The organism is Paenibacillus sp. A3 (assembly GCF_001399685.1).
GTDB lineage: Bacteria > Bacillota > Bacilli > Paenibacillales > NBRC-103111 > Paenibacillus_G.
On the sequence record NZ_JTHN01000047.1, the window covers coordinates 1 to 83,527 of the forward strand.

The following is an 83,527-nucleotide window of genomic DNA, read 5'->3' on the forward strand; positions in this document are numbered from 1 at the left end:
TGCCGTTCCTCCTCCCGAACCGGCGTAATTGTCGTAACAAGGCGTTCCATAATCGTCCTTGGTGCCGCCAAAGCCGTATGGCGAAAGCGGGGACATCAAAACGAGCGAACGAACAGCCGCAGGTTGATCGATGGCAAGCTGCATGGCAATTCCTGCTCCCAGCGACCAGCCCAGTACATGTACAGGTTGACTCATGCCGAGAGCATCCAAAAACGACTTCAAATCGTCGGACCAATCGCGCAGCCCCCGCGTTGCATCGATAGGGAGCGCTTCCGTTTGACCGTATCCGCGCAAATCCGGAGCAAGTACCCAGTAGTCCTCAGACAATGCGCGAAGGGTGTCGTCCCAGAATAAATTCGCAGAAACGTTGCCATGAATAAGAAGAAGCGGCGGATTTTCAGCGCTGCCCGCAGATAAATAGGAAACATGCAAGCGGTCGGTTTGGATCGATTCAGGCTGTAAAGTCGTTAGGGTCATGCAGATACCTCCCATGGATCGTTAGTTTTGTTTGAGCCACTGATCAATCTGTTTCACCGAAGCAGCCGCCCAGCCAAGCTGCAAATGATTATGCTGCACCGTTACGTTGCCGGCGACATTGCCGATTCCTTGCACCGCTGCCGCGCTTGCAATGAAGACGACGCCATCGCTCGGGCCCGTATGTTCGCTGTGAATCGCCGGAATGTCATTTTTATCTCCCGACAGCAAATAGGTCTGAATACTGGCCGGAATGCCCGCATTCAAAATGGGTTCAACCAACGATCCCTGCTGAATCGCAGCGTCGATCCCGTTGCTATTCGTAAAGAATCCCTGACCGCCGTAGTAAGTCGTATACCAATCCTGCTCAAGCGCAGGAAGCGGATATTCGTCTACCCATTTGCCAAGCATTTGCTTTTGCCCCGGGAAAAAATTGCCTGACGCTGTATTGTAAATCGACAGCTCGGGATGGTTCCTCGATATCCCCCAGCATACCATTTGCGTGTGTGGAGAAGGCGCATTGACAACACCGCCGCATTCAGGGAAAATGCTAAGATTATGCGACCAGCCGTGGCGGAAGATGTAATCAAATCCTTTGTTCGGATTGCCGACCAGGACCAGCTTGCGAATATCTTGGCTGTAGCTCGTGCCCCCCGCTTTTTTGACAGAGGAAGCATACATCCGCGAAGCGAAAGCGCCTTTGCTCCATCCGATAACATCGACTTTGCTTTCGCCTGTTACGTTTTGGATAATCGTAATCGCATCGTGAATTTGTTCGGCGCTGTAATAGTTGTCCCCTTGCTTATGCGGAAAATTAATCGCGAACACTTTGTAGCCTTTGCCGACCAAGTCCTGCATCATGCCAGTGCCGGGGCACGAAATTGCGCCGCAGCCGTAGGAGCCAAGCTCATTCGGATTCGCCCAAGCGCGATCCGCGTTATCGTTAGCGCCGTGCACGAGCAGAACCGGCGTTTTTACCGGATTGCTGTCGTACTTCGGAGCGTAGTAAAGCAAGAAACGGCTGGAATGCGGTTTTTTCACCCCTCCGAAAAACGTAAGGCGTTGTCCGTCCTGATCGCCTCGCCCATCTTGGGGGTAGTCCTCGGCAGCGAACATTGGATTGTTGTCCTTCCAACGCTCCACCTTGCTCCATCCATTGCTAACCGTTGTAAACGTCTGCTCCAGCACCAAATTGGATGCTGCTGCCCCTGCCGTTCCTCCTGCAACTTCCGCAGCTCCCGTCCCCCCTGCTGTCTCTGCTCCGCTCACTCCAGCATTAGGCACGAGCAGCGCGCAGACGATCAACAGCGCCGTTGTTACCGATGGCAACCATCTTTTGTACATGTATCCAATCTCCCTTCATGGCGACTGTTCACGCATATCCAAAAGTCACAGCCGCACCGTGTTTTTATGCGTCCCTAAACGCATGGTTTCATCATAATTGGAAGCGGTTGCATTTCAGTTGCAGAAGACGGCGAGCGCTTGTTTGGGCTGCTTAGATGACTAAACCTCCGTTTACTTCCAGTACTGTACCATTGACGTAATCCGATTCGGAGGAAGCAAGAAATAAGTACGCATTCGCGACATCCATCGGCCGCCCAAGGCGGCGGAGTGGAATTTTCTCCAGCATCTGCTGAACCACTTTCTCCGGCATCTTTGCCACCATCCCCGTCTCAATAAAGCCCGGCGCAACCGCATTGGCCTGAATACCTTTCGGACCAAGCTCCTTCGCCCACGTTTTCGTCATACCTATAATTCCCGCTTTGGTCGCGGCATAATTGGTTTGCCCGATGTTGCCATGCACGCCTACAATCGATGCCGTACTGATAATTTTCCCGCTTCCGCGTTCGATCATCGAATGGATTAGCGCCTTGGTGCAATAGAAAACGCCGTTCAAATTCACTTGAATGACCCGGTGCCACTCCTCTTCGGTCATTTTGGCCAGCGTACGATCCTGCGTAATTCCCGCGTTATTGATCAAGACATCGATCGCACCGTATCGCGCCAGCACTTCTGCCGCCATTTTGGTGACACTGCCGCTGTCGGATACGTCCACTTCGATAAAATGCGCATCCGCCCCCTTTTGCAGCAAGGCCTGAATCGCTTCCTCCCCCTGTTGTTTGTTGTAGTCGGCAATAATGACGCGCGCTCCTTCCTGCGTAAAAAGCGCCGCTGTCTCTCGCCCGATGCCAGCGGCTCCTCCCGTAATAAGCGTTGTTTTCCCTTGCAGTCTCATGCTTGTCTCCTCCGTTCCATAAATTCGGCTACAACCTGGCAGAGCAGCGCCAGATTGTCCACCACAGGCGAATGGCCTGTATGATCCAACTCCCTGTAAACCACATGCTCGCCCAAATCCTCTACCATTTCCTCCGTCATCTGACGAGTGACAACTTTATCTTGGTTCCCCCATACAACGAGCGTTGGCATTGAAAGGCGTGCCGCATCGCCGCTGCCGCCCCATGCTTCATGATCCTTGGCGCTCATATTGAAGCGATTCATGGCATCGTAGACATCCAGCAAATTTTTTTGCGTCAGCATGTCGTTCAGATACGTCTCGTACCGGGCTTCATCCGGCTCCTGGATGACATAAACTTGACGATTCCACAAATTGCGCAAAAATGCTTTGTCCCGATGATCATAGGCTCGCTGCACCAGCTTCGTTTTGTCCATTTCGGCAATTTCCGCTCGGGTGCGAAGCCTTCTCGCCTGTACTTGTCCAGACTGTTCATCCCTCTCCTCTGCGTAGCACGGATAGCCTCTTGTTGACATGGACGCCAGCAAAATTAAGGTCTCGACGTACTGCGGATGCGAAGCTGCGAATTGCATGGCGACTCCGCCGCCCATCGACCAGCCCATCAACGTGAATGAAGCGAGGTTCAGCCCGTCCGCAAACAGCCGAAGATCATCCGAAAAATCAGCTATGCTGCGGACCGGTACATGATACGTAGAAGCACCAAAGCCTCGTAAATCAACAGCAATCAGCGTATGAGACGGGTCGAAGCTTTCCATAAACAGATCCCAATGCACGGATGAAGTCATATTGCCGTGGACGAGCAGCAGCGTCCGGCCGGTCGCCGTTCCGGTGCCTCTGCGCAAGCGGTAGGCCATCGTTTCGCCATTCGAGAGCTGTATCGACTTGAACTCAATTTCCATCGTCGGCTTCCCCCCATCGGATGGTCGTCGCTCCCCATGCATAGCCGATGCCGGCGCTAATCAGAACAACCACATCCCCATCTTTTAGCTTTCCGCTGCTTGCGGCCAGCTCTAAAGACAAAATTTGATCGAACTGTCCGATATGGCCGAATTCGTTCAAGTAAATGGACTGGTCATCGGATAATCCCAACTGGCGAAGTACGTAATCATGAGCGGATTTCTTCATGTGCAGCATCGCCGCATAGGCGATGTCCTTTTCGGTATACCCGCTCTTCGCAAGCGATTGCCGGACCGCCTCCAAAAAGTAGCCCATGGACTTTTCTTCAAGGCGCTCTTTCATCCGCTGCGGATTCGGAACGTGGAAAAAATGCTTTCGCTGCTTTATTGCTTCGGGCGTAAGCGGATGTTTCGTGCCGCCGGCCGGTACGATCACATCTTCGCTAAATGAGCCGTCCGTGATCAAATGGCTTGCCAGCACACGATTGCGCCCATATTCGCGCTGCAGCAGGATCGCCCCTCCGCCTGCTCCGAGGTTGAACATAAATGACGTATGCCGATTGCCGTAGTCAATCAAATCGCCATTGCGGTAACCGCCCGCCATGAGCACGGTGCGAATCGAACGATCGGCGATCATCATGCTCTGCGCCACCTTTAAAGCCATCACCGTCGTGCTGCAGCGCATACCGACGTCAAACGCCCAAGCGCGGATCGCCCCTACCTCCTGCTGAAGCTTCATGGCCGCTGTCCAAACCGGATACTCCTTGTGTTCTTCGCCGATGTAGATGACCAGATCGATGTCTGCCGGATCAAGCTGAGCTTTGGCAATGGCCAGCCTTGCCGCACGAATTCCCATCTCGCAGCTGTGGTCATCGGCTCCCGGCACGGGCTTACTGAGAATGCCGAACTTATTCTCGACCACGTCCTGCGGCACACCGGACAGCTCGCTAATTTCCTTGCTTGTCTGGAACGTCTCCGGGATGTACATGCCCGTACTTACGATACCTATGGGTACTGCACTCGTCATCTTGCTTCGCTCCACTTCTGTTGTGTCATTTTGGCATACAGCTGATTTGTCACCGGCATCGGCTCCACCCCAAGCTCCGACTCCAGCGCCTTGCTGCATCGGGCATACCATTTAAGCGCTTGGTGGCGGTTATTGTTGCTATAGTGGCACTTCATCCCCAAGCGATACGCTTCTTCCCAGCACGGATCTTTCTCGATAATCCGCTCGCACCAGCAAATGGCCTTATCGAAGTCACCCTGGGCCGCATGAAGCTCCGCCAATCGCTGCGCCCCTCTCAAGAACAGCACTTTCAACCGTTCCCGCTCCTGCGCGCACCAGTCTTCGTATCTTCTCTCGGGTATATACTCTCCTGCATATACGCTTAATGCTTTTTGCAGCATGTCTACGGCTTTCTGACGATCCTTCGCATCCAGACCGCGCCTGATTCCATCCTCAAAGGCGGCGGCATCAAGCTCGAAGCCGGAGGCAAGGCTCAGCCCGTACAAGGTGCCGCTGCGCTCCACGAAAAAGGGGGCGGCTCTCGCCTGCCGCTCAGGCTCCAATGCCGTGTTGAGCGCATTAAGCGCCACTTTAAAATCGCGATATGCCGCCTTATCGTCCAGATCGCCCCAGAGCAGCGCCATCACTTCCTCTTTGGGCAGCATGTGCTTTCTTCTTGTGACAAAAAGTTGAAAAAGCTCTTTCGCTTTGCCGCGCTGCCAATCTTTTTCCGTCACTTCTTTTTCCCCAAGCAGCACTTTAAAGCCGCCTAATGTCTGAATCCGCAGCGTATAGCCAGGATGGTATGTCAGCTGTTCGATTCCCAGATCGGACAACAGCACGGAGGTGTAGCTGATGTCCAGCTTCTTTTTGTGCGCTTCCAGCAGGATCGGAACAAGCTGCCTAAGATCGCGAGGCCCGAATAGCGTACGCTTGTGCAGTAAAAACTCGTACCCGCCTTCTTTCATCAGCTTTAGAAAACGCGAAGCGCAGCGATCCCGCAAATACTCCCTCTTCGTATGGTGCGCAAGCAAACATTGCCACAGCATCGCAACGGTTATTCCGTACCCGTCGCCGCATGCCTGAAAGTCCGATTCGCAAAGGGCAAGCCTTTCCGCTGCATCTTCCCACCTGCTGCCGCAGACGGCGGCAATGCCCATGCCGAGCCGAATCCACGCGGATAACCAGAGATCGTGGGCTTTTTCCGTTTCCAACAGCGCCTGCGCCCCGTACTCCATAGCAAGCTCTGTCGCTCCTTCACGACCGTACAGCAAGCATAGCCCCATCCAAGGCTCCGCTTTTCCTCTGGAAACTTGAAGCCCTTCCATCATCTCAATCGCTGTGCGATAGCAAGAAAGAGGCAGCCCCAGCTCATAACGGGGCAGGAGCAGCGCAGCATTTCCCATGCGCATCCATCCGCAAGCCTCCATGTAAGGAGCTTTGCCGGATACCCCCTGCATGATGCCGCGCTCCGCCCATTTCTTGGAGCTTTCCGAGTTGCCGGCCAAAGCTTCGATAAAAGACAATAAAACCGACGTTTCACGGTGCGATTTGGGCAAGTGCCCGTCTGCTGCCGCACCTTCGCAGCGCAATTTCCGCTCCAGCGCCTGACGCGCCTCCTGCAGACGGCCGGAACGCAAATGAAGCCGCGCCTCCAGCACATGATCCTGAAAATCGGCTTGCAGCGCCATGCATCTTCGGTACCACACTTCCGCTTCCTTTAATCGTCCGGCATTGACGAGATTTTCGCAGATTAAGCTGTACAGACGAACGCTTCCTTGCTCTGTCACTCCGTCAGCTTCCATCACGACAAGCGCCTGCTGCAAAAGCTGTTCCGCCTTCCCCGGCTCGATCGTATCGAGGAAAATATTAGCTTTCCGCTCAAGAGCCAGATTGGAGGCCGAGGAATAGCCCGCTTGCATAGCCAACTGCTCGCCCTTCGTGTAACAAAAAATGGCTCGGTCATACGAATAGCGGTACCGGTGCACGTCCCCCTCATACATCCACACCATGTAGTAGCGGTCTTTCAAAGGCTTGGGAAGGCGGGCCACGATCGCAAGCAAATGTTCAAGCTGGCCGAGCCTAAGCAGCTTATGGCCATGTTGATGAATCGCATGTGCGACTTTCTCGTACTGCTCCAGAGCGCACAGATGACCGATCATTTCAAGCCATTTTTGCTTGTGCTCGAAGTAATCGGCGGCACGCTGATGAGCAAGCGCATACTGCTGCGGTTTTGCCTGAAGCTGCTGCCTGACAAACTCGCGGAACATCGGATGATAGCGATAACCGGTATCGGCATAGGCCTGCAAAAACAGGCCCAAGCGCTCGATTCGCTCGATCATGTGCTGGGAATGAAGAGGCTGCAAGCCTAGCAATTCATCGCAAAGAGCAGGCGCAAACGTTTCCAGCACGCAGGTTTGTTCCACAAACCCGCGAACCTCGTCATTCTGGTGCCGCCACACTTCCAGCATCAGAAATCGATGCACATCGGCAGACGTATTTCTGGCGGCAGACAGCTGCTGCCACATCGCATGGACAGCCGTAATCCAGCCTTCTGTTTGCCGGTAAATTTCCTGAATATCGCCCTCATGCAGCAAAAATTCATAAGCATCCGCAAACAAGGTTTCGATCTCTTCCATGCTGAATGCAAGGTCATGCTCCCCGATTTCCAGCAGATTTCCTTTCACCTTCAACGTCACAAGCATATCCCACGACGGATGGATTCTGCTCGACAGTATGACATGGACGTGATGCGGCGCGTACTGCATAAACATTTGCATCCAATCATCAATTATCGAATGATGCGCCACATGGTGGTAATCATCGATTACAAGGTACACTTCCTGAGACAGCGCCAAAAGCTCGTTAACAAACAAAGAGCAAAGCAAGCGGGCGCTCTCTTGCGATTCGCAACCGCATGCCTGTTCGTTTACCCTATTCATCCAATCGTCCGCAAAATGCGGATAGTTTTTCCGAACGGCATGGATCAAATATAAGACAAACGTGGCCAGCTGCCTGTCTTCCGCGCCTACGCTGTACCAACAGCAAGCCGTGGCTTCGACTTGAAAAAAAGCAGAGAGCGCTGTGCTTTTTCCGTATCCCGCACCAGCGTAAACAAGCGTTAACGGATGCTGCTCGCAGCGCTTTAGCTTTTTGCTAAGAGTCGGCCGCAGCAGTACCGTTTTTTTGAGCGGGGGAGGTATCAGCTTCGTTTGGACAATTGCCGCAGTCATCGCTTCAATCAACCGCCTTTTACAACCGTATAGATCTCCGCTATACTACCCGTTCATTTCTTGGTACATTTGGCTGATCCGTTTCTTATCCACTTTGCCTACATGGGTTTTGGGCAGCTCCTGCAGAAACAAAAACCTTTTAGGAATCTTATACTTTCCGATTTTGCCTACGCAGTAGTTCCTCAACTCCTCATCGGTAAGCCCATGATCCGGGTGCAAGGCAACCGCCGCGGCGATCGCTTCCCCCCATTTGGGATCGGGAAGGCCGACGACTGCCGCTTCTTTAACCGCGGGGTGCTCCAGCATGATCTGCTCCACCTCGACGGGATGTACATTTTCTCCGCCTGTGATGATCATGTCTGTTTTACGGCCTACGATGTAGTAGAAGCCATCCTGATCCCGCCGGCCCATATCGCCTGTCCGCAGCCAGCCGTCAACAAAGGCGGATTGCGTCGCCGCCGGCTGGTTCCAATAGCATTGGAACACATGCTTGCCGCGCAGCCATATTTCGCCCACGTCTCCAATGGCCGCTTCGCAGCCGCTGTCTGAAACAATTTTCACCTGCACCAGCATCATCGGCTTCCCGACCGATCTTCGCTTATGGACGACAGCGCGGGGGTCCATATAAAAATTGTTCGGCCCCGCCTCCGTTAAGCCATAGCCTTCTTTGAACGTCAGACCCTTGCTCTCGAAGGCTTCGTAGATTGCAATCGGGCATGGCGCGCCCCCGGAGAGAAACGTGTGCACATGCGGAAATTGCGCATGCGCAAACGCTGGCAAATCGATCATCATCCGGTACATCGTCGGCACCATCAGCACGATCGTACAGGCATAGCGCTGAATCAGTTCCATTAACGGCTCCGCCCGGGATTCTTTGCTTACCACCACGGTGCCGCCGGCGTACAAAACCGGCAGGCAAAGCGCATTAATTCCTCCCGTGTGGAACAATGGTAGTGATGTCACAGTAACATCGCTTGCCGTCAAATTCCAACTCACGATCGTATTCAACATGTTCCACAGCACCGATTGGTGCGACAGCACGACACCCTTGGGTTTTCCGGTCGTTCCACCGGAATAGATCATCATGCAGCTTTCTGCCGCTTCATCGCCGCATTCTGCTTCCAGATGTCTCAGCGGAATTGCAGCGCTGATGATGCCCTCGTACTCCACTCCGCCAGCTTGCAGCGTGATTGGAGCAAACAGGCCGCAAGCCAACGGCTCCAGTTCACTATGGTACAGCAAAGCTTTCGGTGTGCAATCGCTTACAATAGCGTTTAATTCGCTGCCGGATAAACGCCAGTTCAGCGGCACGAATACGGCGCGCAGCTTGATGCACGCAAACAGCGCATCCCAGCAGCAAAGATCATTCTGCGCAAGCACAGCGACACGATCCCCGGGCGCTACGCCTGCCGCTTCCAAATAGCCCGCCAGACGGCAGGCTCGTTCGTTCATTTGGGCGTAGCTCCACGATTCCCCTGTCTCTGCGTTTATTGCCGCTGTTCGCTGGGGAGTTAAGGCGCTTCTGGCTGCCAGCCAATCCATTGAATCCTTTCTCATATGCTCGACCCCTATAGTCCATGATCTGTCCATTCGTTTGTACTATAGATAGGTTACAAAGCAGTTACAAATTTGCGCTAATAAGCGGCTTGAAGTGCGCACCGTCATATTCGCAATGATCGTTCTACTCATTGATATCCAAATTTTTGGACCGCTGACCAGGAGCTTTAGTAATCTCCCCCTCATACGGAACATCTATATAAGTTGAGTCTTGCAAATTCACTACCTCACGCCTAAAAAGGACAGACGGGTAGCGTAGTGGGTGTACAGTCGTTATGTACTGAGCTTCAATTCGTCCAGAATTTCGGCAAGCGATCTTTGTGCCAAAGCCTGCTGGTAGACGTAGACCACTGTCTACCAGGATGATCCTTGCGAATGCGGCTGACAACATAGCCTGGGTCAGCTTGTTCCAACACCTCTTGACCATTCATGACGTTGAGTTTCCAAGAAGTTGTAGACAAGCAATTGATGGTCCAGAAGCGCTGAATCGCCGGTTTCAATGCTCCAACACACGTCGTATTAGCGCAGGATGGTCACAAGATCCAGGCTCTTATTCGTGCAAAGGATACAACCATCCATCGGCGTGGACACCAATTCGTTTCTGAGGGTTCATAAGCTTCGATGAGTTCCACAGCGAGATCGTTCTTGCTTTTAAACGTTAGCTTGTGAGCAGTGCAATATTCCTCACGAAAATAGGGACGGAAATCCCATATACCTAGACATCTCCTTTTTAGGAATTTGTGGTGTGGTAACCAACAACTTCTCCAAATTCGGCAGATGTCCTTTTCGTTTTTTGCAATTCGACAAAGGTTCTTATGAGTCTACAAATGGTTACTTTGTTTTACAGCAAGTTTTTTGCAAGAGTCAAGTATAAAGCTTTATTGACGATTTGCATCTGGATAAGCTTCTAACAGATCGGATAAGAAACATATCCAATCCGCCTTCTTTTCTCCCCGATGATGGACTTGTCCAGTCTCATAGTTAATCGCACCAAACAACTTGGCGTTTCATGTCGATCATATTTATCAATTTATATAAAATATAGTAAATATTTACTATAATGTTTATTGAAAATTGGTAGTTCAGTAATATAGATCTGACTTCTAAAAAAAACTATAATCAAATAGAAATTACAAAATAATAGGAGGTTTTCAAATGAAAGGTAAATTGTTTTCTTCTCTGATTGCATCTGCTATCTTGTTAGCTGTTGGAACACAGAGCGCTTCTGCCCAATTGGGGGATGACTCACGTCCCTTTGCAAGATGGGCAAATCCAGATTGGCACTACACGGCACCACTCCTTTCCTCTAGTGATGAGGACTGGTACTACTGGATTAACGAAACGGATAGTTACAAATTTATTTGGGCCAGTGTACAATCCCCTGCCGGATTAAACTATGATATTAGAGGGTTCGTTGTTACCCCTTCGGGACAGGAATACGAGATTCACTCCAACGAAAGTGGTCCCGGAGGCATTGATTCATTCGGTATAGGCATGAACCCGGGTGATAAGATATATTTTCGAATTAGACCTGACTTGGTTGACTACAATCCAACTCTAAATTACGATTTTCGCATTAGTTATTAATAAGGAAGTATTTTTATGTTGGAACAAAACAGTTCACCCCTAGGGAGAAGGACTGTTTTGTCAACGTCTCAATGTTCTATGAAATTAAATGTGTAAAGCAATGACATTTTCAATCCGGTCTGCCACTCAGCTTAAAAATTTCGTAACTATCATCTTGAATTCTCCCTCTGGAGCATCATCGATGAAACAGTAATTCTCCGTGAAAGTGATCGCAATTATTACATCACCAGATATAATCCTTTGATATAACTCTTTAGAGCTGACACCATCGGCCGACCGATCTCTCGGCACACATAATTATTCCATCCAAAATTAAGGTTAAAAAGACACTCGAAAAAAAACTTCCCCCCCCGCCACACACTACGGCACACGCTCCACCTTCACGGCGCACAGCTTAAATTCCGGCATCCTGCTGGTCGGGTCCAGGGCGTCGTTGGTCAGCCGGTTGACCGACAGCTGCTCCCCCCAATGAAAAGGCACAAACACGGTGCGCGGCTGGATGCCTTCCGTCACCTTCACTTGAAACACGAGCGAGCCCCGGCGGCTTGTGATCCGGATGCGGTCTTCCACACGCAAGCCGATTTTCTGCGCCAGCCAAGGGTGGATTTCCGCCACGGGCACCGGCGCTTTTTTATTCAGTCCCTCCGTGCGCCTCGTCTGCGCGCCGCTCAAGTAATGGCTCGCTGCGCGCCCAGTTGTCAGCACATACGGATAGTCGCGGTCGGCCGGCTCCGCGGGCATTTTGGGCGTGATGCCGAACAGTCTGGCTTTCCCGTCGGGATGATGGAAGCGTTCCTGAAACAAATAAGGCGTACCCGGATGCTCAGGAGCCGGACAAGGCCAAAATATGCCCTTCTCCCGCTTCAGCCGTTCATACGTGATGCCGCTGTAATCCGCCTTGCCCCCGGCTGTTGCCAACGCCAATTCATTAAAGACTTCCTCAATGCCGCCATAGCGAAAAAAAGCCCCGCTCCCCAGCTCTTTCGCCAAGCCGCATAGGATTTCGTAGTCCAGCCTGCTGTTCCCCGGCGGCTCCAGCACCTTTCCCCGGTGGAACACTCGGCCCTCCAAATTGGTTAAGGTACCTTCTCCCTCCAGAAACGAAGACCCCGGTAGCAGCCAATGGGCGTAACGGGCGGTTTCAGTCTCGAACAGGTCGATGACGACGAGCAGCTCCAGCTTCCGTAAGGCACGCTCGACCATCGAATTGTTGGGACTCGATACGACCGGGTTGGAGCCAAGCACGATTAGCGCCTTGATTTCGCCTTCGTCGATTTTTTGCAGCATCTCGTAGGCGGAGACGCCCTTGCCGGGTAGTTCGGTCGGATCAATTCCCCACACCTTCGCCACACGCTCGCGGGCGGCCGGGTCTTCGATCAGTCGGTAGCCGGGAAGCTGGTCCGCCTTCTGTCCGTGCTCGCGGCCGCCCTGTCCGTTCGCTTGGCCGGTCACCGCGCCGTAGCCGCAGCCGGGCCGGCCGATTTTGCCGGTGATCAAGGCCAGATTGATGTAATTGAGCGTATTTTCCACGCCGTTGACCTGCTGCTCCAGTCCCCGCGCCGTAAGCACAATCCCCGTTTCCGCCTTGGCAAATCCGCGGGCGATGGTGCGAACGAGGCCTTCGAGAACGCCGGTCAACCGCTCGACATAATCCGGCGTATAGGCCTTAACGGCTTCGGCCAACTGCTCAAAGCCGTGCGTCCGCTCGCGGACAAACGATTCCGCGTACAGCTTTTCCGCCACGATCACATGAAGCAAGCCGTTGACGAATACGGAGTCGAAGCCCGGCTGCAGCCGCACGTGAATGTCCGCCGCCTTGGAGGTCATCGTATTGCGCGGATCGACGGTGACGATCGTGGCGCCGTTCTTCTTGGCCGCCAACAGATAAGGCATCATGGTCGGCTGGCATTCCGCAATATTCGTGCCGGCTAGGATAATGTACCGCGCATGCGGAATTTCATGAAGCGGCATCGTCATGCCCCGGTCGAGACCGAAAGCCTGATTGGCGGCAGCAGCCGCCGAGGACATACAGTACCGCCCGTTATAATCGATGTATTTGGTTTTAAGCGCCACCCGCGCAAACTTGCCAAGCAAGTAGCCGACCTCGTTGGTCAGCGAGCCTCCGCCGTAGACGGCAACTGCGTCGTTGCCGTATTCCGCCTGGATATGACGGATTTGCCCGGCAATCTCCTTCAAGGCAGTATCCCAAGATTCCGGTCGATGCCCGCCTGCCGCAGAGCCTCGCGAAGCGTCAGAATCAAACCGTTCCACCCTTCGCAAAGGCTCGGTAATCCGTTCCGGATGAAGCACATGCTCCAAAGCGTGCAGCCCTTTCTGGCATAGCCGGCCCGCTGCCACCGGAAAATCCGGGCTCGGCTTAATGACCAGACCCGGATTGTTATCGCTGGGAGTCAGCACCATCTGGCATTGCATACTGCAAAAGCAGCAGTGCGATGACCGGCTTTCCGCCGTACTTGTTTTTGCGGCTGTTTTCCCGCTCGCCGTTGCCTTCGTACTTAACAAATCCAGCGCATTCGCCATCGTCGTCGCACCCCCGTGAACATCACATCAGCCGGCCTTTTCCACCGACGCTGGAAACCCGATATAGACGGCTCCATCCTGTATTTTGGTCGCATAGGTGCGAACGCATCCCGTATCCGGCGCCTGAACGAGTCCGGAGGAAAGATCGATCCTGCGGTCGTGCATCGGGCAGAACACATGGTCGCCGCAGACGATCCCTTCCGCCAGTACTCCGTCCTTGTGCGGACAACGATTTCGTATCGCTTTGACGCTCCCGCTGCCGAGCCGGAACAACGCCACTTCATCGCCCTGATAACGGACGGTCTTTCCGGTATTGACCGGCAGCTCCTCGTACAAGGCCGCCCAAACCCAAACGATGCTTTCCCTTTCCTGTGTTACGCTCATCCGTTTCTCCTCCTTACAGCTCAACGACTTCGTAGAGGTCTTTTTGAATTTTCTCGCTTTCGATCGCTTCTTTCCAAGGGTCCTTCGTGACCGACAGGGTGATGTCCATCCGCTCGCAGAGCGCCCTGCGCTCCTCCGCATTCTCGACGACCTTGCGGATGCTTTCGATGCCGATCCGCTTGACCCATTCGCTGGTCCGTTCGCCGTAGTTGGCGTTCTCGCGGTAATATTGCAGGTACGCCTCCGCATACTCCACGACTTCGTCTTCCGTCTTCACCGTGGTCAAAAGATCGCCGGCCCGCACCTTCACGCCGCCGTTGCCGCCCGCATACAGCTCCCAGCCTCCGTCGATGGCAACGACGCCCAGGTCTTTAATAACGGATTCCGCGCAGTTTCGCGGGCACCCGGACACGGCCATCTTGACCTTGGCCGGCGTGTTCAGCCGCTCGAAGCGCTTCTCCAGCCGGATGCCCATGCCCATCGAATCGGCGGTGCCGAACCGGCAGTACTCCGCGCCGACGCATGTTTTGACGGTACGGAGCGCCTTCCCGTAGGCATACCCGGACGGCATATCCAGTTCCTCCCACATGCGGGTCAAATCCTCTTTCTTCACGCCCAGCAGATCGATCCGCTGTCCGCCGGTCAGCTTCACCGTCGGGACGTCGAACTTCTCCGCCACCTCGGCGATCCTCTTCAGCTCGGCCGGACTCGTCACGCCGCCGTACATCCGGGGGACGACGGAATACGTACCGTCCTTCTGGATGTTCGCGTGCATCCGCTCGTTCACGAACCGGGAGGTGCGGTCATCCTTGTAAACAGTCGGGTGCACCATACCCAAGTAATAATTAAGCGCAGGGCGGCACTTCGAGCAGCCTTCCTCCGTTTTCCAGCCAAGCACGTTCATCACCTCGCGGACGTAGCCCAGTCCTTTCTCGCGAATGGCGGCTATAATCTCTTCCCGGGAATGCTCCGTACAGCCGCACATCGTTTCTTTAACGGCCTGACGGTCGTAGGAATCGCCCAAAGTATAGGCCAGCAGATCGCCGACCAGTGGCTTGCAGCCCCCACAGGAACGGGATGCGCTGGTGCAGTTCTTCACTTCCTCGACCGACGTCAGCCCCTGCTCCCGGATCGCCGAGCAGATCGCGCCTTTGCTGACGCCGTTGCAGCCGCAGACGATCGTATCGTCGCTCATCGCGGCGGCACCGGAACCGGCGCTGCCTCCCGAACCGGCAGAATCCTGAAGGATAGATGCCTTCTCCATACCGCTGATGTCGGAGCCATCGCGGATCATCTGCATCAGCCGCGTGCCGTCCGACGTATCCCCGAACAGCACCGCGCCGATCATTTTGTTGTCGCGGATCACGACCTTTTTGTAGACGCCCGAATATTCGTCGTGCACGCGGATCGTCTTGCAGCCCTCGCTCTCCAGAAATTGACCGCCCGAAAATACGTCCACGCCGGACACCTTCAGCTTCGTGTACACGATCGAGCCTTCGTATGGAGCCGTCTCCACCGCCGCTAGATATTTCGCAAGCACCGCCCCTTGCTCATAGAGCGGAGCGACAAGACCATACACGACCCCGCGGTGCATCGCGCATTCGCCGACCGCATAAATGTCCGGCATGCTCGTTTGCATGTAATCGTTCACGACGATGCCGGGATTGACTTCGAGCCCGATCGATTTGGCCAGCTCGACGTTCGGGCGAATCCCGACGGCCATGACGACAAGATCCGCTTCCGCCACGCTGCCGTCCTTGAACTTGAGTCCGGCGACCCGCTGATCTCCAAGGATTTCGGCAGACTGCTTTTCGAGCAAAAAGTTCATCCCCTGCGCTTCCAGCGCCTCCTGCAGCAGTTTGGAGGCCGTACGGTCCAACTGGCGTTCCATCAGCGTATCTCCGAGATGGACGACATCCACCTTCATCCCGAGATTCAGAAACCCTCTCGCCGCTTCCAGCCCAAGCAGCCCGCCGCCGATGACGACGGCTTTCTTGTATTTTCGGGCCGCATCGATCATCAATTCGCAGTCGCGGATCGTGCGGCAAGCCATCACGCCTTCCTTATCCGCGCCCGGCAGCGGCAGCATAAACGGATTCGAGCCGGTGGCCAGAATCAACTTGTCGTAATCCACCGTAACCCCTTGATCGCTCGTGACCGTCCGCGCCTGCGTATCGATGCCCGTCACGGTATGCCCGGTGTACAACGTGATCCCGTTCGCTTTGTACCAGTCCCAAGGATGAATGACGATATCCTCTACGCTGGAATCCCCCGCGAGCACGTAGGACAGCAGAATCCGGTTATAGTTCGGATGAGGCTCGCTGCCAAAAATCGTAATTTCATAGTTGCCGGGCGCCAGCTTGAGCAGATGCTCAATCACGTTGACCCCGGCCATTCCGTTCCCGACGAGCACGAGCTTTTGTTTGTTCGACATGGACCAATCATCCTTTCATCAAGAGAATGGGTACAACCTTATACGTTCTCTATCAACATCCATCAACGACTTACTGCACAGGGACTTCGCCCCCTATCCCTTCCCTGGGGGACACGGTCACTTTGCCGCCTTCGCCGATCCAGGTGCGCTTCCATTGGCCTTGGACCACCGCCACCAATACGACGCACGAAAGCGCGATGACGCTTAGGATCAAAAATCCGGATGCAAAAGAGCCGGTGGCGAGCTTCAGATTGCCGAGAATTTTGGGCAGAAAAAATCCCCCAAGCCCTCCGGCCGCGCCGACAATGCCGGTAACGATCCCGATCTCCTCGCGGAAGCGCTGGGGAACGAGCTGGAACACCGAGCCGTTGCCCATGCCCAGACACATCATGGCCGTGAAGAGCAGCGCCGTCGTTACCGCAAGCGGCGGTAAAGTGGAAATGCCCGCCATCAGCAGAGCGACGACTCCGTATAGGCCCATCAGCATCCGGATCCCGCCGATTTTATCGGCCAGCCAGCCGCCGACCGGACGGAAGAAGCTCCCGCCGATGACGCATAAGGTGGTAAAATCGGCGGCTTTCACCGGAGACAGCCCGTACTCCGTATTGAAAAAGATCGTCAGATAAGTGGATAAGCCGACGAAACCGCCGAAGGTCACGCCGTACAATAGGCAAAACAACCAAGAATCCCTTTGCTTCAGCACCTTTCCGTAGTCGGCCAGCTTTTTGGGCGCGGGCTGATTGGGGCTGTCTTTCGCCAAGATCGAAAAAACGATCAACGTCAAAGCGATCGGAATCATCGCGATCCCGAATACGACGTGCCAATCCCCGTAATACTGGGCGATCCGGTTCGCAAAGAGCGTAGCGAAAATCGTCCCGCTGTTCCCCGCGCCGGCAATGCCCATTGCAAGCCCCTGATATTGCGGCGGGTACCATCTGCTCGCCAGCGGCAGGGCGGCCGCGAAGCTGGCTCCGGCAATGCCGAGCAGCAGCGCGATCGCATACATCTCGCCGATCGTGTCGGCAAACTGCCAGCCCCACCATAACGGGACGAGCGTGATCCCCAGTCCGATCTGGCCGGTCAGCTTCGGCCCGATCTTATCCGTCAAATAGCCGAGCACCAGCCGCAGGACCGACCCGCCCAGAGTCGGCAATGCCACCAAATTCGCTTTTTCCGCGGCATTCAGCTCGAATTCCCCCGCGATAATCACGGCGAGCGGTCCGAGCAAGACCCAAACCATAAAGCTCATATCGAAGTACAAAAACGAACTGAATAACGATCCCTTGTGCCCGCTCTGCCAAAAACTTTTGCGTTCGATCATGTGGACCTCTCCTTTTCCCTCGTGCCGTATTTCTCTTCAAGCTATGTGACAAAGACGACCAACCGGACGCACGAAGACGGAACAGCTCATCGGCCTCTTTGTCATGCAGCCGCGTCATCGTAGCCGAAACATAAAAAGCCTACCCCTGTACATTCGTTCAGGGATAGGCCTCATTGCCGAAAGGATTGACACGCCGTTGTGTCAAGAAGAACCGGGTAAGCTTTATGGAGTTATTATAATTTCATCGATCCAAATTGTCAATAAACATGACATAAAATTCGCGTTACAGCTATAAAAATAACGATATCGACAAATTAAATAATTTCGTGTTATATTTAATGTTATATTAAATAACATACACCGTTATAAAAATGCTGTAAGTCGGATTAAAACCTTGATGGGGGTATTTTATGTTACGCTCCTTTTTACTCATCGACGGCTTTGAACCGGAGCCCTCTTCCTCTCCATCGTCCGCTGAACCCGGCCCGCCCTCCGGTCCTTCCGGCTTGGAAGCGACAGCCGCAACGATATTGCAAGATCTCGGCTTTCGCGTTGAGACGGCTTCTTCCTTCCACGAAGTTCAGTTTCTGGCCGCCAAAGCCGATGCCGTGCTCTTATCCGTCGTCCCCCAACAAGTCGAGCCGTGGCGCCAAAAAATTGCCGCCGTACGCAGCCTTCCTCTGCTGTGGTGGTGCGACCGCCGAACGTTTCCCAGCTACGAATGCAAGCTGCCTCCCGGCATCGACGGCATGCTTGGTCCCGGGATGAGCGCCTTGGAAATGCACTGCGCGCTGCTGCTTGGCTTCAATCAATATTGTCAGCGGACGGAATGGCAGCAGGAACGCGAGCAGCTTCTGTCCCGGCTGGAAGAACGGAAGTGGATCGATCAAGCGAAGCGGATTTTGTGCGAGATCAAAAGCATTTCGGAGGCGGAAGCCTACGAATTCCTGCGCAAGCAAGCCATGAACGAGCGCAAACGGATGTCCGACGTGGCCTCCTCCATCGTCAAGGTATACCAGTTGCTGCAGGACGGAAATCAGAGAGGCCGCAAGCGATAACCGCTTTCCTTTAAGACACCAAAGCTTTCAATACTTTCCCGATGGAATCGCGGATGACGTGAGTCGCCCGGCTGTCATATGGCGTGGAAGACTGGTTGATCAGAATCAGTTTGTCGCCGCCATATTCTCCGACCAGCGCGGCGGCCGGGTTGACGGTCAGCGACGTGCCGCCGACGATCAGTACGTCCGCTTCCGCAATATGCTTTCTTGCCTTCGACAGGATGTCCCAATCGAGGCTTTCTTCGTACAGCACAACGTCGGGCTTCACAATCCCTCCGCAGGCATCGCAGCGGGGAACCATCGTCTCGTCGCTCGTCACGTGATCGAGGTCAAAAAACTTGCCGCAGCCCATGCAGTAATTCCGGTGCACCGATCCGTGCAACTCCAGCACATGACGGCTGCCCGCCATCTGATGCAGCCCGTCGATGTTCTGGGTGACGACGGCCCGAAGCTTTCCCGTTTGCTCCAGCTGCGCCAGCACCTCGTGAGCCGCGTTCGGCTTGGCTTCCCTGTGGACCATGCACGCGCGGTAAAAGTCGAAAAACTCCGCCGTACGCTCCATAAAAAAACTGCGGCTCAGCATGACCTCGGGCGGAAAAGCATGCCGGGAAGCCGTCTGATACAGCCCCGTTGCCGAACGAAAATCGGGGATCTGACTCTCCGTCGAAGTCCCCGCTCCCCCGAAAAAGACAATATTTTTACTGTCCTCAATCCATGATTTGATCTCTTCAACCGCCATACCCGGTCCTCCTTGATTACTGATTCACACCGCTCCATCCGCCGGAAAACGGAGCCCGATCTGCTTGCGGGCCTCGTCCATGATCGAGATTGCAGTCAGCGAATTGGCGTGCGAATTCGTTGCAGACTCCAGCCTTCCGGCTTGCAGTACGTCAATAAATTCCTGCACTTCATAATACATCGATTTGCTGCTCAGCGGACGGGTCAGCACCTCGACCGAACCGTCGCGGTAACGGATTTCCACATGTTCCGGCTGATTGATTTTGTCGATGACGAGGGTGCCGTGCTCGCCTTGAATTTCCGTCGGCGCGTACGAATTGACAATCTTGGAATGCGTCAGCACCGCTTCCATCTGCCCGTAGCTTAGCAGCAGGCTTCCCTGCCCGTCCACGCCGGAGTCAAGCAGCAGCCCGTTCGCCTGAACGCGGTCCGGCTGGCCGAACAGCACGACCATCGGATAAATGCAGTACACGCCCAGATCCATCAGCGACCCGTTGGACAGGGCGGGATTAAACGCATTCAGCACCGTCCCCTGCTTATAGGCGTCGTAACGGGAGGAGTATTGACCGTAGCTTGCCGCATAGCGGCGGACCGGGCCGATTTTGGACAAATGCTCCTGAACGGCGCGGAAATTCGGCATCAGCGTCGATTTTAACGCCTCCATCAGCAGTACCCGGTTCGCTTTCGCCGCGGCGATCATCTCCATCACTTCGGTCCGGTTGGAAGCCAGCGGCTTCTCGCAGAGCACATGCTTCCCGTGATTCATCAGCAGCACGGCCTGCTTCGCATGGAAAGCGTTCGGGCTGGCGAGATAGACGGCATCGAACGCATCGCTCCGCGCCATCGCCTCGAGGTCCGTGAACTTGTGCGGGATTTCGAATTTGGCCGCGAAGGCTTCGGCCTTCTCTTCCGTCCGCGAATAAACCGCCGTTAAGGCAAACGCCTCGCATTCCCGCGCCGCGCGAATAAACTCTTCCGTAATCCAGTTCGTTCCGATGACTGCAAATCGTATCATGTTTCATTTCCTCTCGTTGTGTAATCTGTCGTCATGCCTATCCTTCTATTGTATAGGAGGAGAGCGTAAGAGGCCAACTGAAATTTCCAGATTCCCGCATTGAACGGATAGATGTACAAAATTAGGGTAAAATATCCATTAAAATCTTATCTTAAGGAGCCGCCATGATCAGCAATCGCGAACTGAAGGGACAAATCGAAGAATTAACCGAGCAAAACCAGTTTCTAAGCGACGAGCTTCAGCAGATCAAAAGCTTGCTCGAAAGCCAGTCCAACAACCAAAACCAAAGCTCGAATCAAGGCCAGAGCATCCAAGGATCGGGGCAAACCAACAATCCGCTGTTCGATATGGCCAACGATTTCATTCAGCTCAAAAAGCTGACGAGCGACCTGCAGACCAAGATGCAGGAATATGCTTCCAAACAAACCCGCGGCTCGCGGTTAACGGACGAGGATGTCATCAATCTGATCATCAATATGATGAACGGGATGATCGATTGGACCATCGATTTCGTGTCCAAACAGAATCAAGCGCAAGGGCAGATGCAGTAAGCAAAAAAAGACAAAAGGGCCCCTCCTGTCGGGAGAGCCCTTTATCCGCGTTTCGCCATTATACCGGGTTCTTTTTCAAATGGGTATGAAAGAACGATTTCACCACGTCCAGCGTATGCGGCTGGGTAAAGCCGATATGCCCGACACCGTTTACTTTATACATGGTGGTGTCATTATGACCTGCTTGCTTCAGCGCCTGAAACAGCTCGACGCTTTGCTCGTAGGGAACGACGTCGTCCTGATCCCCGTGCATGATTAGAATCGGCGGCGCATCGGCGCGCACATATTCGATAGGGCTTGCTTTTCTCGATTTTTCTTTGTTTTCCTGAATCGCCCCGCCAACCAACTTGGATTCCGGCGAATGGGGAGAATCGTGATCGAAGACGGACGGATACCGGCTCATCGAAAGCAAATTCGTAGGCCCGAACCAATCTACAACCGCCTGGACGCTGCTGGATTCGTAAAGATATTCCCTGTCCCCTTCAAACGCTTCCTCACCTTCGGCCAACCCCAGCAAAAGAGCCAGATGTCCACCCGACGAATCGCCCCACACGCCTACCCGCCGCGGATCGATGTTGTATTGGGAGGCATGGGCTTTCAGGAACCGCACCGCGGTTCTGACATCCTGGATTTGCGCCGGAAAAATCGCCTCCCCGCTCCCTCGGTACTGCACGCTTGCCACGACGTACCCCAGCTTCGCAAATTCGGCCAGCTGCGGCACGAAGGCGAACGTATCCTGCTCGGACCACCCCCATCCGCAGCCTTGCAAATAAATAATCAGGGGATACGTCTCTTGGTTCCCTTCCCGGTGAAACAAAGCGTCCATAGGGTTCCGATACACCAGCAAATTCAAGGTCAACGACCGGCCCTCGACGTTGGAAAACTCGATATTCGGAATCAATTGAACATAGGAATTGACGTTTTGCTCCCACGGGAGCTCTTTAATTTCGGTCATGGGACTTCCTCCTCTTGGTATGTAATATTCCGTAAAGTGTTTGTTCCGGGAATTACTTCATTTTCCTCACCTCCCTTCCAGGGGTGGAACCGGGAATACTGCATCCGGACAGCGTCGTTCTTTTTTTGGCAGCCTCGTTGTAAATAAAATACTTACAACAAAGAGGCGACTTGGTCTACGATAACCTTAGCCCATAGTTCATACCGTTGTAAGCACTTCACTTACAACCCATTCAAAAAAATTATGCTTCCTGAGAAGCCTGAGCAGCATTCTTTTTTTGAACAAGGAGCTCGGTTAATTCTTGGATAGAAACTTCTTTCAAGATGCTCTCCATGGCCGTTTGAGCCTTCAACAAAATAATCTCGAGAACCCGGTGAATGTTCGCTCCGACCCAGCAATCCGGATTCGGATTTTCGTGGGTATGGAAAAGCTCGCCCTCCTCAACGACCTCGACGGCTTTATACACGTCATATAAGGAAATCGCCCCGGCTTCTTTCAGCAGATAAGCTCCGCCCGATCCCCGCTTCACGTCAATCAACCCGGATTTTTTCAATAATCTGCTGATTTGACGGATAAACACGGGATTCGTGTTGACGCTGTCGGCGATTTGTTCGGAAGTAAGCTGGTCTGCACGGACATGGATTAGGGACAACATATGAACGGCAATCGTAAAGCGGCTGCTTATTTTCATGGTTCCACCCTTTCGTTGTAAACATTATACTTACAACTAAACAAAAGGTCAACTTTTTCCCGGAGCTTTCGTTCACTAAAAAGAAGCGGCGGCTTGTCACTTTTGCACCAATAAAAAGTGCGGCACACCGGATTGAACGTCCATTGTGCCGCATTCTCCGCCCTACAGTCCGCGTGACCCGGCGTCAGCCGCACCGCCCGATGTAACGCCAACCGGACGAATCCCGTTATTTCCCTCTGGTCTTCCTAAAAGTACCGAGCCCAATCGAAGCCAAGTCGCCCCTTCTTCGACCGCCACCTCGAAATCGTTGGACATCCCCATCGAAAGACCGCCGACCTCGTACTTCAGAATGCTTAGCGCATTCAGGTCGTCGCGCAATTCCCGCAGCCTTTTAAAGACCGGGCGTGTCGCCTCCGGGTCCGCTTCGTGCGGGGCCATCGTCATCAGTCCGGCGATCCGAATGTGCTCCATGCCGGCAATTTCCTCCGCGAACGTAAACAAGCTTTCCGGCGGCAGCCCCTGCTTGGTCTGCTCCCCGGAAACGTTGACTTGAATAAAGCAGTTGACGACGGTTTGGAGCGCCGCGGCTTTTTTCTCGATTTCTTCCGCCAATGCCAAGCGGTCCAAGGAGTGGATATAAGCGAATTTGCCGACGGCATCCTTCACCTTATTCGTTTGCAAATGTCCGATAAAATGCCACGTCCCCGTCGCGCGAAGGGCCTGCCATTTATCTCGGGCATCCTGCCAGCGGCTTTCGCCGACATGGGAGACGCCGAGCTGCAAAATCCGCTCCGTCACTTCCAGCGTCGTATATTTCGTTATGGCAATAATCCGCAATTCCTCCGGGCTTCTTCCGGAGCGCCGGCAGGCTTCTTGAATGCGATGCCGGACGGCGGTCAAACGGTCCTGTAAATCCAACGTGTATCCCTCCCCTTATGCGGCGGCTAGATGGAAAGCCTTGCCGACGCGCGATGCTGAGCGGCCACCAGCCTCTGGTACCCCTTGTGAACCCTCAGCAATTCCTCGTGCTTCCCTTGTCCGGCAATGTGCCCTTTGTCCAGCACGAAGATGACATCGGCATTTTTGACGGTCGACAGCCGGTGGGCAATGACAATGGTCGTCTTGCCCCGCCTGGCTTCGTCCAAATTTTGCTGCACCTCGTATTCCGTCTCCACATCCAGGGCGGAGGTCGCTTCGTCGAGAATTAAAATTTCCGGCTCTTTCAGCAAAATCCGGGCCAGAGCCAAGCGCTGACGCTGGCCGCCCGACAGGCTGATCCCTCGTTCCCCGATCGTCGTGTCATAGCCGTTCGGCAGGCTGGTCACAAATTCGTGAATGCAGGCGATCCGACAAGCGCGCACCAGTTGGCTTTCCGGTACATGCTCCATGCCCAACTGCAAATTATGCCGGATGCTGCCGGGAAAAAAATAAGGCTCCTGAAAGACGATTCCAACTTTATCCAGCCAATCCTTTCTTCGGACCGCCGTAAGCTGCCGGTCGTTGACGGTAACCCTTCCTTCGCACGGATCGTAGAAACGGATCAGCAATTTGGCGATCGTCGACTTGCCGCTGCCGCTTTCCCCGACAAAGGCAATTTTCCGGCCTGCCGGCAGCTCCAGGCTGATCCGGTGCAAAATCCGTTTGCCCGCGTCCCCGTAATCGAACGAAACGTGATGGAAGCCGATGCGGCGGACTTCGTCCCGAAACGGCAGCGCTCCGTCCGCCTCTCCCTCCGCCTCCGTGACTTGGCGAATCCGTTCCACCGACGACAAATAACCGGACACATTCATAGACAAATCGTACATTTGCTGCACGGTATCCATCAATTGACGGGCATACTGATAGGTCACGACAAACATCCCGAGCGAAAGCTTTCCCTGCAGGACCAGCAGGCCCCCGTACCCGAGCACAAGCAAATTCGCTGCCCATTTGAACGGATCGCAGGCCAGCAGCTGCCGATTCAGCAGCTTGGTTTGCCGCAGGACGCTGGCAAAATACCGGTTGAACCGGTCGTTGAACCGGTCGCGCTCCCACGATTGCCGGTCGTTCGCGATGACTTCCCGGGTCGAGGATACCGATTCTTCGAGATGCACCAGCAGCTCGGCTTTTCCGGCATTGACTTCGTCGGCAGCCCGCTTGCGCAAACGGGCGAACCGCCTGCCGAGCACCAAATAAAGACAGCTCAGCCCGCCGGTCGCCAGCAGCAGGAACGGACTGGCGAAGCCGATGATGACGGTAAGAATAACGATTGTAGTCAGCTGCTGGATCAGCTTCGGGATATCGCTCCCTGCCGTATGGGCGGCCTGAAAAATATCCGTCGTCAACCGGTAGACGTAATCGGCCGTCCGTTCCTGCTGCCACCGCAGCATCGGAATTCGCTCCATAAACGCCAAAAATTCGCGGTACATGCCGGACCGCAACGCCGTGATGTTCCTTTGCACGAGATAAGGAACAAGTGTAAACAACAGCGAATAGACGGCATATGCCCCAATGACCGCTGCGATCAGCGATCCGAACAGATGATACTGTTGCCCAAGAAACACGTCGTCGATCATGACCTTCTGCATCGCGATCGTCGCAAGGAGCGCCGCCCCTTCCGCCATCATGAGGACAATGCAGGCCAAGACTTTCCATTTTCTAAGCGCGATATGTCCCAGTATCCATTTCCAATTGGCCATGAACATCCTCCGCCGCATTCCAGGTTCCGCCGGCAGCCATCCGGTAAAAGCTCCCGCCCAGCCGCAGCAATTGCTCGAAGCTGCCCGCCTCCGCCACCGCTCCGTCTTGGATCACGCAGATTACGTCGTACTCCTTGATCGTCGATAATTTATGAGCCACTGTAATGATCGTTCTGCCCTTCATCAGGCTGCTGATGGCTTGCTGTACCTTGATATCGTTGATCGTATCGAGCGCGGAGGTCGCTTCGTCCAGGATCAGGACTGCCGGATTTTTCAGAAACAGCCGGGCCAGCGCGACGCGCTGCTTCTGTCCGCCCGACAAGAGGACGGCCCGCTCGCCCACAATCGTATCGTAGCCCTGCGGGAGCTCCATAATAAACTCGTGGGCGTTGGCGGCTTTCGCGGCGTCGATCATTTCCTCGTCTGCTGCCTCCGGCCGGCCGAAGCGGATATTTTCCCTCACCGTTGTCCCGAACAAATAGGGCTCTTGGAACACGAACCCCATCGTCTGCCTCAACTGGGCCAAGGACAGCCGGGGGAGTGGAACCCCGTCCAGGGTGACCGTTCCCCGCTGCGGGTCGTAAAATCTCCCGATCAGCTTCAGGATCGTCGATTTGCCGCAGCCGCTCGCCCCGACCAAAGCGACCCGTTTTCCCGGCTTGATCGTCAGGTTCAGCCCCTGAAGCAGAGCGCTTCCCGGTTCGTACCCGAACTCCACGTCCTCCAGACGGATTTCGCCCTTCACGTCCGGAAGGAACACAGGCTGCGCATCTTCCTTGACGGCGGGCTCCTGCTCCATAAACGCGTACAGCCGGGCGGCTTGATGCACCAGAATGCGCTGCTCCGTAAAATTCGAAATCAGCGCGGTCAGCGTCTGCATGCCGGAGAAAAAGTACATCATAAACACGGTAAACTCCCCGACCGTCAGGCTGCCGGACCGATGCAGCACAAAGCCGCAGGCAAAAATAGCGATGCCGCCCGCATATAACGTCATCTTGCGGTTGGCTCCCCGCAAATTCGCGTACCAAAGATGCTTCAGAGCGATGCGGCTGAACTCATTCAACCGGTCGATGACGAGGGACTGCCCCCAGCGGACGGTGGAAGACGCCCTCAGCTCCGGCAGGGCCGACAGCGCGTCGTATACGGTTTGGTTCAAGTGAACCCGATCGGCGGCCATTTGCTGCCCGGCCATGGACGCTTTCGTTTCCAGATAAGGTCCGAAGACGTAATAAAGCAGCAGGCAAGGAATCGCGAGCAGCGTAAGCTCCCAGCTCGTGTGCAGCATAAGGGCAACCGCCACGGCCGAAAAAACGATTTCGTGCAGCAGCCACGGAATCGCCTGCCGGTACATGTTTTGCACCGCCGCCACTTCCGTATTCAGCAGCGATAACGTTTCGCCCGCCGGGTGATGCTCGAAATACGCGAAGCCAAGCTTGCGCATATGGTCGATCACCGCATACTGCATGTCCCGGGCGGCCCGCTCCTGCAGCGAATTTTGCGTCACGTTTTGAAGCACCCTCCCGGCGAACAGAAACGTCACCAGCAGAGCGATCGCGCCCAAATAGCCGTAAAAATAAACCGGGTCGGACATGGCATCGACACCGTCGATGAAATACTGGATCAGCTTGGCGACCAGCAGCTCGGATACCGAAATGACCGCGATGGCCAAAATCAATAGCGAGCAAGCGGCGCGGTAAGGCAGCATAAAAGACACAATCCAGAAGTAGACCCGGCGCATGCGGTTCGATTGAGCCCGGGGCCGCTCCGTACCTGCGCCTCTTGTCAGGTTAGTCCCCATGCGGTCCGTCTCCCTTAATCCGTCGTCCGAACCCGCTCGTTCACCTGAAAAATTTGAATCGGGCCGTCCCAATCGTCGGCGCGCACTTCCTCATAATTCCCTTGGGTAAACTCGTGAATCGCCTTGCGCCAAAAGACGTGGGCCGGTTTGTTATCGCCTTCCTGCCTGATTTCCCACGCTCCCTTAAAATGGCGGAAAATTTGGCAGGCCGCCTCCCGTCCGATCCCCTGCCTTCTCCATTTTTTCAATACGAAAAACTCCGCGATACTGTAAGTATCGTCCCCCGGCCGCAAATAAACGGTATAATTGTTGATGAAAATAAAGCCCGCCAAGCTGCCGTTCACGGTCAGCAGCAGCGGCAGCCGCTTGTCCTGCTTGCGCCCTTCCTCCGTCCAGTAATGGTCCAAAAACGGATAATCGAAATAACCGTGTTCGTCCGGGTCCTCCCCGGTATAATCCGTCGATTCGTATTGGTAGAGCTGCATCAGATTGCGGATCACCGGCTTATCCGCCATGCCCGCTTCCCTGATTTCCACGTCATGGCCGTTCATATTCGTCCGGATATTCATCTTGGCTTCGCCTCCTCTGTTCTGTCCCTGCGGGGTCATGCTTTCCGGTACAAGCCCGTCCACCAGCCGCGTTTGCCCTGCAGCTCGTCGGCGCGCTCGTCCTTGTACTCGTACAAGTCGATCTTTTCCAAGCCGTTGCGCGCCATGAGCTCCTCGATCTCGCTTTCCGAAAAATGGTGATAGGTCATTCCATGCTCGTGATTTTCATAAGAAACAAACGTAATCCCCCGGTCCTCGATCCGTTCGGCCGACAAAGGAATGTCCCGGGACGTCGAGCGCACTTTGAAAACAAAGTATCCTCCGGAGCGCAGCACTCTGGCGATCTCGCTCCATACCGTCTGCGCCGACGACCACGTATTGAACTGCAGGCAGAAGCTGGCCACCAGGCAGTCGAAGCGTTCCGCCTCGAAAGGCAGCCGGTAAAACCCGCCTTCCACGAGCCGAACCTCGACGCCCCGTTCCGAGGCGAGCTGCCGGGCGCTTTCCAGCGCAACCTTGGAAATGTCCAGCCCGGTGCAGCGGTGCGTCTTGGCCAGCTCCACCAGATTGATCCCCGGACCGCAACCGATTTCCAGCACCTCCAGACCTTCCGGCAGTTGGGCAAAATAATCCTGAAGAAACGGGGCGATCGTTTCCTCCGTGCCCGGCACCGAGCGCAGCTCGGATTCCGTTTTGGCCACGCTATCGTCCGTCCGGCGGCTGTATAAACGGTTCCATTGGTCTTTATTCGTCGCCATGAATTGATCTATGCTGCTCATCTGCAATTCCCCCCTATCGAACGAGACGGGTCTCGATCCGCTTCGATATGTCATGAATGCTGGTATGCTTGAACAAGTCCGTAATGGACAACACATTCGGATATTTTTTATTGATTTTGGCGTAAAACCGCATCAGCAGGATGGAATCGGCATCGCTGAACACCGGCTCGTGCGCCTCCGTTCCGGGCCGCCCGCCGGTCTCCTCCCACAGGACCAGCAGGTCCCGTTCGATGGCGGTCGGGGGAAGCCCGCTCCCGCCCTTTCCTGCGGCCGGGCGCGTATCCGGCGCGGGCAAAGCGCTGCGGTTGATTTTGCCGCTGGTCAGCATCGGAATGCGCTCAATCTGCATCATATGCGCCGGAATCATATAGGCCGGCAGCTCCAGCATCAGGAAGGCTTTCATGTGCTCGGCGTCCACCTTGCCGTCGGCCGTAAAATAAGCGCAAAGGTACTTCAATCCGTTAGGTGACGTAAGATCGACGACGGCCGCCTGTTTTACGGGCTCGTAGCGAAGAAGCGCCTGCTCGATTTCGTCCAGCTCGATCCGGTAGCCCTTGAGCTTGATCTGCCGGTCCACCCGGCCCAAAAACTCCAGGTTGCCTTCCTCGTTCCAGCGAGCCAAATCCCCGGTCTTGTACATGCTCGTTCCCGGCTCGAACGGATTGTCCACGAATTTCGCGCGGGTCAACTCCGCCCGGTTGACGTATCCTTGCGACAAGCCGCGTCCGGCGATGCACAATTCGCCCGGCAGACCGATCGGCATGAGCCGGTTATCCTTGCCGACCACGTAGCATTTCGTATTGGAAATCGGTTTGCCGATCAAAATTTCGCCGCATTCGGGAGTGAGCTCGTACACCGTCGTATTGACGCTGTTCTCCGTCGGACCGTACTCGTTAAACAACCGGCAGTTCGGCAGCGCGGCAAAATGGTTGGCCGCCAGTTTTAGCGATAGATTCTCTCCAGCCACGATGACGAGCTTCAAGCTGCCCATCTTCGGATAGGCATGCTCCAGCAGAATCGTATACAGCGTCGGAACCGTCGACAGCCTCGTCACTCGGCAGCTTTCGATCACGTCCCCGATATAGCCTGCGTCCAGCCGCTTCGCCTGCTCCAGAATCACGATGCTTGCCCCGACCAGCAGCGGCGAGAACGTATCCTGCACCGAATTGTCGAACGCGAACGAATCCATGATCAGCACGACTTCCGTGCCGTCATAGCGGTAATAATCAAAGTTCCAGCATAACGTGTTCATGATCGCCTTGTGCTGGATCATGACCCCTTTCGGCTTGCCCGTTGAGCCGGAGGTATAAATAATATAGGCGACATCCTCGCCCGTATGGAGGGGCGCTAAATCGGCACAATCTTCGGCAGCAGCGGCAGCGTCGTCCATCGCAAGCGTCAGCCCCGGGAACGGAACCTGCCCGTCCGACCCGGATCGCACAAGCAGCATGCGGGCGCCGCTGTCTTCGAGAATGAACCGGATGCGTTCCTCGGGATAGTCCGGGTCCAAAGGCAAATACGCGCCTCCGGCCTTCAGTACGGCCATGATCGCGACCATCATGTCGCTGGAGCGCTCCATATAAATGCCGACTACCGTGTTGGGGCCAATCCGCTCTCTTCTTAACCGCCGCGCCAGACCGTTGGCCCTTTCGTTCAATTCGCGGTAGGTCAGCCGGGTGTTCCGAAACATCACGGCGGTGTGTTCCGGCGTCAGGGCGGCTTGCCGCGCAAAGCGACCGGGAATCGTCCATTCGCCGTCAACAGCCGTATCCGTACGGTTGAATTCGGTGAGCAGTGTATTTCGTTCCCCGTCCGAAAGCATGTTCACTTCCGACAACGGCTGGTCCGCGCAGCCAATCATGTTCTCCAGGAGCCGCAGGTAATGGTCGAGCACCCGGCTCATGGTCGAAGCCTTGAACTTTACGGCGTCGTACGTCAGCTTCACCGACGGCTCGGAACCGTTGCGGAACGTCACGTTAACGGCATGCTCATAGCCTTCCTCCGCCTCATAGCCCGTGACCGCGAGCGTGCCTCCGGCCGGGCACGAATACATCGGCGTTTCGATCCGAAAGACCGAATCGATGATCGATTCGCCGGAAGGCAACGGGCAACAGGCTTTGATGTCGGCGGGCGAGTCGAAGGCATGGCCGGATAAATCGTGCACCTTCAAGGCGATGTCCTGCATAAAATCCAGGGCCGTTTCCGCATCGTCCACCACCGCGCGAAGCGGCAGCGTGTTGGTCGCGCAGGCGACGATCTCCTCGAACGGCTGCGGCCTTCCCGGCATGCGCACGCCGAACATCACGTCGGCGCTATCGCTGTAACACCGCAGCAGCACCGTCCATGCCGCATACAGTGCGGCGGCGGGGTCCAGACCGTGCTTCGCCGTGAAACGGGACAGCGCTTGCTGCAGCGAAAGGGGAACGGCCCGGGAGCTGCGCTTCCATAGTTCCGTTCCGTCCGATTGGGACGTTCCAATCCCGGATTCTGTCCCAAACGCGCCTATACGCTCGACGGGAAAATGATCCCGTGGCTCATAGCCCGCCAGCGCCCTTTTCCAATACGCCTTCGCTCGGTTGGTCCGCTGCGCCCGGAGGAAGGCATCGTATTGGCGGTACGGCGGCTTCGCCGCCAATGCCGCTCCGTCTCCCTGAACGACCGACTCGTAGGCCCGTAAAAATTCGTCCAAGATCCGTCCGTCACTGTCCTCGTCGGATACGAGGCGGTGAAAGGTCACAATCATCCGATACTGTCCCCGGCCCAGCGTGCAAAGCGATACGACGAACAGGGAACGGCTTAGATTCGCCTCGTTCCTGTCGGCGGCCCTTATGCAGCCGACGGCGCTTTCCTGTTCTTCTTCGGGCAGACCGGACAGATCGTGATCCTTCACGGGCGGTTTCCATGTCTTCATGATCCGAAGCGAGGGCGTCTCGTCCTCTTCCCACCGAATCACGGCTCTCAGCATCTCATTCCGCAGAGCCACCGTATCCCAGGCGCGGGCGAAGGCATCCTCGTTCAGTTCGCCGGTCAGACCGACCGTGATCTGATTCGTTTGCCTTCCCGCTTCGGATTGCTTGATCCAGTTGAACAACAGCCCTTCTTGGATAGGCGTTAAGGGAAACGTCTCTTGCACCTGCTCCTCGATTAACGTTAGTTTGTTTGCCGGCAACGAAAGTCCCTCCCTGCAACGGTTCATGCGCTCGAGTCGACTTTGTTGAGCAGACCGCAGATGCGCCGGATGCAGTCGCTTGTTATTTGCGCATGGGTATACAAAAACATCAGATTCCGCTCGACCTCGGCGAAATTCGGAAAGCCGCTTCCCGACTCGTCCGCAAGATGCGAGAGCCGGTTGGTGCGGTAATAATCCTGAAGAAATCGGGCCCGGTACAGCGGGCAAGGATGCGCTTCCTGGAACGGAAGCCCTTGCCGTCTTAATTCGTCCGCCAGCTGCCGGTAAGCTTCGGGCGTGACGGACAAATGCACGACAAACCGGTGCCACGACGATTCCCCTTCGATCAAGGGAAGCACGGGACGGACGGCGCCGGAATCCAGCTGCTCCCGATACATCCCGGCATGGCGCCTTCTCAGGTCCGACAGCTCCGCGATGCTCCGAAGCTGCCCGGCGATGATGCAGGCTTGCAGCTCGGACATTTGATAGTTGTATCCAAGCGTTTCGTGATACGGTGTGTGGCGAGCGCCCAGTTGAGCGAAGCAGAACGCCCGTTCGTACCATTCCTCATTCGCGGTAGCCAGAAGCCCTCCGCTGCCCGCCGAAATGATCTTTCCTTTATTGAAGGAGAAGACGGCCATGTCCCCATGCCGCCCTACCGGCTTGCCTTGAATCGTCGTGCTGTGAGCCTGGGCGCAATCCTCGATGACGCAGGCGTCCGGTATTCTAGCCCGGACGATTCGGGTCAGCAGCTCCATATTGGCCGGAATGCCGTGCTGATGCACGACGATCACCGCCCGGGTCCGGGAATGGGCGTCCAGCATGCGTTCCAGCGCCTGGGCATCCATATTGAGCGAAACGTCGGTGTCCACCAGCACGGGCAGCGCCCCGACGCTTAGAACGGCCATCGGCACGGAAGCGCAGACGTTCACGGGAAGGAGCACCGTATCCCCGGAGCCGATGCCGGCCGCCGCCAGCGCCGTATGCAATGCGGCCGTTCCCGAATCGACAGGCAGCACGTAGCGAAAGCCGTAATATTGCTGAAACAGCCGGCACATATCACCGATGTAATCCCGGGATAGCGGCGTATTCCTGCCGTAATGCTCGATAATTTCCAACACGGCCTCGCGGTTCAGCATAGCTCCACCGCAGACGGGGCGGCCACCGAATTTCGGGCGTTCTCGTCCTGCCTCTTGAGCGCCAAGCCTGCGGCCGAGTTGGCATATAGATGAACGGCGTACCGGTCGAAGTGGGCGTCGCTCCAAATCGTTTTGAATTGATCCTTGCTTCCCCACAGATCGATCATCCGAAAGCCTCGTTCAAAAAACTGCTTCGTCGTTTCCAAGCGCAAGATGACGCCGGGCGAGAACGAGGCGTACTTCACTTTGTAGCCCCATTTGATCGCCATCACCTTGCCCTCGAACAATAAATTATATTCAAAAGCGACCGGCTCCCGCTCGTTGACCAGCAGCCACAGCTCCGTCATGCCCCGTTTGGCGCCCTCTTCGGCCAACGTTTCGTAGAAGATATGCTGGCCTTCCCGCGATGACATATCGCTTTTCTCCTCGTACTTCCAGCTTTCGCAATCGATTTCCAGGAGCTGCTGAAACCCGCGCCGAATGTCCGTTTCCTTCGCGTACGACACAATGCGGAACGGCGAGAGCGCCTGCAGTTTGTCCGGCTTGTTGCGCAAGGCATTTTTAATCTTCTTTTTGCGCGTCAAGTAATAGCTTGAAAAATCGGTCCGGATCTCGACATAAGGGGACTCGTGGCTCTTATAAATAAAAAACGGCATCCCCTCGCCCTGCGCCCAATCCGTTAAAGCCGCAAAGCCATAGCAGGAGGCGTCGACCTCCTGAAACGAAACCTTCAGCAAATCGGCGTAGTTGCGGCGTAAATAAGCAAAGAAGCATTCCAGAACCGGGGCCTCCTCGCTTATCGTGCTGTACGGCACGATTTCGGTCAACACCTGCACCGCCGTTCCCCGGCAGCCTTCCCTGCTGACGGGCTTCGCGACAAAGGGAATCGCCGACACCAGCGTGTCGGCTTCCCACAGCGTCGCGACTCGGACATCGAAAAAGCCGGCGTACCTTTTCCAGCTCGCATAGGCCCATTCGTACGTCAGCGCCACATTCCTCGTTACCGCCTGTTCCAGCATGCGGTCCCAGGCCGTGCGTATCGCCAAAAAATCGCTAAATTTTTTCAGTTCAATAATGTGCAGCTTCATCCCTAACCCCCAACACCGTGGCGGCGATCCGATCCGCGCCGTCCGTACCTGTCTGATGGATGAAATCGCGCTGAAATTGCCCAATTTGGCGGTGAATACCGGCATCGTGAATCTGCGGATGAAGCAGCTGAAGGAACATCTTCGTCTGGGCGTCATCGTCAAAGAACGCCTCCATGCCGGACTGAACCGCCATGACCGCTTCTTTCTCCGGCATGTCCGGGTCGAGGCGGAAGCTTGAATCGAACAAGCTCCAGTTTAACAGCTCCACCGGGTACGACAGCCCGAACAAATAGTTCAAAATCAAATGCTGGCTGTAATTTTGCGGAGGCAAAAATACGGTCTCGATGCCCATGGCGTACGCCTCCAGCAGCGTGGTCAGACCCGGCGTCGTAATCAGCAGGGCCGAATCCGACAGCAGGCGCATGAACTCGTCATGAGGCAGAGATACGATCCGGTCCGCAAACCGGTATCCGCGCTGCCGCAGCTCGCCGGCGAACCGTTCGCCGCACACGACGACCACTTCGTCGAACGTGTCCCAACTGGCCTGCTCCAGCAGCTCCATCATCCGGTACGGGTAGCGGATTTGAGCGGAATCATTGAAAATATTTTCGATGCCTCCGAAATGAACGACCGCCCTTCGCTTGATCTTGGACTGCCGGGCCGGAATGTCGATAATTCCGCCCACGACAACAGGGTTTCGGATCGGCAGCTTGTTCGACCTTTGCTCGGCGATGAACGTGTTTTGCACAAAATAATGATCCGTTTGAAACAGCTCGGGAAACTCGTCGAAATGCCCCGTATCCCACATCCAGAACAACGAATCGATATAGCCCCGGCGGACACCGGCAGGGAGATGCTTGACGAACAACGGCTCCATCGCCGTAAGCGCGTAATCGAAGGAAGCGGACAGCCCGGCAAGCTGCCGGGCGCCCTCCTCCTCGTACAAGTCGAGGTGTACGGTGTCGCACACTTGCTCGCGCCGCATAAAATCATAGGCGATGCCGCTGCCGCAAAACATCAGCTCGGCGCCCCCGGCCTTTAATTTTTTGGCGACGGTCAAGATTTTGGAAACCGGGCCGTACCCGAAGGGCACGGCGTTCAAAAGGATCTTCATCCCGTACCCTCCTGTCAGGTATAATGCAGCGTGTATTGATCCACTTCCTCCAAGATCTGGTCGACCAAGCGGTCCATATCCGCATCCCCGAACAGGATGGGCTTCACCTGCGTGACCATCCCGAGCCCGGTAACCATCGGCGTATACGATTCGTCCTCATGCAGGAACAAGAGAATCGGTTTGCCCTTCGCGGAGGCCCATCCCAGCTCCACATGCACGCCTCCGGAAATCGGCGCCCATCCGGGGAAAGCCACGACAAGATCCGCATTACCCATCTCTTGGTAATCGAGCCGGGTCGCCAGATCCGGTTCCATCAACTCTTCGCCAAACACTTCTCTCACTTGAGCGGAAAACACGCTGTGCCCCCGCTCTTCCAACCGCTTCACCGCGTTCGTAATAAAATGTTTGGCAGACTCGTGGAAATTTCCGTCTGCATCCAGCAGTTTCGTAAATGGATAGGCCAAAAAAATTCTCATGTTATTTTCCTCCCTCATAGGACGCCATAATATGTTGTACCGCCTCGGACATGGTTTCGATTGTGTCCATAGCGTATAAAGGAATGACCGGAATCCAAACGGAAAGACGGGCTAGCCGTTCCGCTGCCGGGCACATGCCGGGCTCGTATGCGGCCCGCGATTGGGCGAAGGGCGAACCCGACGAATGCGCCACGCGCCGGTTATAGAACATCCGGTTCTCGTATACGGCCGAATTGTAGGACGGCGTAGCCAGGACGTTTGAGCTCTTCAACCGGGCAATAATTTCGTTCCGGACCTGTTCATCCCCCACATAAAAGCATTCCGATACGCCGCAGTCGCCCTCCGGGTCCGGCATCCGCCGCAAATGCAGCCCCATCGCCGCCAAATTATGCCTCAATCGCGCTTTAAGCTCCCTTAACTGCTTGAGCAGGCTCCGCGATTTTCGGAGCTGCACCCTCCCGATCGCCGCCGACAATTCGCTCATCCGGTAATTTTCCCCGAAAAAGCAAGCCTCGTTGTTCCATGTCGGGAACCCGTCGTGACGGACGCAGCCTTGATCGTGGTAGATCGCTGCCCGTTGATAAAGCTCGTTATCCCGCATAGCCACGGCCCCGCCTTCGCCGAGCGAGACGATCTTGTTCGTCTGAAAGCTGAAGCAGCCCGCTGCTCCTAACGTGCCGAGCTTCCTGCCCTTGTACGTCCCGCCAAAAGCTTGAGCCGCATCTTCGATCAAAGGAATCCCGCGCCCGTTCGCGATGTCGAGCAGCGCTTCGAGCTCGGCGGCCACTCCCTGCACATGCACGCAGATGATCGCCTTCGTGTTGGCCGTTATTTTCGCCCGGACATCGCCGGGGTCCATGTTCATGGATTCGTCGATGTCGGCAAATACGGGGACGGCATGACAGGCCACGACCGCATTGGCCGTCGCGATGAAGCCGTAAGCCGGGACGATCACCTCGTCGCCGGGACCAATCCCGAGCGCCTGCAGCGCCGTCTTGAGCGCCGCCGTCCCCGAGCTGACCGCCAGGACATGCTCCGCTTCAAGAAAGCGGGCCATCTCCGCCTCGAATTGATCCGTCTTGCCAAGCAGCTGCGGACCGTAGTACCGGAAGATGGATTTGGAGCGCATCACCTCCAGCACTTCGTTGATTTCTTCTTCATCCATCAAATGCGCGCCCAAAAAATGGCCGGGAAGCGTCAGAGTGACTTCTTTCATCGTTTCACCTTGTGTTTTCATGGTCTAGGAGTCCCAACTGAACGAATAGTCAGCCGCCTCCAGCTGGCGTTCGTGATAGTCCTTATTCCACTTCACGTTGGCCGGCTCGCAGCCGGTGCATACTTGCGGAGCCACCTGCGAGAAGCTTTGCCGGTTGCTCGCGAACTGCGACTCGTTCCAGATATCCTTGAACGGCCTCTCGAACACGCCTTCGACGCTGAGCGGCTTCCCTTTCCGATGGGGAAGACATTGACATGCGGTCATGCTGCCGTTCTTGGCGTCGATATAGGAGACGTACAGCGGGACGAAGCACTTGCTGTACGTTAGCGCCTTGCCCTTGGAACAGCCTTCGATCTCTTCCTCGGACGTGCCGAAAATAAACGGGTTGACCGCATTCAACCGGACACGGCTGGTTTGCAGCCTATCCTGGATACGGGCCGCCACCACGTTATACTGCTTGATTTCGTCCGGGGTTAAATACATGCCTTTGACATCCTTGATCGGATTCAGCCGCCACAAATCGACGCCGATCTCGTCGAGCAGCGGAATGAATTCGTCGAGATGATCGTACGTCCGGTTCGAGACGATGCTGTTCACAACCAGCTTCAAGCCGCCTTTCTCCCGGTCGCGCAGCCGGTCGATTTCCGCCAAGCCCTCCACAGCATCCTCGAACAAACGGGGCGTGCCCCGGAGCGTATTGTGGATTTCCGCCCGAGGGGAATCCAGCGAGCAAACGATGCCGGTAATGCCGGCATCCACTAGCTCAGCCGCATAGTGCTTCAGCCGAGAGCCGTTCGTAATCGTGCTGACCCTGAGCCCAAGCGAGCGGATGAAGCGAATCGCCTCCATTAAATCGTCGTGCAGCGTCGGCTCGCCGCCGGTAAAGCGGATTTCTTCCGTATCCAGCTCGGCCAGCTCCGTCGCCAGCTGCTTCAGCTTCTCCAAGGGCAGCCGGTAAATGTCCGTCGACCCGGCGAACCGGCACATCTTGCATTTGGCGTTGCACGCTTCCAGGATACGGATATAAGCGATTTTGGGGCTTCTGGGAACGGCGGAGACACAAGTGTTCATCATAACCATACCTCCTTTACATCCTGATACGTGTGTTGCTTGTACGCTCTTGCAAACATGCCGTTGACCATCGTTAAGAATCTCGACGCTTGAGCGTGTACGTCCGTCTGTGTCGCGGGTTCCCGTTCCGTGTGCCAATGGGAGAGATAAGAAACGAGAAGGTCGTCGCAGAGGCCGAGCTTGCTCAACAAGACGGGCAGAGGCTCGGAGACGTACAGCTTATCCTTTTCCTCTCCATGGTCCATCCTTGCCCCGGCGATGTTCGGGCATTCCGGATGAGCGATCATCGCCGGCGCCTTCATACTCAACCGCTCCGTCAATTTCCCCGCCACCGCGACGGCGCGCGCCTGATTCACATTTTCCGCGCTGATGACGGACGGGTCGGCCAGCCCCGTAACATACTCCGAAAAGGCCGGCAGGTAAAGCATTAAAGACCTCTTAAACGCCGTGACGTACCTTTCGTAAAGCGGATGTTCCCGGGGGAACAAAGACGAGCCGTCCGGGGCGTATAACCCGCAAATGTCCTCCGTGCCGATCAGAGCTCCGTACCGGTCCGCCAGATCGTCCACCACCGCTTCCACCTCCGGCTCCGACGTACAGGTAAAATGCAGGCGTTCGAGCGGAAACCCGATGGACAGCGCATAATAGCGGACAAAATGATGGAGCACACCCACCATAACCGACCAATGCTCGTCATCCAGCGGCGACTTGCCGTCTCCGGCCAGGATGGACAGCTGCTCGATCTCGATCAGGAGCACGCAAGGGAGGTTCAGGCACTTGGCCGCACGGATCGGCGCGATGAGGTCGATGCAATCCTTGACCGTGACGCTGCGCGCCTGCCCGTGGGTAAAGACGAGGCACGGCCCCCCGAGCACCACCGAATGGGACTGCACTCCTTCGCGAAGCAGCGTCTCCGATACGCCAAACGTGCCCTTCCATACATCGCAGGATGCCGGCTCCGGCGGCCAGCCCTGCCTATTGGCGGATAACCCGTAGCGCTGCCTGAACTGTTCCGCCGTCAACCGGTAAACCTTCTCGATCAGCGCATCCATCTGTCATGCCCCCTTATACAAACGGCGTCGTCAACCCTCAAATAAACCAGTCCAGCAGCTGATAAAATTGGATCTTCTCCCGATCCGGCCGGCTTATCCCGTAGCGCTCGAAAAATACGGGCACCCACGCTTCGCCGTAATTGTAGACGATGCTCTTGGCGGCAATCGCCAAATCCTGGTACTTGTCGGAAACGCCGCCGTTGCCCCAATCGACGAACCCGCGAAGCTCGCCGTCCTGCACGATCATGTTGGTGAGGCTGTAGTCGCCATGGGTAAACACGATCTCTTCTTGAATGGTCTCGCTCGTTTTCACCAAGGTTTCGTATAAGACGTCGACGTTATCGACCTCGTATCGGTCAAGAATGTCCGCGACGATCAAATTGTCCGCCATATTCCGGCGCGCTTTGTCCATCTGCCGGGCCAGCCGGTTGTCGAAAGGGCAGCTTCCGGCAGGCACGCTGTGAATTTGGCGCAGTCCTGTCGCATACAAGCCGATCACCCGCTCCGTATTCTCCGGCGATCCGGGGGCCCCGGCGCTGATCGGGTTATCACCTTCCAGCGCTGCGGTAATTAAATATTCAAACGACCGTTCCTTCGCATAATGAACGACTTGCGGCACGGGCAGCTTGCCCTGCAGCCAGACAAGCCGGTCTTTCTCGGCTTCCAGCGAGATCGCCGGGGTGAGCGGGTTGCATTTGAGATACACGCCGCCGTTCCCGCGTTTGTCCTTGATAAAGAAAACCTTGGACACGGAATGCCCGATCTTCAGTTCGTTCACCTCCTGAAAATCCATGCGTTCCGTTACATGCGGAGGCGCGCTATCCCTGATTGCCGATATCCAGTCCATTATGTGGCCTCCCTGGGTTCGTCGTCATTTGATTCGCAATTCGTTCCAGCAGCTCTTCCATATCATGCTCGCAATAGGCGTCCGCGAGAGCAATCAGCTTTTCCTTGGCCTGATTCACCGCTACGCTCAGACCGGAAATTTCGAACATCTCGCAGTCGTTTTCCTCATCGCCGAATACGAGGCATCCGCCGGGACTGTCCCCGAACGCCCCGCATAAAGCCTGCAGTCCGACCGCCTTCGTGATGCCCCCCTGCTTCACTTCATACCAGTCGGTCGTTCTCTGCTTCTCGACGATCAGGGAAGGCGACACCTCGGGCATGATCTTCTCAAGATGTTCGAGCATATCCGTCTGACCGGGCATAAGCACGATCGTGACCGGCGGAGCCGGGGGCAACTCGCCGCCAACGACCTGCACGGCCTCCCGGCCGATCTTCCAATCCTCGGCATACAAGCACGCGCCGGTTTCCGTTGTGGCGTAGGCGGACTCCCCCTGTTCGAAAATTATATCCCCGGAACTGCCGCAAGCCTCCAGAACGAGCCGGACATCCCGCATGTCGATCGCAGCTTCGTATAAGCTGCATCCTTGCCCGTAATCGTAAACGGTTCTTCCGTTGAAGCAAATGACGGGGCAGTTCATTCGCAGCCCGTTCTTCCGCAGGAAGCGCCTGACCGACAGAACGGTTCGCGCCGTAGCCAAGCTGACGGGAACGAGCTCCGTCAACCGGTTAAACAGCTCGATCATGCTCGGCTTCATCGGAATCCCCGGCAGCTTCAGCGTGCCGTCAATGTCAAAGACAATCCGCTTGACGCCATCCAGATTATGGATGATACGTTCTTTGCTCATAGTTCTCATCGAAAACCAGCTCCTGCGCCAGATTCAGCAGCCTTTCCCGGCTGCCTCCGCCCGTCAATTTCATAAACCGCAATCCGGCGGTGCCGAGCAGCGTATCCTCCGCTTTCCTCTCGCTATGACTGGGGATGCCGATCCAATTCGGATAATTCGGGTCCACCGGCGTGTACAGGGAGGATCTCAGCTCGCGGACAATATCCTCCCGCCGGTGCAGCGGTTGAACCTGAAAATCCGGCATATCGGGAACATACTGCTTAAAAATGACCAAATGCAACGGAACTTCCCTGGCAACCGGCACACGCCATGACGACAGGCGCTGTAGCGGAATTTCGTACTTTTCCCCGTTCCATAAGGTGGGGTCTTGATGGACGAATGCCTGTAAGCCGGGGTAGTCGGCAACAGTTTCCGCCTTGAGGCGAATCTCCGAAGGCCACCCGCTAATCCGGATGTCCCGCCCGTCCTTCCAGAAAAAAGTCCGGTCCGGACCGACGCACGCCGCTCCCGCGTTCATAAGCCATTCCATCAGAAGCGTCGATTTGCCGGCCCCCTTCTCCCCTATAATCGCCACCCCCTTATCCTTGACCCGCAGCGAGGAGGCATGAAGGACGAAGCCGCCTCGCCGCTCCAATTCTGACCGCAAAATGCTGCGGATCGTCGCGCTTGCGTCCAGAATGAGCGAGCTGTCCGGCTTCCTGCCTATCGCTGCCGCCAGCTTCCGGCCGTTGTCGACGGCGATCAGATTGCCGCTCTCCGCATTGGCGACGTAACGGACGGCTGCATCCTCCACTACCTTTCCCCTCAACGTCCGGTAACCTGAGCTCTGCGCGATGACCGTTTCTCCTTCAGCTGCCTGCGCAAACCGTTCGAAGTCCCAGGCGTCGCTGACCATAGCCGCAAAGCGCCAGCCGCCGGGCGGCAGCTCGGCCCCGCTTTCCCCGCCGAAAGTGGGCGACAGCACGCCGTGTATCTCCTGAAAAAGCTCAGGAATCGAACAAAGCAGCCGCACAGTGCAAGCCCCGAGCCGATAATCCGCCGAATGGGCCGGATGCTCCGAGCTCCCGCATTGTTCGAGAAGCGAAGCCAATTCCCTTCGATCCATGGAACACCGTCCTTTCGATCCATTCCATTGAATACCTTTCCGTCTTTTCACCGACTTCTAGGCGACAATCTGCTTGTACCAGCGCTCGAACGAAAGCAGCTTCCACAGGTCGGCGGCCGCCGAAGCTTCCTGTTCCTGCACGAACAACTGCCGCACGGCCTCCCGGTCCAGCCACTCGCCCGCCAGCGCGCCTTCCATCATTTCCTCATAGAAAGAATGGCGGATTTCGAGCAGCCAGGCTTCATGCGAAAAGAAGGTGTCGAAGCCGAACTTTCGGTCGAAGAGAGCTTCGTGGGGCAGCTCCCCGGCCAAGCCGAATTTGGGAATCGCCTTCGGCTGTCCCTCTGCGATTTTCAGCTCGAACGGAATCGCATTGGCGAACTCGATCATGTCCGGGCTGAGAAACGGGCTGCGGATGCGCTTGCCGTATTTTCTGCCTGACCCGTGCGCCACGGAAACGTTATCGCAGTGCCCTTCATAGAACACCTCCAGGAAGGAGACCCGGTCGATCGCCTCGCAGTCCCGGTACGGATCGAGCCGTTCAACCAAATAGAGCTCCTCCGGATCGTGCTCCGCCGCCCAATGCCTGAAATGCTCCGCATACAGGCCCATGCTTTTCCGCTCGTTTTCCCGCAGGCCGTGGCTCCCTCTGCTGCGCGCGAACCGGGGCACCAAGGTTGACGTTCCGTCTTGCGGCCGCTGGTACCGCAAGTATCCCGCAAACAGCTCGTCTCCCCCGTGACCCGCGAGGATAACGGACGAAGGGTCGGGGAAGCTTTTGCATAAATAATCGTTATGCAGCGTGATCAACTTGCCGCAGGGCAAATCGTAGCTGGCCGCAATTTCGCTAATGTCCGCATCGGTCGGAGGCTGATAATGCACGGTAAGCATCGGAACCTTCAAGTAATCCGCCACTAGCCGTGCGCGGTAAAGATTCAAATCCTCGCCGCCCTTGGAGGCGTAGGTCAGGCAAACCGGCTGGACCGGAACGCCGTTCTGCACGCAGGTCAACAAAATGCCGCTGGAGTCGACCCCTCCCGAAAAGGCAATGCCGGTGACTCGCCCGTTGTCGCGCAAGCGCAGCACCGAATCCTTCAGGATGCTTTTAAAGGTTTCGTAGAGCTCCGGCATATGCCGCTTCTCGTACGTTTTATGGTAGCTGGGCGTCCAGTATCTCCACGCGCGCTGTTCCGTGGCATTGGCGCGGTAGGCCTGCCCGTACTCCAGCACGGAAATGCCTTGAAAAGGCGTGCGTCCGCCCAATGGCGTCCCGTAGATCATGTATTGATCGATAGCGTACTTGTCGAACGCCGGTATTCCGCCATGCTTCAACAGCGGTTTCAGCCGGTTGGAAAACCAAAGCTCACCCGGCTGATCTTCCCTGACGAACAGCGGTTGCTCCCCCAGCTTGTCTGTCGCCAGCAGCAGCTCGCGCTTCCGCCGGTCATAGATCACCAGCGCAAACGTCCCGTCCAACCGGGAAATCATCCCGCTTCCTTCGCGCCGGTAAAGCTCCTTCACAAGCTCTTCCGCAGAAGCGGAACGGACACCGGACGCAACGGCCAACGAACCGGCATTGTAGAGCTCCCCGGCAAACATCACGAAAGCCTCATCCTCGGGCGCTTCGGCGGAAACGGAACGCGCGCCTTGCACTTGACGGTCGTCCAGCGTATAAATCGTAAGCTGCGGTTCGCCGTGCGCTTTCACCCATCTGCCCAAAAAACATTTCATTGCCACACCTCCGAAGATCAAGCTTGGCGGCCTGCCGTGTGCTTATTTGTAATTGAAAAACTGCTTATCGTTGACGCCGGAGCTGATATTGACCAGAATGACTTTCCCCTTGCTGCTTTTGGCTTTATGAATCACGCCCGCCAGCTGATACCCCGTTTCCAACGCGACGGATACGCCCTGAGATTGGTAGAACCGTTCCGCCGCTTCTTTCGCTTCCGCCGGGGTGAAGGTTTTGGCCTCAATGATGCCCTTGGAATGAAAATGGGCGACGGCCGGAGCTACGATTGTAGACCCCAAGCCTCCGATATAAGTGCTGTCGTTCAGCCCCTTGAGCCCGTAAGTTTTGACCAACGGATAATAATCCTGGCTGTCGATCGAATAATAGCCCATTTCGCCTTGGGTCAAAATCGGGCACGGCTCCGCCTCCGAGGAGAAAACCTCCACTTCCTTGCCGTGCTCCAGACGGTCCGCCAGAAAAGCGGACGCCGTCCCGAGAATGTTGGCCCCGCCTCCGCAGCTTCCCACCACAATGTCGGGATATTTCCCTAAAGCGGCAAGCTGCTTCTTCGCTTCGAGCCCGATGACGGTTTGCGGGATGACAAAATAGCCGTACACGCTGCCGAAAATATAGATCGAATCTTCCATCTTTTTCGTATATTCGATCGCCGAATCGGCCGACAACGTCAGCAGATCCTGATGATACTGGTCCAATTTGACAACGATAACCTCCGCGCCGGCATTTTCCATCTGCAGCTTCCGGTCCGGCCGGACGTTGTTGCTTTCTTCGTCAATGAAACAAAGGAGGCGGATGCCAAAATGCTTTGCCGCCTGCGCCAGAGCGATTCCCCAGTTTCCGGTCGTTTCGGTCGTGATCGTTTTTACGCCGTCCTTATGGCACATGTAGGAAATCAAATACGCGCTGTTGGCCTTATGATTCCCGGAATGGGTCGCCCCTTCGTCTTTGATGTAGATTTCGCAGTCCGTTTCGATCGCCTGCTCGAATTTTTCCGCCCGGAACAACGGGGTCGGACGATAGCGCGAATAAACCTCCTTCACTTGTTCGGGAATCGGAATCAGCTTGTCTCTGGACATTTCCAGACGGGCCAGCGAAGGCGGAAACACCCCAAGCAAATCGTTTTCGGTTAACGCTTCCTTGCTCTGTTGACGGTACATCCCATAATCGAAAAAGGCATTGATATTTAAAAAATGGTTGATCATAAACTCCCTCCTACCGCACGATTCTCCGTGGTTTTGCCGCTTTTTTTCACCGTGCGGAACACATGATCCCATAAGGTGATGAAAAAGGAATAATTCCAGCGCTGCACCCGATGATGCTGCAGATGATATTGACCGATGGCAAAAATCCGCGTAACCACCCCTTTGATTTTAGGATTGTGATCCAGCACGTTGCTTGAGAAAAACACCTCGTAGAAATAGTGAAAAATCAATAGCGTCATACCGGGCACCGGATCGATGATCGCGATAATGACGACCGGCAGCGTTAACGAAATCCAGACGTCCAACGAAGCCTTCCAGCTTCCGAACCAGAAAAAGAAGCTGCCCAAGGAAGGCGCGTAAGACTCGCCGTACTGGACCTTGTGATGCGCTTGATGAATTTTGAACAAAAAGTTTCTTTTATGCGGAATGTGGGCAATCCGGTGAATCCAGTACGAGCACAGCGTCCAGATCATGAAATAAATGATGAGACTGAACACAAAACCGAGGTAGCTCATGACGTATCACCCCCTTTCCCGTGACCGCAATGAACTTCCCGTAGGGCCGGTTTATCTCGCCGCATAGCTCCCCCTCGTATTTTGCAGAATGTACAGCCTGCGATCCTCGACGACAAACTCCACATATCTCGGCGTCCGGTAATAGCTTTCCAGTTCCATGAAAAATGCCTTAAGCTGATCGTACGCTTCGGGGATATCGTCCCGTAATTCCCGCAAATCTTTTTTCCGCTCCAGCGGGGTCAGATTCAAATACGCTCCCGACTGCCGCATCAGGTATTTGCCGAAATCGTCCGATTGTCCCGTGCGCGGGTTCCGGGTATAAGCCCTCCCGCTGCAGGACTGCGCGTTCCAGTTGGCGTACACCATTTGCTGAACGATCAGCCAGCGATTAAAATGGCGCTGTCCCGCATGCTCCAGCTCTTGAAAATGCGCATAGATCCGCTCGATGTAGTAGAGCAGCTCGTCGACCACGCTCCCGAACGGGCCTTGCGACGGGTTCCGGGCCACTGCCCCGGCAAGAAGACTGCCTTGGAATTGCTGCGCCTGCATGGCGTATTCTTCTTGAAGCATGCCGGCAAATGCATCGGACCGCTTCGCTTGTCCCTCGGCTTGAGCCAGTCCGATATTGACCATGGACTCCGGCAGCCGTACGTCGCCGTTCTTGTCCCCGCATCGCAAAGAAAACAGCAAAGGAGGCTTGTCCGATTCGAAAGCACCGATTTTTTGGCCGATTCGGCGCTCGATGTCCAACAGATGCGAGGTCAAGGCAGCGCCAAGTCCTTTCGGAACGGCCCCCTCCTCTACAAAAGCGCAATAAGCTTCCGGAACGATAATCAACCCTGTAGGAACACGGGCACCGAGCTGCGTTGCGACGGACAAGCCTTTAATTTTCTCATCCATATCGCTGTCCGGCAGCCGCATCGTGTCCTCCCAGTGGACGACATACTCCTTGACTTGTATATAATTCACCACCTTTATATTATAGTTTGAAATATATTTTATATTTTACATAATATTACTTATTTAAGTTATAAACCCAATTATAATTCGATATTAAAAATTTGTAAATGACCCCTCCCATTTATCCGTTAAAACAAAAAAAAATCCGCGACAGGAGCGGATTGGAACAAGCTATCATTTCGGCAAGCCGGCTTCTTCACTCGGACCCGACAGCCGTTTTCCCCGGTCATAGGCAACTACGACCATCGATGCACCCAAGATAGCGCAAATCGTATACATCAAGGAATAGGAGGAAAGATCCGCGACCGGTCCCATCACGACGCCTCCCAGCGAAACGCCTAAATCGGCCATGGCAATAAATAAACCGATTAACACATTGCGGTTCGCCTGCGGCAGGACAAAGGTCAAATACGTTGTCAGCGTCGGATAAAGGAGTGCCTGAGCCGTTCCCATTAAGACGGCGCCCGCATAGAAAAAGATAGCGCCCCCTGTCATCGAAAAGCCTACACATTCCGCCGCTGCCGCGAGCAGAAGCATCGTCCCCATGATAAAGGACGAATGCCATTTGCCGTCCGAAGGAATTTTTTTTCTTAAAGCAAAACGAGCCAACACCACCGTGCCTGCCTGAAGCATGAGATAAATGCCGGCATGGCCGCTTTTTAATTGCGCCGCGTAAAGCGGGATAAAGGCGGTAACCGCTCCAAATACGATGGACGCGACCAGCATCAAGACGCTGCATTTAAATAAATGCGGATTTTGTACCAACTGACCGAAGGACTTAAACATACTCGCTCTCTGCTCCGCAGGGTCTGGAACAGGCGGGGCCGCTTCTTTGTCCATTTTGGCGCTGTACCCAAAAACCCCCGTAATCAGGGCAATGGCTACCATCGCTGCGGTAAAATAATTCGTATCCCCCGATTGCCAAATGCCCAGCGCCAGCAGAGGGCCAATGATACCCGGAATATACGAGAATAAGGAGTATAGAGAAATTCCTTGGGAGCGATCCTTCTCCGGCAGCGCATCAATAATGCCGATCTGCAGCGCCATTGAAAAAAAGGCTGTCGACACGCCCTGCAAAATACGCGCAACCAAAAAGCCGCCTAACCCGGTCACCGTATACAGGATTAAGGCAAAGCCGTTGATCATAAGAATCATGCGCAGCACCCGGATCGGCCCGTGCTTCTGAATCATATGGCCCGCCCACGGCCGAAAGAACATGGTCGTAAACAAATATGCCCCCATAATGAAACCGACCGTTGTATTGCTGGCTCCCAGCGATTCCCCCCGCAGCGGGATTATCACATTCAGAACGGAATTGGCGCTAAAATAAAGCAGGGTTAATACATATAAACGCAGAAAAGGCCAGGATAACGCTCCGCTCACAATGTTTTCTCCTCCTAATATCAGTTAAGCCATGATCATCTGCAATAATTTTTTGGCATACTCCGACCGCACGTCTTTTAATTGTTCGATAGGGGCCGTCTCTTCGATTTGACCGTTTCGAAAAATAACGACTCTGTCGCAAATATAGGCGGCGGCCTGAATATCATGAGTGATAAAGATGTAGCTCATGCTGTACATTTTTCGCAATTCTTTCAATAATTCAAGCACTTGCATTTGAACGGACCCGTCCAGAGAGCTGATGGCTTCATCGAATAAAATACATTTCGGCTCGGATGCGATGGCTCTCGCAATGCACACCCTCTGAGCCTCTCCGCCGGACAACTCATGAGGATATTTTGTTCGATAGGACGGACTCAAGCCAACTTGATGCAGCAGACGATCTATCTTGCTTCGATCATCGGTTCGAACCTTTCCTAGCAGGGTTAAAGGCTCCCTAATAGCTTTTTCCACCGTAAAAAACGGATTAATGGAAGATGTATAATCTTGAAACACAGCGCTGATGTTGCCTACTCTCACTCTTCGATCCCGTACACTCTTTCCCTCAAATAACACGGCGCCGCGATCAGGCTTTTCAATCCCCAGAATCAACCGTCCCAAGGTTGATTTGCCGCTTCCGCTTTCTCCGATAATCCCGAGACATTCCCCCGGCTTGCATTCGAAGCTGACATTCTTTAACACCGTTTGCCTTTCTCCGGAAAACAAACCGCCTTTTCGATAAGATTTTTCCACACCGTCCATGCGCAGCAATGCTAACTCCTCCCCATGATTCTCTTAAAATGATGGTTCAGCGCCAGTCTAGTAGACACCAAATATTGGGTATACTCATGCCGCGCGTCCGAGAAAATGGTTTGGGTGGCTCCTCTTTCCACAATTTCTCCATCCTTCATGACCAGAACTTCATCGGCCATTTTTTGGACAACACCTAAATCGTGAGAAACAAAGATCATCGAGCAGCCCATTCGCTCCCGTAATCGAATCAATTGTTCCACCACCTCAAATTGCGAAATGGTATCCAGTGCCGTTGTCGGTTCGTCCGCGATAATCACGTCCGGTTCCAATACGATAGCCAGCGCAATCATCACCCGCTGCAGCATTCCGCCCGATAGCTGGTGCGGATACTTATTCATCAGCTCCATCGGATTTTTCAGCATGACGCTTTCCATCGCCTGTTTCATTCTCGCTTCGATGTCGTTCTTACTCCAGCCGAAATGCTCGACAAGCGTCTCTCTCAGATGAACGCCGATGACACACGAGGGATCAAATGCGCTCATGCCGTTCTGTACAATCATGCACAGCTGTTTTCCCCGCTTCTTTCTCATTTCTCTTTCCGGAAGCAGGGTCAAGTTCTCGCCTTTGAACACAATGTCTCCGGATTGGCGAATCCAGACTTTATTCAATCTCATGATCGCTCTGCAGGTCACGGACTTCCCGCTTCCGCTTTCCCCTACAATGGCCAGACAGCTTCCTTGCTTTAATTGGAATGAATGGTTGGCAATCAACACTTTCCCGGTGACGCTATCCCATAGCTTCAAATTTGCAACTTCCAATATATTCATAGACCGGCTAAGCCACCTCTTTTCCTTGAAGCTTATTGTGCGAGGTTCTTAATTTAGGGTCCAAAGCAACCTGGAGTGCATCAGACAAAAAATTGATCGCCGATACGACTACCATGATAGCTAACCCCGGGGCTAACATGAGCTCCGGTCTTGAAAACATGACTTCCCTTGCCTCGTTCAACATCATGCCCCACTCGGCAGCGGGAGCTTGAACGCCTAACCCGAGGAACGAAAATCCCGATACCTGCAAAATCGTCGAACCGAAAGAACCGCTTGAAATGACGGCAATCTCGGCAAATGTAACAGGAACCAGGTGTCTATAAATAATTTGGATATCGCGGACCCCCGATGCTTTGGAGAACTTGACATACTCCGATTCGGCATATTGCATAACGGACGTTCTGATTACCCGGGCAAACCACGCCCATTTCATCAACACCAAGGCAATCAATATATTCCCAAGTCCTACGCCTAAAATCCCGACGACCGCCAAGGTCATCGCATATCCCGGAAAAGAAAGCATCATATCGCAAATTCTCATTACAACGGCATCCGCTTTGCCTCTAAAATAACCCGCTATAAACCCCGGAATAGCCCCGATCAAAATACAGAGGACCAATGCCACGAACACCCATAACACGCTGGGGCGAATTCCATAAATTAATCTGGATAACATGCATCTCCCCAAGTGGTCGTTACCTAACAGATACTCCCACGATGAAGCTGCATACCGGAGGTCCATGTTGACCTCCTCCGGATCATGCGGCGCGAATAAAGGGGCGCCTATACCAACCACAACGGTTACAACAATGACGCCTAAAGATAACGCGGCTAGCTTATCTTTAAGTAAATGTTTGAGTAGTGTCATTTAGAGATCCTTTCTTAATCTGGGGTTCATCGCCGCATTCATAATATCCGATAGGGTGTTAAACAAAACAAAGGCCGCCGCCAGGACAAGAACGTATGCCTGAATTATCGGAAAATCCCGGCCAAGAATTGCTTTAACGCTCAGACTCCCCAGCCCCGGCCATGCAAAAACATTTTCTACCACGACCGTACTTCCCAATATCATAGGGATCGCCATACAAAAGACGGAAACGGCGACCTGCAACGAATTTCTTAAAATATGCATCGTCATTTTCTTCTCCGGCAGGCCGCATGCTCTACCGTACAGGACATAATCTTCATTTAACTGGCTCAACATCGAGCTTCTGACGATTCTGAAATAAATGCCTGCATAACCGACGGCGATCACAATAACCGGTAAAACATAGCTTTTGTACGAATCCATCCCGCTGGTGGGCAGCAAATCCAGCTTCACAGAAAAATACCAAATCAATATCGCCGCAAGCCCATAGGACGGCATGGCCGTGAGGAAAAAGGAAACGCCTCGGACCGACTTATCCGTCATTTTTCCTTCCTTCATCGCACAAATCACGCCTAGCACGATAGAAAGCGCAATAATGACAACTACGGAAACTAACGTTAGCTTTAACGTATTCAGAAATGCCGGGCCAAGCAATGACCAGACCGGTTTTCCCGTGACATAGGAATGCCCGAAATCCAGCTGCAAGCATGCCGTGACCCAATCGAGGTAGCGTATCAGGAAGGGCTTATCCAGCCCCAGCTTTTCTTTCGTCTGCGCAATTAATTCATCCGTGATTGTGGGAACGCCCTGCGCTTGCAGCACCACTTCGGCCGGATCCAAAGGAGACAAATTGACCAAAACAAACGTCATAAACGAAATGACTACAAGCAATGGAACGGATAGGCACAACCTTTTCACGATGTAACTTCCCATCGAAAATCTCCTCTGCTCATAAATAAAAAGGGGAGAGCATCCCCTTTTATCCTCTTACTCAAAGTGCATTTGCTCGAACGGCAGCTCATACTGCGTTTGCTTAAACGAGATGCCCTTTAAACGCTTTGGAGCAACGACAGTCACACTTCCATTGGTAATTGGAATAAAGACGGCTTCGTCATGAACCAGGGTTAAAATATCCGCATACAACGATTTTCTTGTTTCCTCGTTCGCAGACACCATGACTTCATCGATTTTCTTGTAAAGCTCGTCCGCTTTCGCCATGCCTTTTGTCGTATGTAAATACGAAGACTCGGACGTAAAAGCGGAGATTGTATTTTGCGGATCGTACGCAAGTCCCCACGTCTGATTAAATAATAAATCGTAGTCGCCGGTTGATCTTCTCTTGGCGATGGAGGTCGACTCCTCGCCGACAAGGTCCAGTTGGACCCCTATCTTTTTTACCGAATTTTGAATCAATTCCGCCTGCGATTTTTGGGAAGAAGAATTGACATCGTAGTACAGCTTCATGGCCAATTTGCTTCCATTTTTTGTTCGGACTGCGCTGCCGTTCTCCAAACGCCAACCCGCTTCTTCCAGAATGTTCTTGGCCTTGTCCAAATCAAAGCCCCGTTTCTTCAAATCGACGTTCGCATAATGGACGTTGGGCGAAAATAACGTATGGGCCGGCGCTTCAACACCGTTAAAAATTTGCTTGCTGATGGTGTCTCTATCGATCGAGTACCAAATCGCTTCGCGAACGGCGATTTCATGTACCGGATGATCGGCTTTACCGCTATTGGCTACGATCATTTTCGTATTCATCGCTTCGCTTCTTACCATCTGGTACTTGCCTGAATTCACCAGCGTATTCATAGCTTCCACATCGAGACTGTCGGTCCCCCGATCATCCGTAAATACAAAGTTCACTTCTCCCTTTTGCAAAGCTAAAAAGGTCGTTTCCCCCGCCGGAAGAACTTTGGCTATAATTTTCTTCACTTTTGGCGAACCGCCCCAGTAGTTCTCATTGGCTTCAAAAGCGGCATACTGGTCGACTTTATGTTCCGTGAGAATATAGGGTCCCGTTCCTTTGTAGCCATTTACGCCGTCTTTTGTTTCCCCGTTGATCAAATTTTTGGGCGAGATGAATACGTAAGGCCGGGTCATCGACAATTCAAGCAATGTCGGATAATAGGGCTCGGATAAGACCAATTCGACCGTATACTCGTCTTTGACATGGCAGCTCGCTATTTTTGTCGACAGCTTGATCCAGGAATGCTTTTTGGCATTATGCTGTACGGCATCGATATTTTTCTTCACCGCTTCGGCGTTAAACGGCTCCCCGTCATGGAATTTCACATCTTTTCTCAGATGAAAGGTGTATACTTTTCCATCCTTCGAAATTTCCCACGATTCGGCAAGCCATGGTTTTATCCCGTCTTTCGTATTTTCAACCAGCGATTCGTACACCATCCCTTGGGCCGGCATAGAACCTGCGTACAAATGAGGATTCATGTCGTTCATATCTTTGGCGGTTGCATACACTAATTCCTTGCCGGTATCGGCCGAACCCGTGTGCGCTTCTTTGCTATCGCTGCAGCCGGCAAGGACCGCCATGGCATACATCACGACAAGTAAAAAAAACAGCTTTCTGATTTCCACCTTGTTTCCCCCTACAATAACGGCTAGTTCAACGCTTGGATTCCCAACCTTTTCCGATTTCGCTGCATATCATCTGCAAATCTTCGGCAAAACTCCGGACGACAAAGGCATCGGACAACCGTTCGCCTTGATGAGCTTGCGCGGCCTGTTCAATTTTGCTTTCATAGGTCCGAATGAACTTGTCGATGGTGGGGCACTTCGAGCCTACATATTTTGCGATTCCTTGGATGATCTTGATCCGGTAATAGTCTTCCTTCGGCATTCTTGGGATATCCCACTCCCCTTCCCTGTTGACAAACAGGGTTCGAATGGGAACCGCGGAAAAGTCGAAATATTTGCCCTCCTGATCCGGCTCGGAGAACGGGTCGATCAACAGCGAGGTATAACGGATATACAATAAATATTGTTGATGAATCGTCTCCAACTCGTTGAAATTGTCGATATCATGACGCGATAAGCTCTCCAATCTCACCGGATAATTGTCATCCGTCATAAATTTAAGCAGATTTATGCCTTTCATATTCATGGTTTCGATCATACTTGTAATCTCTTTCCATTGGGCCAGCATATCGCGAATCAAATATTGCGTGATGGGTCCTTCGGGATACATTTTATACACATACTTCTTGGTCCGGACTTCTCCAAATATGACGCTGAGCGAAAAATCGTTCATAAACAACGGCGGGTGAACATAGAGCGATATATTTCTTGTTTCCGCCTCTAGGGGAGCTTGCATGACTTCCAGAGCGATGCCCAATGGTTCGTATAGCTCGCAAAACGTTTCGACATTCCGGGACGGATGCCGCGTCGAGCCGATAAAAAGCTTTTTCTTGACCGCCGTTGTGATGACATGATTGGACGGTCTGTCATGCATCCATCGCGTATCGCCCAAGTACGTCGAAAAACTGATGATTTCCGCGTCCGAAGCAAGGCCGTGCATGTAATTGCGGATTAAGCTGTTAGAACCGAACGTCGGAGAGACCAGAACGATACACTTGATTTGTTGTAAAAGCTGCTTATCAATTTGCTTTAAGACCTCGATATACGCATCCGTTGTGACGGACAAAATCACGGTATCCCATTCCCCCGTAATGGTCCCGTACCCGTGAAAAACGTGGTCGACGAAGCATTCGCCTTTCATCGCCTGGTGCTTTTCATTTTGAATGTCTGCGCGAATGAAATGGTTATTTTGCTGAAGGGCGGTAAAAAACGATTCCGAACGGACGGATTGTCTCCCGACGATGCCTATACAGCCATTCAACCGATTTTTTAAAGTGACGGCAAGTTGAATCGATACAGGCCCCGTTCCCAACACTAACACTCGCCTAAAATCGCTCATCGCTCATCCAAGCTCCTTTTCTGCAAAAATGTAGTTCAGGCTTTGGTATACAATGCAATATCGAACACATGATCCGGACGCAATATGGTTTCAACCGTCTTCCATTTTCGCCCGTCCACTTCTCTCCTCGGGTAATTGAACAAAGACTTCAACCGATCGCCATATCGCATCGCCACAATCACATGTTCATTGGTTAACGTATGTAATTGATCCAACAGGTCGTATTTATTTTCAACCGTCGAACTAAAGATGATATGGGTCGCGTCTTTCGTAAAATCAAGATTTTCGACGAACGCGTTTTCTAATCTGATCTTCAATCCTTTTCCTAATGCACCAACAACTCGCGATCCGAGTTCGATCGCCTCATCGTCAATGTCGATGCCCACCACCTCTGCTCCTGTCCGCTTGGCAATGAGTAGCGGCGTCATCGGAAACGAACCTGAGCCTACCAGCAATACTTTGGATTCGGAAGTCACTTGAAAACTGCCAAATTCTTGTTCGATGCAGGCTTCGATATTTTTGAAATAATCGGTGATCCCGGCCTGCCCGTCCAGCAGCTTCAGTGCGCGGTATTTCTCCATAATCGCGACACAAAGGGCCGAGTTTTTTCTCACAGCCTCCACCAGTTGTTGAAGTCCGCCGGGCTCTTGCTGTTCCAGTTGTTCCCAGGCTTTTTTATTCCTCTCGTTGGTTATGAAATTGGAATAATCATTAATGATCTTCTCCAACTCCGAGCTAGGATGGATAGTACGGTCATATTTCCTCGCGAGCTCAATAAACTTTTCGGAATATTCCGTCAAATGTAACTGTAAGTTTTCCGTCGCATTCATTCGTTTCTCTCCCGTATGTAAATGGCTAAATCTCTATAAAAGCTTTGCCTTGCGCTACGATTCCGACCGAGCCTTCGATGGCCAGACTCGTCAATTCTTCTTGATCCCAATCGGCAGTCACGCGAATCGTGCCGCCGGGCTGCCTGATTTGCGCAGCAACGGCCCCTTTATTTTTCCAAGCCAGATAGGCTCCTAAAGAAGCTGTGCCCGAACCGCACCCCCTTTCCCATACCATGCTGTCCAGAGACGGGACATAAATGAGCGGTGCCATTTCATCCGGGCCGGACTTATACAATAAAATGCCGATCAAGCCGGACCCTAAAGTTACTCCAAGCAACTTGGCTAAAGCTTGCGCCGTTTTTCTCACGGTTTGATGGAATTGCTCTACTTCGATGACGATATGAATATAATCGTGATATCTCACAATCACGATATCCAAATCGTGACCGTCATACGTTATGGTTGTCCGTTCTATCTTTTTCGGAAGAGGCATCGTCACTTGACAAACATATTCGTCTGCAGTTCTTCTCACTTGACACATGACGAAATGATCCGTTCCCGAAGCTTCTAATACGATGCTTGTCATATCATGAGGCTCAAGTCCTTCTTCGGCTGCAAGAAAAGCGGCCAGTGCCATGCAAGCATTCCCGCAAAATTCGCCTCCGGCCATTTGCAAATGAGCGGCAGCAGCATGTTTAACCGGTTGTTCAATAAACCCTACTTGTTCGGCATGCACGTTGTCGTAAGACATAAGCTTTGAAGCAATGTGCTCATACTCTTCAACCGGATGATTCGTTTTAACAAGAACCGTCATATTTTGCGTAGGATTAAATTTTATAAACTCGATTTCTTGTCTCATCACAACTACCCTCTGGCTATAATTTTGATGTAGCGCTTCCTTTGCTTCGTCGGTTTAATTAGTAAAAATTACGATTATTAATTTAAGGAAGATTATACCTATAATGTAGGACAGCGTCAATACTCATTCTGCTTTTTTGTATCACTTGCGAGTCGTTGCCTATGCCGGGGCACATAGCAAAGCGCATGCCGGCATCGGCATGCGCTTCTGAAAAGCTTTTTTATTGTTCTTTAAACGACTTGGGGGCGTTCTCCTGCCGGCGCTCGAATTCCATCACCAAGTAGCGGCTGAATACAACCGTTGTATGGCTGATGAGCATGTCGAAGGAACGGCCTTGAAACTCGGTGCCGAGCTTAAGATAACTTTTGTGAATTTGAAAAATGTCTCAATACTCCACCTCATGCCGTAAATCCGAACAATTTCCTCCGCATCGATTATTAGGTCGGTGCTGAGGATCGCCAAACCATTCCCGTCTCTTGTTGCGGTTTTGAACAAACACTAGCTTGATCGCCAAGCCACAGGCTGTTTCGACGATCACCGAGCCAAGTACGTCTGAAGCTTTGTTCTTCTGTACCGTGCTATACAGTTCTTTTAAATTCGGCAGCTTGCCATTCAACCGGTAACGTTGTTTCATGTCTTTGATCATGCCGATGACCTGAAGTCCTTTGGCGGTTAACGTTCGGAGCAGCGGCGCTTGGGTGAACCAACTGTCCATCAGCACATAGTCGGCGGCAAAGCCGACAAACAGTGCTCGTTCGACCCATGTCGGCGACAGCATCTGGTTTACGGGAAAAAGCTTCTATCCGGCGTTTATAGCCCTGACTACGCTTGGACAAATGCTCGTTCATCTCGCAGATGCGGTTCACAAGCTTAGCGGAAGAAAGCATGACAAAGTCGATCGGCGCAAAGCTGAAACCGTCCGACCAGCCAAGAGTCAGCATATTGAAGCCCTTGGTAAAGCGGCCGGTTGTATGATCGAACACGCGGGCTAAGAGCTCGGCTTTCTTGCTGCGGTTACGGCTTAAGACGGAATCGTCGACGATGAAGACACGCGTGCGCGAAGACGAAATGAGCGACTCGAAGTGCAAAACGATTTTCAAAGCAAAGCTGTGAAGAAACTTCCGCCAGTTAAAAGAAGCCTGATTGAGAAAACGGTAGACAACATCTTTGCGGGGTAGCGACTTTCCACGATCGCTTTCCAAAAGACGAAACCAGTTCCGGCCCTCGAAGACGAGTGAAAACAGAATTTGAAACACGGCCAAGCTGGAATAACCGAATGATTTGGAAATACCAGCCTTACGTAGCAAATGGCCGATTTGCAGGGTGGAAAACACGGCTGAAAAGCGACTTTTCGCCTGTTCAGACAAGGAGTTATGGTGTACCATAGGAGTTACGCACCTTTCTTTGTTTGCATGGTTGCTGGACACTTTCATGATACCAAACAAGAAGGGTGTTTTTCTGGCAAGAGCGGACTTTTTATGTCATCGAACCCTGCAGTACAAAGTGATTGTGCCGATTTTCAAGCTGCGAAAGTTGAGTAATTAAGACTGCTGAGATTTTCATTTGTTATAAACTTAGATTGATATACATCCAAATCATTGCTTACGAATAGGGTACCACTAATTCTTTTCATGATAGGGCTGGATCCATCATCCAAAAGTAGCATTTCACCATCAACATCTCGTAAGAACCTTCCAATAACCTCAAGAAATTTTAACCAACCTAAATCAAAATTCCTTGAAATCATCTGGAAGTTCAGATATGTCTTTCAGAATGTTTTTCCACTTGACTGTAGGCATAGTATTCTTTTTTCTCTTCATTACATTAAACCTCTTTAAGCCTTACCTTCATTTATCTTGTCCTCCTGGGTATACAAAAAAGGCCAATTCCTCATTATTCGAGTTGGAATTAGCCATTAAAAGTATCAAGCGTTTTGTCAAGTTTTTTAGTGTTTGATTTGTAGCTTGTATTCTACTATCTTGTTATTGAAGTTGGAAATTGGTTTACACAAAATTTTTGACACACACTCTTATGACCACCCCACTAATTTTTAAAATAAGCCCTTTATTTCTGGAGACTCTAAAATTTCTTTTAATCTCAAAAAATTCAACTCCGATAAATATGCAGTAAATAACTTCGATTCAATCTTTATTTTACTATCTTTTAAAACATAGAGCGTTTGCGTTCTACTACTTATGGATTCAGTTGGTGTTAGTAGAATAATTTTTTCTAAGCTAGTAACAGGAAAACTCATTTCAATAAAATCCTCAAAATTAAGAACTTCTATTGCTTTTTCATCCAACCTCCCCCTCACAACAATATTTCCACTTCTATGTAGAAATGGCTCAAACTTAGACTTGAGGGCTAAATCTTGAACAATATCAGCTAATATTTTGCCTATTTCATGTTTATCATCAATTGACTTAATACAATCAATGTGTAATATAGAACTGTTCCACTTTGATAAGTTATGCCATTGTGAAAGTTTCGGAAAATAGAATCTTGGTTCTTGACTGTCTATCATATTACCACAAATTTTACAAATAGCTATTTCACTCTTCATCATCAATTTCCTCCTGGTGACCAATTCGATAAATCCTCGTAAGGTTTTTCTTCACCAGATATAGCACTTTTAATTACTGATTGTTCCTGTTGGAATGCCCTAAGTACTGCTCTATCATTCGAGCTTGGTATTACACTGTACGGATGAGAATGTCCAGACAGTTTCCAACCATTACCAACTTACTTTATGGGTATCATTATTTGGGTTGGATCACCTTGTATTAATACTCCATTCCCATTAGGTCCTCTAACCAATGCTCGGTACCTCGCCCTTCGGCGAAGCTCCGCCTTTGCCCTTTTCCTTAATCTTGCTAAGTCCTTGCGATAGCCAAGACGCTCCAAGCATGAAGCTGCCTCCTAGGACAGCTCCAAACGCCCGTCATGGGGATAACCGCTTCTCCACCTATCCCCGCGGCTGGACCAATATGGCTCCGCATATCGCACCGATCACGGCTCCTTATGCGGCGCTTTTTAAATAGTCGTGCGCACTGCTCATCTTCGTTTGCAATATCGGATGAGGCAGTCGCGACACCCCCTCCAATCGCTCCAAGGGCTACCCCTATCGCTGCTGCTCCAATAACCGCACCGGCGCTAAATCTTTACTATCTGGAATATCGGCTTTTGCTATACCTTGACCATACATATTGACTTCCCCCGTATATAATTTATCGAAATAATACTCCATGTTTGTTCGGGATATATTCTGGGTAATTTTTACGATAAAAATTATCTATCTGGAGCAACAAAGGGTCCCATTCAGGGTATGGTTCAGGGTCTCCAAACACCATCTTCGCTTCTGGGGTATTCATCAATAGATCTTCAAATTGTTTCGGGACATACAAATCCATTTGTTTCCTCACATAAAGCAAGAACAAAATTTCAAAAGGATAGAATCCATATCTGAAGTCACCAAATTCACCTAGTTGTCCTATTTCTGAGGCTAATTGTGAATGATACAACGCCATTTTCCCAACCAAATTTTCGATTTCTTCCGAACTAGGTGTTGACCATCTTTCCAACACTTCACTATAAACATCTAGATCTTCAGGTATTAAACCGCATTGTAGCCCAGCATTCTTAAATTTTTCTTTCACATTTAGATGTACTTTTTCTTTAGTTCCCATAATTGTATTATTTCTATATTGCAAGTATAGCTCTAGTAAAAACCAAGTATGTCTGTTCTCATCATTTGCTTCCAATAAATTACTGCCAAAATGTTCAACAATAAAATCGAATAATATATTTTCTTCTTTCTCCCATCCAAACATCGTGAAATGAACTAAGGCTACTATAACTCCCCTAAAAGAGTACTCTATTATCATCTGAGGATACCGGATTTTATAAAGATCTTGTCCCATACACTGATAAAATACTACCTTTTGCATGTTTTTTAATCCTTCTGCTTTATATCCGCCGCTAATCAATACATCATTTTTCCATTGGGACAAGTAATACGAAAAAATTTTGTTGAGATTTACCAACAAAATATGATCCTTCTCTATTGCATTCGATTCAACTATACTTTCAATTTTACTTTTGCTAATATCATATTTTTCCTTAATGTCATTAAAATTGATCCCATCAACAAAATTTTTTCTGTATCTTTTATAAGCCATGTCTAATTTTTTGGGGTTTAACATTTATACTCTCCTTAAAGTTTAATCTATTTCTTTATTCCAGTCTTTTATCTTTAATTCATCTACTCCGAATCCAGTTTTGGGTATTTTTATATCTGTTTTAACCCTAATAAAATCAAATTTAAGTCCGGGGCTTTCTTCCATCAAATTTTCTAGCTTCTCCTTAAAATCAGCATACTAGAATCATCACTATTAAGCATTTGTTGGAAATACTCCTTGCCATCTAATTGAAACTGCCCGAATCTGATACTTTAAATTCGATCATTGTTAATTTTGGTGGAGGACCTTTTGATAAAAATGTCGCGTCTATACCGTTCCTAACGATTTGGAAGTACTCAAGGTACAGACGACTTATTGGCAAATCCCCCGGCTTAAACGCTGCTACGTTTATCTACCCAATCCACCAAAGTGTCGAATAGAACTGTTTATCTTTTGTGAAAGGTCAAAATTGACATGAACAAAAAAAGCTTAATCCCCCTGGTATGGCAAGTTGGAACAAGCCTTTGAAAGTTTATAAACGTGGTTTTCATGTTTTTTAGTGTTTCAGGATTGTAAACCATTTATACTCAAGATTTTTGATAGACTGGGATACCCAAGTCTTCTTAAATTGAGCCATTAAAGAGATTTACTTTTTATCTCCTCAAACCATTCATCAGCAAAGTCATCAGCCGTTTTTAGATCATCATTTGTGTGCACTAAATCATACTTGTATTCAGCTTGAAACTTGCCACTCGTAGCATCATATATTAATTTCATCTCAGTTGGCATGTCTTTTTCAAATTCTTTGCACAATTCTTCAATTTTTTCGATATTATCATTGATAATATTTAATACCATAAACTGTCTTTCTGTAGAAACATCATAACTTTTGTCCCCATCCTCCAATACATCATTCAATTTATGACACTCTACATATTTATGATTAATTAAATAAAAGAAACTGCTCGATAGCATATCTTCTTCACATGAAGCATAAACATACACTTTATTGGCTCTATCTCCTACATATTCCATACATATGGATATCATACCTGCTTGCAATTCACTAAACCTTTCTTCAAATTCTTTCATAATTACATTCCACTCCCTTTGATTTCCATTTTTCTTATATTTCTTCTGATTACCTCTGATAATTGTGAAACCAAATTGTCAATTTTAGGTGAGCCTCCAAATTTATCACCTGCCAAATGTCCTGCATCGTCTTTACCTTTTATTCTACCCGGTGTATTTTTGCTGTGTGACAATCTTTCTGTTCTCTTTGTTAATTGTAAATTATCCGTTTCAAACTTACCAATCCTACCTAGGCTATCTGTTTCATAAAAATAATCATATTCTCCAGTTATAAACCTAATATTAGGCTTCAATTTATTTTTTCTTCCATTTGTAAACTTGTGCCACCCCCTCCCGAATTTTTCATGAATTTCGGACTTAATTAGAGGGCAGGTGGCTAGCCTTTAACATATGACCTTCCCGTTATGAAATGTTCAGTTATGTCCTGACAGTGTAGTGGTCGGAATATCCCGCATTTTAGTTGCGATGACCTCGACAGTATATCCATCGGGGTATCTATTCGGAAAGTTGCGATTGATTTCAAAAAACTGCGAGAAAACGAAGATAATAAAAACAGGTCAATCATGGTGGTATCTGACCATAATCGACCTACTCAATGTAACGCTATAGCGTTATTTAAGGATAAGATTCAAGCATTGATGTGCGTACAACCAAAATGATTTTTGACAGACTCTTCTGAATAGTTTCCGTGGGGTCTATTTATATGGTTTTATAATCCAGTTTCATAGTCTTCTATCAAATGTGACCAATATCCTTCAACATCCTTCAATGCAGCCGGGTCAATCTGTTCATAAAGCTTGCGTAGTTCAATTGCATACTTGTATGAAGTATATATATCTCGTTGTCTCATTTCCGATGACACTTCCCACCTGATTAATTGAAACAAAAAAAATGTTCTTAAGTTCTTATTAAGCATGTAAACCAATGGATGATGAAAAGAAGAACTAGTAAAAAGCCCATCCTCACCTTCTTTTAAGTAAAGTCCATATCCGTATGAAGCATATTGACTGATTTTGTGACCGATTTTGATAAATTGTACCTCACCAATTAACAACTTTTTAAAATCATTCAGTTCATAAAATACAAAATCATCAAATTCTTCTGGTACTCCAATGTCAATCATAAAATCAGCATTTTCACGACTGACTCCAAGACCTACCAATTCATTAAAATCATAGTCTCTTATTTCCGAGTCATAATATTCGCGTATTTCTCGAATATCATAATCCATAATATCACTCCCACTAAAAAGTAATGTTATCTCCCGTTTTCTCACGTGATCTCAATATTTCGACTTTGACAGCCTGAGCGGTAGTAGTGGAGAATGTAGCCCATGCAACTGAATGGAATCAGAGCGTAGGCGGGAACAGAGCTTAGGATGTCAAACTCCAAAACTGTGGATAATTTGGTATAATCGCACAGTTGGATATCCACATTCACCCTCGGGGTTTGCCCTCCCATGTCACGCTGGGTCTATGCCCTCACATTCCTTCGTTCTACCTCTCAAGGGGTGGATGCCAATTCTTGCTCCTTTACGGGGACCACTCCGACGCCTGGCACCGACAACATCTGTGCACTACCAGGAATGTTTTCTAGGATCTCTAGCACCTTTGCCATGGTCGTTTCGAGCTGTTGGTGAAACAGGTCGTACTGCTGCAACAAGGTGGTCAATTCTATTCGTGCTGCTTCTACACCTTCCGTTAGACCAATCGAGGTAGAGGCTGTCGCGACGAGCTTCTCTGCTCGTCGTATGCCTACTCCACGTTCCACTTCCGTCTTCCAACGCTCTAGACGCCTCTGGCACCCTTAGACACAAGCCTTCCCAGACTTTGAAGACGCTTGTGTACTCCGGAAAGAAGCGGTCAAACCAATTGACGATGCGGCCCTTCACTTGCGTCAAGCTTACGGAAATCTTCTCGCGGAGATTCATCAGGATCCGGAGATCTGCGTACTCTTTTGTCGGCAGACTCGGTTCCGAGTACTTTCCGTTGCGAATGAGATCGGCGATGACCTTCGCATCCTTGTAGTCACTCTTCGTCTGCGAGTTGTCTTCTAGTTCTTTGCTTTTGTTGACGTGGTGCGGGTTCACAACGACAATCTTGATGCCTTGCTCCTTCAGGTACGCTGCTAACGGGAACCAGTAGTGACCGGTGGGCTCGATACCAAAAACGATTTCCGTCTTGGCATGCGCTTGTTTAAGATCTTTCATCCAAGTCGCAAGCTTCGTCAGCCCATTCGCATCGTTATGGAAGGTACAGTCTTTTCCAAGTTCAATACCGCGAAAATCTACTGCTCGAGCCACATGGATCTTCTTCGCAATGTCTGCACCTACAACCAGCGTTGAATCGGTAATTTGTGTAATGCGTTGATTCTGTTTCTGCTTCAGTTTATACTTCATGTTGAGTACCTCTTTCGTATGTGGGTTTTGTTCTTGCCGGAACGTTCCCAGTATACAAGAGGTGCTTTTTTCTTTCAAAGCTCAAATTACTTCATTACAAAAAAGCTCATTCCTCCTCATCGTTCAAGTTGGAATAAGCCTTTGAAAGTTGGACTAAGCGTGTTTGTCAAGTTTTTTAGTGTTTGGTTTATTGGTTGTATTGTAAGATCTTGCTGTAGAACTGTAAACCACTTATTTTATTCATGTTCTACCAATTAAACAGCTTTGAGTTCTATTTTTTCAATTAGTCCCCAATCTACGCCTTCTTCAAGTTGATTGTCAATCTCCTCTAACAGTTTAAATCCTTCTTGCTCAATCCCCTCATCATGCCCATATACTTTTAAACTGCACAAACCAAAAATACATGCTGTAATATATGCTTTGCTTATCAAGTGCGCTTGACCCAGCACTACTTTTAAAAAACGAATAATACGCTAACAACTCATTTAATCGAGGATCATCAATATTCACATTGTAGAAGCTGCGTAGTTGTTCATCAGAAATAAAATTCTTCAACTCGCCTTCTTTTATAATCTTCATTTACAACACCTATCCTTTACTCGGGAAAGTATTTAACATCAATATCAATATTTTTAGATTTGAACAAATTTGTCAATTGCTCTACAGCCTTCTTATCAGAAACTAGCCATTCCACCTTATCCCCAGCAGCAATAGCTGATTCTTGTTGCCTTAATGCCTCTTGAACAACTTTGTTCTTAGCAAATTCCGGGAGTTCATCCACATGGTAAAATGATTTGGCTTTATTATCAACTTGCCATCTTGCAAAACGTCATTTTGGACCTTGTCCCGTCCCCTCGAAAGATTTATGCGGATGACTACCACCAGAACCACCTGAGTTACAGTGGGAGTGGTGGATGCGTTTCATTGACAAATCAATACATATCGTAATAAAATATTTTTACGTAAATATATATTTTTTAAAAAGGTGGTGGCTTCATGAACCTGTTAATCTTAGGTGGTACCCGATTTTTGGGGAGGGCTTTGGCGGAGACGGCGCTGAAGCGCGGGCATACGTTGACGCTCTTTCATCGCGGGCGGCATAGTCAAGACGCGTTTCCCGAAGCGGAGCACATCATAGGGGACCGTGAAAGCGGGCTTGAACTGCTGCGGGGCAGAACGTGGGACGCGGTGATCGATACGTGTGGCTTTGTTCCCCGCGTCGTACGCTCCTCGGTCGAACTGCTGAAGGAGCGTGTAGGACATTATACGTTCATTTCGTCCGTATCGGTATATGAGGATCTAACGCGGTTACATGTAAAGGAAGACGCCCCTGTCGCAACTCTCTCCGATGAAAGCACCGAGGACGTGACGCAGCACTACGGCGCGCTCAAAGCGCTTTGCGAGAAAGCGGTCGAAGCCGCCATGCCCGGCAGAGCGCTGCACATCCGGCCCGGTCTGATCGTCGGCCCGTACGATTATTCGGACCGATTCACGTACTGGCCCCATCGGATCGCGCAAGGGGGAGAAGTGCTGGTACCGCCAAAAGAGGGGCGTATTCAGGTGATCGATGTAAGAGACCTCGCCACGTGGGTGATCGACTTGGTCGAAAAGCAGACGGTCGGCACGTTTCATGCCAGCGGCAGCGACTTTACGATGGAGCAGCTCGTCGACGCGTGCGCCCGGTTCAGCAGCAGCCCCGCCGAGTTTACCTGGGTCACCGAACCGTTCCTGAGAGAGCAGCAGGTCGGCCAATGGATCGAGCTCCCTCTCTGGCTGCAAAGCGACAGCTTGGTCGGCTTGTTCGCCATCGACAATGCGAAGGCTTTCGCTTCCGGACTGACGACCAGACCGTTAATCGATACGGTTCGCGACACCCTCGCATGGGATCGAAGCCGCCCGACGGAGGAGAAGCGCAAAGCCGGACTGGACCCGGCCCGTGAGGCGGAGCTGCTCCGCCTGTGGCATAGCAGGGATGCCGCTCCTTTCGGGGCAAAATGAATTAAACCGCTTTCAAAATTAGGAATAGGGAATCTTCGTTCGGGAGGCGGCCCCAGCCGGGAAGAATCGCCGAGCAACTCCCCCCCGCGGCGGGGCAACGCTCAAACGAAAAAGCAAGCGCCCCCTCTGCCGCTGGGTTACGAGCAGCCGTCGTGCTTCGGCTTGTAATCGCTCGGGGCTTGACCGGTCCAGCGGCGGAATTGCCGGGAGAAGTGGCTCGCGGATTGAAAACCGAGCCGCTCGGCGATCTCCGTCATGGGCAGGTTCGTCGTAACCAGCAGCTCCTTCGCCAGGCTCAGCCTTCTTCGGCTGACGTACTGCTTGGGCGACAAGCCGTACACCTTGGAGAACAACTTCGAGCATTGGCTGCGGCTCAGGTGAAGCTCCTCCGCCACGGCGGAAATCGTCGCTTCTTCATGAAAGCTTCCGGCCAGCCGCTCTTCGATCGCATGTGCGACATCGATGGCGAATAAAGTAGTCTCCTTGGACGAGGCTTGACCGGCGTGCGCATCCCGCTCCCGGATTAACGCAAGCACATCCCGAACGATGAGTAACGTATACGATTGCAGCAGCAGCCGGTCCTCGAACCGGGGATTCAGCTCCTCGTGCCAGGACACATCTCCATGCGTATCGGGAGCGGCGTACTGCCGCATCATTTCTTCCAATTCCTGAACATAGAACGGAAGCTTCCCGCGGGCCGCAGATCCGGACGGAATATGGGAGTAAGGCGCAGCCCCGAGTACGCTCCGCACCTCCGCGTCGTCCAAGTCGAAATGCACGTTGAAGAACCGGTAATGCGAGCTTGCGGCTGCCGCGGATTCGTGACGGATACCCGATTTGATCAGCAGCCAGTCCCCTGGACGAAGAGTCAAGGAGGTCCGGTTAATTTCGTGCACCGATTCGCCCTCCAGGCAGCAGATCAACTCGTACAAATGATGATGATGCCGCGGGTACCGCCAACCCGGCGGCTTGATGCCGAAGTGACAGCCGGTCACCTGCAGCGTCTGTGTCATATTAGGAAAATGGAATAAACGGTCCATGCCGGTGACCGCTCCCTTCTGGCCAAATCCATCCTTTCCCTCAATGTAACACGTTTCGCAGGCCGATGTCATCTCGAAGCCGGTTTGCAAAGATTCCCACAAATCGTAAAAAACCGGTGCCAACCCTTGATAGGTCGGCACCGGCCTCATTCATCGTTACCTTATTATACCGTTACCTGCGATACCGGTCCGAGCTCTGGCCGGTCCGTGAACGTCAACTCCCGCTTCTCCGTTCCATGAAGCTCAAACACGACGATCTCGTTCTCGCCTTGCCGCAGCAGCGGCGCAGGGATATACAGCGTCTGCTGCGGCCCGCGCTTCCAGTAGCGGCCCAGATGGAAGCCGTTGACGTAAACAATACCTTTGTTCCAGCCGTCGAGGCGCAGGAACGTATCCGCCGGCTGCCCCTCAATCGGCAGCACCGCGCGGTAAAAGCCCGGGTATCCCGGCTCCGCTTCCTTCCCGTCAAAGCTGACCGGGGCTACGTCCTCCAGCGGCAACGGATAGATGTTCCAGCCGAACAGGAACTGGTTGCCGTGGCGAATGCCTTCCGTGATGCCTTTGCGGTCGAACATGAACGGCCCGTAGTTGATGCGGCCCATATTTTCGACCAAAATGCGCAGCGTCGCTCCGCCCTCCGGCACAGCAAAAGCTACCTTTTTGCTCGGATCCCAGCGCTCGATTACACCAAGGAACTCATCGTTCACATAAACCAACGCCCGGTCGCGGCAATCCTGCAGCACAAGCTCCCGTTCCTCCCGCGGCCCGGAGATGAATGTTTCGTACAGGATGAACCCGTCGTTTTGTCCGACCGCTTCCATCGGCTCCGGACACGTGTGACGGACCGGCTCCGACAGGCTGTCCAGCTGCCCGAACAGCGAGGCCGCTTCGCGAACCGGCACGCTTCCGTAGGCGGCCTTCGGAATCGGCTGCGGCAGCTCAAGTGGCGGCAGCTCCATGTAGCGGGACAGCGTTTCCCGCACCGCGTAAAATTTATCCGTCGGCTCGCCGGATTCGTTCAGCGGCACATCGTAATCGTAGCTGGTGATCGTCGGCTCGTAGTGATCGCGCTGCGGGCAGTTTGCCCCGCTCATATAGCCGAAGTTCGTTCCGCCGTGGAACATGTAGAAATTGACCGAAGCCCCGAGACGGAGCATATCGTCGAATACGTCCGCTACGTCCTTCGCGTCCCGCGTATGGTGCTGCTCGCCCCAATGGTCGAACCAGCCGTTCCAATATTCCATGCACATGATCGGTCCGTCCGGCTGGTACTTCCGCAGCATCTCGAACGCTTCCTCGGCCCGGGACCCGAAATTCACCGTTTCCAGCACGCCGGGAATCATGCCGCCCTGCAGCATGAAATGCTCCGGACCGTCTGAGGTGAACAGCAGCACGTCCATCCCCCGCTGCAGCATCGCATCCTTCAAATAAACCAGATACGCCCGGTCGTTCCCGTAGCTGCCGTACTCGTTCTCGATCTGCATCGCGATAATCGGGCCGCCGTTCGTGCACTGCAGCGGCTTCAGCAGCGGAAGCAGCACGTCATAGTACGCGTCGACGCGGTCAAGATACGGCCGGTGCATGCAGCGCACCCGCATGCCCGGATCGGCAAGCAGCCAAGCCGGCAGCCCGCCGAACTCCCACTCCGCGCAAATGTACGGGCTCGGCCGCACGATCACATGCAGACCGACCTCGCCAGCGATCTCAACAAAACGAACCACGTCCGCCAGCCCATCAAAACGGAACTGGCCCGGCTTCGGCTCGTGAAGATTCCAAGGAATATACGTTTCTACGGTATTGAAGCCGCAGGCTTTCAGCTTAAGCAGGCGATCCCGCCAATACTCGGGCACCACCCGGAAATAATGAATCGCACCGGAAACAAGACGGATCGGTTCCCCGTCCAGACAAAATTGCCCATTTTGCACATCGAACGTTGCCATAAGAGCACCCTTTCTGCATTCGGTATTCTCCCTTTATCTTAGAACGTTCGCGGGCAATACCGAATAGCCAAAGCGTCCGATTATTTGACCTTTTTTTCCGTTGTTCGGGTGTGTAGGGCTGGAAAGGAAACAGATATTCTTGCCGCTGCATTTTTTCCTGGAATGGTACACAAAAATAATGGAAACTGCACTATGCCGGAGTGGACAACCAATACTGCTCTTTTCAGACTTAGGTACGGTAACCATCTGATATACCTTCTATATGACGCTTCACAAATATTCCTTCGCTATGTGATGAGGATCTTTTTTCGACTCAAAACCAAGCAAGTGAATATCTTGGATTGAACCTTTCTTAAAGAGGTCAAAAGTCTCGGAGCTTATAATCTCTCCTTACTAATCGACAAATGCATCATTCCTACATAAAATAATATCTCCTTTCCTACCGCCCATCAGGCAGTGTAAAAATAACATCCAGCGGATCTCTCCCACTAAAAAGTGTTTGATACAGGTTTAGGACTCTTGATGATTGCAGATCTATGGCCTCATCATGGATGAGTTTACCCAGTTCTTCAAATATAGCTCCTTCTCTCTCATCGATGATATTTTGTTTAACCAGCCTTAGAGAACTGCCCTCTCGACTAAACGGCCAATCGACATGCGCTCCTTCATAATCAAATACAAAATCAATGGAGCTTACACCTTGGTATTTACCTACGAGAGGATGCAGAATAACTAAAAATTGTGCAAAAATATAAGTACGCTCCCTGACCTTTTGCGCATCCTTAACTTCGGCTTGAAGCGCGGATGATTGAGGGGGCAAATCTCCCCATGAATGAATGTTTATATACGTCAACAATGAAATAGCGTGTTGTTTGTCTTTAAACATAGCGATCTCGACGAAGATTTCATTACTGCTGATCCCCGATTCAATAAATCCTCTCAAACATCTGGCCGCATTTTCCAGCGTTGTAGCATACTGTGCCAATAGAGGAATGTACTCACTAAAAAGCTTTTCTATCATGCTCTTCTCAGCATTACCGTAAGTCGCTTCCACAATGGTCTCAATCACTAACGCCTTATTATACTTTTCATTTATTTTCGGCAACACTTCTTCTAAGAGGTGCCTAGTAAATTCAACATCATAAAAGTCTAATAAGGTTGAATAATCCTTCAAGCCGCGTAAGAAAGCCATAAATGTTTCAAATTCTGAAGAACCTTCATTACCATGAGTTAAATATTTAAATAAAGAGTTTATTTTTTGTACTTTATCCTCCATAAAGATCTCCTTATTAGGGGCTGTCTTCAAACCTAAGCGAGCCAGCCATAATTGAAACTAACGATAAAAAGCTTTGAACGTACATGCCAATTTATCGAAGCGTGTGGCGATTCGACGATAATGTTTTATTCTATTTGAAAAAGCATTCCACTATCAGCAAAAACATTAGTTCCCGCAAGTTCCATCGACTTTAGCATATCATAACCTGCCACGCAATCATGACTTTGGCCTCCGGTGAGTTCAAAACACAAAGGATTGCCCAAGGCTTCGACAATGACGTGGATTTTGGTTGTTAGTCCGCCTCTGGAGCGCCCAATGGCCTGAAATTGCTGCCCCTTTTGCCCCGGCTCCATGCTGATGAACGCGGAGAATGGTCGCATCGATCATCACATTTTCGAAGTCAGGTTCAATTGCAACATGTTCCAGAATCCTGTCCCACACGCCCGACATTTGCCAGCGGCGAAACCGGGTGTATACCGTTTAACACTATCCATAATATTGCAGAAAATCGCACCAAGGCGCGCCGGTTCTTGCGACCCAGAACATCGCGTTCAGCATTGTCCGATTATCTTTTGCTGGTCGTCCACCTTGCTTTTTCGCTCGGAAGGCAGCAAATCTTTAATTATATTCCATTGATCGTCATAAAAAGAAAACCTTGAAGGATATACCCCTCAAGGCCATTTTAAAATTAATCACCATACTCTGACATGCAATATTTCATTATATTACTTCTTACTTCGTGCCAAGTCTCGCCTCTGCATTCCAGCAATATTTCTTCTATTAGTCTTTTCGCTGTTTCATAGTCATATTTATCAACTATGATTAAACCTCTCTTAAAAACTGTCTTTTGGTTCTGTAGCACGTACATTAATCTTTTAGGAGTGGTCAAGTTAAAGTAAAACACATCTACGCCTTTACTCCCCTCCTCTCCTATCTCTGCATTAAGTACTACCCAGAAATCATCATCTGAATCAGGAGGAAATACTACCCCAAGAAATTTTAAAGAAGGTGTAATCAAAATATAACCCTCCTTTTTATGGATTAGCGGTTTCGATATGGTAATTTTTAATCTTAGTCCATACCCCGTTCATCAAATTCCACTCTTCAAAATTCCCTTCATATCTTTGATTACTCTGTTTGTACTGCATCCTAAATCTAAACTGAACACCATTCTCTGCTTTTCCAATCCAACCAACCCCATTTCCTACGGATGTATCTTTCACTGCTCCTTTACCTACCCATTTTTGTCCAGCTTGGAAAGCCGTTAAATAGTCAACTGTTTGGTCGGCCAGTCCAATCCTTAATGAATTAGAACTGTTTTTGGCTAAATTGTATAAGTCTTCGGAAGTACCAGTAAAACAACTGAGATTATGAACCCAAATTCCCAAACTACTTACAAAGTAGGTATGGAAGTCGGCAACAGTAAAGTTGTATACCTTTACCTTTTCATCGTGATGCACGATTTCAATGTTGTCAATCTTTAAATGATTTCCGTTACTTTGTACTAGTTCATCGCCTACCTTCAAATCAACAGCAAGTACCCATCCTTTGCCTTCTACCCAGAACGGATGATTATCGGTGGTTTCAATAATCTGCTCACCGATCGACAACTTATAGGTAGTATCTTTCTCATTACGATGAAGAGCCGTCACTTCCTTATAAGCCTGCTCCCCAGTCTCTTCATTCTTGGAAAGAACCCTATCTCCGACCTCAATGTCTTCAATATTCTTCTCCCCTTTATCCGTGAGGACCTTCGTCCCGGCGGTAAAGCAGTTGCACCCGTTGACCAGCTTCTTAGCGGTATTTTCCGCTTTTTTCATCCATGGTCCCATAAACAAGCGCTCAAGCTGCTTCTCCGCGGCGATGACGCCTTTGGTCGCATACTTGCCCACGTGCTTCAATCCCGGAATCGGGATCAGGCTCAGCGCACTGCCGATACCTTCCGCCCAGCGGTCCCCTGTAGACAAGCGTTCGCCTGTTACAAAGTTGGTGCCCAAGAATGCTTGCTGGAAGCCTTTGAGCGTACCTACCCAAGGTACCGTATCGACAAGGAAGTTGCCTCCCTGCAGCAGGAACGACGAATCGCCATCCCGGCTCAGGCCGAACGGGTCCACATACGAAACCGGGTTGCCGTTGACATAAGCGTACCGGTTAAGCGTCGAAGCTTCGGAGATCGTTCCGGTCAGTACGTCGCGATTGATAAAACGCTTGATCTCCGGCTGGTAATATCTGGCCCTCATGTAGTACAAGCCATTCGGGTCCGTCATGACCCCGTCGCGTCCGTTGTACTGGAACGGGTTATCCGTGTTCCCTTCGTGCTTCAGCGTTTCCCCGTAAGGGCCGTACGTATAACGATCCGTCACTTGGCCTTTGGCGTCGGTCAAGGCAATCGTACTGCCGCGGCGATCGTAATGGTACGCTCGGTATTCGCCCGAAGCTTCTTCCCGTCCGATCAGACCCAGACCGTATACATAGTAAGCCTTGGCCTTTCCTTGGTCGTCCTTCTCCATCAGCACCTGCGGCAGCCATGCATTCGGGTTCACGACATACCGCGTGGTCTGTCCGCCCGAAATCACGGCAATGCGCTGGTTCTCGGCATTATAAGCGTAGCTTACTCCGCCTGCTGCAATCAACCGGTTGCGTGCATCGAAACGATACTCCTGCATCGTCCCGCCCAGAGGCCCCCAAGTCATGTTCCCATCCTGATCGTAGGTCACGGGATTTCCGTTAAACGTCGCAAGGCGGTTATCCGACGTATACGTCATGGCGATATTTCCCGAAACCGAACCCGGAAGACTCGTCATGGAAGCATAGGTTGCCGAGGTGACCGTTCCTGCCGCGCTTCGTCCATACACGGCCGCCGTGACTCCTTGCGCGCGCTGGCTCGCGGCCTCATTGCGTTCTTTAATGACGTTGCCCGCTTCATCGTACCCGAATTGATATTGGCTAATATAGCTGCCGTCGGCGGCGCGGTCCCACAGCTTCATCAACTGACCGGCTGCGTCATAGTCCCGGGTCTCCACGCTGCCGTCCGGCCGGGTGGTGGTCAGAAGACGGCCGTTTGCATCATATCCGTACGCAGTTTTCCGTCCTGCCCAGTCCGTTACTCCCATCATGCGGCCGGCGGCATCGTACGTATAAGTTACTTTCTTCCCGTCCGGATAGGTCAAGGTCGTCAACTGGCCGATTTCGTTATAGCCGTATTGCAGCACATTCCCATCGGTATCCGTGTACTTGATCACCCGATCCAGTTTATCGTATTCCCGGGTAGCCGTTTTCCCCGATTGATCCGTAACGGCCGTGATGTTGCCGTTCGCATCGTACGTGTACGTCACAGCCCCTTCGGGGTCGGTAAACCGGTCGAGCCTTCCCGCTTGGTCGTAACGATAAGCCGTAGCTTGTCCGCGTCCGTTCGTCTCTTGTTCAAGCCGTCCGTTCGCATCGTAAGCATAGGTATGAGCATGGCCTGCGGCATTCGTCTCGCTGAGCAGCCGCCCTGCTTTATCATAGACGTACTTCGTTTCATTGCGATTCGGGTCGGTAACGCCAGTAATTTGGCTGACCGCGTCAAAAATTTGCGCGGCTTTCCCTTGCTTGGCGTCGGTAACCTCGACCAGACGGTTCAACTTATCGTAAGCCAGCTGCGTCTGGCGTCCTTTTGGATCCGTCCACTGGGTTAGCCGGTTCAGTGCATCGAACTGCTGCGTGACTTTGCGGTTCAAGGCGTCCGTGATGGCAACCGGATTGCCCTTCGAATCGAACTCCACCGACCTGATTTTACGGTTCATCGCATCATAGACGGCTGTCATTCGATCCTTGACGTCGTATTCATAGCGGGTGGATTCGCCAAGCGCATTGGTCGACCGCACCAATCGGCCCTTCGCATCGTAGGCGTACAGATTGCTGTGACCGAGCGCATTCGTTTCTTTCACCAGGCGGCCTTCGCCATCGTACTCGAAACGGGTCTCTTGATTCAGCGCATTTTTCACGCTGGCAAGATTTCCATTGCCGTCATAGAAATATTGCGTCACGTTTCCTTTGGCATCCGTTTCCGTCAACGGGTTCCCCATCGGATCGTACGTGTACGAGACCGTCTGTCCTGCCGGGTCCGTGACGCTGAGCACCTGATCGTTCGCATTGTAGGTCAACACGGTCTCTTTGCCGTCGTTCCCCTTGATCGCGACAACCCGGCCGGCTGCATCGTAAGAATAAGTGACGGCGTTGCCTTCCTGATTGGTTACGGAAGTAAGCAAACCGTTGGTGTAGCCGTAGGTCGTTTGCCTGGACAAAGCATCGGTCGCTTGAGTCATCAACCCGTTCGCGTCATACGCATAGGTCGTTAGATGACCTTCCGGATCGGTGACCCCGATCAATCGGCCTTTGGCATCATAATGGCTGACGATCTGCTCGTTTTGCGGATTGGTGACCGTGAGCAGATTGCTGTCGTCATCGTAGGTCATGGTTACTTTTTGACCGGATGAGTCCGTAACGCTGAGCAGGTTCCCCCTGCCGTCATACGCAAACGTATCCGTCTTGCTCTCCGCATCCGTGACCTGCGTCCGGTTGCCTTCGCCGTCATAGGTGTAGCCCGTCTCCTGACCCAGTGCATCCCGTACGCGAAGCAACTGGTAATTCTTGTCGTGGGTCAATACGTTGATGCTGCCTTCACGATCGGTAACCGCGGTAACGAGGGTACCGTCTTTCTCGACATACTCGAACTTCGTAGCGCGATGCCCTGCAACGGCATCCTGCTGCGCAATGATCCGGCCCTGGCTATCGTACGTATTGCTGAATGTCCGAACGCCTTGCTCCGTTGCCGTGAGAATGCGGCCTTTAGCATCATAGCTGTATACCGTTTCCTGACCTGCGGCATCGGTGATTTTCTCCAATTGGCCTTTCGCATCGTAAGACAGCTTCACCTGGCGCTGAAGCGGGTCCTGCACGACAGCCAGCCGTCCATTGGCATCATAGGTTAGTCCGATTCCTATGCCGGATAGCGGCTCGGTTACCGAGGCCAACTGCCCGGAGGCGTTATAGCTAAGCGATAAAGCTTGGCCCTGCTTGTTGCCCAAAGAGAGCAAGCGGCCGGCTGACGAAAATTCATAAACGGTGCCGTCCTTGCGGGTTAAGGTATAAGAACCGTCCGCCCGGCGGACCAGCCTATCCAGCTTCACGGCGGCTTCGTCGGAGGCATAGAGCCCGCCGCCTTTCGAAGTAAACGTATTTTTTCGGTTCGCGTTCCAATGAACGCTCAGCTTACCATCGCCTGCATCCTCCAGACGGATGTCGTACAAATGCCCCCAGCCCGGACCCATCACGCCCGAATTCAAGAGCAAAGAGTAATACTGCACCGTAAACGGCACTTCTGCGGCGCCATGCGCGGTAAGCAGCGTGCGCTGGATGATTTGCGCACCTGTTGCCGTATCGACCGGGTCGGCATGCAGGGATTGCGTATCATATTGCGAAGGATCCAGCTTGCGGATCTCTTCGACAGCACCTATGCCGGAAATCGGCTTGTCGGCCGTCTCGAATGCAAAAGCATCGGCAGGACCGAATACATCCAACTCGGCTGTTCCGGTATTCAGGATACCGTAACGCACGCCGGCCGGAATCGTAAGCGGACTGACGCCTGGATGCTGGGTTCCGTCTTCTTTCACATAAGTGAAAGAGCCTCTTACCGCAATCGATTGCGGGTTTCCTGTCCGGTTGGCCGCTTGCATACTTTGACTCGGTGCGACGGACGCCGAAACAAGCGCCGGCCCACTCCGGTCAGTCATCTGAAGCGTGTCGTACGGTCCCCATACCGTCAGATTCGCAGCTTCCGTGTTCGTGATAGCCGCCCGTTTACCCGATGCGACGGTTAAAGCATAGCCTTCAAAAGCTTTTTGATACGGCTGAATGCTTCCGTTCTCGTTCATGACGGCATAGTCGAATTTACCGCTCGTACGCAGGCTGGTTCCAGCTGTTGTCGCCGCTTGAGCTTCGAGGCTTTGGCCGGAGGCCAACGTCTTGACCAGCAGCGCCGGATTGGCCCGGTCCGCTATGCGGAAAGCGTCCTTGGAGCCTATCACTACAATCGTTTGATTATCCCGGTTGGTTATCGCGATCCGATGGGAAGCACCAAGAGGAATACTCCCAAAAGTACCTTCCCTGTCGTAGAACGAAATGTCCCCGGAACCGTTGTATTTGACTACGTCTATGACGCCGGAAGCTTTCACGCTAAACTCCCTGGAGGAAATGTTAACGGCTTCCATGCTTTGGCCAGGGGCCAGCTCTTTCATAAATGCGACAGGGCCGCTGCCATCATCGACCGTCACCGCATCGAAAGGAACGGCGATCTGAAACGGCGCCGTATCCGCGTAAGCGATCACGATCCGTTTGAACGGGCTGAGCGAAATGCTTCTTGGGGTGGCTCCTTTTACAAAAGAAGACACGCTCCCGTCCGAATTGTAGATCGTATAGTCGGAGACGCCTGTGACATCGATATAAATCGTGGCTCCCGTCACGTTCATGAGCCCTACACTTTGACCGGAGTCAAGTGTCCGCACATAGAACGCCGGATCGGTACGATCCGTTACCCGGAAAGCGTCGTACGAGCCCTTTACGCGAATGGACTGTGCGTCAACGTTCGTCAGCACGACTTGCCCGCCCGCACTAACTCCATGCCCGGTGGCCAGAGCGCTCCGTCCGTCATACTCGACGTTTCCGCTGCTTTTGTAAGTCGCGTAGTCGTGCTTGCCGTTGATTTTGACCGAGAAATGAGAAGCCGTATCGTTTTTAGCCGCCACAGTCTGGCCAGGAGCCAACGTTTTGACAAACGAAACCGGCGTAGCCCGTTCCGTGATCCGGAACATGTCATAGGGGCCGAAGACCTCCAAGACATCCAGCTCGGCATTCATAATCGCGATGCGTTCGCCGGGGTTCACCTGCTTGGACGTATCATTGGAATCTTGAACATACGACTTGATCGGGCCGGAGCCTTCATACATGGCATAATCGTGCGTGCCTTTGATGGAGACCGTCGTATAGCCCGCTCCCGTAAGGGCCGCTTCCATGCTTTGTCCCCGGGCCAATGTTTTCACGAACAAGGCCGGGTCGGTCCGGTCGGAAATTTGAAACGCGTCGTTAGAGCCTTTCACGGTAATGCTCTGCGTATCGGCATTCGTCACGACGAGCCGATCGCCGGAGCCGATCCCTTTGCTTCCTTTGGGAACTGCCCGTCCGTAATATTCCGGCGAGTTCTTGCCTTTGTAGCTGGCATAATCAAAGACGCCGCTCATCCGGATGGAGAATGACGTTCCCGCTCCGTTAAGAGCATGAACGCTTTGTCCGGGAGCCAGCTGCTTGACGAAAGAAACCGGCTTCGCGCGGTCGGATACGCGGAAAATATCGTAAGGGCCGATCACTTCCAGAGCCGGGCCCTCCGTGTTCATGATGGCGATGTGTTCACCCGGATCGACCTGTTTGGGGCCGCTGCCGCTATCGTCCGAATACGATTTGAGCACTCCGGCGGCATCGTAGATCGCGTAATCCGATAGCCCGTCCGTCGTAACCGTCGACGATTTCGATCCGGTATGAACTGCCTCCATGCTCTGTCCGGCGGCTAACGTTTTCACGAAGAGCGCCGGCTCTGTGCGGTTCGCGAGCTGAAAAACATCATACGGACCCTTGGCCTGAATCGTCCCGGCATCGGCATTCGTTACGATCAATTGATCCGAAGCGCCAACGCTCCGGGTTCCGGCCGCTCTCTTGCGCCCGTACGATTCCGCCTCGCCTTTGCCGTTGTAATTTGCGTAATCGTGCAGCCCTGTCAATTTGACGGAGTATGCTGTCCCGGCTAGATTGACCGCCTTCAGCGTTTGTCCGGGGCTAAGCGCCTGAACGAACGTCACGGGTGCGGATCGATCGGATACCGTAAACGCATCGTAAGGACCCCATACATCGATAGCAACCGTGTCGGTGTTCATCACGGCGATCTTTTTGCCATGGGCGGTTAATACCGAGCCGATCGAATTATCATCCGAATAGCTGACCATCGGGCCGGTGGATGACGAATAAGTGGCATAATCGTACTTGCCGGTCATATGGACGTAATAATCTTTGGCAGTCACATTGACGGCTTCCATGCTTTGCATCGGCGCAAGATTTTTTACGAACAGCGCGGGATTGACCCGATCCGCGGTCTGGATAACATCGTATGGCACCGATATCTCTAAGGCCGAAGTACCCGAGTTGGTCAACGCCACCTTACGAGATGAGCTCACGGTAAAGGTTCCTGTGGCCCGTTTTCGGCCGGACGTCGTCAGGTCGTCGGAATCGGTATAATAAGCGTAATCGTACGTGCCCAGCGTCGTGATGTCCACGCTTCCCGACGAAACGTTCGTCGCTTCCATGCTTTGACCCGGCGATAACGTTCGGATCGTCAGAGCAGGCGTTGTGCGGGACGTAATCTTGTACGCGTCGGAAGAACCGGAAATTTCCATCGAGATTCCACCCGCGTTGGTGATGGCGATCCGTTCCGAGGCCTGATTGTACATGCTTGCAGCGGTCGATCGTCTGGCATAGCTCTGCAAGCTATCCTTACCGCTGTACCGCGCGTAATCGTATTCGCCGTTTAAAGTCAGGTAAAACGCCTTCGCAGCCTGGTTCAGCGCATCGACGCTTTGGCCGGGCGCTAGCACCGCTTTAAACGTAACAGGCTGCGTACGGTCGGCGAAGGAGAACGTCTCGTAGGGGCCGAAAACCTCGGATGATTCGCCTCCGGTGTTGGTAACGGCGAGCCGCTCTGAGCTATCCACCGCCTTATTCGCCGTCTTCTGGGTCCGGGCATATGAAGTAATGCCGGACGAATCGAATACGGCATAATCGTAAGTGCCTCCAACCGTCACATTCGCCGTGTAGGCCGTCGGATTGGAGACTTCCAGACTTTGTCCCGGGCTCAGCATGCGGCCGATGAGCGCCGGATGATTCAAATCAACGACGGAGAAAGCATCGTACGGCCCGGCAACTTCGACCGAGGACGAACCCGTATTGGTCAGATTCAAGTAATTCGCCGCTCCAATGGCATTGCTGCTGAGCCGCTGATTGCGTCCATAGGCAACGACCTGACCCGTACCGCGATGCTCCGCATAATCGTATGTACCGCTTAAGCTGACATTAAAGCTTTTGGGCGAAGTATTGGTCGCCTTCAAACTCTGCCCCGGCGACAGCGTCCGCGTAAAAGAAGCCGGCTTCGCACGGTCGGCGAACGTGAAGCCGTCATACGGTCCGGATACCTCGTAGGCCTTTGAATCCGTATTGGTCACAACCATCCGTTTTCCGGACGATAACTGTACGGTTCCCGAAGACTTTTTCCGGGCGTACGAATTTACCGCTCCGTCCCCATCGTAGATCGCGTTATCCGACAAGCCGCCTACCGCCAAGCTAAGCGTTCTGGGCGATACATTGGCCGCTTCCAGGCTTTGTCCGGGCGATAGCGTTTTGTAGTAAATGGCCGGACTCGTTCGCGTCGAAAATTCGACCATTTCGTAAGGGCCCCACACTTCGTAGGCCTTCTTGTCCCGGTTGGTTAACGCGATCCGATGCTTGGCCGAGAACGTCAGTTCCCCGGCGGCTTTCCCCTTCGTAAACGTCACGACCTCGCCGGCATCGTCATACTTGACGTAATCGCTGATCCCGCCCGTCGTGATGCTGCTGCTCTTCCCCGTCGTATTGGTGACATCCAGGCTGGTGCCCGGGTTCAACCACACTTTCTTTAAGGCGGGAGTCGAAGAGCTTACGATTTGGTAAGGAACTGAGTTGCTGGATAAGGTAATCGACGAAGACGACGTATTCGTAAGCACGATCCGGTTGGTCCCGGAGATCGAATACGACGTCCCTTTGTCGGAACGCTTGTAGTCGTATACCGCTCCGGTGTCGTAATATCTGATGTAATCATGCCCTCCGCTAACTTTCACCGTCGCCATGATGGAACGGCTGTCGGGATAGGCGGTAATGACTACCGAATTGCCGGGAGATAGAACATAAGATACCGGTTCGGCATAAGCTTCCTTCTCCCAGTAAAGAAAGCTTGCGGCTAATAAAAATAAAGCGCAAACGATCCGTCCGATTGAAAACACAGGGTACCCTCCGCTATCAAATTAGAACTCCTATGATGCATGCAGACATCCGCTTTAGTTTAACGCGGTTCAAAGCGAATGTGGTCCCAGCTTACCTGGCCGTTCCCGCCGGATTCGGAGAATACGAGCTCAAGCACAATCCGGGCGCTTACGGCTTGCGCAGGCGAATGGACTGCCTTCTGAAACGAAATCCAACCTGATGATGAGGTATCGGATACGGCGGCTTTTGCCGTGTCTATAACTTTCCCGGCTGCATCCAGAAATTCCACGCCGGCTTCCACCCGGCCGTTCGTTAATGAATCAGCCTTAAACTGTCCTTGCAGCAAGAACTCGTTTTTCCCGTTCACGCGAATCTCTTGGGACAAACTCATGCTTCCGGATTGGGCCGCCGTTCCGTTCATCGTCTGAATACGATTCACGGCGTAGACTTGTCCGTATACGCTTGTCGTAACCACGTCGTAGCCGGCCTGAAGCCCGGGTGTAAAAACGGCGCTCCAAGCTTCGCCAACTCCCTCGGCGCCGGCAGGCCCCTCAAAGTCGCCGTTCACAAGCGCAGGATGGACCACCGTAAAAGCTCTTGCCACAGGTGCAGAATGACTCTGCTCCACGCTGGTAAGATTACCGGCTGCATCATAAGAATAATTCAGGGTCTCCCCGCTATCCGTCGTTGCCGAAATTAAACGGTTCAGCTCGTCGTACGTATACGAAGCGGCCATAACCGGAGTCGCCTGCAAACCAAGCATCATTAATAAGCAGCACAAAACTGCCCGTAGTTTACCATTCACATCCAAATCCTCCTTCTGATCCAAACCTTAAGATAGATCACGTGTGCTTTTTCCCGGTCCGTTTCTTGTTTGTGCGAACATTGCCCCTTCTCCCCCTCGTGCCAGCGTACCGCCTTCCAACAGTCATCATAAATTTGTCGAAAAAACCTTCAGAAACTATACCTGCATAAATAAGAAATTTATAGGCGGTCAGTATTATATTAACATCCATGTCGAAATCCCAAATGCTACGAATCACCTATTTTTACCAAAAATAATGTTAACTTTATTTCCCTTTCCCCTTCCCTATTGTAAAAAAATGTCCACAATCTATCCCCAATATCTGGATAACTATTCTTTCCTTAGGATATTCTATAAACGACTCCCTCCAAATTTCGACAAGATTCGCATATTGGGACTTGACATGGGGGCGCGTTTAAAATATAGTAAACCCATCGGAATTAACCTTAACTGACTCGTCAGTTAAGTGGAGAGGGGCGATGGAAGCTGCCTGCTTTACCGGAACAAGATCAGGACCGCCGTCAGCAACTGATGGCCGCGGCACTGGACTTATTTGCCCGCAAGGGATATCACGGCACGAAAATTTCCGACGTGGTCAAAGCCTCGGGAGTGTCGCAAGGCACGTTCTACTGGCATTTTCAAAGCAAAGAACAGCTCGCGCTGGAGTTAATCGAAGGCGGCAAAGAGAAGCTGATCAAAGTCATCGAGCAAGGCTACCGCAAGCACGCGGGCACGGTAGACGACATGGTAAGCTCGTCCGCGCGGCTGCTTACGGATCTGTTCGCATTCGCCGACCGGAACCGGGATCTGATGGCTCTGCTGCTTATGAAAGGCCAAGGCGCCGATCCGCCGGTGCGGGAAGCTGTCTCGCAGACCTGGATCGCGTTCGAAGAAGCGTTCAGAAGCAACATTCAGCGCGCCATTGAGCTCGGGATGCTGCCGGGGACGAACGATTTGACGCTGCGGGCCAACATTCTCGTCTGTTTAATTACCGGCGTGCTGTCCAAATGGCTGTTCGGACCCATGCACGACGTCGATTTCCAATCCACGTATTCACCGGCGCAAATCGCCGAAGAAACCGCCAACTTCGAATTCCGGGGCTTGCTCGGATAACCTATAACCCATCTACGAAGACCCACAAGGAGGCAACTGCTATGTCTATCAAACTAAGCAAATTGTTTAAATCCGCTTCACTGCTGAGCGTTCTTGCGATCGCGATCGCGGGATGCGGAACCAAGCCTGCCCCGGCACCGGATGCGAACGCCGGCAAAAAACCGGCCGAGACGACAACCGCCGCCAATTCGCTTGAGCAAATCAAGAAAGCCGGCAAAATCAGAGTCGGGCTCATGGGCACCTATGCCCCATACAACTTCCTGAACGAGAAGCACGAAATCGACGGCTTCGATGCGGACGTTGCCAAGGCGGTAGCCAAACGTCTGGGCGTTCAAGTCGAATTCATCACCGGCGAATTTTCCGGACTGATCGAAGGGCTGCAAAAGGACAAATATGACGCACTGGTGAGCCAGGTCACGATCACCGAAGACCGCAAGAAAACGATGGACTTCTCGACCCCTTACGTGAAAAACGCCGTGAACGTTGTCGTCAAAAGCGATAATACGACGATTCAGAAGCTTGAAGACTTCAAAGGCAAAAAGATCGGCGTCGGCCTCGGCACGAACGACGAGAAATATTTACGCGACGTCGCGATGCCGAAGGTCGGCACGTTCGAAATCGCCACATATAACGATGTTATTACGTCGCTGAAGGACCTGAACGTCGGCCGCATCGACGCGACGATCAATAACGTATTCGCGATCAAGCCGCTGGTCGAGAAAAACCAGTTCAAGGTCAAAGCGGTCGGAGAGCCGATTAAAGAGGATTTCGCCGGCATCGCCATCCGCAAAAACAACCCGGAGCTGCTCGACGCGATCAATAAAGCGCTGGCCGAGATGAAGACAGACGGTACGTTCAAAGAGATTTTCCAAAAATGGTTTGGCGTAGACCCGAACTTCTAATCAGACCGAACCGGGAGGATGCACGGCATGGAACTGGTTTTACAGAACTTCCAATTTCTAATGACGGGCGCGTATTATACGCTGCTGATCACGATTGTCTCGATGTTCTTCGGACTCATCATCGGGATGGTCGTCGCCATCGCCCGTCTCAAAGGAAACTGGCTCATAAGTAATCTGGCCAAAGGTTACGTGTCCATCATTCGCGGAACCCCGATTCTGGTACAGATCTTCATTATCTATTACGGACTACCCGACTACGGGATTACGCTCGGGCCGCTCACAGCGGCCTTTATTTCACTTAGTATCAATATCGGCGCCTACTTGTCCGAGACGTTCCGCGGTGCGATTCTGTCCGTGCCCAAAGGGCAGACGGAAGCCGCGCTATCGCTGGGCTTGACGCCATGGCAGACGATGCGACGGGTCGTGCTGCCGCAGGCGGCCCGTGTGGCGATCCCGCCGATGGGCAATACGTTTATCGGAATGCTGAAGGAGACTTCGCTCGTGTCCGTCGTTACCGTGACCGAGCTGCTGCGCTCCGCCCAATTGCTGATTGCACAGTATTATGTCGCGATGCCTTTTTATATTGCCATTGCTATTATGTATTGGGTTATGAGCATGTTCTTTTCGTACATTTTAGACCGCATCGAATCTCGTTTGTCAAAAGCTTATTAAGGGCGTGTGATCTGCATGATCGAGGTAAACCAACTCGGCAAAAGCTTCGGCGATCTGGCCGTCTTCCGCGACATCAATCTACATATTCGCTCCCGCGAAATCGTGGTCTTGGTCGGCCCGAGCGGCTCCGGCAAAAGCACGCTGCTGCGCTGCCTGAACGGGCTGGAGGAACCTGACACGGGATCGATCCGGGTGGGCGATGCGGCATGGAACGCCTCTATGGACGCTGCAAGCAAGAAGCAGGCGATCCGGCACATCCGTACGTTAACCGGCATGGTGTTCCAGTCGTTCAATTTGTTCCCCCATATGACCGCTTTGGAGAACGTCATTATGGCTCCCACGATTGTTAAAAAAATGAACCAGAAGCAGGCCGTCGAAATCGGAGAATCGCTGCTCGCCAAGGTGGGATTGCTCAATAAAAAGAACGAATATCCTTCCCGGCTGTCCGGCGGCCAGCAGCAGCGGGTCGCGATTGCCCGGGCTCTTGCCATGCAGCCGCAGATGATGCTGTTCGACGAGCC

At 52.4% G+C, this 83,527-nt stretch carries 66 protein-coding genes and 3 pseudogenes; 8 read left to right on the forward strand and 61 right to left on the reverse strand.

What is annotated here, in order from left to right:
* The 7 genes from QJ48_RS06980 to QJ48_RS07010 all read right to left on the reverse strand — a co-directional run.
* Window positions 1-477: alpha/beta fold hydrolase (locus tag QJ48_RS06980; protein ID WP_157261549.1), on the reverse strand; the 477-nt coding region annotated here is incomplete at its 3' end.
* 21 nt (window positions 478-498) lie between these two features.
* Window positions 499-1,818: a triacylglycerol lipase gene (locus tag QJ48_RS06985; RefSeq protein ID WP_082420381.1), complete on the reverse strand. Its 1,320-nt coding sequence runs from the start codon at window positions 1,816-1,818 to the stop codon at window positions 499-501.
* 151 nt (window positions 1,819-1,969) lie between these two features.
* A complete protein-coding gene (fabG, locus tag QJ48_RS06990; RefSeq protein WP_054972919.1) occupies window positions 1,970-2,710 on the reverse strand; it encodes a 3-oxoacyl-ACP reductase FabG in 741 nt (246 codons plus the stop codon).
* Window positions 2,707-3,627 carry an alpha/beta fold hydrolase gene (locus tag QJ48_RS06995; protein ID WP_054972920.1) on the reverse strand — a complete coding sequence of 307 codons (921 nt, stop codon included), beginning with the start codon at window positions 3,625-3,627 and terminating at the stop codon, window positions 2,707-2,709. Before QJ48_RS06995 ends, fabG begins: the two co-directional genes overlap by 4 nt.
* Complete coding sequence (locus QJ48_RS07000; RefSeq protein WP_054972921.1) at window positions 3,617-4,651, reverse strand: 3-oxoacyl-ACP synthase; 1,035 nt, start codon at window positions 4,649-4,651, stop codon at window positions 3,617-3,619. Before QJ48_RS07000 ends, QJ48_RS06995 begins: the two co-directional genes overlap by 11 nt.
* Window positions 4,648-7,863: a BTAD domain-containing putative transcriptional regulator gene (locus QJ48_RS07005; protein ID WP_054972922.1), complete on the reverse strand. Its 3,216-nt coding sequence runs from the start codon at window positions 7,861-7,863 to the stop codon at window positions 4,648-4,650. Before QJ48_RS07005 ends, QJ48_RS07000 begins: the two co-directional genes overlap by 4 nt.
* Before the next feature lie 45 nt (window positions 7,864-7,908).
* The gene (locus QJ48_RS07010) at window positions 7,909-9,420 is read right to left on the reverse strand and encodes a class I adenylate-forming enzyme family protein (protein WP_054972923.1); all 1,512 of its coding nucleotides are present in this window, start codon (window positions 9,418-9,420) and stop codon (window positions 7,909-7,911) included.
* Window positions 9,421-10,575: 1,155 nt separating this feature from the next.
* Between QJ48_RS07010 and QJ48_RS07015 the strand changes: the two genes are divergently transcribed.
* Window positions 10,576-11,007, forward strand: a complete 432-nt coding sequence (locus tag QJ48_RS07015) for a hypothetical protein (protein ID WP_054972924.1) — start codon at window positions 10,576-10,578, stop codon at window positions 11,005-11,007.
* A gap of 360 nt (window positions 11,008-11,367) precedes the next feature.
* Here the strand turns inward: QJ48_RS07015 and QJ48_RS07020 are convergent, their stop codons facing one another.
* The 4 genes from QJ48_RS07020 to QJ48_RS07035 form a co-directional block, all read right to left on the reverse strand.
* Entirely contained in the window at window positions 11,368-13,548 is a 2,181-nt protein-coding gene (locus tag QJ48_RS07020) for a molybdopterin oxidoreductase family protein (RefSeq protein WP_054972925.1), read from the reverse strand.
* A 27-nt stretch (window positions 13,549-13,575) separates the two neighbouring features.
* A complete protein-coding gene (gene nirD, locus QJ48_RS07025) occupies window positions 13,576-13,932 on the reverse strand; it encodes a nitrite reductase small subunit NirD (RefSeq protein WP_054972926.1) in 357 nt (118 codons plus the stop codon).
* Window positions 13,933-13,945: 13 nt separating this feature from the next.
* On the reverse strand, window positions 13,946-16,366 hold the full coding sequence (nirB, locus tag QJ48_RS07030) for a nitrite reductase large subunit NirB (protein WP_054972927.1): 2,421 nt from the start codon (window positions 16,364-16,366) through the stop codon (window positions 13,946-13,948).
* 70 nt (window positions 16,367-16,436) lie between these two features.
* Window positions 16,437-17,684: a NarK/NasA family nitrate transporter gene (locus QJ48_RS07035; RefSeq protein ID WP_054972980.1), complete on the reverse strand. Its 1,248-nt coding sequence runs from the start codon at window positions 17,682-17,684 to the stop codon at window positions 16,437-16,439.
* A gap of 413 nt (window positions 17,685-18,097) precedes the next feature.
* Here QJ48_RS07035 and QJ48_RS07040 point away from each other — a divergent pair, with 413 nt between their 5' ends.
* Complete coding sequence (locus tag QJ48_RS07040; RefSeq protein WP_054972928.1) at window positions 18,098-18,745, forward strand: ANTAR domain-containing response regulator; 648 nt, start codon at window positions 18,098-18,100, stop codon at window positions 18,743-18,745.
* A 10-nt stretch (window positions 18,746-18,755) separates the two neighbouring features.
* On the opposite strand, the gene QJ48_RS07045 is transcribed toward QJ48_RS07040, so the two are convergent.
* Both QJ48_RS07045 and QJ48_RS07050 read right to left on the reverse strand, forming a co-directional pair.
* Window positions 18,756-19,484, reverse strand: a complete 729-nt coding sequence (locus QJ48_RS07045) for an NAD-dependent protein deacylase (RefSeq protein ID WP_054972929.1) — start codon at window positions 19,482-19,484, stop codon at window positions 18,756-18,758.
* A 24-nt stretch (window positions 19,485-19,508) separates the two neighbouring features.
* Entirely contained in the window at window positions 19,509-20,498 is a 990-nt protein-coding gene (locus tag QJ48_RS07050; protein WP_054972930.1) for a Gfo/Idh/MocA family protein, read from the reverse strand.
* Between the two features lie 164 nt (window positions 20,499-20,662).
* On the opposite strand from QJ48_RS07050, the gene QJ48_RS07055 reads away from it, so the two are divergent.
* A complete protein-coding gene (locus QJ48_RS07055) occupies window positions 20,663-21,049 on the forward strand; it encodes a hypothetical protein (protein ID WP_054972931.1) in 387 nt (128 codons plus the stop codon).
* A 58-nt stretch (window positions 21,050-21,107) separates the two neighbouring features.
* Here QJ48_RS07055 and QJ48_RS07060 read toward each other — a convergent pair whose 3' ends face one another.
* From QJ48_RS07060 to QJ48_RS36730, 40 genes and pseudogenes are all read right to left on the reverse strand, one after another.
* Entirely contained in the window at window positions 21,108-22,004 is an 897-nt protein-coding gene (locus QJ48_RS07060) for an alpha/beta hydrolase (protein WP_054972932.1), read from the reverse strand.
* A gap of 241 nt (window positions 22,005-22,245) precedes the next feature.
* Window positions 22,246-22,695, reverse strand: coding sequence for an Rrf2 family transcriptional regulator (locus QJ48_RS07065; RefSeq protein WP_054972933.1), 450 nt, complete (start codon window positions 22,693-22,695; stop codon window positions 22,246-22,248).
* A gap of 162 nt (window positions 22,696-22,857) precedes the next feature.
* Complete coding sequence (locus QJ48_RS07070) at window positions 22,858-23,613, reverse strand: YggS family pyridoxal phosphate-dependent enzyme (RefSeq protein WP_054972934.1); 756 nt, start codon at window positions 23,611-23,613, stop codon at window positions 22,858-22,860.
* 26 nt (window positions 23,614-23,639) lie between these two features.
* Entirely contained in the window at window positions 23,640-25,373 is a 1,734-nt protein-coding gene (locus QJ48_RS07075) for an ABC transporter ATP-binding protein (protein WP_054972935.1), read from the reverse strand.
* Window positions 25,333-27,171 carry an ABC transporter ATP-binding protein gene (locus QJ48_RS07080; protein ID WP_054972936.1) on the reverse strand — a complete coding sequence of 613 codons (1,839 nt, stop codon included), beginning with the start codon at window positions 27,169-27,171 and terminating at the stop codon, window positions 25,333-25,335. The genes QJ48_RS07075 and QJ48_RS07080 overlap by 41 nt, the downstream gene beginning before the upstream one ends.
* 14 nt (window positions 27,172-27,185) lie before the next feature.
* Window positions 27,186-27,740, reverse strand: coding sequence for a GNAT family N-acetyltransferase (locus QJ48_RS07085; RefSeq protein WP_054972937.1), 555 nt, complete (start codon window positions 27,738-27,740; stop codon window positions 27,186-27,188).
* 35 nt (window positions 27,741-27,775) lie between these two features.
* Window positions 27,776-28,498 carry a class I SAM-dependent methyltransferase gene (locus QJ48_RS07090; protein ID WP_054972938.1) on the reverse strand — a complete coding sequence of 241 codons (723 nt, stop codon included), beginning with the start codon at window positions 28,496-28,498 and terminating at the stop codon, window positions 27,776-27,778.
* Between the two features lie 13 nt (window positions 28,499-28,511).
* Window positions 28,512-31,667: an amino acid adenylation domain-containing protein gene (locus QJ48_RS07095; RefSeq protein WP_054972939.1), complete on the reverse strand. Its 3,156-nt coding sequence runs from the start codon at window positions 31,665-31,667 to the stop codon at window positions 28,512-28,514.
* A 23-nt stretch (window positions 31,668-31,690) separates the two neighbouring features.
* A complete protein-coding gene (locus tag QJ48_RS07100) occupies window positions 31,691-32,806 on the reverse strand; it encodes a DegT/DnrJ/EryC1/StrS aminotransferase family protein (protein ID WP_054972940.1) in 1,116 nt (371 codons plus the stop codon).
* Window positions 32,800-33,894, reverse strand: coding sequence for a GNAT family N-acetyltransferase (locus tag QJ48_RS07105; RefSeq protein ID WP_054972941.1), 1,095 nt, complete (start codon window positions 33,892-33,894; stop codon window positions 32,800-32,802). Before QJ48_RS07105 ends, QJ48_RS07100 begins: the two co-directional genes overlap by 7 nt.
* The gene (locus QJ48_RS37375; protein ID WP_054972942.1) at window positions 33,875-35,008 is read right to left on the reverse strand and encodes a hypothetical protein; all 1,134 of its coding nucleotides are present in this window, start codon (window positions 35,006-35,008) and stop codon (window positions 33,875-33,877) included. Before QJ48_RS37375 ends, QJ48_RS07105 begins: the two co-directional genes overlap by 20 nt.
* 14 nt (window positions 35,009-35,022) lie before the next feature.
* On the reverse strand, window positions 35,023-35,484 hold the full coding sequence (locus QJ48_RS07115; protein ID WP_054972943.1) for a nucleoside 2-deoxyribosyltransferase: 462 nt from the start codon (window positions 35,482-35,484) through the stop codon (window positions 35,023-35,025).
* 1 nt (window position 35,485) lies between these two features.
* On the reverse strand, window positions 35,486-36,721 hold the full coding sequence (locus QJ48_RS07120; protein WP_054972944.1) for a DegT/DnrJ/EryC1/StrS aminotransferase family protein: 1,236 nt from the start codon (window positions 36,719-36,721) through the stop codon (window positions 35,486-35,488).
* A 3-nt stretch (window positions 36,722-36,724) separates the two neighbouring features.
* Window positions 36,725-37,774: a radical SAM protein gene (locus tag QJ48_RS07125; protein WP_054972945.1), complete on the reverse strand. Its 1,050-nt coding sequence runs from the start codon at window positions 37,772-37,774 to the stop codon at window positions 36,725-36,727.
* Window positions 37,771-38,823 (reverse strand): hypothetical protein, encoded by a 1,053-nt coding sequence (locus QJ48_RS07130; RefSeq protein WP_054972946.1) that lies wholly within the window; start codon window positions 38,821-38,823, stop codon window positions 37,771-37,773. Before QJ48_RS07130 ends, QJ48_RS07125 begins: the two co-directional genes overlap by 4 nt.
* A gap of 37 nt (window positions 38,824-38,860) precedes the next feature.
* Window positions 38,861-39,670: an APH(3') family aminoglycoside O-phosphotransferase gene (locus QJ48_RS07135; RefSeq protein WP_054972947.1), complete on the reverse strand. Its 810-nt coding sequence runs from the start codon at window positions 39,668-39,670 to the stop codon at window positions 38,861-38,863.
* Complete coding sequence (locus QJ48_RS07140; RefSeq protein ID WP_082420387.1) at window positions 39,642-40,523, reverse strand: HAD family hydrolase; 882 nt, start codon at window positions 40,521-40,523, stop codon at window positions 39,642-39,644. The genes QJ48_RS07135 and QJ48_RS07140 overlap by 29 nt, the downstream gene beginning before the upstream one ends.
* Window positions 40,489-41,619 (reverse strand): hypothetical protein, encoded by a 1,131-nt coding sequence (locus tag QJ48_RS07145; RefSeq protein WP_054972949.1) that lies wholly within the window; start codon window positions 41,617-41,619, stop codon window positions 40,489-40,491. Before QJ48_RS07145 ends, QJ48_RS07140 begins: the two co-directional genes overlap by 35 nt.
* A gap of 57 nt (window positions 41,620-41,676) precedes the next feature.
* Window positions 41,677-43,350, reverse strand: a complete 1,674-nt coding sequence (locus tag QJ48_RS07150; protein ID WP_054972950.1) for an asparagine synthetase B — start codon at window positions 43,348-43,350, stop codon at window positions 41,677-41,679.
* Between the two features lie 42 nt (window positions 43,351-43,392).
* Window positions 43,393-44,568 carry a pyridoxal-phosphate dependent enzyme gene (locus tag QJ48_RS07155; RefSeq protein WP_054972951.1) on the reverse strand — a complete coding sequence of 392 codons (1,176 nt, stop codon included), beginning with the start codon at window positions 44,566-44,568 and terminating at the stop codon, window positions 43,393-43,395.
* On the reverse strand, window positions 44,565-45,083 hold the full coding sequence (locus tag QJ48_RS07160; protein ID WP_054972952.1) for a sterol desaturase family protein: 519 nt from the start codon (window positions 45,081-45,083) through the stop codon (window positions 44,565-44,567). Before QJ48_RS07160 ends, QJ48_RS07155 begins: the two co-directional genes overlap by 4 nt.
* 51 nt (window positions 45,084-45,134) lie before the next feature.
* Entirely contained in the window at window positions 45,135-46,004 is an 870-nt protein-coding gene (locus tag QJ48_RS07165) for a hypothetical protein (RefSeq protein ID WP_054972953.1), read from the reverse strand.
* A gap of 213 nt (window positions 46,005-46,217) precedes the next feature.
* Complete coding sequence (locus tag QJ48_RS07170) at window positions 46,218-47,426, reverse strand: staphylopine family metallophore export MFS transporter CntE (protein WP_054972954.1); 1,209 nt, start codon at window positions 47,424-47,426, stop codon at window positions 46,218-46,220.
* 24 nt (window positions 47,427-47,450) lie between these two features.
* Window positions 47,451-48,194 carry an ABC transporter ATP-binding protein gene (locus QJ48_RS07175; protein ID WP_054972955.1) on the reverse strand — a complete coding sequence of 248 codons (744 nt, stop codon included), beginning with the start codon at window positions 48,192-48,194 and terminating at the stop codon, window positions 47,451-47,453.
* Between the two features lie 2 nt (window positions 48,195-48,196).
* Window positions 48,197-49,003 (reverse strand): staphylopine uptake ABC transporter ATP-binding protein CntD, encoded by an 807-nt coding sequence (locus QJ48_RS07180; RefSeq protein WP_054972956.1) that lies wholly within the window; start codon window positions 49,001-49,003, stop codon window positions 48,197-48,199.
* 7 nt (window positions 49,004-49,010) lie between these two features.
* Complete coding sequence (gene opp1C / locus QJ48_RS07185; protein ID WP_054972957.1) at window positions 49,011-49,871, reverse strand: staphylopine uptake ABC transporter permease subunit CntC; 861 nt, start codon at window positions 49,869-49,871, stop codon at window positions 49,011-49,013.
* Window positions 49,872-50,804: a nickel/cobalt ABC transporter permease gene (gene opp1B, locus QJ48_RS07190; RefSeq protein ID WP_054972958.1), complete on the reverse strand. Its 933-nt coding sequence runs from the start codon at window positions 50,802-50,804 to the stop codon at window positions 49,872-49,874.
* A gap of 54 nt (window positions 50,805-50,858) precedes the next feature.
* Window positions 50,859-52,430, reverse strand: a complete 1,572-nt coding sequence (gene nikA / locus QJ48_RS07195; RefSeq protein ID WP_054972981.1) for a staphylopine-dependent metal ABC transporter substrate-binding lipoprotein — start codon at window positions 52,428-52,430, stop codon at window positions 50,859-50,861.
* Between the two features lie 64 nt (window positions 52,431-52,494).
* Window positions 52,495-53,805 carry an opine metallophore biosynthesis dehydrogenase gene (locus tag QJ48_RS07200; RefSeq protein ID WP_054972959.1) on the reverse strand — a complete coding sequence of 437 codons (1,311 nt, stop codon included), beginning with the start codon at window positions 53,803-53,805 and terminating at the stop codon, window positions 52,495-52,497.
* Window positions 53,806-53,840: 35 nt separating this feature from the next.
* A complete protein-coding gene (locus QJ48_RS07205; protein WP_054972960.1) occupies window positions 53,841-54,635 on the reverse strand; it encodes a class I SAM-dependent methyltransferase in 795 nt (264 codons plus the stop codon).
* A 25-nt stretch (window positions 54,636-54,660) separates the two neighbouring features.
* Entirely contained in the window at window positions 54,661-55,494 is an 834-nt protein-coding gene (locus QJ48_RS07210; RefSeq protein WP_054972961.1) for a hypothetical protein, read from the reverse strand.
* A gap of 253 nt (window positions 55,495-55,747) precedes the next feature.
* Window positions 55,748-56,879: pseudogene (locus QJ48_RS07215) on the reverse strand (transposase); the annotation flags it as partial.
* Window positions 56,880-57,544: 665 nt separating this feature from the next.
* Window positions 57,545-58,060, reverse strand: coding sequence for a hypothetical protein (locus tag QJ48_RS07220; protein ID WP_054972962.1), 516 nt, complete (start codon window positions 58,058-58,060; stop codon window positions 57,545-57,547).
* A 661-nt stretch (window positions 58,061-58,721) separates the two neighbouring features.
* Window positions 58,722-59,696, reverse strand: coding sequence for a hypothetical protein (locus tag QJ48_RS07225; RefSeq protein WP_054972963.1), 975 nt, complete (start codon window positions 59,694-59,696; stop codon window positions 58,722-58,724).
* Between the two features lie 18 nt (window positions 59,697-59,714).
* Window positions 59,715-59,840, reverse strand: coding sequence for a hypothetical protein (locus QJ48_RS39140; RefSeq protein ID WP_272948114.1), 126 nt, complete (start codon window positions 59,838-59,840; stop codon window positions 59,715-59,717).
* A 468-nt stretch (window positions 59,841-60,308) separates the two neighbouring features.
* On the reverse strand, window positions 60,309-60,764 hold the full coding sequence (locus QJ48_RS07230) for an immunity protein YezG family protein (protein WP_054972964.1): 456 nt from the start codon (window positions 60,762-60,764) through the stop codon (window positions 60,309-60,311).
* 2 nt (window positions 60,765-60,766) lie between these two features.
* Window positions 60,767-61,057: a DNA/RNA non-specific endonuclease gene (locus QJ48_RS35695; protein ID WP_237762834.1), complete on the reverse strand. Its 291-nt coding sequence runs from the start codon at window positions 61,055-61,057 to the stop codon at window positions 60,767-60,769.
* Window positions 61,058-61,473: 416 nt separating this feature from the next.
* Window positions 61,474-61,995: a hypothetical protein gene (locus QJ48_RS07235; protein ID WP_054972965.1), complete on the reverse strand. Its 522-nt coding sequence runs from the start codon at window positions 61,993-61,995 to the stop codon at window positions 61,474-61,476.
* Window positions 61,996-62,340: 345 nt separating this feature from the next.
* The gene (locus QJ48_RS07240) at window positions 62,341-63,162 is read right to left on the reverse strand and encodes an IS110 family transposase (RefSeq protein WP_237762835.1); all 822 of its coding nucleotides are present in this window, start codon (window positions 63,160-63,162) and stop codon (window positions 62,341-62,343) included.
* A gap of 254 nt (window positions 63,163-63,416) precedes the next feature.
* The gene (locus tag QJ48_RS36730) at window positions 63,417-63,593 is read right to left on the reverse strand and encodes a hypothetical protein (RefSeq protein ID WP_157261551.1); all 177 of its coding nucleotides are present in this window, start codon (window positions 63,591-63,593) and stop codon (window positions 63,417-63,419) included.
* 565 nt (window positions 63,594-64,158) lie between these two features.
* Between QJ48_RS36730 and QJ48_RS07255 the strand changes: the two genes are divergently transcribed.
* A complete protein-coding gene (locus QJ48_RS07255) occupies window positions 64,159-65,160 on the forward strand; it encodes an NAD-dependent epimerase/dehydratase family protein (RefSeq protein ID WP_054972968.1) in 1,002 nt (333 codons plus the stop codon).
* 137 nt (window positions 65,161-65,297) lie between these two features.
* Here QJ48_RS07255 and QJ48_RS07260 read toward each other — a convergent pair whose 3' ends face one another.
* From QJ48_RS07260 to QJ48_RS07290, 8 genes and pseudogenes are all read right to left on the reverse strand, one after another.
* Window positions 65,298-66,200 carry an AraC family transcriptional regulator gene (locus tag QJ48_RS07260; protein WP_054972982.1) on the reverse strand — a complete coding sequence of 301 codons (903 nt, stop codon included), beginning with the start codon at window positions 66,198-66,200 and terminating at the stop codon, window positions 65,298-65,300.
* 164 nt (window positions 66,201-66,364) lie between these two features.
* Window positions 66,365-68,140, reverse strand: coding sequence for a beta-galactosidase family protein (locus QJ48_RS07265; RefSeq protein ID WP_054972969.1), 1,776 nt, complete (start codon window positions 68,138-68,140; stop codon window positions 66,365-66,367).
* A 439-nt stretch (window positions 68,141-68,579) separates the two neighbouring features.
* On the reverse strand, window positions 68,580-69,416 hold the full coding sequence (locus QJ48_RS07270) for a hypothetical protein (RefSeq protein WP_054972970.1): 837 nt from the start codon (window positions 69,414-69,416) through the stop codon (window positions 68,580-68,582).
* A 125-nt stretch (window positions 69,417-69,541) separates the two neighbouring features.
* Window positions 69,542-69,739, reverse strand: a pseudogene (locus tag QJ48_RS38565) (transposase); the annotation flags it as partial.
* Between the two features lie 163 nt (window positions 69,740-69,902).
* Window positions 69,903-70,004: pseudogene (locus tag QJ48_RS39455) on the reverse strand (transposase); the annotation flags it as partial.
* Between the two features lie 100 nt (window positions 70,005-70,104).
* Window positions 70,105-70,434 carry an Imm8 family immunity protein gene (locus QJ48_RS07280; protein WP_054972972.1) on the reverse strand — a complete coding sequence of 110 codons (330 nt, stop codon included), beginning with the start codon at window positions 70,432-70,434 and terminating at the stop codon, window positions 70,105-70,107.
* A 16-nt stretch (window positions 70,435-70,450) separates the two neighbouring features.
* A complete protein-coding gene (locus tag QJ48_RS07285) occupies window positions 70,451-79,534 on the reverse strand; it encodes a polymorphic toxin-type HINT domain-containing protein (protein WP_054972973.1) in 9,084 nt (3,027 codons plus the stop codon).
* 59 nt (window positions 79,535-79,593) lie between these two features.
* Window positions 79,594-80,319: an RHS repeat domain-containing protein gene (locus tag QJ48_RS07290; RefSeq protein WP_202813828.1), complete on the reverse strand. Its 726-nt coding sequence runs from the start codon at window positions 80,317-80,319 to the stop codon at window positions 79,594-79,596.
* A 531-nt stretch (window positions 80,320-80,850) separates the two neighbouring features.
* On the opposite strand from QJ48_RS07290, the gene QJ48_RS07295 reads away from it, so the two are divergent.
* From QJ48_RS07295 to QJ48_RS07310, 4 genes are all read left to right on the forward strand, one after another.
* Window positions 80,851-81,432: a TetR/AcrR family transcriptional regulator gene (locus tag QJ48_RS07295; protein ID WP_054972975.1), complete on the forward strand. Its 582-nt coding sequence runs from the start codon at window positions 80,851-80,853 to the stop codon at window positions 81,430-81,432.
* Between the two features lie 41 nt (window positions 81,433-81,473).
* Window positions 81,474-82,334: a transporter substrate-binding domain-containing protein gene (locus QJ48_RS07300; RefSeq protein ID WP_054972976.1), complete on the forward strand. Its 861-nt coding sequence runs from the start codon at window positions 81,474-81,476 to the stop codon at window positions 82,332-82,334.
* Between the two features lie 27 nt (window positions 82,335-82,361).
* Window positions 82,362-83,006, forward strand: a complete 645-nt coding sequence (locus tag QJ48_RS07305; RefSeq protein WP_054972977.1) for an amino acid ABC transporter permease — start codon at window positions 82,362-82,364, stop codon at window positions 83,004-83,006.
* 15 nt (window positions 83,007-83,021) lie between these two features.
* On the forward strand, window positions 83,022-83,527 hold a 506-nt coding region (locus QJ48_RS07310; protein WP_054972978.1), incomplete at its 3' end, for an amino acid ABC transporter ATP-binding protein.

Excerpts from the sequence above, each read along its gene's own strand:
- QJ48_RS07165 (WP_054972953.1), bottom strand. The coding sequence starts at position 46,004 with ATGCGGCTGCCGGACAGCGATATGGATGAGAAAATTAAAGGCTTGTCC.
- QJ48_RS07145 (WP_054972949.1), bottom strand. The coding sequence starts at position 41,619 with ATGGATCGAAGGGAATTGGCTTCGCTTCTCGAACAATGCGGGAGCTCG.
- QJ48_RS07050 (WP_054972930.1), bottom strand. The coding sequence starts at position 20,498 with ATGATACGATTTGCAGTCATCGGAACGAACTGGATTACGGAAGAGTTT.
- QJ48_RS07125 (WP_054972945.1), bottom strand. The coding sequence starts at position 37,774 with ATGATGAACACTTGTGTCTCCGCCGTTCCCAGAAGCCCCAAAATCGCT.
- QJ48_RS07305 (WP_054972977.1), top strand. The coding sequence starts at position 82,362 with ATGGAACTGGTTTTACAGAACTTCCAATTTCTAATGACGGGCGCGTAT.
- QJ48_RS07075 (WP_054972935.1), bottom strand. The coding sequence starts at position 25,373 with ATGGCCAATTGGAAATGGATACTGGGACATATCGCGCTTAGAAAATGG.
- QJ48_RS07210 (WP_054972961.1), bottom strand. The coding sequence starts at position 55,494 with ATGAGACAAGAAATCGAGTTTATAAAATTTAATCCTACGCAAAATATG.
- QJ48_RS06985 (WP_082420381.1), bottom strand. The coding sequence starts at position 1,818 with ATGTACAAAAGATGGTTGCCATCGGTAACAACGGCGCTGTTGATCGTC.
- QJ48_RS07060 (WP_054972932.1), bottom strand. The coding sequence starts at position 22,004 with ATGACCGAAATTAAAGAGCTCCCGTGGGAGCAAAACGTCAATTCCTAT.
- QJ48_RS07100 (WP_054972940.1), bottom strand. The coding sequence starts at position 32,806 with ATGCTGAACCGCGAGGCCGTGTTGGAAATTATCGAGCATTACGGCAGG.
- QJ48_RS07205 (WP_054972960.1), bottom strand. The coding sequence starts at position 54,635 with ATGAATGCGACGGAAAACTTACAGTTACATTTGACGGAATATTCCGAA.
- QJ48_RS07265 (WP_054972969.1), bottom strand. The coding sequence starts at position 68,140 with ATGGCAACGTTCGATGTGCAAAATGGGCAATTTTGTCTGGACGGGGAA.
- QJ48_RS07150 (WP_054972950.1), bottom strand. The coding sequence starts at position 43,350 with ATGAAATGTTTTTTGGGCAGATGGGTGAAAGCGCACGGCGAACCGCAG.
- fabG (WP_054972919.1), bottom strand. The coding sequence starts at position 2,710 with ATGAGACTGCAAGGGAAAACAACGCTTATTACGGGAGGAGCCGCTGGC.
- QJ48_RS07045 (WP_054972929.1), bottom strand. The coding sequence starts at position 19,484 with ATGGCGGTTGAAGAGATCAAATCATGGATTGAGGACAGTAAAAATATT.
- QJ48_RS07270 (WP_054972970.1), bottom strand. The coding sequence starts at position 69,416 with ATGGAGGATAAAGTACAAAAAATAAACTCTTTATTTAAATATTTAACT.
- QJ48_RS37375 (WP_054972942.1), bottom strand. The coding sequence starts at position 35,008 with ATGAAGATCCTTTTGAACGCCGTGCCCTTCGGGTACGGCCCGGTTTCC.
- QJ48_RS07115 (WP_054972943.1), bottom strand. The coding sequence starts at position 35,484 with ATGAGAATTTTTTTGGCCTATCCATTTACGAAACTGCTGGATGCAGAC.
- QJ48_RS07240 (WP_237762835.1), bottom strand. The coding sequence starts at position 63,162 with ATGAAGTATAAACTGAAGCAGAAACAGAATCAACGCATTACACAAATT.
- QJ48_RS07010 (WP_054972923.1), bottom strand. The coding sequence starts at position 9,420 with ATGAGAAAGGATTCAATGGATTGGCTGGCAGCCAGAAGCGCCTTAACT.
- QJ48_RS07260 (WP_054972982.1), bottom strand. The coding sequence starts at position 66,200 with ATGGACCGTTTATTCCATTTTCCTAATATGACACAGACGCTGCAGGTG.
- QJ48_RS07015 (WP_054972924.1), top strand. The coding sequence starts at position 10,576 with ATGAAAGGTAAATTGTTTTCTTCTCTGATTGCATCTGCTATCTTGTTA.
- QJ48_RS07105 (WP_054972941.1), bottom strand. The coding sequence starts at position 33,894 with ATGAAGCTGCACATTATTGAACTGAAAAAATTTAGCGATTTTTTGGCG.
- QJ48_RS07090 (WP_054972938.1), bottom strand. The coding sequence starts at position 28,498 with ATGAGCAGCATAGATCAATTCATGGCGACGAATAAAGACCAATGGAAC.
- QJ48_RS07130 (WP_054972946.1), bottom strand. The coding sequence starts at position 38,823 with ATGGATGCGCTGATCGAGAAGGTTTACCGGTTGACGGCGGAACAGTTC.
- QJ48_RS07005 (WP_054972922.1), bottom strand. The coding sequence starts at position 7,863 with ATGACTGCGGCAATTGTCCAAACGAAGCTGATACCTCCCCCGCTCAAA.
- QJ48_RS07180 (WP_054972956.1), bottom strand. The coding sequence starts at position 49,003 with ATGAATATATTGGAAGTTGCAAATTTGAAGCTATGGGATAGCGTCACC.
- QJ48_RS07220 (WP_054972962.1), bottom strand. The coding sequence starts at position 58,060 with ATGATGAAGAGTGAAATAGCTATTTGTAAAATTTGTGGTAATATGATA.
- QJ48_RS07155 (WP_054972951.1), bottom strand. The coding sequence starts at position 44,568 with ATGATCAACCATTTTTTAAATATCAATGCCTTTTTCGATTATGGGATG.
- QJ48_RS07235 (WP_054972965.1), bottom strand. The coding sequence starts at position 61,995 with ATGGATTATGATATTCGAGAAATACGCGAATATTATGACTCGGAAATA.
- QJ48_RS07085 (WP_054972937.1), bottom strand. The coding sequence starts at position 27,740 with ATGAATATCCGGACGAATATGAACGGCCATGACGTGGAAATCAGGGAA.
- QJ48_RS07000 (WP_054972921.1), bottom strand. The coding sequence starts at position 4,651 with ATGACGAGTGCAGTACCCATAGGTATCGTAAGTACGGGCATGTACATC.
- QJ48_RS07225 (WP_054972963.1), bottom strand. The coding sequence starts at position 59,696 with ATGTTAAACCCCAAAAAATTAGACATGGCTTATAAAAGATACAGAAAA.
- QJ48_RS07020 (WP_054972925.1), bottom strand. The coding sequence starts at position 13,548 with ATGGCGAATGCGCTGGATTTGTTAAGTACGAAGGCAACGGCGAGCGGG.
- QJ48_RS06995 (WP_054972920.1), bottom strand. The coding sequence starts at position 3,627 with ATGGAAATTGAGTTCAAGTCGATACAGCTCTCGAATGGCGAAACGATG.
- nirB (WP_054972927.1), bottom strand. The coding sequence starts at position 16,366 with ATGTCGAACAAACAAAAGCTCGTGCTCGTCGGGAACGGAATGGCCGGG.
- QJ48_RS07255 (WP_054972968.1), top strand. The coding sequence starts at position 64,159 with ATGAACCTGTTAATCTTAGGTGGTACCCGATTTTTGGGGAGGGCTTTG.
- QJ48_RS07065 (WP_054972933.1), bottom strand. The coding sequence starts at position 22,695 with ATGAAAATAAGCAGCCGCTTTACGATTGCCGTTCATATGTTGTCCCTA.
- QJ48_RS07230 (WP_054972964.1), bottom strand. The coding sequence starts at position 60,764 with ATGAAAGAATTTGAAGAAAGGTTTAGTGAATTGCAAGCAGGTATGATA.
- opp1C (WP_054972957.1), bottom strand. The coding sequence starts at position 49,871 with ATGACACTACTCAAACATTTACTTAAAGATAAGCTAGCCGCGTTATCT.
- QJ48_RS07200 (WP_054972959.1), bottom strand. The coding sequence starts at position 53,805 with ATGAGCGATTTTAGGCGAGTGTTAGTGTTGGGAACGGGGCCTGTATCG.
- QJ48_RS07300 (WP_054972976.1), top strand. The coding sequence starts at position 81,474 with ATGTCTATCAAACTAAGCAAATTGTTTAAATCCGCTTCACTGCTGAGC.
- opp1B (WP_054972958.1), bottom strand. The coding sequence starts at position 50,804 with ATGGGAAGTTACATCGTGAAAAGGTTGTGCCTATCCGTTCCATTGCTT.
- QJ48_RS07120 (WP_054972944.1), bottom strand. The coding sequence starts at position 36,721 with ATGAAAACACAAGGTGAAACGATGAAAGAAGTCACTCTGACGCTTCCC.
- nirD (WP_054972926.1), bottom strand. The coding sequence starts at position 13,932 with ATGAGCGTAACACAGGAAAGGGAAAGCATCGTTTGGGTTTGGGCGGCC.
- QJ48_RS07160 (WP_054972952.1), bottom strand. The coding sequence starts at position 45,083 with ATGAGCTACCTCGGTTTTGTGTTCAGTCTCATCATTTATTTCATGATC.
- QJ48_RS07140 (WP_082420387.1), bottom strand. The coding sequence starts at position 40,523 with ATGAGAACTATGAGCAAAGAACGTATCATCCATAATCTGGATGGCGTC.
- QJ48_RS07295 (WP_054972975.1), top strand. The coding sequence starts at position 80,851 with ATGGCCGCGGCACTGGACTTATTTGCCCGCAAGGGATATCACGGCACG.
- QJ48_RS07040 (WP_054972928.1), top strand. The coding sequence starts at position 18,098 with ATGTTACGCTCCTTTTTACTCATCGACGGCTTTGAACCGGAGCCCTCT.
- QJ48_RS07055 (WP_054972931.1), top strand. The coding sequence starts at position 20,663 with ATGATCAGCAATCGCGAACTGAAGGGACAAATCGAAGAATTAACCGAG.
- QJ48_RS07135 (WP_054972947.1), bottom strand. The coding sequence starts at position 39,670 with ATGGACTGGATATCGGCAATCAGGGATAGCGCGCCTCCGCATGTAACG.
- QJ48_RS07080 (WP_054972936.1), bottom strand. The coding sequence starts at position 27,171 with ATGGGGACTAACCTGACAAGAGGCGCAGGTACGGAGCGGCCCCGGGCT.
- nikA (WP_054972981.1), bottom strand. The coding sequence starts at position 52,430 with ATGTATGCCATGGCGGTCCTTGCCGGCTGCAGCGATAGCAAAGAAGCG.